Raw genomic sequence first — 115343 nt, 5'->3', positions numbered from 1 at the left:
TCTCCCAGTTTGGGTATAGGTATAGGTTTGGGCTATGTAGACATCGCCTACGCGAAAGCGGGAACTGAAATTAAAATCCAGATCAGAAAAAAAGTGTTGCGGCCAAAGTAGAAAAACTACCCCTTCTTAAAAAATGAAAACCATAGAAACCTGTGTAAGTCCTGATTTGTTGGAATTACATGAATTGACCAATAAAACTGTAATTGTTGTTGATATTTTCAGGGCAAGCTCCACCATGGTGACTGCACTCTCCAATGGAGTAAATACCATCCTTCCTGTCAAAGATTTAGACCAATGTAAAGCATATAAAGAAAAAGGCTGGCTGATCGCAGGTGAACGCAATGGGAAACAAGCAGAAGGTTTTGATTTGGGAAATAGCCCATTGGCTTATTTGAATTTACAATTTGCAGAGGAAAATGTAGCCATGACCACCACCAATGGTACAAGGGCCATTTCATTAGCAAGGAAACAGGCTGCAGAAGTACTGATAGGTTCATTTTTAAACTTGCATGCAACTGCAAATTATTTACAAAACTCGACCAATGATGTATTGGTGCTCTGTGCCGGATGGAAAGGGAAATTTAATATAGAAGATTCTCTTTATGCAGGTGCCTTATCTCTAGCTTTGAATTGGAAACACGATTGTGATGCCACCTTGGCTATGGAATCTCTTTACAGGCAAGTTGGCACAAACCTAAGTGATTTTCTCCAAAAAGCTTCACACGCCAAACGGCTTCAAAACCATGATTTAGAAAAAGACATTAACTTTTGCTTAGGCATCGACCAATACAATTCTGTGGTGTATCTTTCTGATGAAGGTTTAAAGTTAAAGCATTAATCCCCCTTTAAAATCGGTCAAGCTCATCCTAATTGAGTAGCTTAGTTATTTTCCAAAATGGATTTAAGTTTATGGAGCCCATCAGAAAAATCTTCCCCAACCATTTCCTCCATATTCATCATTAAAAGCATTGAGTTCATAGGGTAATCCATTCTTCCTTCAAAGCCCCAGATGACCTTGGTATGGTTATCATCAATTTCTTCGAATGCCATATAAGCTTTGTCTTCAGCCTCAAAAGGTTCTTTGAACCGAAGAGCATAATCTATTCTCTCTCCTTTTTTTATGGAGGTAATCTCTTGTTCCCCTACCCCAACATTTGGATCATTGCTATCCCAAGCAGACACAAAGCCTACTTCTCCATCTACTCCAATAAAACTCTTTTTCATTGTGGGATCCTTGGAAGCCCAGCTTGAAAAATTCTCTTGGTTTTTTAGTAACCTGACATATTCATAAACTTCATCCTTCGGCCGGTCTATGGTAACCTCCCTGACTACCGAATATTCTTGGTCTACAAATACCCCAACAATCAATGGGATGGACACCAAAATTAACACTATGACTAGAACAATTTTAACGATCTTCATAATTGGGGTTATTTGTTAGGTGACAGAATAAACAGCTGATATTTTACAATTACTGACTTAATTTAACAATTATCAGATAATTACCAAAACAAATCACCAACAAGAATGTTTTCCACTCCAAATAATCACCTTATCGTTTTTAAGACTTCTCCACAAGTCAACATGGATTCTCCAAAATAGGGGTTTATCACCTCTTTATTTCTACTCAACCAGATTGCTCCTTTATTAGCATCTGCCATGGGGCAGTATTGCACGTAAAGGGGATGAGTTAGGGCTTGAAAATTTTCTACTAACTTTATCATTCTATCCGAAATTGAAAGAAAGGTTTCACGAACAGTCACCAATGAATTTTGTGCTTCTATTTTTTCAAGCAGTCCCAATAAAGCCATATGGTATTTCATCCATTCTATAGGAGCACTCTCTTCCAAGGATGTCATTTCCACATTTGACAAGCTTTTAAGCATTTCCTCTGCAGTTGCCTTGGCTTTTGTTAGATCATCAGTAGCCAATGCATTTTTCAGATGGAAATAATGGTCCAAGACCGAAGACAAATCAGTAGGGGAAGACTGATTATATATCGATAATTTCGAACTTTCTTGTTGCTTAACCTTGCTCATATCTTCGTGATTATGACCAGACATATTGACGCCACCTTCGGGACTCATCATGCTTGGCTTACCTGCTAATTGTGCAGCAGCATCGATACTAAATGCACCATTGACTACAATTTCTTCACCCGGATGAAGACCGGAAGTAATTAGGTATTGAGTTCCTAATGCTGTACCAAGGGAAACTTCACGTAGTTGAAAAGACACCCCTTGAGCAATGGATTTTTTAACATAAACAATAGATCTTGTTCCTGTCCACATTATCGCTGTCTTCGGAATTACTATAGCTTCTTTACCTTCTAAAATGGTACTATTGACAACTCCAGTAACAAACATTTCCGGTTTAAATTTCAAATCAGGGTTGTCCACACTTATACGGGCATGTGCAACTCTGGTGACAGGGTCTATAATTGGGTCTAAATAATCAATTATCCCTGAAAAAGTTTTTCCTGGTATAGATTGTAGCGAATAACTTACTTCATCTCCAATTTTCACCCAAGGAATATCAGCTTCATAAACATCCAACAACACCCATACTCTTGACAAATTGGACACCTCATAAATGGCTTGCCCCATTTCTAAATGATCTCCCAGATTAGCAAATTTCTGTGAGACATAACCTGACACATTGGCTTTGATCGGGAAATTTTTTATTACCTTTTCAGTTGCCAAAATCTGTTTGATTTGTTCATCAGTCACCTTCCAATTTTTAAGTTTCGCTATGGCAGCATTTAAAAGAGACGGCTGTTCATCTTTTATTTTATAGGCCTGAAGAAGCTCCTCTTGGCTGGTTACCAACTCCGGAGAATATACTAAAGCAATGGGCTGTCCTTTGGCTATATATTCTCCGGTGAAATTCACCATCAATTGCTCTATTCTACCCGGAATATGACTTGCTTGAGTAAATAATAAGCGCTCGTCCACTTGAATTTTACCAGAAAGCCTGAGTCTTTTAATCGCTTTTTCTTTCCCTACGATCACAGTTTGCACATCTGCAAGCTGAATTGCTGTTGCTGTCATTCTAATTGACATTGGATCAACCTCTTCTGTATCACTTTCCAAAGGAATTAAGTCCATTCCACATATAGGGCAGTCACCAGGTTCTTTTTGTCGAATCTGGGGATGCATAGAACAAGTGTAAATGGAAGAAATCCCGGATTCGAATATTTCATGCTCATGGGTTGCTGATTCCTCAACAGAATTTCCCGATGGCTTAATCAGCCAGCCTAGCAATACACCCGCCATAAGTGTAACACCAATAAGAGTGTATTTATTTTTTATTAACTGATTCATCATTTGTCGGTTATGTTTTGTTCTCAAAATAAATTTTACTCTTCTTTTTCAAGTCGCTGGATCATTGCCTTCATCTGAGCAATTTCTTTCTTTTGTGCTTCAATGATATCTTTTGCCAATTGCTGTGCCTCCGGATCTTTCAGGTGCGCTTTTTGGCTTACCATGATGGCCGATGAGTGATGAGGAATCATCGCTTTCATCCACTGTACATCAGCAATCAAAGTTTGGTTTCTGAGCATGGTAAGGGTAGCTATAAATAAAATGACAGCAGTACCGAGAATCATAAAATTGACTTTCTTATTTTCATACATTCCCCACATAAAGAGCAACATGGACACGGCCATAGGCGCTATCATCAATATTGTCATGTATGTCCTAGTAGTACTGAGCATGACATGATCAAAAACATCTGCGTTTAAAAACATTACGGCATACATGATCACAAATGAAACAGCCATCATTGCGGTAAACTTTAGATAATTATTGCTTTTCATATCAGTAAGATTTTGCGGTTAAATAATTTATTTGAGCCTCAGCTACATAGTATGCGACTGAAGCTTTGACTTTCATTTTTTGGTATTCCAGCAATTGTTGCTGCAGGCGTAAAACCTCTTCAAAATTATCTCCCGAATTTGCATACGCACTGTACAGCAAATCAAGGGTTTGTTTGCTCGTTTTGATTTGCCTGTCATAAGAATCAATGAGATCAAGCTGAATTTCCATTTCTGCTTTAAACCTATGAAAAGACCCCTGAAGAATGTTAGAGACATTCTCCTTTTCTGCTTGATAGGATTCACTAAGCAATAAGGCTTCTCTTTCGGCTGCTTTGTATTTTTTCCTAAAGAGGGGAAGACTCATGGTCATGGTAGGCATTATAACATTTCTTCCATTTTCTTCAATTATGACATCATTCCTGTCCCCAACGGCAACGTAATCAATCCCAATTCCTAATTGAGGTAAACCTTTTTCAATGCCAATCTTTGATTAAGCTCAGCAGCTTGAACTTTCAAATCCATACTTTCTATCAATGGATTGTTTCGGATAGCATCAAAGTAAAACTGATGAAGTCCCGTCGGTGGTTTTAATTTTTCGCCAATATCTATTGGGGAATCAGGGGTCCTTCCTAACAATGCATTGAGTCTGGCATTTGCTGCATGTACTTTTTTATACAATACATCCAAATTGGTTTGGGCATTGGTATTGATGATATCAACCCTTAGCAAATCAGTCATGGAGCCTTTTCCATTTTCATAGGTTGAAGTGGCTATGGATTTATAGGTTTCTAGGATTTGAAGATTTTCTTTTTCGATTTCGATCAACTCCAGTACTTCTAATAATGGAAAATAAATAGCAGAAACCTCATTATATAGGCTATTTCTGGCATCCAGAAACTCTTGGTGTTTTACCTCTGCCAGGACTGTTGCCACATCCCCCTGCATTTTTAAAGTACCAAACCATGGAAACATTTGGGTCAATGAAAATCGCATTCTTTGAGGGCCAAGTCTGGTTTCTACAGGAGAAATAAAATAGCCAAAAGACAAATTGGGGTCATTCAATGATTGGGCTTGAGGAATTTTTTCCAATGCGGCTTCAAACGCCTTGTATTTCCCTTTTAGTCCGGGGTTATTTTCTGCAGCTATCACAAAATAATCCTCCAGTGTCTGAGAAAATCCGGTAACATGAAATATCAACCAAATGAAAATAGAAAGGACTGTAAATTTCATAATGAGTTGTTTTTAAATCTTCTTTCTTCCCTAATCGAATACAAAACGGGTACTATAAAATAAGTAATCACAGCTACAAGCATCCCTCCAAAAGCAGGAATTGCCATAGGGATCATGATGTCTGATCCTCTACCTGAGGAAGTCAAAATCGGCAACAAAGCGATAATGGTGGTTGCCGATGTCATGATAGCAGGTTTAATTCTCCGCTGCCCTGCTTCTAGAACAGCACTCCTAATTCCTCGAAGATTATCTGTTTTGTTCTTGGCAAAACTTTGATCTAAATAGGTTGCCATCAATACCCCATCATCTGTGGCAATACCAAACAAAGCGATAAAACCTACCCACACTGCCACACTTAGGTTAATTGTCTGAATTTGAAAAAGGTCTTTGAAATTCGTTCCGAAAAAGGCAAAATCCATGAACCAGCCTTGCCCATACAACCATAGAATGATAAAGCCACCACTGAAAGCCATGGCAATTCCGGTAAACACCATCATTGCAGTGCTGACAGAACGAAATTGAAAGTAGAGAATTAGAAAAATGATCAAAAAGACCAATGGAACAATCACAGAAAGCCGCTGTTCCGCACGAACTTGATTTTCGTAATTTCCTGAAAATTTAAAGCTAACTCCGGATGGAACTTCTAAATCACCGGATGCAATTTTATTTTCAATTAAACCCCTTACGTCTTCTACTACGGTCACTTCTGAGAAGCCTTCCCGTTTGTCAAAAAGCACGTAGCCAACCAGAAATGTTTCTTCACTTTTTATCGCTTGAGGACCACGGAGGTATTCAAAGTCTACAATGTGACTCATAGGAATTTGAGAACCTGTAGGAGTAGGAACCAATATTTTTGCCAAGGATTGAGGATCATCTCGAAGTTCCCGAGGATAACGAACCCGTACGGGATACCGCTCGCGTCCTTCCACAGTTGTGGTCACTTTCATGCCTCCAATAGCCGTTTCTATAATGCTTTGAACCTCTTCAATACTCAAACCGTACCGAGCAATTTGCTCACGATTTATATTGAGGTGCAAGTAAGGTTTGCCTACTATCCTATCTGCAAATACAGCCTCCGTTTTAACTGAGGGCACTTGTTTCAAAAGGGTTTCTACTTTTATTCCAAACGATTCAATTGTTTGTAAATCAGGTCCATAAATTTTCATCCCCATGGGAGCCCGCATTCCTGTCTGCAACATTACCAATCGGGTCTCTATAGGTTGCAATTTTGGAGCAGAAGTAAGTCCGGGTATTTTGGTGACCTTTACTATTTCATCCCATATATCTTCCGGAGAATTAATATGTGACCGCCAATTCCTAAAGTACCCTCCAAATTCATCAGGAATGAGCAAAGAAGGATTAATATTTTTAATTATTATTTCATCATTGGATAAAGTATCACCTGAACTTAGAATAAAACGATTGTCTTCATCCACCTTAAACCTTTGCTTCTGCCCTTTATCATTAATGAGGTATTCCGGTTTGTAATTAACTACATTCTCAAACATTGAGATTGGCGCGGGATCTAAGGCGGACTCAACTCGGCCAAGCTTCCCCACACTAAGATCAACTTCAGGAATATTAGCAATTCGCTTATCCAATTGTCCAAGTACTTTACGGTTAAAGGCAATTCCTGAATGTGGCATTGAGGTAGGCATTAACAAAAAGCTCCCCTCGTCCAGCGAAGGCATAAACTCCTTTTGCATGCCGGGAAAGGTATGTACCAAACCGGACCACACCTTCGTTTTTTCAAGCTCCCATCCTATTTTTTTTGTCAGTCTGGGAAGTAGTCCAAAAGTGGTAGCGAAGCCTATCCATACCATTAATCCAAACATCATGACACCAAATGGAATGGATAAAAATGCCACCTTATGATCGAGACACCAATTCAATACCCTCTTGTAATTGTACTCCAAAAGAGTAAATGCTCCCAAAATCAAACTGACTAAGATTGCAACAAAAACAAAGTTTAAAAAAGTTGAATTTGAAGCTCCTAATGGTAGCCAGTAGCCCGCAAGCAGCCACACCACCCCTGCAATTACAATGATGATTTCCAAATGGTTGTAAAGAGGCCTGATGCTTCCTGGTATAATAAAATCCTTTGCTTCCAAATAATCCCTTAATAGGGCTACACCTGCCAATAAAATAAGAAGGGTTCCCCCCAAATATATCCTAGATACAATAGAACCATACCTATCAGGATAAGCAGGATATTCCCCAATTTTTTAAACTTGGAATTGCTCAACTTGAACCCAAAAAACGCGTGAGCAATACTGGGTAAGATCAGTAGAGAAACGATCAAGGCAGCGAATAGGGCAAAGGTTTTGGTATAAGCAAGGGGGCCAAACAATTTCCCCTCAGCTGCCTGCATGGTAAATACTGGGACAAAACTTACTATCGTCGTAGACACAGCTGTAAGAATAGCGCCGCCAACCTCCGAAGCGCCATTGTAAATGGTGGTAATTAGTTTTTGTTCCGGTGGAGCATCATCCATATGCTTGAGAATGTTTTCGGAAAGAATAATCCCCAGATCCACCATTGTGCCAATGGCGATGGCAATACCTGATAGGGCGACGATATTGGCATCTACACCAAAATATCTCATGCCTATAAAAACCATCAAAATGGCCAAGGGCAATAAACTTGAAATAAGGATGGACGCCCTAAGATTGTAAACCATCACTATGACTACAAGGATAGTAATAAGAATCTCAAGGGACAATGCTTCTTCTAAAGTTCCTAGGGTCTCTTGAATTAAGGTGGATCTGTCATAAAATGGAACCACCGTCAATTGACTCAAGGTACCGTCAGCCAAGGTTTTCTTGGGCAAGCCCGGTGCTATTTCTTCTATTTTTTCTTTTACCTGTTTGATCACCTGAAGCGGATTGGCACCGTACCTAGCCACCACTACTCCACCTACTACCTCAGCCCCCCTTTGTCCAAAAGTCCTCTTCTACTTGCCGGGCCTAACTGAACCACCGCAATATCTTTGATCCTGATGGGAATATTATCTTGCACTGCTACGACAGCAAGTTCAATGTCTTCCAAAGACTTGATATAACCCAACCCACGAACCAGGTATTCCGCTTGGTTTATCTCAATGGTTTTTGCTCCAACATCTCTATTGGATTGTTTTACGGCCTGCATCACCTTTGTTAAGGGAATATTATAAGCTTTTAAGGCGTCTGGGTTTACATCCACTTGATACTCCCGGACAAACCCCCCAATGGAAGCAACTTCAGAAACACCTTCCACTGCGTTTAACCCATATTTTACATAGAAATCCTGAATGGTTCTGATCTCATGCAGGTCCCATCCACCCGTAGGATTCCCTTCTTTATCTCTCCCTTCGAGGGTATACCAATAAACCTGGCCAAGGGCTGTAGCATCGGGTCCTAATGCCGGCTGAACCTCATCCGGAAGCAAATCAGCAGGTAAGGAATTGAGCTTTTCCAAAATTCTTGAACGGGACCAATAGAATTCAATCTCTTCATCGAAAATGATGTAAATACTGGAGAAGCCAAAAATAGAACTGCTTCTTATAGATTTAACTCCCGGAATACCCAATAGGTAACTCGTCAAGGGGTAGGAAATTTGATCTTCAATGTCTTGCGGAGACCTCCCCGGCCATTCAGTAAAAACGATTTGTTGGTTTTCACCGATGTCAGGGATGGCATCCACCGGAACAGGGTCGGTGGGCAAATTTCCTATTTCCCATCCAAAAGGTGAAGTAACAATCCCCCATATTACTATTACCACAATAAGGATAAGTGTAACAAGTTTGTTGTCAAGAAAAAACTTGATAATTGAATTAAGCATGATTTAATCCTAAAATATTGTATACCAGATAATAAGCCACTGACTTTGAAAAGCAGCAGAAAATGGGTCAGTAAAGCTGACCAAAATTATCTGATTGGATTAAATCAAAAAGTTTGATATAGAACAGTATAATCCTCCGATGGAATGGGAGGAGGATCAAAAGAATTGGTTGAAACAGCTATAAAAACTAATTCTTCTGCAAGCAAGAAAACCTGTGTGAATGCCGCTACAAACACGATTTGTGGGGCACTTAATTCACTAACTTTAAGGGTTTGATCAGTTTCAAGCTGAATCAATTCAAACTGATTTTGACAGCATTGATCTTTGCTTTCCTCTTGCTGATTTTGCGAACTGGGAAGATGCTCTTGGCTATCCATATCGCATTCCAAATGCTTGGCAGATAAACCAAAATTATTTAACATTTCAGATCCCATACAGATATGACTGCTCTTTGCCAAGCCAATGTTGGCAAAAAGAAAAAAGGAAGCGATCAATATGGAAAATGTTTTCTTCAACCCTTCAAAGGTAGGTAATTATTAACCACTTGTCAAAAAAATTTAATCTCCATAAAATCAGTTATTTAAGGAGTTGAAATATTTTAAATAATCACCTCCAACAATAGGTTTTAAATGGTCCAAGGTGCCTAAATACAAATAGACCCAAGCGGAAATCTTTATCCCTTCTTCAGAAAAAACTTCCAATTTAAGCCGTTCATAATTTATCCCGGTCTCCAGATCTTCTCCTATACCTTCGTATTCATCTAGCACTTTCAATACTTCATGTTCATTGTGAAGCAGATAGACATCTCCAATAACAGAAACTTCAGGAAGATTACTGTAAGTAAAAACGGGATAAGGACCTAGGTCATACAAAAGACCTTGGCAATAAGCACTTGTGAAAAACTCAGCTGAGCGCGCTAGCAAATCTGCCATGGGATGATCAAATCCTCTCCTTAATGTACCATAGACAAACAAATAGGACAAAGGCTGTTAAATTTTATTTTTTATGGCGTTTGATTAGAACCTCCATAACCTCATCTAATTCATATTCTTTTGCTTCAAGCAATACCAAATAGTGGTACAATAGATCTGCTGCTTCCCCCATAAACAATTCTTTGTTGTCATCCTTGGCTTCAATCACAATTTCCACAGCTTCCTCTCCTACTTTTTGTGCCACCTTGTTGATGCCTGCATTAAAGAGGGAAGTAGTGTATGACTTATCAGATGGGTTTTCCTTTCTTTCTTTGATTACCTTTCTTAATTGATCAATAAAATAAGTTTTGCCTTTATTGCTGTGGGCAAAGCAGGTATCATTTCCAGTATGACACACCGGACCTATAGGATTAACAGTAATTAGCAATGTGTCCTGATCACAGTCCACTTCAATATTTTTAATCATTAAAAAATTTCCGGAAGTCTCACCTTTGGTCCATAAACGCCCCTTGGTCCTACTAAAGAAAGTGACCTTACCACTTTTTATCGATTCATCGATGGCCTCTTGATTCATGTACCCCATCATTAATACCTCTTTCGAAAATTCATCCTGAATGATGGCAGGTACTAAACCATTTACCTTTTCAAAATCAATGTTTATATTTTCCATGCTAATGTATTGCTCAAGTAATTATTGTAAGATCCAAATTGATGAAGATTTATAACATCTTCCTTATATTAACCCCTTTCTCGTTGAGAAAACTCTTAAGTTTGGGAATAGGTATTTCTTTGAAATGGAATATACTGGCTGCTAATGCAGCATCTGCTTTTCCTGCTGTAAAAACATCATGAAAATGTTGCATATTACCTGCTCCACCGGAAGCAATTACAGGAATAGAAAGCATGGATGACAATTCGGAAGTAATGTCATTGGCGAATCCGTTTTTAACCCCGTCATGATCCATGGATGTTAGCAAAATTTCTCCGGCACCTCGTTCGGTAATCTCTTTCGCCCATTCTTGGGTTTTTAGCAAGGTAGGCCTTCTTCCTCCATGTGTATGAACAAAATCAATCCCGTCAATCCGTTTTGTATCAATCGCTACCACAATGCACTGGCTTCCAAATTCTCTTGCCAAAGCATTCACTGCATCAGGGTTTTTAACTGCTGCAGAATTAATACTAATTTTGTCGGCACCGGCATTCAATAACGCTTTCACATCGTCAATGGTAGAAATACCTCCCCCAACAGTAAATGGTATGTTTACCGTTTTTGCTACTTTCGTAACAAGCTCTACCAATGTTTTTCGTTTTTCTACAGTAGCTGTAATGTCAAGGAATACCAATTCATCTGCTCCTTCGTCTGCATAAATTTTGCCCAATTCTACCGGATCTCCCGCATCCCTTAGCTCAACAAAATTAACGCCCTTTACAGTTCGTCCATCTTTAATATCCAGACAAGGTATTATTCTTTTGGTCAACATGTTATTTCTGTGTAAAGCTGCTCAACTCCTCTAAACTGATTTTTCCTTCATAAAAGGCTTTCCCTACAATGGTTCCGTATACCCCTGCTTCATTAAGTTCATCCAGATCACTCACCGAAGCTACCCCCCACTAGCGATTAATTTAATCTCAGGAATTTCTTGCATGATCTCTTTGTAAAGTTCCAAGGAAGGCCCTTGTAGCAAACCGTCTTTGGCCACATCTGTACAAATTACGTATTGAACACCTTTGGAATGGTAATCCTTAATAAAATCTATAAGGTCCATTTCAGTAGTTTCTTCCCATCCTGAAATAGCTATTTTCTTATCTTTAGCATCTGCACCTAAAATCAATTTTTCCCCACCATAGGAAGTGAGCCATCCACTAAACAAAGCAGGATTTTTAACTGCTATGCTTCCTCCGGTCACTTGTTTTGCCCCAAGGTTAAAAGCCAAGGCTATGTCTTCATCGGACTGTACTCCTCCCCCAAAATCTACATGCAAATTTGTTGCCTTACAAATCCCCTCTAACACTTCGGTATTTATGATTCTTTTTGCTTTGGCCCCATCTAAATCTACCAGATGTAGCCTCTTGATTCCTGCATCTTCAAATCGCTTGGCTACTTCGGTTGGGTCAGATGAATACTCCTTTTTTGGTTATAATCTCCTTGTGTGAGCCGAACACACTTCCCATCTATGATATCAATTGCCGGAATAATCTCCATTATAATTTTAGAAAATTGTTAAGAATTTTTTCACCTACAACACTGCTTTTTTCAGGATGACCTTGCATTGCATAATAGTTGTCTTTATGCAACATGGCCGAGAAATCATTGATATAATGCGTAGTAGCTATTGTATATTTTGGGTTGAGTTCTGCATAATAACTATGCACATAATAAACATAGGCCGATTCATCCAAACCCTCTAAAAGTGGGGTTTTTAAGTTCTCAAGATTGTTCCAGCCAATATGAGGCACCTTATTTAAAGGGGAAATTTCTTTACCTTAATGGGGAAAATTCCCAAACATTGGGTATCATATTCTTCAGAATAATCACACAACAATTGTAAGCCTAGACAAATTCCAAAAAAGGTTGTTTAAGTTCCTTAATCAATTTGTCAATCTTTCTTTCCTTCAAGTATTTCATTGCAGTACTGGCCTCTCCTTGTCCAGGAAAAATAACCTTATCCGCTTTCTTTATGGTCTCCCAGTCATCCGTAAGTGTTGCATTCACCCCTAAACGTTCCATGGCATACAATACAGACTTTACATTCCCTGCATTGTACTTAATTACTGCTACTTCCATTGATATCGGCCTTGGCCGCGTTAGTCTATTTATTTTAAGCAAGCGCTAATTTAAAGCTTTTCATGGTAGGGTGGAAGGTTTCACCCCGAAATATCCCTTGGAGGTGGGGTTTGTTAAGTAAACATTCCCCAAATCAGCCCACTAATTTTCATTCTTGAACTTGGAAAAAACAGAGAAATCAATCTGTATGTCTAAAATATCAATTAAATTGCATGAAACATTTAGAATAAAGTTTTGTTTTGAAAAATAAAATTGCGCGGATAATTTCTCAGGTTGGACACCCTTTACTATTGATTCTTGCCTTTTTAATTTATTTTTTATTCTCCATCCACAACCCTGAGAAAGCCATTCTAACCTTTCTTATTATTTTATTTCTAGGCATTTTACCATTGGTTTTCTGGAATTTGATTCGAACAAAAAAAGGATTGTATTCAAATTTCGATGTTTCTATCAGGAGTCAAAGGAACTCGATGTACTTATTTGTTTTGACATCTGCTTTCTTTGTACTTTTAGCATTATGGGCAAATGGGCAACCGGATGCTATTCTTATTGGTAGCGCTATATTGATTCAATTGTTATGCTTGGCCTTTGTCATTAATTTTAAAAGCAAAGTTTCATTACATGTAGCCATCACAATTTTTACGGCCTTTGGTTTTTGGGAAATTAACCCTTGGATAGCCATTGGTTTATGGATTAGCAGCCCACTTATTGCTTGGTCCAGATGGCAACTTAGGCGACATGAACCGATGGAGCTTATCTGGGGGTTATTATTAGGTCTGATTTGTGGAATAGAAATATTAACATTCATTTGACTAAATACCAATCCACCCAGTAATACAAATTAGTGTTCTGATTCCTATTTGTTTTTACTGTATGCATCAAATTTCCCTGCAATATCAGCTTCTAGGTGATCACCTTGATGGACGATTACCCTATACTTTAGGTGGATAGCATCACCTTTTTTCAATTGCGTTCCTTTTTCATCTTCCGGCCAATACATTGGGGTTGGGGAAATAAATCCATAATCCCTAGTAAACCACGGGGAAGGATACCAGTCGTTTGATGGATGTTGCATTAGGGCTAATCCTTCCACTACTTCACCTCTATTTCCATAAAAATCAATCCATGATGAGGGCTTTCCAAAGGTTTCTTTTTCTCCCTTATCCCCTTCTGCATTGATCATAGTCCCCCCATTGACCACATTAAGATCTTGATCCATTCTTGCACTAAATAATGAGTGATTTGTTTTTTCTATGATTACATCCTCCAACATTTCCATCGTAATATCAAAATCAATTTGATAGGCACCATCAGCTGTGGAACTGATCCTAATGGTACGGAAATCTTTGATAGGCGCACTGGCCCCCGGTCTGGTCCAAATACATTCATTAAATATGGTTAGTTCATTTTCCTTCTCTTGTTCAATTTCAGCTCTAAGGGAAACTATTTGCCCTCTATCTAATCCTTCTTGCCAGTAGTTTCCACCATTGACTCGATCACAACCAAAGAATAAAGAGCTATGATGGGGATAAATCCCATTTCGCATACTAGTCACCAATGCACCTGAAGGCCCATTCACAGGGAAAAAGAAGGGGTATTTTTCGTTTTCTGCGAAATGATAACTTGTGAAAAATTGACCGTCAATTACAACATCGATACGGTCACCTATTTTATTGGCTTCAATTTTCTGAGCCAATGAAGACAATTGCACAAATAATGTCAAGCACACTATTAGGAAAGCTATATTTTTCATGTTTTCTTAAATTAGTAAAATACTAAAGTAAGAATTATCATGGATTCAAAAAATCAAGAGTAAGGCATATAATGAATAACAAAAATACCTGCTAATTGAAAAGAAGGCAGAAGGTATTAAGACTTGATGGATTGATCAAGCTGAATGTTATCTATGTATTTGGGAAGTAAAGATTTATGGAATATAAATTTAAACTTATACTCCATAAATCAATAATAAAGCTCTTAGGCCATTCTATCAGGTTTATATAAGAATTATACAAAAACTTACAAAAAAAACATTGGAGAAGTTATAAGCATTACTTCCGGTAGTTCAAGAAGCTTAAAACATTCAGGAAAATTATTCCATCGTTTCCTTTCCTATTTTAGGACTCAGGTAATAGGTAGATCCCAAGGTGTATTCATCTGGATTATCAACTCTAAACCATTGATAGCCGGCACCTTTACCTTGATGTTCATTAAAAATAAACATCACTTCATTACCCATTTTCTTTATGACTTTTGCTTCCGGCTCAAGTACAGGGTAATTGGTAGAACAAGCGGCACATAGAAATAATAATAAAACAAAGGTTGGTACACGATTCATAATAGGGTTATTGAAATAGTTAAAAAGGAATAATTTCAGTAACAAAATCCCAAGAATTACCAGTCAGCAATCATTATTACTGAGCTAGTTAAGGGAATATGTTAGTAAATTTAAATTGGTAGTAATTCAACCGGATAAAGAAACATCATATAATTAATGGATCCTGATGATTCTCCTTGGTTCCAAAGAAATCCGATTGAGGTAGATGTATTTCGTTTTTTATGGTTCAAAATACAGTTTCAAATATATATAAAATATTTTATTAATATAATATTTACACAAATAATTAATTGAAAAAAATCTTCAATATTATTATGTAGTAATTATATTATTTTATCAAGAAAAATAGCATTAAAATTAGTTATGTTCTGTAAATAACTATTTCTACATGATTTAAAGTGTAAAGTATAGAAAGAACTATATGAACCTTAAATCATCGGATCCACGTTTTAGACCACATCTAATTGAATTCAGGCCTTGGAAACAAGCGGGATTTTCCTGCATCCTCTCGTTAATAATAGACTATTTCATCCAAAACAATTTTAATTGGAGATAAAAATCCAGTAATTTTAAGGGGAATAAACATCAAATTAGATATCATGATAAAATCGAAATTATTTTTATTAACCCTCTTACTTACCAGTCTATTTAGTACAGGGAATATGGCTTGCGCTCAAGATGTGAATGAACTGACCGGCCGTTGGGACCTTACAGTAGACATGGATGGTAAAAAAGCACCATCTTGGCTAGAAGTTAAGCTTTCGGGCATAAAGACCTTAGTAGGATACTATGTCGCACACAATGGTAGTGCAAGGCCTATTTCAAAGGTTGATTACAAAAATGGGGAAATAATTTTTTCAATCCCTCCTCAATGGGACAATGCAGATCAAGACATGGAATTTAGTGGCGAATTAAAAAACGGCAAGCTTTCAGGAACCATTACCCAAAGTACTGGTGAAAAGCATTCCTTTACTGGGGTAAGGGCACCATCTTTGGTAAGAGAAAAAGCACCAAAATGGGGTAAAACCATCGAATTATTTAATGGTAAAAACCTAGAAGGTTGGCATGTTGATGGAGATAAAAATCAGTGGCAAGTGATCAATGGTATACTGACTTCTAATTCAGCCGGTTCAAATCTAATTTCAGACAAAAAGTTTGATGATTTTAAACTCACTGCAGAATTCCGCTATCCAAAAGGAAGTAATAGTGGTATCTATCTTCGTGGAAGATACGAGGTTCAAATTGAAGACAACCCAGGCACACCTCCTTCCTCTATTTACTTTGGAGGAATATATGGGTTTTTAACTCCAAATGAGATGGTTGCGAAAGGCCCCGGAGAGTGGCAAACTTATGAAATCACCTTAATTGGAAGAAGAGTAACGATCGTTGCCAATGGTAAAGCCATCATAACGGACCAAATCATACCGGGTATCACAGGGGGAGCCATCGATAGCAATGAAGGTGAAGCCGGCCCAATTATGATTCAGGGAGATCATGGCCCTGTTGAGTTTAGAAAATTTGAAATTACACCTGCGAAATAAGTAGATGAATCAAACCAAAAGATAGGTTAATTTTAGTATTCCCTATCTTTTGGTTAAATTTTATAGCTAAAGTTTTACTTCTCCTAGGGTATAAAAACCCAACCTATTATACCAAAGTTTGGTGATTGTATCTCCTTCCATTAACAAATTACTAAAAAATGAAACGTAGACAATTTATAAGTCTAAGCGCTTTAACCGGCATTGTAGCAGGAACAACATCATCATTGGCAGCCAATTCACCTGTGGAAAACATTAAACCTGAAAAAAGGTACCAACAAGGAGAAAGCCCTTGGCCCATATGCCTTGATACAGCTACAATTAGACCAGCCTCTTTAAGGGAAAAGGTCCAAATTGCAGCCAAGGCAGGATATGATGCCATAGAACCTTGGGATAGAGAATTGGCTGAATACGAAAATGAGGGCGGTAACCTAAAGGATTTAGGCAAAGAAATTAAAGAATTAGGGATGTTTGTACCCAGTGTTATTGGTTTATGGAATGCGCTGCCACCTACAGAAAAAGACTTCAATGCATCACTTAAAGATACCCGTAACAGGATGCGAATGGCTGCAGACATTCAATCTCAGCACATTCAAACCATACCCAATACAGTAGGAGAAAATTACGATCAAAAATATGTTTCCAAAAGGTACCGTGAATTAATAGAAATAGGAATCAATGAATATGGAATAAACCCGGCTTTGGTTTTCGTTAAGTTCTTCCCTTTAAAAACTTTGGGACAAGCAACAGCAGTGGCCATTGATGCCAATCATCCAAAGGCAATGGTTATACCCGACACTTATCACATGCATATCAGTGAAGGGGGATTTGAAGGGCTAAAATTTATTAATGGAGACCTCATTGCCATATTCCAATTTGCTGATGCGCCGGCAAGCCCTGATATAGCTTCATTGGGAGACAAACATAGGGTATACCCAGGAGACGGGATTTTACCTTTACCGGAAATACTAAAAACTTTAAAGGGAACAGGTTATAAAGGCTGTATTTCACTGGAGCTATACAATCCGGAATATTGGAAACAAAACCTGCAAGAAGTAGCTAATACAGGCCTAAGGAAAACCATAGAAGTCATAAAAAAAGCTGGGGTGTAAGCTCTCTTTTTATAAGAAAGAAGCAAATAATCGGTCGGTAGCAATCTTTAAAATTGAATCCTTGAAACTATCTAATAGCCCATTATGCCATCTAGATTAAAAGGATTCCCAGAACAAGGTGTAGTTAACAGTTCCACCTTTTTCATTTTAATGAATGTAAACTAAAAATAAATTAGAACCATTTAATTCTTAAACAAAATAAGCACTAGGTGTAGATTGTATCTACACCTTTTTATTTAATAGGAGTATTTTTTATGGAATTCGAATAAGGATGAATGTTGCCTATATAGAGGGGCCTATAGGGATAAATAGTTTGGCTAAGTGATCGCATAAAGTTTATTTCAAAAGCTTGAACCTTACGTTAGCGTAGCGTTCTTAAAAAAGTTAGGGGACATTAAGCAGGTATATTTAAAAAAGAAAGACCTTGAGAATGTCATAGTCTAAAAGAAGGGTATGATCCCGATGAAATAATAGCACTTCTCCCAGGTGTAACCCCAGTACCATCGGCGCTGTAGGGCTGACCGCCGCGGCGGATCGGGATGGAAGAGGCTAATTGAATAATGATTTATTTTAACGGAAAGGATCAAAACCAATCTCATTCCATGAATGCTATCTAGGCGAATCTGAGTAATCTGTAGAAATATTTCATCTTTACGGTGTAATTGGGCATAAAAAAAGACCCTTTAGATTGCTCTAAGGGTCTAAAAGAAGGCGGCGACCTACTCTCCCAGGTGTAACCCCAGTACCATCGGCGCTGCAGGGCTTAACTTCTCTGTTCGGGATGGGAAGAGGGGTCCCTCTTGCGCCGGGCCGCTTCAAATCTTGTGTTCGCTTTTAACTGCTTGTTCCTTAATTTCTTTACTTTTTATAAATGTTGTTAAGTTATTTTGACATTGTCTTGTGGAAAATGCAACGTAGCAAAGACGTTCAAGTTGGGCGATTAGTACTGTCATTATGTCATTTCTGACTTTACACCTACAGCCTATCAAACGTCATCGTCTCTGACGGCCCTGTTTAGAAGTCTCATCTTGGGGCGAGTTTCGCACTTAGATGCTTTCAGCGCTTATCTCTTCCCGACTTAGCTACCTCGGCGGTGCAGTTGGCACTACAACCGGTACACCAGTTATTCATCCATCCCGGTCCTCTCGTACTAAGGACAGCCCCCCGCAGACTTCTCACGCCCGCAACAGATAGGGACCGAACTGTCTCACGACGTTCTGAACCCAGCTCGCGTGCCACTTTAATGGGCGAACAGCCCAACCCTTGGGACCTTCTCCAGCCCCAGGATGTGACGAGCCGACATCGAGGTGCCAAACCTCCCCGTCGATATGAGCTCTTGGGGGAGATCAGCCTGTTATCCCCAGAGTACCTTTTATCCTTTGAGCGACGGCCCTTCCATTCGGTACTCGGATCACTTATACCCGTGTTTCCACCCTGCTCGGCATGTACGCCTTGCAGTCAAGCTCCCCTTATGCTATTGCACTCCACGCACGGTTACCAAGCGTGCTGGAGGGAACCTTTGGAAGCCTCCGTTACTCTTTTGGAGGCGACCACCCCAGTCAAACTACCCACCAAACAATGTCTCCTACTTGAGGGGATTAGACACCAGGCACACAGAGGGCCATTTCCAACGGTGGCTCCTCAAACGCCTAGCGACGCCAATTCACAGCCTCCGGCCTATCCTACACACCGTGTACCTGATGCCAATGTTAAGTTGCAGTAAAGGTTCATGGGGTCTTTCCGTCCTGTTGTGTACGCGGCATCTTCACCGCGACTACAATTTCACCGAGCTCATGGCTGAGACAGTGCCCAGATCGTTACACCATTCGTGCAGGTCGGAACTTACCCGACAAGGAATTTCGCTACCTTAGGACCGTTAGTAGTTACGGCCGCCGTTTACCGGGGCTTCAGTTCAACGCTTCTCTTTACGATAACGTCCCCCTTTAACCTTCCGGCACCGGGCAGGCGTCAGGGCCTCCCGGCACGATCTTACGATTTCGCAGCCATGTGTTTTTGATAAACAGTCGCCTGGGCCTTTTCATCGCGGCCTGCCTAACCGAAGTCAGGCGAGGCGCCCTTCTCCCGGGAAGTTACAGGGCCATTTTGCCGAGTTCCTTTAGCCATGATTCACTCGAGCACCTTGGGATACTCTCCCCAACCACCCGTGTCGGTTTGCGGTGCCGGGCGAACATACGGGCTAGCGCTAGAGGTTTTCCTCTTGCAAGCTCTTAGGACTACTATCCAATTGAACCGAAGACGCTTGGTACCTACCAGGTCTTGGCCAAGACTGTTAATTTCGACATGGCAGTCCAAATACCTACACCCTTTAACCCGGTATTCCGTCACTTCCGGCGGGTCTTTCAACACTCCGTCACCCCGTCACCTGTATGTTCGGTATGGGAATATTAACCCATTTGCCATCGGAATCCCCCTTCGGGTTATCCTTAGGTCCCGACTGACCCTGATCCGATTAGCGTTGATCAGGAATCCTTGGTCTTTCGGTGTGGATGTTGTTCCCATCCATTATCGTTACTTATGCCTACATTTGCTTTTCCAGAAACTCCACCGGACATTACCATCCGATTCACTTGTCGTTGGAATGTTCCCCTACCATCCCGATAAATCGTGATCCTTCGCTTCGGTACCGCACTTGATGCCCGATTATTATCGACGTCTGGCTGCTCGACCAGTGAGCTGTTACGACTTAGCGGAACACGGTTTTCCAAGCTAACCTCCTGGCTGTCTCTGCAGCTGGACCGCCTTTGTTCAACTTAGCGCGGATTTTGGACCTTAGCGGTAGGTCTGGGTTCTTCCCCGGACTTGGACCTTAGCACCTAAGCCCTCACTGCCGGTTCTATATGATGGCATTCGAGTTCGTCAGGATTTGGTAGGATGTGACTCCCTAGTCCTATCGGTAGCTCTACCTCCATCATACAATTCCCGACGCTGTCTCTTAAAAAATATCGGGGAGTACGAGTCATTTCTCAGTTTGATTGGCCTTTCACCCCTACCCACAGCTCATCCGGAAGCTTTTTCAACGCTTATCGGTTCGGTCTCCACTCTGCTCTTACCAGAGCTCTCCAACCTGGCCATGGGTAGATCACCGTTTGCTATGCGTCTACCCCCACTGACTATAACGCCCTGTTCGACCTCGCTTTCGCTGCGGCTCCTCCTGTTTACAGGATTAACCTTGCCGGTGAGGAGTAACTCGTAGGCTCATTATGCAAAAGGCACGCCGTCATCCTGACAAAGTCAGACCTGACCGCTTGTAGGCGCACGGTTTCAGGTTTCTGCCACCCCGTTATTCACGGTACTTTTCACCTTTCCCCTCACGGTACTCGTTCACTATCGGTCTCTAGGAGTATTTAGCCTTACCGGATGGTGCCGGCAGATTCAACTGGATTTCTCCTGTCCCGGCTCTACTCAGGATACCCGCCTTCTAAATTAAAATTCCTCTACAGGACTCACCCTCTGCGGTTTGACTTCCCCAGCCAATTCGAGTCTCCTAATTTAAAATTATGCAGGTCCTTACAACCCCATATATGCTGTAACATAAATGGTTTGGGCTATTCTGGGCGTCCGCTCGCCGCTACCGGACGGAATCACTATTGTTTTTCTCTTCCTGCGGGTACTTAGATGTTTCAGTTCCCCGCGTTTGCCTTCCTTTCGGAATATCCCGATAAATCGGGATGGGTTGCCCATTCCGACATCTGTGGATCAATTGACTAGCCGATCCCCCACAGCTTTTCGCAGCTTGGCACGTCCTTCTTCGCCTCCTAGAGCCTAGGCAGCTTCGTACGCCCTTGTTCACTGAACTCATCTGATGCTCCTTTGCTAGCATCAAATGTTCTTTATTCTAAATATATCAATCACTCTCGCAATCAATACACTTTACATTGCATTTTCCACTCAACATGTCAGTGAACTTTTCGTCAACATTTACCAATGACAAGTGTGAAGGTGTTAGACTTAAAAAACAGTAATTCTATAGTGTCTTTCCAGAAAGGAGGTGTTCCAGCCGCACCTTCCGGTACGGCTACCTTGTTGGCGATTCTAGCCCCAGTTACCGGTTCTACCCTAAACTATTCCTTGCGGTTACCGTCTTCAGGCGGTCTACCCGACTTCCATGGCTTGACGGGCAGGGGTACAAGGTCCGGGAACGGTCTACCGCGCCATGGCTGATGCGCGATTATTGGGGCGATTCCAGCTTCACGGGGGTCGGGTTGCGCGGACCCCGATCCGAACTGAGACGCACTTTTAGAGGTTGGCTTCACGTTGCCGTGTCGCTACCCAGCTTTCGTATGCGCCATTGTAGCACGTGTCGCCCCGGGCGTAAGGGCCATGATGACTTGACGTCGTCCCCTCCTTCCCTCCGCTTGCGCGGCAGTCTTGTCAGAGTCCCCAACATTACTTGATGGCAACTGACAATAGGGGCTTGCGCTCGTTGCGGGACTTAACCCAACACCTCACGGCACGAGAGCTGACGACAGCCATGCAGTACCTTGTTTCAGGTCATTGCTGACTGACACATCTCTGTATCATTCCTTCACATTCTAGCCCGGGTAAGGTTCCTCGCGTATCATCGAATTAAACCACATGCTCCACCGCTTGTGCGGACCCCCGTCAATTCCTTTGAGTTTCACCGTTGCCGGCGACTTGCATCACTTAACGCTTTCTGCTTGGCCTCGCTACGTAATGTAAAGCGAGTGATCATCGTTTACGGCGTGGACTACCAGGGTATCTAATCCTGTTCGCTACCCACGCTTTCGTGCCTCAGCGTCAGTTTATGGCCAGTACAATGCTTTCGCTATCGGTGTTCCTTATGGTATCTATGCATTTCACCGCTACACCATAAATTCCATGTACCCCTCCATAACTCAAGCTAACCAGTATCAACGGCAGTCTCTCGGTTGAGCCGAGAACTTTCACCGCTGACTTAATCAGCCGCCTACGCACCCTTTAAACCCAATAAATCCGACAACGCTTTCTGCACCCTCCGTATTACCGCGGTTGCTGCACGGAGTTAGCCGGTGCTTATTCTTCTGGTACCGGCAATTTCCTCGCAAGGCTTTTTCTTCCCAGATAAAAGCAGTTTACAACGCAGAACGTCTTCCTGCACGCGGCATGGCTGGTTCAGGCTCTCGCCCATTGACCAATATTCTACTGTTCCCGTAGGAGTCTGGCCCGTAATTCAGTGCCAGTGTGGGGGACCTTCCTCTCAGAACCCCTAAGGATCGTCGCCTTGGTGAGCCGTTACCTCGCCAACTAGCTAATCCTACGCATGCCCATCTGTTACCACCCGAAGGTTTTAATATAATCACCATGCAACGATTATATACTATGGAATATTAATCCGAGTTTCGGGCTATCTCCCCTGTAACAGGTAGGTTGCATACGCGTTACGCACCTGTGCGCCACTCTCATTCATCCCGAAAGATGAAATCCCGTACGACTTGCATGTATTAGGCCTGCCGCTAGCGTTCATCCTGAGCCAGGATCAAACTCTCCATTGTAAAGTTTGTTGTGACTATCTAATCCCGAAAGATTGATATGTCTATTATTCCGTGACTCTATGAATTATTTAGTCTGTTTCTTTTATTATGTCTAACATCACTTCAAAGAACTTTTATTTCAAGCGAAATCTCTCTTATGATTCCGTTTTGATTCCCGTTTTTGTCAGATCGTTTTCTGACTGTTTCGTTATGTATGCAAAGATAAATAAAATTTTGGGAAACTTGCAAAATGTTTTTGAAAATAATTTTTGAGAACCTTTATTCTCGCTTTTTCTTACTTTCGTTCCCCGCTTTGGGATGACAAAGGTGCACTTTCTTTTTTTAATTTACAATAGAAAAGTGTCTTTTTTTTAAAAACTTTTTTCACCATATATAAAGGTAAAAATCAATGCTACTATTTCAATTTGTGACCTCGCCAGGATTCAAACCTGGAACCTCTTGAGCCGTAATCAAGTACTCTATTCAGTTGAGCTACGAGGCCATTTCTTTTAAATGGAATGCAAAGGTAAAGAATAAAATGAATAATACAAAGCATGAATTGAGAGAAAAATGAAATGATTTATATCTACTTATTAATTATATTTTAAGAATAATTAAGATCAACAGGCAATCAAATCAAGCATTATTTCCTAATTTAGCCGTTCGATAGGTTAAAAAATATTTGTTTTCATGAAAAGACTTTCCATTATATCCTTTATTTTATTGATCACTTTTCAGCTTCAAGCCCAAGAAAAGGAACGTTCACCTATAAGTGGCAGACCAAACATTACCGGGGACTTGTTTCTGGATTTTGGATTCAATATGCTAAATAATAGACCTGAGGATCTAAATACGCGTTTTATCGCATCAAGAGTATTTAATGTATACTACCAGACACAAATCCCTTTAGGTGAGAATACAGGTTTTACTTTCAACCCCGGCATAGGCCTCGGCCTTGAAAAACTCGCCTTTAAAGATGGGATGACTTTGGTCTCCGACCCAGACAAATCTGTTAACTCAAGTATGCTCACATCCATTACTAATGTATATGGTCAAGATGCTAGTGTATCTACCAATACAATGGCTTTAAATTATTTTGACATTCCGCTAGAGTTTAGGTACCATGTAAATCATGATGACTATGACAATGGAATCCGTGTAGCTGTAGGTGGTAAAATAGGTTTGTTATACAATGCGCATACTAAAATTGCCTATACCAATGGGGATGGCTTAGAACAAAAAATTAAAAACTCGCAGAATTACGGCCTAAATCCTATCCGTTATGGCGTTTATACCAGATTAGGGTTTCCCGGTTTTAATGTTTGGGGATATTATGGTCTCAATGGAGTCTTCGAAAGCAACCAAGGCCCATACGGAACAGAATCTACTCAATTCAATTTTGGTGTTTCAGTAGCCTTGTTTTAGAAGGGATAAATTCTTAACATATATATAAGGAGTGGATATTCAAATCCACTCCTTTTTTTATGTCATTTGACGAGTAAGTGATAATAAACCGGAAAACAAATCCCAAAACCTAAAATAAAGCCGGCGTAAACTTCCGAAGGACGGTGGGCATTTAAATACAATCTAGCAGTTCCAATCAAACCACTTAATACGATTATCAATAAGAAATAATAAAACAGAGGCTCTGAATTGAATCTTATTGACAAAACCGAAACGATGGCAAGCCATCCTCCCATGGCAGTCTGATGAGCACTAATTTTCCAAAAAATGGTTATCAAGGTTAACAGGATTAAAGAAATTGTCACCAAACCAAGGGTTACGATTAGCAACTGGTCAATATTAAGCTTCCAGTAAAAAAGGCCAAGGTCATACTGTAAAAAACAGAAACCAATGCAAAAGGATAAATACGTTCCTTTCTTTCAGGCAACTGTAAACTATTGATTACTTCTGAAAACCTCAAGCCCACCAATCCAAGTAGTGGTACCATAAATGTAGAGAAACTGATCAATAGTAATACTGCCCACTTGGCTCCATTGGGTACAACGGTTGCTTCCGGTACCATATAGAATAAGGTGACCACCATTAAGGTGGGAATTACCAAAGGCTGAAAAATTACCGATATACCTAAAGCTAATTTTCTGTACACTATAACTCTTTTCTAAGCCTTGCTACCGGTATTTGTAACTGTTCCCTATATTTTGCCACTGTTCTTCTAGCGATATTGTACCCCTTTTGGTTCAATAATTTAACCAATTTATCATCCGAAAGTGGCTTTTTCTTATCCTCTTCATCAACCAGCTTATTCAACACACTTTTCACCTCTCGGTTACTTACATCTTCTCCCCCATCTGTGGCGATACCTTCAGAGAAAAAATACTTTAAAGGAAACACACCAAACTCAGTTTGAATGGCCTTGCTATTGGCTACCCTGGAAACAGTAGAAATGTCCATGTCTATTTTTTCAGCAATGTCTTTCAGAATCATTGGACGCAATTTGGTTTCGTCACCATCAAGGAAAAAATCATGTTGGTAATCCAAAATCGATTGCATGGTGCGCATCAAAGTCTGCTGTCTCTGCTTAATGGCATCTATAAACCATTTAGCGGAGTCTAGTTTTTGCTTTACAAACGAAACTGTTTCCTTGAGCTTTTTGTCTTTTTTATCACTCTTATCATAGGCATTGAACATCTCAGAATATGACCTGCTTACCTTAAGCTCGGGCGCATTCTTTGAATTCAAGACAATTTCAAATTTTCCATTGACATTATTAAGAATAAAATCCGGAATGACATAATGGTTTCTTACCATACCATCAGATACTCCACCGGGCTTTGGATTGAGCCTGGTAATGAGCTGAATCACTTCCTTCAATTCCGCCTCTTCTATTCCTGCTTTTTTAAGTATCTTGTCATAATGCTTTTTTGTAAATTCCTCAAAACATTCTTGAACCACAAAAATAGCTTTTTTTAGCAGGGGATCTTCCTCTGTATTTCTTCGCTCCAATTGAATAATCAAACATTCCTGCAAATTTCTTGCAGCAATACCGGGAGGGTCAAAGGTTTGAATTTTGATAAGTATTTCTTCTACCTCATCAAGATCTGTTTCAACGTTTTGACTAAATGCTAAATCATTGATAATGGCCTCTAAGTCTCTCCTTATATAACCATCATTCTCTATACTCCCTATTAACTGCTTACCAATTAATTTTTGGGTATCGTTTAATTTCAAAAAATTCAATTGAGAAAGTAATTGCTCATGAAGCGATGTATAACTGGAAAGAGGCATGTCCCTCTCCTCATCATCCGGGGAATAATTTCCATCCCCTTGCATCTTGTACCCTCCATACTCTTCATTCAGGTAATCCTCTATATTAATATCCTTGTCATCTTTGGTTTCAGAAACATCCGAACTGTCTGCAAACTCCTCGGTCGGATTTTCAGCTTCCACGTCCTTCCCCTCCTCTAAGGCGGGATTAATTTCTAACTCTTCTTCTATCCTGGATTCAAGTTCAGCTGTAGGGACCTGCAACAATTTAATGAATTGTATCTGCTGAGGGGATAATTTCTGAGATAATATCTGGTTTAAATTCAGTTTCTGCATATATTAAAACCTATTACGGTATTAAGTTATTTCCATCTTGTGTTCAAATAAACTCAATTGGAATTCAAATTTAGGAAATAAGATCAAAATTTTGATAAAAAGCTTATTATATCGTTTTTTTGCATTCAAATTAAATGTGCCCCCTTTTGGGTTTTTTCTTTATAACAAGGTATCGTCATGTCATTTAACAAAAGAATTAAAATAAAAGATTTACTGGAGAACCCTACTCCGGATGAAAAAGCAACCCTAATGGGTTGGGTTAGAACCAAAAGGAGCAACAAGCATGTAACTTTCATAGCGATTAATGACGGGTCTTGCATCCAGAATTACCAATGTGTAGCCGATCCACAATTAATTTCTGAAGATATTCTTAAGAAAGCAAATACCGGAGCCTGTTTAAAAATCACAGGTACAATTGTTCATTCTCAAGGGTCAGGACAATCGACAGAAATTCAAGCTAGCGCTATAGAAGTATTGGGAGAAGCTGACCCGGAAAAATTCCCCATCCAACCTAAAAAACACTCCCTTGAGTTTTTACGGGAAAATGCACACTTAAGAGTAAGGACCAATACCTTTGGTGCCATCTTCCGCATCCGTCACCAGCTTTCTTTTGCCATACACCAATACTTTCACAACAAAGGCTTTGTCTATATACACTCTCCTATTATCACTGCTTCTGATGCAGAGGGTGCAGGTGAAACCTTTCAAGTAACTACATTGGACCTAAAGAACCCTGCAATTGACGAAGCCGGACAAATCGATTTTCAAGAAGATTTTTTCGGAAGAGCCACCAACCTAACTGTTTCCGGACAATTGGAAGGAGAACTTGCAGCTATGGCCCTGTCCGAAATTTACACCTTTGGCCCCACTTTTAGGGCTGAAAACTCCAATACCACCCGCCATTTGGCAGAATTTTGGATGATTGAACCTGAAATGGCATTTTATGATGCTGAAGACAACCAAAATCTAGCAGAAGATTTTCTTCAATTTGTCATAGGCTATGCTTTGGAGCATTGTAAAGAAGATCTTGCTTTCTTGGACAAACGTGCTGCAGATGAAGACAAGGTGAAAAAGCAGACCAACGTAGTGAACTGGGCTTATTGGAAAGGCTTTCCTTTGTTACCCAAAATGAATTTGTGAGAATTACATATACAGAAGCCATTGATATATTAAAGGCCTCAAAGCCCAATAAAAAGAAAAAATTTGCCTACCCTATAGAAGACTGGGGAACAGATTTGCAATCTGAACATGAAAGATTCTTGGTGGAAAAGCATTTCAAAAAACCTGTCATCATCACTGACTATCCGAAAGAAATCAAATCATTTTACATGAAATTAAATCCGGATAACAAGACTGTAGCAGCCATGGATATATTATTTCCGGGAATCGGTGAAATTGTAGGAGGGTCTCAAAGAGAAGAAAACCTCGACAAACTAACCCAACGCATGGATGAATTGGAAATTAGCAAAGAGGAAATGTGGTGGTACCTCGATACCAGAAAATTTGGCACAGCTCCCCACGCAGGATTTGGCTTAGGATTTGAAAGACTGGTGCAGTTTGTCACAGGAATGGGAAATATCAGAGATGTAATTCCTTTTCCTAGAACTCCCGGAAATGCAGAGTTTTAATAGGATAAAAATATAGAATTAAAGTTTAAGAGGCTCAGAAATCAATTTTTGAGCCTCTTTTGTGTATTAAATATCTTAATCATTAGGAGCATAATTTATTCCAATACAATTAAAACATTAATGAACAGCTATTTGATGCGGTAGAATCAAAAGCTTCTTCGTTACCTTTCAATTCTACATCTATTTAAATTTTCGACAGGATAATTCTTCTTGTGGAATAAATAACTGATATTAGAAAGGTATTGCCTTGTCTCAGAATATTTTTAAGCATAAGGTTTGCACAAATACCGCTTGAAGATGAAATTTACTTCTAATCATTACTCTCCCTTGAAACAATATACCCATGAACCCATTTACAAATTCCATTTATAGTCGTTTATTCTGGAGAAAAGCAAATAACCTTTTGACTACTATTATTTCAGCCAACAGTTTAACTGGTAACATAATTAACAAAAACTCAAGGGTTGGCTACATTTACTCCCTTTCAATTATCCTTTTATTCGCTGCTTGTAATGGTAAAATTGAAAACACAGAAGAAAAATCAGCCACAGGCATCCGGCCTTGGTCAGAAAATCCCGGCTATTGGGAATACAAAGGAAAACCGTTACTCTTGCTAGGTGCCTCAAACAATGACAATTTATTTCAACTTCCAAATTTGAAGTCTCACCTAGACAGCATCGCTATGATTGGTGGAAATTATGTCAGAAATACCATGAGCGATAGGGATGAAACTGATGAAAAGGCCTTTCTTAAAAATGAGGATGGAAAGTATAATCTTGAACAATGGAATCCCATTTACTGGCAAAAATTTGAAGACCTATTAAAACTGGCCCAAGAAAGGGGCATCATTGTTCAAATAGAGATCTGGGATCGTTTTGACCATGCCAGGGAACAATGGCAAACTGATCCATTCAATCCCAAAAACAATATAAATTATACTTATATAGAAGCTAAGTTGGATAGCCTCTATCCTGATCATCCGGGTCAAAACAAACAACCCTTCTTCTTCACTCCCCCAGCCTTGAAGACAATCAGTTGCTTTTAAAATACCAGCAGGCATTCGTTGAAAAACTGCTTTCCATTTCTTTAGATTTCAACAATGTCCTTTACTGTTTGGACAATGAAACAAGTGGAAAGGAAGAATGGGCCACCTATTGGGCAGCATTCCTGAGGGAGAAATCAGGTGAAAAAACTATTGTCCTAACAGAAATGTGGGACCATTGGGACCTGAAATCAGCAGAACATAAAAGGACATTAGACCATCCGGAGCGGTATGATTTCATAGACATCTCCCAAAACAGTCATCAAACCGGAGAAATAAATTGGCACAATGCACAATATGTCTTCAATTACATCAAGAGCAATCCCAGACCGGTAAATTCGGTTAAAATTTATGGTAGTGATGCACATGGAGCATGGCTTTCAAGAGGTATTACTACCCAACATGCTGTGGAAACATTCTTTAGAAATATTTTAGGTGGCTTTGCTTCCAGTAGATTTCATAGGCCTCCACATGGATTAGGATTAAGTAATCCGTCCATACAAAGCATTCGAACCATAAGAAAGATAGAAGAAAAGGTGAAATTTTGGGACTTAAAACCCATGATGGATCGTTTGTCAGACAGAGTGGAAAATGAGGCTTTCCTAATAGGTAAGATCGATGAAACTTACCTGCTTTATTTCCCTTCAGAAGGAGAGGTGAAATTAGACTTGAACGCACACAACAAGGAGTTTAAAATGTCTTGGATAAACTTAAAGAATTCAGAATGGGAAGAGCCCATATTGCTAAAAGGTGGGAATAAACTTTCAATCAAAACACTGACAAACGCAGGAAGCCTGGCATTGATACAAGCAAAATGATCCTATACAGCTCTTAAGAGGAGGAAAAATGGCATTTCCCTTTGTGATAAAATCAATTAATCGGAAAAGAGAATAAAATTGGCATCCTTTATGCAATATTTCGCTATAATTCTTATATTGATTACTTGGAAACATTCTTAAAATACCTGAAAGTTGAGGCCATAGGAGGTCATATTATTAGAATATCTCTGGCCTGTCTGCTATTATTTGGAGGCTTCACAAAGCTAAAATTAATAGGAGCATTGGAGTACAACCTATTTTGGTCAATAATTTTGGCAGCAATCGAAACCTTTGCTGCATTTGGACTGATTATTCATTACAAAAAACCTGTGATTGGTATAGCTGCCGGAGTATTGGCTATATTGTCAATCTTTTTACGGGTTGTTTTTTCTATAGGCTGGGTAAGAGATCATATTTTACATTCTCAATCTTTTTTAGATGCGTTTGGCGCCATTCTAGGTGTTTATAACAACGGTCTTTTTCATATAGCCCTTTTATTCGGAGCAGGTATTTATTGTTTGGGCAATTCCTATAAGGCCTATATCAAAGAAAGAATTACCAAACCCTGGCCACATTAAGGTTAAATTATTAAAACAAGGATTTTATTCAATAATTGATTCTTGTTTCCGGATTAGCCGGCTATCAATATAAAAGCATCCTTAATTCGGATGCTTTATTTATTTCCAATATTGAAACTTACAGTCATTCTCAGGGAAACTGCACAAAATAGCAAACTGCCAATGGTAGCTATTTCATGAAATTGGCTAATGCTAAACCCAAGCTTTTACTAGCTCAAAAACAGACTAAATTATCAATCTTCTAAAAAGCCCATGTCAGGTGTATATAAAAGATTATCTGCTTCAAAATCGTATAAAGTAAGTTCACGAAGCTCATAATAAGCCATCCAATACTCCCTCAAGGATTCCACATAACTTCTTCTATTTTGATCTTTTTCTTGCTGTGCTATGCCTAAATCTGTTATTGTTACATTGCCACTTTGGTACCTTCTGAATGAAATCTCATAACGTTTATCTGCCACTAAATCAGAGGTTTTTGTGATTTCTACTCGGTGTTTAAGCATAATAAAGTTCCTCACCTTAGTAAAAATTTCTTGTTCAAAATTGATGATTTCCTGCTCAATTTCAAATTCAGTCAGTTTTTGATTGGCTTTGGCCATACTCATCCTGGCCTTATTCCTGCCCCAGTCTAGAATTGGAACATTAATACCCAAACTTACCAAGGCTTGGGTATTTGGATTAGTGTATATGCCTGACCACATAAGGTCTGCTTTATTGTAACCATAGCTAGCATTCAAATTCATTTGAAATCTTTCTCCTTTTGCTCGAGCGATATTAGCTTCAGCTTCTGTTCTTTGCCTCTCAAACCTGATCGCATCCGACCTGTTTTGGAAAGCATATTCTATGGCCTTTTGAACGTCGACATCAAAATCAGGAATTTCACTTGGCAATACTAAATTTAGTGTAGTGTTTTCATTCAAACCAATATAAGATTTTAGAGATAAGGAGGATGATTCCATATCCAATTTTGCCTGGGCAACTCCTTGTCTGGCTTCAAGTACCTGCAATTCTACCTGAAGTAATTTATCTTCATAAGTAGTCCCTATATTGTACCTGCCTTGCTCAATTTTTAGTATGGCCTCTGAGTTTTGTAAATTTTTAGTTTGGATGTCCAAATTCACCTGGGCTACGAGAAAGTTGAAAAACATTTGGGTTACGTTCCTGCTAATCTGCTCCATTTCTTCAACATATTCCCGCTTACTTTCCTCATATATGATGGGTTCAATTTTTTTATCCCACTTATAGGGGTTGTAGGCAAATATTGGTTGGTCCAAACGAATGTTTACAGGCACACCATTCCATCGCGTTTGGTTTTCATTGTCCGAAGCAAGAAAATTATCAAATCTACTTGTTGAACTATTTACAGATAATCTACCTCCTGTAGGGGCTATTACCTGCCTCAAGCCCAATTCAAGATCAACTAAATTTTGCCTTACTTCCCTAAACTCAATGGTTCCATCAGGTTGGGTTACGTTAGTAAATGATTGAGAGTAACTTGGGAGTGTGCCTTCTAAATTCAATTGTGGGTTATAAGCAGCTTGAAAGAATCTATAAGACCAATAGCTGTTTTCCCTTCTGGTATCAGCGTTTAGGGCAGCTGGGGATTGGTTTTTTGCCCTTTCAATAATTTCTTCAAGTGTATAACTTACCACTTCTTGGGCAGAGGCAGAAAAAATAACCTGAAAAAGAAGGGCAATTGTAATTGATAAATATTTTTTATTCATAACGCAAAGAAGTTATAGGGTCTTGACTTGCAGCACGCTTTGCCGGGGTGATCCCAAACACCAATCCAACAGTGGCCGCTACACCAAAAGACAAAACGATGGAACTTAAAGTAATCACAGTAGGGAAATCAGCGAAGGTCGATACCAAATGTGCCAAAACCACACCTAATATAACACCTAACACCCCTCCAGTTACACTGATCATAATTGACTCGAACAGAAACTGATTTACAATATCGTTCTTTTTTGCTCCCAACGAAAGTCTTAGGCCAATTTCTTTTATTCTTTCCATCACAGAAGCCAACATGATGTTCATTATCCCTATTCCTCCCACTAATAGAGAAATACCGGCGATTGCTCCCAGGACTATATTAAAAATATTCTGAGTTCTTTGTTGCTGTTTGAGTAAAAGTTCAGGGATGGTGATCTCAAAATCTACCACATTAAAATGTCTCCTCTCAAGCATTTTTGCTAAAACCTCTGCCGTTGGATTTAAGAGTTCACTTTCTGAAACTTGAATTACCAATTTATCAATTTGGTGATAATTACCGGAGCTATTACTATTAGAATCATTTAACCTTGATTCTGTGACCAGATCTCTGTTCCGATAACGGATCAACATGGTTTGAATAGGAATATAAACATCCATATTAAAATCCCTTATCCCTAATTTAGAGATACTGGATTCAGAAACAAGCCGCTCTTCAAGGATTCCGATGACCTCCAACCATTGGCTCCCGCTCTTTATTCGTTTGCCAATGGGGTTTTCATTGGGGAAAAATCTGGCTGCCACATTTCTGCCAATGATACAAACAGGGTTTCCTTCCACAAGATTCTTCTTACTGAACATTCGCCCCTCTTTCAATTGAAAATCCAACACATCAAAATAAGCTACATCCACTCCTACTAGTTTGGCAGAACGGCGAATACCACTTTTGACAATATAAGTGTCCATGACAATTTCAGGACTAATGCGATTGATTCCGGGAATTACATTTTGAATGGCTTGGACATCTTCCAGCTTTAAGCCCGGAGAGAATTTACTTTTCTCCCGTTCCATTCCATTGTCTTGGTCTACCTGCTCTTCAATCTGCTCAACAATAGGTTCTATGACAATATTATTTACCCCTACCAGCTTGATTTGCTCCATAATTTCCTGCTGTGCTCCAGTGCCGATCGCCAACATGGCTATTACCGCTGCTACACCGAAAATAATTCCTAAAGCAGTCAATAATGATCGAACCTTATTGGCCAATACAGCCTCGAAAGCAATGTAGAAATTTGCTAATAACCTTTCATTGAACATAAATCTTGGTTGGTTTTTTTAAGGAGATTGATATAAATTAAAAAATCCAGTTATCTAATAAGTATCTGTCACTGTAGCCAATGGCTCTTCCTCCTCCTCTTTTTTATCAAGATTTCTTTTACCATTCAACTCCTCAAGTAAATTTATGGCAATATTTTCTCCCCAGTCAGGGGTATTTAGGTAAACATATTGACCTTGACTCAAACCTTTTTCAATGACTACATCATTGGCATTGGTCATCCCTAACAATACTTCTTGCTTTACTCCATTTCTTAGATAAACATAATTGATGCTATCATTGGCCACATTTACAGCTTCCAATGGTACATATAGCACATCGTCTAATTTATCAGCAATAATGGTGTTGCTAGAGGTCATCGAAGGACGCAATAGTGGGTCGCTTTCGTTAATTTCTATAATTACTTCAAAAACTTTGGCATCAGAGTTTGGTCTTTGCTGTCCTACATTGGCCACTTTTTTCACCTCACCTGTGTATTTTTTATCCGGAAATGCATCCATTCCCACTTCAACTTGTTGGTTTACCTTAACTCTTCTGATGTCCACTTCATTGATATAGGTGATACTTTGCATGGTGGTTAAGTCAGGCAAAGTAGCTACAACGGGATTCCAAGAGTTGATTTGTGAGCCTTCTTTCACCTTTGAGCCCCTATAATCCACATAAATCACCATGCCATCCTGAGGAGCTGTTACTACAAATTTATCCAAAACTTCCACCATTTGCTTCACCTCCAATTCATCTTCCCTAAGTTTGGCAGCAATTTCCATCATGCGGGCTTTTTCTTGAAGGGTTTTAATCCTATACCTTTCTTTGGCTTGATCCAGTTCTCTTTTGGCTTTTTCTACATTGTACTCATTCTGTTTGATAATAGCAGGTGGCTCAAATTGTGATTGTTCTAAAATCAATTCTTGTTCCTGAACAATGTATTGCTGATTTAGAATATTGTCTCTCTCTACGCGCAAATTCAAAGAGGTATCCAACTGAATTTGCTCATATTGGGCTTTGGTCTGTTCCAAGTCCAACCTTCTATCTTCTAAGCGACCGAACAATTCCGTTTTATCTATTGAACAAATGAAATCTCCTTTTTGTACTACCGTTCCTTCGTCCACCATTTTGTCGATGGTAAAGCTTCCAATTCGAAATCTCCTAGCTTCAGCCGGACCAAATACCTGAACAGAACGTAGGGCTTCTAATTCTCCGGATGTAGTGATCTCTACACGAAATTCTCCCTTCTCCACAGTTGCCAAAATATTATTTTCTACTCCGGTACTTCCTGAAGCAAAGAAAAATACAAGGCTCCGATAACCAATAGGCTTCCAAGAGCAACGTATATTAGATTCCTTTTCATATTGATTGTGTTAAATACATTCAAACTTAACCATTTTGAGACCTAAAACATCTCCACATAGCATTTTATATAGCCATTAGAATAATAATTAAAGTGTTCAATTGACATTTAAATTTAAGTGATAAGCTTCCAATTGGCGCAACAATGAATTTCCACAAACGAAGTGCCATTTCAACACTACCTTCTATATTTGCAATATGAAATCGATGATTAGTTGGACAATTCGCCATATCCCTAGAAAATATTTACAGCTCTTTAGCCATTTTTTCCTAAAAATCGCTGCAGTAATTTATACAGGATCAAATGTAACCTGCAATATCTGTCAAAGAGGATTTCGTAAATTTTTACCCTACGGAAGAATTGCAAGGGAAAACGCGCTGTGTCCCAATTGTTTGGGTTTGGAAAGACATCGGCTGATGTGGCTTTTTTACAGAAAGAAACCGACTTTTTCACAGCCCCACAAAGAGTCTTGCATGTAGCTCCGGAATTGTGTTTTCTAGGTCGCTTTAAAAAATTAAAAAACCTGGAATACATCACCGGCGACATAGAATCACCGCTAGCAGATGTAAAAATGGATATCCACCAGATCCCTTTTGAAGACAATTCATTTGATGTAGTTTTTTGCAACCATGTTATGGAACATGTGGAAGATGACATAAAAGCTTGCGCGGAAATCAATCGGGTCTTGAAACCAAATGGTTGGGGAATTATTCAATCTCCTGTATACGAACAAGAGGTGACGCTTGAAGACAAAAGCATAACGGACCCCAAAGAAAGAGAACGGGTGTTTGGTCAAAGCGATCATGTCCGAAAATATGGTAAAGACTATGCCAAAAGGCTGAGCAAGTCCGGTTTGATGGTATCGGAAAACAACTTTGTCAAGCAATTACCGGAAGAAATGGCGAAAAAATTTGCCCTTCCTGAAAAAGAAATCATCTTTTATTGTCAGAAAGGGCAGTAAATAGCTTACAGTCTATATATAAAGTAATTAACCTAATTTTTGAAGCAATACCTCAACTATCCTTTTTGCGGTTTTACCATCCCATAAATAAGGCACTTTTCCTGTTTTCCAGTTGTCTGAAAACAATTTTTCCATGGCCGGTTTAATGGCTTGTGGATCTGTACCAAGCAATTCATTGGTACCTTCAGTAATGGTTTCAGGACGCTCGGTATTGTCCCTTAAAGTCATGCAAGGGATTCCCATAACTGTGGTTTCTTCCGTGATCCCTCCTGAATCGGTAACCACGGCCTTGGCACTTTCTACAAGGTAATTAAACTCTAAGTAGCCCAGAGGATCAATCATATGCAGCCTTTCATGGGATATCCCTAAATTTTGAAGCATTTTCTTGGTTCTGGGATGAACTGGAAAAACTAATGGTAAGCCTCCTGAATGGTCAATGATTTCTTGAATCAATTCTTTAAGTTTTTCTTCTTGGTCTACATTTGCAGGTCTATGTAAAGTCATCACAATGTATTTCCCTTTTTCCAAGCCAATTTTACCCCAAACTTCCGGTTTTTGAAACCTAGGTCTATGCTTAAGTAAAGTATCGATCATGGTATTACCCACATAAAAAATGCGCTCATCCTCAACTCCGGATTTCCTTAGGCTTTCATTCGCTACTTCAGAGGTAGTGAAAAAGAAATTTGTGATACTATCTGTAACCATACGGTTAATCTCTTCGGGCATGGACCAATCTCCAGACCTTATTCCTGCCTCCACATGCGCTACTTTTACATGAAGTTTTTGAGCTGTAATCGTGCAGGCCATTGTAGAGGTAACATCTCCTACCACTAGGCAAAGATCCGGTTTTTCACCTTCCATCAGCAATTTTTCATAACCAATCATAATGGCTGCAGTTTGCTCAGCTTGAGTACCACCACCTGCACCAAGATTTACATCCGGTTCAGGAATCCCCAACTGTTCAAAAAAGCTTCCGGACATGTTTTTGTCGTAATGTTGGCCTGTGTGAATCAGTCTAAAAGTAATTGCCTTCCCTTCTCCTGCAGCTGCAGTAATCGCATCTATTATTGGAGAAATTTTCATAAAATTAGGGCGTGCCCCTGCAATCAAGTCTATGCTTATCATATTTCAAAAATTAAATTTATCAAGATTACCAAATAAATATGAAAAAAAGAGGATTTCACCCCTTAAATATTTCGAATAATATAACCAAAACAATTTAAAAAAGTAAAACTTTTAATTAAATATCCCGTCTTTTCAATTGGATTAAATTCTATTTTCCCTGCAAAGGACGTCAATAGTAAAACTTTCTCCTAAAAGTAGCTGTTAAATTATTACCTAATAAATACCCATTCATCGAAACTACTTTTGCTTTCTGAATACTCATATTTCCCTTCATTAAAGGTTTTTAGCATTTCAGGGTCTTCTATTTTATTTTTAATGATAAAATCTGTCATTAGGCCTCTCGCTTGTTTGGAAAAAATACCAATATTTTTGTAAGAACCGTTTTTATATTCCTTAAATATGGGACTTACAAGCTGAGATTTTAAGGATTTCTTTTTCACTGCTTTAAAGTATTCCTTGGAGGCCAGGTTAATGACAGGTTGCTCACCGGCAAGTTCATTAAGTTCTTTGGTAATTTTATCCCCCCAAAATTCATAGAGGTTCTTACCTCGTTTATTCTTTAATTTTATCCCCATTTCTAACCTATAAGGCTGAATCATGTCCATGGGCCTCAAAAGCCCGTATAGCCCTGATAAAATTCTTAAATGTTCCTGTGCAAAGGAAAAATCTTCGGTAGAAAAAGAATCTACATCGATATGGGTATACACATCTCCTTTGAAAGCTAAAAGAGCCTGCTTAGAATTTTCTTCATTGAAAACATCTGAAAACTGCCGATAACGGTCTACATTTAATTCAGCCAAATTTTCACTTACCCCCATCAAATCCTGAATCGATTTACCTGACTTTTTTTCATGATAGAAACCAGTTCCCCAATTTCTTTTTTAAACTCAGGTTGGCTTTTAATAGAAATATTTGTGGAACTGTAGTCAAGGGTTTTGGCTGGGGAAATCAATACTATCATATACTATTCAATTACGACAATTGCGTCTCTTTTTACTTTGTTTATATTTTGTTGTTCATTGGTAAACTTCACAATTACCGGATATGTTCCCGAAGGCACCTTTCTACCATCCACCATGCCATCCCAAGCACAAATAGAAAGGTTTTCTGAAATATTTTCTTGTTCGCAGAAATAAATCAATTCACCCCACCGATTGTAAATCAAAACAGAAAGCATGTCAATGTCCCCGGTCGTATAAATCAAGAAATTCCTGTCCGGATCACCTGGCCTTATGGCATTAGGATAGGTCACATTCACTTCGCAAACTTCTGTAATCCTAAATTCAATCGTATAATCACACCCTTCCGCATCAACTACAAACAATGTATAGTCTCCCTCTACTGTAGGTGTAAAAGTTGGTGTGATACTTACCACAGCACCATCCTTGCTCCATTCGTAAGTGTCCCACGACCCGACATCGAGAGTAACCAAATCATTTGATGCAGCGCAAATAATATAATTTGGAGACAATACCGGAGGAAGAGCATCCGATTGATTGAGGGTAATTTGCTCAATTCCTAATAGACAACCTGCCTCATTCAACAGCCGAACCTCATAAGTTCCAGGGTCTCGTACTATTAATACAGGGTTTTCTTCACCTGCAATCAAATTCTTGGTAGCACCTACCACCCTGTACCACTCAATTCTATCTGTAGCAGAAATTTCATTGTCCAAGGAAATTTCCGAGGTAAGGACACCTCCACAGAATCCGGGGCTACTCAGCGAAATCTCTTCTTCACCTGAATCTATTTCATAAGTACCCGGAGCAGGAACCACACAACCCAATTCATTGGATACTTCCACAACGTAGGTCCCGGCCGGAAGCACTATATTCATACTAGTCTGATCTGAAAAAGTAGCCTTGGCTTCTTCTCCAGTGGCCACATTGGTTATGGTGTATTCCCCGGAAACAGGGTCTCCATCAAAAACTATAACAATGGCACCATCCTGAGGCCCGGTATCACTACATGATTCGGGCAAGGTTGAAACAGTGAAAGTCACATCCTCCGGCGGGGTATTGTTTTCCACAACGGCAGTAAGTGTATTTTCACAGGACCCAATAAAGCCTGTAAAGGTGTAAGTTCCGGGTGCCAAGCCATCAAAAGTTATTTGGGCATTTTCTTGAACTGTTGTGAAAATTTGATTTGTTTCTTCCAAAACCAAACTATCCAATGGAGCATTCGCCTCCACTATTATGCTTCCGCTGGTCACCGTACAGCTTTCTGAAGGTTCTATTTCTGTCACCGAAAATTCTGGTAACCCGCTTACATCTAAAGTGGCTGTTCTCTCAACTATGCAATTGCTATTTAGCGGATCAGCTGCTTGGAATAATAACTCATAAGTTCCCGGCCCGGCAAGGTCAGTGGTATTCAAACTTAATTCCTGAGTTTCTCCAATTTCAGAATATTCACCACTGGTTCCCAAACGAATTGACCAAAGCCCGGATACCGGTGTGTCGGGAGAAAAACGGACAGAATCTCCATAACAAACTGTTGCTGAAGATTGCTCAATTGTAAAATCAAAGGGTGGACCAACAAAAACAGACTGACTAGCAGGACAAGTTTGGTACTCCTCATCCTCATCATAGTCTTCTGGTATGGCATAAGATACAAAAACAGTGTAAATGCTCTCTTCAGTTACAAGTAACTCATTGCTATTGCCAACCACTACTCCTGCTGCATTTACCCATCTAAACAAATATTCATCCATTCTAGGATCATCGGGGTCTACAGCCACCAATGATATCTCCTCTCCACAAAGTGATATCTCATCAGGTAAGGTAATTACCGGAGAAGGAACCACCTCAACCTCATGTCTGAACACTTCTTCCCAAGGGCTACCACACCTGTCTACCTGTAACTGAACGGTGTAAATACCCACTTCCTGAAAGAAATACTCTAATTCTTGTAGGTCCTCTCCGCCATTTAAAAATTCATCCACAACCTCTCCTTCCTCATTGAATATGGTCCAATTGTAGGTATCAATATCGGGTTCTCCTCCTGCTTCAAATTCTCCTAAGGCACCAATATCATTGCTCAAACATAGCCTATCCGGACCATCAAGTGCAGGGTCAGGAATTGAACTGCCAGAATTTTGCACAAATGAAGGCAAACCTAAATTGCTGGTACCGGGCATGGCCTCTACTCCCGATTGTGTAAAAGTGGATGGATTACAACTACTCCCTACTTGCACTTGGCCGATCTGATTTGACCCCACAACCGCGGTATAGATTTGCCCATCAGGTCCCATTTGAAGGGCACCCAAAGCAAGACTTTGGGTATCAGGAATTACTTCTTTACTTGACAGTATGCAGCTTTGAATCGCTTCTTGACTTCTAGCGTCTTCAAAGCATTCAGGACACACCGTTGTCACCGGGTTTTCCGGATCACTATTATCGGTTTCCTCAAGTCCCTGTATAAAATACTCTTCAATTCCGGGCCCGCCATCGGTATAAGACACAAAAATTCTATTTGAATCATCCGAAAACTCTAACCCATATATATTCCCTTCGGCGCCCATATCCAACTGAGCATAGGTGGTCATTTCTCCGGTTTCCTGATCAAAATCAAAGATTTCAACTTTATTCTCCCTCCGACTTGAAAAGTAATGGCCACTTTGCTGCCATCATTTGAAAATTTCATGGTTCCCACTCCATCTCCAAAATCAAAATTACTCCCTACCGAGTTCAACACGGGCTGACCTATCCCTTCATCGCTGATAGGGTACAACCTGAAGGTGTTGTTTCCTTGTTCATGGAAAGCCACCCAAATGGTATCTCCTGAATTAAACGCCGCTGAATGTTGGGTACTGGGGCTAAACAATAGATTGTCTTTTGTAACTACATTCCCTATCCCATCGGGGTTATCCCCTTTTATATCTACGAGTGAGTACTTCACCTCATTCTCTCCTCCTGCCCCTAATTGGGTAGTAAATAAGTAATACATGGTCTCATCTGTTGCGATTGGCACGGCCAAGACACTGCTACTCGACAGGTTATCACCTCCTATGTCTTCCCCATTTTGCATTGCATCACCATTTAAGTCCCAAACAGTCTGTCCATCTGTGTAAAACAAAACCTGCCCAGTTTGGTCTGATACCGTGGTAACTCCTGCAGGGATATCTTGTGGGTGTGGAGTTTCTATAGGACGAGGTGTAGGGGCATCCGGGTCATCAGGGTCTCTATTAAAATCCAAACCTGCACCATCACCAAAGTACCAAATATTATTGCTCTGATCTTCTACATCCCATATTTTGATCCTAATCCCTGCATAAGCATAACAATTGGATCCTTGCTCTCTAACCAATACCCAATAATATCCCGGTTCACAAACTTCATTCGGCGCTTCCGGCCCCCAGCCTTCATCTCTCTTATTGGACCAAAAATATTCGTAATTCTGCCCACTTTGCCCTTGGCCTCCTGTTCCTCCACCTAATCCTCCTCCTTGCTGCCCTCCTTGTCCACCATCCTCACTTTCACTCTGCGCTTCAATGAGTGGCATTAAATCAATACAAGCCGGCTCACATAAGGTAGTGTCAGAAGGGCTAAATTGAGCTGTTAAATTGTTTTCTGTCAATGGAATACTCTTGGTGACATTCCCTGTTTCACCATTGGCATAGGTAACAGTTAAACTTACAGTCACTTGCTCTTCAGCTGTTGCCTCTTGGGGCAATAACAAATGTTCAACAGTCAGGTCCATCTCAATCTCTTCACCATTCTCATCAGTAAGTGGGGGTAAAATCTCCCACTCAAAACTTACAGGACGGTAATTCAAAGGTGTCACCTCACTCGTCAATTGAATGGAAGTATTCATACAAGGCATTTCCGGTTGCCAGGTAAAATCAACCGTCGGCCCCAAATCAATATTGGGTGAGAATTGAGGAAATACTGTTCCACAAAAATCACTTCCATTAAATGGAAGCTCTTCTATTTCCAATCCTATTAAAGTCCATTCATCCGGATTGGTAACCCTGCCAACATATTGAGGACCTCCTTCAACTTCTTCATATATATAATAAAGTTGCCCGTCAGGCCCTACCTTAACATCATAGATTTTGAATATTTCAGCTTCAAGAGGCATTGAGGCGGCGGTAGCGGAAGGGATCTGACTTTCGGGAATCTCCGGGTCTATTGCTTCATCACTGATAAAAACCTCATCAGGTCATCACCTTGCGCATAATAGAGGAAATCTCCATCCGGAGACACTTCCAGCCCTGTAATTATTTCAGTTCCTCCTGTTCCAGGCAAAGTTTCAGGTGTTCCAAAGGCCCCTGTATCAGGATCGAAAGGAATGGATAAAATATCTTCTCCGGCAATGCCTGAAACGATGTACAATATGCCCCTCTCTTCATCAAACATCATGGTTTGAGGTGCTGAGGTCAATGACAACGTATCCGTATCTGTAAACTGGCCCTCTTGGTCTTCAAGTCGTTTTGCTGTTAAATTCCCATCATCAAAACTGATGATATAATCCGGTGAACTACCTGATTTAACAGTTAAAATAGCACCTTGAGCATCTCCTATGATCCCCCTTGGCTTACTGCCCCTGCCGGAGGTTGGTTGGCCGGTGCCCCACCCTGATCATTCATATCTACTAAACTGTACTGCAGCAGGCCATCTGAACTGATATAAAAAATATAAAAATCTTTGGCTCCATTGGGGTCAAGTTCATAATCCAATGCGGATATGGCAACGGATTGTTTGGATGTTTCTACACCACCCAATTCCCCTACTACCCCTTGCATGGCATCGTTTAAATAATTGTAAACCAAAGCTCCATCCGTATAGAATAGTATTTCCCCGGAAATCGGATCTATTGCCATGGCCGAATTGGCCTTACCAAAGGTAATGCTTTCCGAAAGGCTTTCAACATTGGCCTTTCCATCCTTACCAAAAGAGATGTAATTATTGTCTCCTCCTTCACAATATCCAAAAATCCATTCATTGTTGTTATAGCTTTGTGCATCCGAGCCCATGGGAAAACTCAAACACCCTATCAAAGGTATTACTTTAATAAATAAGTTAAATATGCATTTATAATGATTAGATTTCATAAATTAGGCACAACTTTGCATACAGTTTGTAATAGCTATACGTTTATAAACTGTTTGGTATTCAATAAACGAATAAATCTTTGTTTCAGGCACAAATAAATACAGTTTTTTAACTCTTGTCCTAATGGCCTTTGGATTTAACGCCTATAGCCAAGACCCGCAATACAGCCAGTACTATGCTGCTCCGCTTTATTTAAACCCTGCCTTTGCAGGAGCTGAGTTAGCCACGCGAGTAGGGGTAAATTACCGTAACCAATGGCCGGGAATGGATGCTAACTTTTCTACTTTTTCCGCCTATGGAGATGCTTTTCTGGAAGAGTACAATGTAGGCGTAGGATTTTTGGTTACCAATGATACCGAAGGCGTTTCCGGCTTGCAATCCACAACTATTTCCGGGATTTTATCCTATGAACTCAAACTAGGAGATAACCTATACTTTAAACCGGGATTTCAGGCAAGTTATATCCGCAGGGACATTGGTTTTTATGAAAACTTGGTCTTTGCCAATCAAATAAATCCTTCGGACCCTTTTGGGCCAATTTTACCAGGAAATGACATTATTGGTTTGGGAGACCCTGTTGGTTTATTTTCCGCATCCTTTGGTGGCTTGCTCTTTACTGACAATTTTTGGTTTGGACTTTCCACCCATCATGTCAATCGCCCCAATCAAAGTTTTTTGGACGAAAACATTAGCCGTCTTCCTATCAAGTATTCCATCCATACCGGGTACAGGATATCTTTGGGCAGAGGGGCACCACGCAACGATTTTACCCATACTTATAGGGAAAGGTATTTTACTCCCACCATTAATTACAAGCGCCAAGGTCCTTTTGAGCAATTAGACCTAGGTGGTTATCTTTATTTAGAACCGGTTGTGCTAGGATTATGGTACAGAGGACTTCCTTACAAGCCTGTAGAAAAGCAGAGCAATAGAGATGCGATCGTCTTGATGCTTGGTTTTAATTTGCCCTCAGGGCTAAACATGGGATACAGTTTTGATTACACAGTTTCCAAATTAGGTATTCAATCCGGTGGAGCACATGAAGTGAGCCTTTCTTATATCTTTCCACCAAAAAACCCCGGTGCTCCCAGAAAAAGGGATACGATACTGCCATGTCCGAAATTTTAATAATTTTACGTCATGGATCAAGAGACAATCAAATACCTTATACTTCTCATAGTAAGCTTTAATTTTATCTTTGAAAAATTAATTGATTACCTCAATGTAAATAGAAAGACTACTGAGATTCCGGCAAACCTAATTGGTTACTTGGATGGAGCAAAACTAAAAGAAAGCAAAGTTTACCAACGTACTAAGTATAATTTCAGCTTGGTTTCCGACACTTTTTCTTTTGTTATAACTTTTCTTTTGATTGTTTTCGGTTTATTTGGTTGGTTTGATGAATGGTTAAGGCAATACCTTCAATCACCAATATTGCTTACTTTGACCTATTTTGCCATAATCTTTATCGGGTCAGACCTTCTATCTTTACCTTTCGATTACTACCAAACTTTCAAAATAGAAAATGACTTTGGCTTCAATAAAAGCACAGTAAAAACGTTTTTCATAGACAAGGTAAAGGGATACCTCCTTTCCATCATTATTGGTGGGGCCTTGCTCTCACTTTTATTGTGGTTAATCTTGGAACTGGGACAGGATTTTTGGTGGATTTTCTGGATTGTAGCTGCTCTATTTATGCTATTGGCCAATTTATTTTATACCGGACTCATCTTGCCTTTATTTAATAAATTGACTCCTTTGAAGGAAGGTGAATTGAAAGAAACGATTACCAGTTACGCCCAATCTGTTGATTTCTCTTTAAAGAATGTGTTTGTGATGGATGGGAGTAAGCGCTCCTCAAAAGCCAATGCTTTTTTCTCAGGCTTTGGCAAAAGAAAAAAGGTTGTACTTTATGACACCCTAATCGATCAACATTCGCAGGAAGAACTGGTCGCTGTTTTGGCTCACGAAATTGGCCACTACAAAAAAGGGCATATAAAATCCGGAATGGCGGCAGGAGTCCTTCAGACTGGGTTATTGCTTTACATACTCTCTCTTTTTATTTTCAGTGAACCATTGAGCATGGCCCTCGGAGCCAACCAAATGGCCATCCACTTAAATATCATAGGTTTTACCATGTTATTTTCACCCATTTCCATGATAATTGGAATAGGTATGAATTATTTGAGTAGAAAAAGAATGAATTTGAAGCTGATCATTTTGCGAAAACCACTTTCAGTGGTCTACCATTGGCTGCATTAAAAACCCTTTCTGTCAAAACTCTTTCTGATATTGACCCTCACCCTGCCTATGTGTTTATCCACTATTCCCACCCCCACTTTTTAAAGCGATTGAACGGCTTGAGTAGGGCAAATTTTACTTGTAGCAACCATAAAAAAAACAAACCCAAAACACCATGAAAAAATATCCTCTAAAAAATGGGCGTTCTTCTACTTTGCTAAGCCAAGAAGAACAAGACTTCTTAAGGAAAACGGCCACCTCAACCTAGGTAAACTATTGGACGATAACAGCCTACGAGCCATAAGAAATCGTATCAATGAAATTCTGGAAGAAGAGGGTGAAGATGCAGGCGCTGAATTGATGGAATCTCCAAGCATAAGGCATCCTAAAGAGGCAGGAGCATGCAGACCTCGGGAACCCAGTCAATAAAGGAGTCGCTTTTGATATCTTTTATACTCATCCCAAAGTTTTGGCGGCAATTAGCCTAGTTCTTGGAGAGCAATTTAAACTTTCTCCCTCAACTACAGGGCTGCACTTCCTGGCGCAGGCTTACAAAAACTTCATGGGACTGGCCTGAGCTCAATTCAAAATCAGAATTTATGGTTTGTAATTTATCTGCCATTAGATGATTTTCATGTAGAAAATGGTGCGACGAGGGTAGTTCCCGCACCCATCTGAACCCCACTTTGCCTGCAGAAGTAATGAATGACCCGCTGGATTCACATCCCGATGAAAATCATTGTAGCGGAGGCGGGATCTGTTGTTATCTTTAATTCTCATACTTGGCATGGAGGCACAACTAACCACAGCACCCAGCCCAGGAGGGCCATTCATAGCTATTTTTGTAAAAGAGACCAAGTTCAACAAACCGACCAAAGTAAATATATCAAGGAAAGTACACTGGATAGAATAACAAAAGAAGCCGCTTTCATTCTCGGCTTAGAAAAAAATGAAAAATAGATTTCTCCAACCATTGGAAGATGAAAAAATTAACTGTAAACGAATAAAAAATATTTCGGCTACCTACAAATAAACAAAAACCGAAGAATAAGCAACGGTACCGCATCAATTAAGCTGATTTCCATAGTCTCCACGGATGGAATAGGCAACTTTTCTCATTATCAGACCCCATTTCCCACTAAATCCCGAATGAATTGCTATAAAATTCTCTACAAGGAATCAACTCCATACTAGCAAATTGCAGGCCTCTCCATCCATTTGAAAATAAAACCTCAGTTGGTCCGAAAAACCTGATCCTCGAATCGCTTACAATGGCCAATCCATTTAAAGTGTTCAGGTTGAAAACATTATATTGCCAAAAAGTAGAACGCGCTTCCATTTTGGAAATAAACTTTGCAATCTTTTTAGTTTCCAATATCTTAATCAGGTCTTTTACCTCGATTTGAATTATGCCTATAACGTCAAAATTCTGAGCACCTTCAAACTCAGGCAAAAGCTCAATGGACTCTTGTCTAATTTGATCCAAAGTTCCCGCACTTGAATAAATTGAAAACACATTTGAATCTACCGGTAGATCTGTATAATTCCTATAAAAAACATCTTCCGTTCTCCTGACTTCGACAATGGTCAGTCCCATTAGAATGTAAACAACTGTATAATAGTGATTTATATTTTTTATGGTTTTAATTTAGGTGTCCCAGGAGGGGATTTTTAGTACTTTTAGGCATGTTCGTTCTATGAGAAAGCCAAATAAAAGTGGTAAGATAAGTGTTCAGGTAATCGAGAAAGTTAGAGGGAAATACAAAAGTTGCCAAAACGATTGGAAGTAGTTCCATCGAGTCCGAAGTTGAAAAAGCTTGTAATTTGAGAGCAATGGATTAAAGAGTATAAAGGTAATCTTGAGATACCGTTTAATAATGAAGAACAGATTGCCGATTCTGTCCTTGATCGGGTAGAAAATTACTGTTTCTGGAACAGAGTTACTTCGATAAGATATTCAACGATATCGGGTTCAATGTTATCAATGATGATATTTTTAGATGGTTGGTCTATTCACGAATCTGTTTTCCAGCCAGCAAACTGAAACTTGTGATTATTTATCCACTTATCATGGTCTTGAATTCCAAGTTCAGGATCTATATAGGTATATGGATAAGCTTTTTACAATAACTACAAGGAAACAGTTCAGTTGATCAGTTTTGAACACACAAAGAAGGTATTAGGAGGTAGCATTAATATCGTTTTTTATGATGTGACAACTCTCTATTTTGAAGTGGATCAGGAAGATGATTTGAGAAAAACAGGTTTTTCCAAGGAAGGCAAGCATCAAAACCTCAGATTGTCTTGGGCTCTTGCTGGTCTGGAAGGCTATCCTCTATTTATGAGATCTTTGAGGGTAATAAGTTTGAAGGACATGTCAATATTCCAGTCATAGAAACTTTCAGAAGAAAGTACAGTCTACCCGCTCCAATTGTTGTTGCAGACTCAGGGTTATTATCAAAAAGAAATGTTCAAGAATTACGTAAAAATGGATATGAGTTTTATTTTTAGAGCAAGACTGAAAGCATCATCAGATAAAGCAAAGAGAAGGTATTGGCCTAGAACTTGAAAACGGAGAGAGTAGATTACTAGATTGGGAAGAGGAACTTAGGATGGTTGTCAGTTATTCAGATAAAAGAGCAAAAAAAGATAAGGTAAACAGGGAGAAAGGTTTTAAAAAGCTAGAAAAACAGATAAAAACTGGGAAGCTCAACAAAACCCACATCAACAATAGAGGCTATACCAAATACCTCAAAATGGATGGAGAGGTAAAGATTGCCCTAGACATGGAAAAATTTGAAAAGGATGGGAAATGGGATGGTCTCAAAGGATATATCACAAATACTGACTTGGATAAAGACAAAGTAATTGAGAATTATAATAATCTATGGAAAATAGAAAAGGCATTTAGGATAACCAAAAACGAAATAAAGTGAGGCCAGTTTTTCATTATAAACAACGTAGAATTGAGGCACATATAAGTATAGCATTCGTTGCTTACAAAGTATACAAAGAGCTGGAAAGGCAATTATTGGAAAAAGGATCAAAACTCTCATCCCAAAAAGCCATAGAAATAAAGCAAAAAAAGGAATTTATACTGTAGAAGTACAACTCAAATCTTCAGGGAAAAAGCTAAGAAAGACCCTATTTTTGACTGAAAGTCAACAAAATCTAGCGAAAATGTTCGTTTTTGATTTTGGGTGTCCCAGTGTCGAAGCCAGGAGAATGAATTTGAAGCTGATCATTTTGCGAAACCACTTTCAGTGGTCTACCATTAGCCAGCGCATTAAAAAACCCTTTCTGTCAAAACTTCTTCTGATATTGACCCTCACCCTGCCTATGTGTTTATCCACTATTCCCACCCCCACTTTTAAAGCGATTGGAACGGCTTGAGTAGGGCAAATTTTACTGTAGCAACCATAAAACAAACCCAAAACACCATGAAAAATATCCTCCATAAAATGGGCGTCTCTTCTACTTTGCTAAGCCAAGAAGAACAAGACTTCTTAAGGAAAAACGGTTACCTCAACCTAGGTAAACTATTGGACGATAACAGCCTACGAGCCATAAGAAATCGTATCAATGAAATTCTGAAGAAGAGGTGAAGATGCAGGCGTTGAATTGATGAATTCCAAGCATAAGGCATCCTAAAGAGGCAGGAGCATGCAGACTCGGGAACCTAGTCAATAAAGGAAAGTTCGCTTTTGATATCTTTTATACTCATCCCAAAGTTTTGGCGGCAATTAGCCTAGTTCTTGGAGAGCAATTTAAACTTTCCTCCCTCAACTACAGGGCTGCACTTCCTGGCGCAGGCTTACAGAAACTTCATGTGGACTGGCCTGAGTCAATACAAAACCAGGAATTTATGGTTTGTAATTCTATCTGGCTATTAGATGATTTTCATGTAGAAAATGGTGCGACGAGGGTAGTTCCCGGCACCCATCTGAACCCCACTTTGCCTGCAGAAGTAATGAATGACCCGCTGGATTCACATCCCGATGAAAAAATCATTGTAAGGGAGGCGGGATCTGTTGTTATCTTAATTCCCATACTTGGCATGGAGGCACAACTAACCACAGCACCCGCCCAGGAGGGCCATTCATAGCTATTTTTGTAAAAGAGACCAAGTTCAACAGACCGACCAAAGTAAATATATCAAGGAAAGTACACTGGATAGAATATCAAAAGAAGCCGCTTTCATTCTCGGCTTAGAAAAAAATGAAAAATAGATTTCTCCAAACCATTGGAAGATGAAAAAATTAACTGTAAACGAATAAAAATATTTCGGCTACCTACAAATAAACAAAAACCGAAGAATAAGCAATCGGTACTGCATCAATTAAGCTGATTTCCATAGTCTCCACGATGGAATAGGCAATCCTTTCATTATCAGACTCCCATTTCCCACTAACCCGAATGAATTGCTATAAAATTCTCTACAAGGAATCAACTCCATACTAGCAAATTGCAGGCCTCTCCATCCATTTGAAAATAAAACCCTCAGTTGGTCCGAAAAACTCCGATCCCCGAATCGCTTACAATGGCCAATCCATTTAAAGTATTCAGGTTGAAAACATTATATTGCCAAAAAGTAGAACGTGCTTCCATTTTGGAAATAAACTTTGCAATCTTTTAGTTTCAATATCTTAATCAGGTCTTTTACCTCGATTTGAAATAATGCCTATAACGTCAAAATTCTGAACACCTTCAAACTCAGGCAAAAGCTCAATGGACTCTTGTTCAATTTGATCCAAAGTTCCTGCACTTGAATAAATTGCAGACACATTTGAACCTACCGGTAGATCTGTATAATTCCTATAAAAAACATCTTCCGTTCTCATTTCAAAATCCAAGGAATTAATCTCCGCATCTTGGACAACCTTTTCAAATAACCCTACCAAAGGGACGGTAGATGACGCAAACAGTACAATAGTTCCTTGCTCTTGTTTCATCACCAATCCATACCGAGAAAAAAATGAGTTGTATTTTTAGTGGGTAAAATTGAAATCGGTGCTTGATTCTCCCCATTAAAATAGGAATGGTCGATTTCAATAGTTAAAAATGGTTCATATTTAGTTTGGCTCATGAGCTTATGTTTTAAAACTTTTAGTGGCAATTATTTGGTCTTACTATATTTGCACCCCAACCAATCCCATTCCGAAAAACTATTCTTATTCATCGGCATCAGTTAATGGGACAAAATGATGTTGGATGGTATCTGTGGACACCTCCCAAACTCGAAATCCGAAAGGCCGCTTGTCAAAATTTTTGCTAGTTGTTTCACCACTGACAAATTGAATCCCCTCAAAATCATTAATTACCAATTCATGGGTATGCCCGGATAAATAAGCCACTACTCCATTCTCTTTGAATAAACCCAATAACTCAGCACGTTTTGCAGGAGGCAAATTGAAGTATTTTTCTTCTTCATCCGGCCCTTCCAAAAATAAGGGGTAATGACCAATCACGAAAATCGGAGCATTTTTAGCCTTTTGGGCACCTAATGTTTCCCCAAACCAATGATCATGTTTTTTTGATTCATCGGCGACATCTTCCTTCCACAATTGCGTATTGGTCACAACAAAAGAATACCCTTTGTTATCAAAATTAAAATAATCCGGTCCAATGGTTTTTCGGTAATAACTTAAGGAAGAATCATTAGGCACATTTCCTACATCATGATTTCCGGGAGCCACATGACACGGCACATCAAAGCTTTCCATGATTTCTAGAAAATCAGCATAAGAACTGTCGCTTGCATTGTGCACCAGATCCCCGCATATTACAGCAAAGTCAGGATTCATCTCATTGATTTGTACAACTGCCTGTTTAAAAGTTTTTAGATCATGTGCATAGCCCCCATGCCTAACTGAGTATCACACAACTGCACAAAATTGAATGCCTCTTGCTTTTTTTCCGAACATGAGATCCCAAAAACAAATACGGCCAAAAATAAGTAAACATTAAAACGAAGATTCATCCACTAGTAGGTTTGATGGGAGAATAAATAAGAAGTGAAAACCCTATTGACAATAAACAAATATAGTTAAAAGAATTTAGCAATTCTCTTCAATACCATTAAGTTGAGAACCTTTAATAGGCACAATATGCCACCGGCTTTCAAGCAAGCCATAGGAATTCATTAGAGCAAAACACCTTAATCAAAAAAGTCTATATCCGTATAGATCGGGATCTTCATAAGGTTTTGTAGCGCGTCTTCTACCTTCAAATCCTCAAATAAAACCTTGTGAAGATTTTCAGTAATTGGTGCTCTCAGATCGGTGGATTCCAAGAATAAATTTATCAACTTCACTGTATTTACACCTTCCGCAACCTCCTCCATATCTGCCACAATATCTGTAAGTCTTTCTCCTTTGGCCAACCTATAACCCAAAGTAAAGTTTCTCGAAAGTGTGGAATTACAAGTAGTAACTAAATCACCAACACCTGCAAGACCTAAAAATGACTGAGTACTTCCTCCCATCGCCTTACCTAGGTAAACCAATTCTACCATTCCTCTAGAGATCAAAAGTCCTTTGGCATTATCTCCTAGGCCCAAACCGGACAAAGCTCCTGAAGCAATCGCAATGATGTTTTTTAAAACCCCTGACAGCTCTACCCCCACAATGTCTGAGTTTCCATAAACTTGAAAATTATCGGAACGCAATAGGCGCTGTCCTTCTCTAATCACTTCATTATACCTGCTCGCAATCACAGTGGCTCCCGGCTGGTTTTCCAAGAGTTCTTTAGCCAAATTGGGTCCTGCCAAACACCCTATTCTCTCCACAACTGTCTCTTCCAGAATCACCTCACTCATGGTCGAAATATTCTTTCGCCTGATTTTTTTGATATTTCCCAAATCTTTACCTTCAGGAAGACTAAGTGAAAGTCCTTTGGTGCCATGTATTAAAAAATGATAAGGGTGAAGAAAAGGGGCAAACCTTACCATCACTTCTCGGAAAGCAGCTGAAGGAATCATTGGAAACATAACATCACATGAATCACAGATCATCTCAGGATCTGTTGTCGCACGAATACTTTCAGCTAATTTCCTGTTTTTTACCATATGTGTCTCATTGATGGCTTTCACTACTGCCTCATCTCTGGCGTAAACCAACACATTATTTTTTTCAGCCAACAAATTAGAAATTGCCGTTCCGAAACTACCGATTCCAATAACCCCTACCGGTTTATTTTCAGATGATTTTTTCCAATTCATATCCATCAAGTCTGTTATGGTAATAATACAATAAACTTATATCTTCAGTTACTATATTCCCTTCCTCATTCTTCCTTAAGGGTCGCTTTGCATGGTACATTCCTACATTCTGTAACCCGTGCTGAATGATTTCCTCCAAGCTTCTATTTAAGTGTGGTGCCATATGCACTGCTCCCTCTTCTCTTAGTTGCATGATTCTCTCTAGAACACGAGAACAAGCTTCTTTGAAGGTATCATAAGGTAAATAAAGGTCCTCTTCCGGAAGTCTAAGCAAGCTAAAAAGGTCCAATTTATTGTTTTCTTTTTCAGCAATTGGAATGCGGTAAAAGCCACGATATGACTGCTAAAGACCCTGTTTATTTTGTGAAATTCTTCAACAATTCGTGTACCCAATTTTTTGCTATACTCCTCCTCTCGCTGTAAATCCACATTTACTTTCCCGTCTAGCATAAAATAATCTTTACAATCGATACTTCTACCGTGTGCATCCCTACTGTTTCCCTCAGAATCTACATAATTGCCTAATATATCCATGGCTTTGCCTATAGAAACAGAAATATCTGACCCTTTGGTAAAAAACTTCACCAAAAATTTAGAGATTTTGTAGGAGGTAGAAAATTCATCCGATTCACTATAATACCTTTCTTGGCCGGTATAGTCCAAATGCTCCTTGATTAAACTTGGGGCTTCTAAGACAAAATGGTAATTGATGGTGACAGGTACAATAAAAACTTTCCCGTTTTCATCATTCCCTTTCTGATAGTTGGACCGTTGCGCTTCTATGGCAGTACTAAGCAATCCAAGTTTAACTTTGGATTCAATATTACCACTTCGTGAACGTGTTCCACCAGGGAAAAAGAGACTGTGACAACCAAATTGAATGGCTTCTCTGGAGTAAGTTTTTAGTGTTTCAAGGTAGATTTGGTTCTTTTTTCTCCTGTCCACTTTATAGGCTCCCAAGGCATTCATAAAGTAAGCGAATATCCCTATATTAAAGAGGTTCAGTCCTGCGCCATAGATAAATGGGGGCAATCCCAAGGTACTGATGGTCCACCCAATCAAAATACTATCTAAATTGCTAAAGTGGGTAGGTACCATTACGATCGTTCCCTTTGAGGCCAAATCTCTGATTTGATCAGTCTCCCCTATAATTTGTATTTTATCCTGAAGTCTGTATTGGTTACTAAATATTGATTTGAAACCTTTAACTCTCGAAGTATTCAATAATCGGGAGAAACCAAAGGACACCAGCCTTCTCGTCATTTTATAATGGCTGTGTTTAAAATTACTCGCTATTTCTTCAGCATACCTGCTTGTAATTCGCGTAAGCACTTCATAATACCTCGCTTTCTTTTTTTGATCATCTAGTTGTTGTTCGGCATCCATGGCCAAGAGAGAAGCCTTTACTTCTGCCCAAAACTCCTCTTCGTCTTCCGGATCTACAGCCCAAGAATTTTGTTTGATCCTCATCCTTTCTCTAAAAAGAGTGACTTCAAGTCCTTCTTTTATTGCCTGTAACTGATTCCCAGTAAGCCCCTTAATATTCTTAACACTAGACGTCACCACCTGGTGAATAAATGCTTTGCGGCTTTTACTTAATTTCACCACAGGCCATTCATCCTTCTTCGGAAGTATAGGTTCATACTTGTGTTTGATATAGTCGTCGGTCAAGTTTATGCAGTTTAGTTGATCAAAGATAACCAAAAATAAAATTCATTTGCAGAATTATCATTTGACCGGCTTTGTCAATGGTGGAATAGATTGTATTATTGCAACATCTAAAGCTCAAATGAATCAAGATTTAAAGCAGATACAAGCCCCGATAGCCACCGAGATGGCCGATTTTGAAAAGAAATTTCGCACTTTCATGCAAAGTAAGGTGAAATTATTGGATCATATTACTCAGTATATCGTCCGGAGAAAGGGAAAACAGATGCGGCCGATGTTTGTTTTCCTGACCGCGGGAGTGAGTGGTTCGATTTCAGAATCTACCTACCGAGGTGCCGCTTTGATTGAGTTATTGCATACAGCCACTCTGGTACATGATGATGTGGTGGACGATGCAAATTATAGACGAGGATTTTTTCTATCAATGCCCTGTGGAAAAACAAAATTGCTGTCTTGGTAGGAGATTACCTCTTATCAAGAGGCCTACTTTTGAGTGTTGATAATGGTGATTTTGATCTACTTAAGATTGTCTCCAACGCTGTAAAAGAAATGAGCGAAGGCGAACTTTTGCAAATATCAAAAGCAAGAAAACTTGACATTACAGAAGATGTCTACTATACCATTATCCGTCAAAAAACAGCCAGCCTTATTGCTTCATGCTGTGCTGTGGGTGCTGCCACCACAGGTTCCTCTGAGGAAACCATCGAAAAAATGCGGCTTTTCGGAGAAAAAGTAGGCATGGCTTTTCAAATCAAAGATGATCTTTTTGACTATGGGGAAGATGTGGTTGGAAAACCTGTTGGCATAGACATTAAGGAGAAAAAAATGACTCTACCCCTTATCTATGCCCTCCAAAATGCTTCTTGGGTAGACAGAAAAAAATAATTTATAAGATCAGGAATAAAAGTGAGAACAAAGGAACGATCAACGAAATTATAGATTTTGTCAAGAAATCCGGTGGGCTTGAATACGCGCAGAAAATAATGAACAATTACTACCAAGAAGCATTGGCCCTCTTGGAAAACTTTCCCGAGTCTCCCTTCAAAAATTCTTTGGCTACACTGGTAACTTATACCATTGAAAGGAAAAAATAAGGCTTAAAGCCTCTTTATCCTAAATAATCGAAAATCTTACGGGAATTCCTCCCACTTTGACTCCATGTAAAATTCCTATCGATTTATAAGGTCGAAACTCCCTCAAAATCTGGCCTACATTGCATAAAACCTATGATTAACCCCCTATTAACAGCTGATTTATAGCCAATTGCAAGCCCCTTCTCATGCTATTATTTTTTTATAAAATAATTGTGTTTCTAGTTAGTTTTGGATACTTTTATAGCAATGTGGTAAAAAGTGGGGCAAAGTGGTAAAAAGTGTTTAGCTATTTACTACTTTTGTAATCAATTAGCAGGAAGATCAGATATGGCATCATTCACCGGTGAGTTTGAGTGTAAACTGGATGCCAAGGGCAGGTTGGTTTTGCCTTCAAAAATGAAGTTTACCCCTGAATCCTTGGGTCAGGAAATGATGCTACGCAAAGGTTTGGAGCCATGTCTTGAATTGATACCTATGGTCGAAGTAAAAAAAGACCATAGCAAACTTGCTAGTCTTGATGATACAGATGATGAAGTAAGGTTTTTCAAGAGATCTTTTTTTAGAAGGGAATCTCCTGTTGAATTAGATGCCACAGGAAGATTTGTTATCAGCAAAACCATGTTACGTCATGCTAAATTGGAAAAGGAAGCTATAGTGATTGGCATAGGTACAAAGATTGAAATATGGAACCCGGAATGTTATGATGAGTTCATGGGTAAAGAGGAAGAAAAATTCAGTGATTTAAACAAAAAATTCTTAGGTAGAAGTGCATAATACAGCTTACCATATTCCCGTAATGCTTGAGGAATGCCTTTCAGGGTTAAACATTAACCCCAATGGCATCTACATAGACCTGACCTTTGGTGGAGGAGGGCATTCTCGTGGAATTTTAGAAAAGCTGGACAAGGGGCACTTGTATGGTTTTGATCAGGATCCTGATGCAGAAAAAAATGCTCCGAATGATGAAAACTTTACTTTTGTCATGGCAAACTTTCGTGACTTACGTCGGTACTTAAAAATATACGGGGTAGATAAAGTCGATGGAATTTTGGCAGATTTAGGCGTTTCTTCTCACCAAATAGACGAACCTTCTAGGGGTTTTTCCACAAGATTTGAGGGTAAATTAGACATGCGTATGAGTCAGTCCGGTGATTTGTCGGCTGCAAGTATATTGAATACGTATGATGAGCAATCTCTTCATAAGATTTTTGGCATTTATGGGGAAATTAAAAACGCAAAAACCCTTGCCAGAGCCATTGTGTCGGCCAGGGCAAATACCCCTTTTGATTCCATTCCGGAGTTTAAAGATCTTCTTGACAAGTATGCTCCGAGAGGAAAATATGCCAAATATTCAGCACAAGTATTCCAGGCATTGCGGATAGAGGTTAATCAGGAAATGATTGCGTTGGAAGAGATGTTGGAACAAAGTACCAAGTTGTTAAAAAAAGATGGGAGATTGGTAATAATGAGTTATCATTCCTTGGAAGACCGTCTGGTTAAAAACATCATCACCAAAGGAAAACTTCATGGTGAACTTGAGAAAGACTTTTATGGTAATCCTGTCCGACCCCTTGAACCGGTCAGCAGAAAGCCAATCATCGCAACACAAGAAGAGATTGACACCAATAAAAGAGCTAGAAGTGCCAAGTTGAGAATCGCTAAAAAACTTTGATCATGGGAAGAAATACTTTTAAAAAACCGATTAAGTCCTCCCGGGAGCAAAAAAATCGAAATTCAACCCTTTTGCCTTTATTGAGCAAAAGCTTGACATGAGTGCAATTGTGGGGGAAAACGTTCCAATTAAATTGGTACTCCCACTGCTATATGCCTCTTTTCTGGCAATGGCTTATATATGGAGTAATTATAAAGCTGAAAATACCATCCGGAAAATAGATCGGCTTCAACAAGAAGTAGAAGACCTTCGGGCTGATGTTACTACTTTGGAAGCGGAATACATGTTTGCAAGTAAACAATCTGAAGTAGCAAAAAAAATACAGCCATTAGGCATTATTGAAATTGAAGAACCGCCACAGAAATTAATATTGGAAAAGTGAATATAAAAAAATCCATATTGCTCCGTGTAAGGCTTTCCTTTTTGGCAGTAACACTTATTGCCATTTCTATTTTTTATAGAATTGGTGTAATTCAGGTTGTTGAAGGTGACAAGTGGGCTCAGTTGTCTGAGGAGATCAACTTGCAATACCGGCCTGTAAAAGCCACAAGGGGGAATATCTATGGTGCAGATGGTAGTCTTTTGGCTACGAGCCTTCCATTTTACAGGGTGGCCCTAGATCCTTCCATTGACAAAAGCCCGGACTGGAAATCAAGTGTAGACTCACTTTCCAGAAACTTGGCTGCATTTTACAAGGACAGGTCAGCGAATGCTTATAAAAGAATGATTCTCGACGCCCGGAATGATGGTAAGAAATATTTGATTCTAAATAGAAGACAAATAAACTACCAAGAAAAATTGACCATGTCCAAGTGGCCTATCTTCAAAAAAGGAAGAATGGGAGGTGGAGTTATATTCGAAAAAATTGACAAACGATATCGCCCATTTAAAAATTTAGCCGGAAGAACAGTCGGCTTTTTGAATGAAGATCAATATGGAGCAGGTTTGGAATACAGCTTTAACGAATACTTACAAGGAAGAAATGGGGAAGCTTTGTTTCAAAAAATCGTCGGTGGAAGTTGGAAGCCTCTGCATGATGCAGATGACATCAAACCTACAGATGGTTTTGATATTGTCACCACCCTTGATGTCAATATCCAAGATGTAGCGGAATCTGTGCTCTTAAAACAGCTTATCAACAAGGATGCTGCCTTTGGTTCGGTGATTGTAATGGAAGTAGCCACAGGTCATATTAAGGCCATTGCCAATTTGGAAAAAAACAAGCAGTCTCACGGCTATGGAGAATATTACAATTATGCTGTAGGAGAGCAAGGATTGACAGAACCGGGATCCACTTTTAAGTTGCTATCAATGATGGCATTATTGGAAGAAGGCAAGATCAATTTAAACGATAGTGTAGACACCGGAAATGGAAGTTATAAATTTTATGACCGATACATGAGGGATGCCAAGCGCGGTGGCTATGGCATGCTGAGTATTAGGGAAGTATTTGAAAAGTCTTCAAATGTTGGCATTTCAAAGTTGGTAGATGAACATTTTGGTCATCAGCCCCAAAGGTTTATCGATTATATTGAGAAAGCAAAACTTGACAAACCTCTTGGTTTTCAACTTAAAGGTGAGGGTATCCCCTATTTCAAGCACCCTGATGATAAAAATTGGTACGGAACTACCTTGCCATGGATGTCTATCGGTTATGAAATAAAAATAACACCGCTGCAAACACTTACTTTATACAATGCCGTTGCCAATGGAGGAAGAATGGTAAAGCCAATGATTGTGCAACAAATCTCTAGAGGCAATAGCATTGAAGAAGAATTTGAAACAGAAACACTGACAAGAAGTATCGCCTCCAATAAAACAATAAACACTCTACAGGACCTTCTTAAAGGAGTGGTTGAAAAAGGAACTGCAAGCAATATTTCTACGGACACATATTCCATTGCAGGAAAAACGGGAACTGCACAGAAATTAATCAATGGCCGGTATACCCAAAAATATTATACGTCTTTTGTGGGTTATTTTCCTGCAGAAAAACCTAAATACAGTGCCATTGTGGTTATTGACAGTCCCAAAGGTTTCAATGCCTATGGAGGGGATATTTCAGCGCCGGTATTTAAGGAAATTGCAGATAAAATTTATGCCCAAGACATGAACATCCAACAAATTGAAACCAAGGATGAAAACATTGTCCGGGCAAACAATGAGGAATTCCCTTATATCAAAGCCGGGAAAGCTGCTGAGTTGCAAATGATTTGCAACAGCATGGGTATATCTAACCACTATGCAGGATCTGAAACTTGGGTGAAATCGAGTATTTCCAACAAGTCCATTCAATGGGTCGGGAATACTGTCGAAAAACCTTTGGTACCTGATGTAACCGGCATGACATTAAGAGATGCCTTGTATATTTTAGAAAACAAAGGGTTGAGAGTGGAATTTTCAGGTTCAGGAAGAGTTAGCACTCAATCCTTATCCAAAGGCACTCCCTTCAAAATTGACCAAATCATAAAATTATCATTGAGTTGAGCCAACAGTTAAAGGACATATTGTACAAAGTTTCCCTAGTCTCCACCAAAGGAAATATGGAGGTAATGGTATCCCAATTGACATTTGACAGTAGGAACGTGAGTCCGGCTGCTGTTTTTATTGCCATTCCGGGAACACAGGTAGATGGTCATACTTTTATAGAAAAGGCAATAGAAAAAGGTGCCAAGGCGATAGTATGTGAGCAACTACCGGAAAGACTGGTAGATGACATCACCTATGTACAGGTGCTTGATGCTGCCAAATCCTTGGGCTTAATGGCTGCCAACTTTTATGATCACCCTTCTGAAAAATTAAAAGTTGTTGCCGTCACAGGCACCAACGGAAAAACAACCACAGTTACTTTATTGCATCAATTGTATACAGAAATGGGCTATTCTGCGGGTTTAATTTCTACAGTTGAGAATAAAATCAAGGAAAAAATTATTCCTGCGAGCCATACCACTCCTGATGTTATAGCTATTAATGAACTGCTAGTGGAGATGATTAATGAAGGCTGTTCTCATTGCTTTATGGAAGCTAGTTCACATGCCATCGTGCAAGAAAGAACTGCCGGTTTGAAATTTGCCGGTGCTTTATTTACCAACCTCTCCCATGATCATCTAGATTATCACGGTGACTTTAATCATTATATCTCAGCAAAGAAAAAATTATTTGACGAGTTACCGAAGGAAGCTTTTGCCCTTGTCAATGCAGATGACAAAAGAGGCTTGGTGATGGTGCAAAACACCAAAGCAAATAAATACACATTTGCATTGAAATATCCAGCGGATTTTAAAGCCCGGATCATTGACAATTCCATTCAAGGATTGGAGATGGATCTGGGAGGAAAACCAGTATGGTTTAGGCTAACAGGAGAATTCAATGCTTATAATCTTTTAGGTGTTTTGGGGGTAGCCCAACTATTAGGAGAAAATGAAGAAGAAGTATTGCGGCAGCTATCTATGCTAAAAGGAGCTGTAGGTAGATTTGACCTTTTTGTCCAAGGAGGAATCACCGCCATAGTAGATTATGCACATACACCCGATGCCTTGGAAAATGTTTTGAAAACAATTCAAAAATTGAGAACCGGAACTGAGACCCTAATTACAGTAGTAGGCTGTGGAGGCAATCGAGACAAGAGTAAAAGACCCATCATGGCTAAAATTGCATGCAAATTTAGTGAGAAGGTGATCCTTACTTCTGACAATCCTCGAGATGAAGAACCAATGGTGATCATCAATGAAATGGAAAAAGGGTTAAGTCCCATAGATCAAAGAAAAATATTGTCCATGGAAGACAGAAAATCGGCTATAAAAACCGCTTGCCACCTCTCAAAACCGGGAGACATAGTACTGATTGCCGGAAAAGGTCATGAAACCTACCAAGAAATAAAAGGAGTGAAACATCCCTTTGACGACAAAAAAATAGTAAGTGAATTTTTAAAGCTTTTATTCAAGGATTAAGATGCTGTACCACCTTTTTGACTATATCGACCAAACTTTTGATTTGCCCGGAGCAGGCGTATTCAAATACATCTCCTTCAGGGCGGGCATGGCTGCATTGGTTTCCTTGCTAATCACCATTACCCTCGGAAAAACCATTATCGACTGGATAGGAAAAAATCTATTGGAGAAACAGTTAGAGAACTTGGGCTTCAGGGCCAACTGGAAAAAAAGGGCACTCCAACCATGGGAGGAATCATGATCATGGCGGCCATTGTGATTCCTACTCTCTTGTTTGCTGATATCTACAACGTATACATTATCCTTTTGCTGGTCACCACACTTTGGTTGGGAGGAATTGGATTTTTGGATGATTATATCAAAGTCTTTAGAAAAAACAAAGAAGGTTTAGCCGGTAAATTTAAGATTGTAGGTCAGGTCAGTATAGGGATCATCGTTGGCATCACCTTGTACTTCCATGAAGATGTGGTGATAAGGGAATTTCAGGAAAGTGTATCTATTGAAGAAGGAGTTGTTGCTACCCCTTCTTTTGAAGATGTAAAATCCATGAAAACGACCATTCCATTTCTAAAAAACAATGAGCTCAATTATGATGTAGTTTTCGGGTTCTTGGGAGACAATTTTACCCCAATATTGTACATCATTCTTGTGATTTTTGTGGTAACTGCCGTTTCTAATGGAGCCAATATCACTGACGGTATTGACGGCTTGGCAGCCGGTACTTCTGCTATAATAGGGCTTACCATCGCCATATATGCATATATCAGTGGAAATGTCACTTTTTCTCAATACTTAAATGTGATGTTTATCCCCTACTCAGGAGAATTGGTAATTTTCTGCTCTGCCTTTGTAGGAGCATGTGTGGGCTTTTTATGGTACAACTCATATCCTGCACAAGTTTTTATGGGAGACACCGGAAGCCTTATGATTGGTGGGGTAATTGCCGTGCTATCTCTCACTTTAAGAAAAGAATTACTACTACCTGTATTGTGTGGAATTTTTCTTATCGAATTACTTTCAGTCATAATTCAGGTCGGTTACTTTAAATATACAAGAAAAAATTTGGTGAAGGCAGAAGGGTCTTTTTGATGTCCCCATTGCATCACCACTATCAAAAAATGAATATCCCTGAAGCAAAGATTACCGTTAGGTTTTGGATTTTGGGAATCTTGTTTGCAATCATGGCATTGGCAACATTAAAGTTAAGGTAAATGCAGAAGACAGTTATTTTAGGATCCGGTGAAAGTGGCTTTGGGGCTGCTTTGTTGGCCCATAAGCATGGGCACAGGGTTTTTGTGTCTGATGCAGGTAAGATTGCCGCTAATAAAAAAGAGGCTTTTAAAGAAAAAACATCGCCTTTGAAGAAGGCCAGCATAGCATAAACCTTCTATTGGATGCGCAAACGGTCATCAAATCTCCAGGTATTCCATATAGTGCCCCCTTGGTGGTAAGGTTAGTAGAAGCCGGCATCCCTGTGATAGATGAATTGGAGTTTGCTTATCGCTTTTCAAAAGGAAAAGTCATTGCCATTACAGGAACCAATGGAAAAACTACCACATCCTTACTCATCTATCACTTGATGAAAAGGGCAGGAATGGATGTAGGCTTGGGAGGAAATGTAGGGCAAAGCTGGGCCTTGCAATTGGTGGAGAAAGATCACAGCTGGTGGGTACTAGAAGTAAGCAGTTTTCAAATTGAAGGTTTTATCGACTTAAAACCATCCATTGCGGTGCTATTGAATATTAGCCCGGACCACTTGGACAGGTACCATTATTCTTTAGAAGAATATGCAGCTGCGAAAATAAAGCTTACCGAAAGGATGAATGCTCAAGATCATTTTGTGTTTTTTGAGCCGGACAGCAATATTTCGGAAGCCATGAAAAGCCAAAAAGGCAATCCTACGCTTGTCCCAATAGGGCTTGAAAACCTTAATGGAACTAAGGGATATATTGAAGATAATAAATTGAATCTGGCGATTAATGGACTTAATTGGTCTTGGCCGACGAATGAAATGGTGCTTAAAGGGGAACATAATTTTATCAATTCTCTTGCAGCCACAATGACTGTAGTATTGGCTGGAGCTGACATGTCAAAAATCGGTCCGGCCCTCAAGGACTTCGTCAATGCAGCCCATAGAATGGAACAGGTTGCCACCATAAATGGAGTAAAGTTTATCAATGACAGTAAAGGCACCAATGTTGATGCTACGGCATTTGCTCTTGGAGCTTTTCAGGAACCACTCATCTGGATTGCCGGTGGTGTGGATAAAGGAAATGATTATAAGCTTCTGGATGATAAAGTAATCGATCATGTCAAGCTACTGATATGTTTAGGCAAAGATAACGAAAAGCTAAAAATTGCTTTTTCCGGAAAAATACCCTGCATATTAACCACAGAAGACATCAGAGAGGCGGTGCAGTGGTCATTAGAAAATGGTAGTGAGGGAGATGTTGCCCTTTTATCTCCGGCATGTGCAAGTTTTGACTTGTTTAAGAATTATGAGGACAGAGGGGATCAGTTCAAGGAGGCTGTAATTACATTAAAGAATAAATAGCAATGACTAAAGTAAAAATCTGGCTAGAAGACAATTTAAAAGGCGACCCGGTAATCTGGGGAATCGTCCTGCTATTGTCTTTGATCAGCATCTTGGCTGTTTATTCAGCTACAGGTTCACTTGCTTACAGAAAAATGGGGGGCAATACAGAAGTCTACCTTTTCAAGCACAGTGCTTTGATTTTCGCCAGTATTGTGGTCATGTGGGCAGTACATAACATTCCCTATAAATATTTCTCAAAGCTGAGTCTTTTTGCGCTTTGGGTAAGTGTTCCATTACTTATGATCACTTACCTCTTTGGGTCAACTATTAACGAGGCGAACAGGTGGCTTACTGTCCCAATTATTAATCAAGCTTTTCAGCCTTCTGACTTGGCGAAACTTGCATTAATATCTGCGGTAGCAGGCATGCTGGCCAAGAGGCAACGAAAAATAACAGATATTAAAGGAACATTTATTCCAATTATCATTTGGATAGGCATCATTTGTTTGCTTATCGCTATTGCCAATATGTCTACGGCAGTCATGTTACTTTCCACATGTCTGTTGCTAATGTTTATTGGCCGTGTTCCCTTAAAATACCTATTGGTGGTATGCATGGTGGGTGCTTTGGTACTAACTACCGCCATTTTAATGGGGCAAAGAGGAGGAGTTTTCTTTTCAAGGATTGAAAGATTTATGAATGACGATCCGGCCGAGATCCCTTTCCAAGCAAAACATTCTTATATCGCCATTGCCACTGGAGGCATTTCGGGAAAAGGTCCGGGAAATAGTGAGCAAAGGAACATTCTTCCACACCCCTATTCTGATTTTATATATGCCATTATTGTGGAAGAATACGGGATGATTGGAGGTGGTTTTGTGCTTTTCCTTTACCTGGCTTTGCTTTATCGCGGCATGCGTGTAGTTGCCATTTCCACCAGACCTTTTGGTGGCTTGTTATCAGCAGGCTTAAGTTTCTCATTGGTTATTCAGGCCATGATTAATATGGGGGTAGCAGTGGGGTTGGTACCTATCACAGGTTTACCATTGCCAATGGTGAGTATGGGGGAACCTCATTAATATTCACAGGTATTTCTCTTGGTATTATCTTGAGTATAAGCAGGGGCGATCATGAAGATGCCTTTTTAAATGAACAAAAATCGGTTCCAAGAAAAGTTAAAGTAGCTTGAAATATTGAAAAAAGCTGAAGAAACATATCGAATCATTATAAGCGGAGGAGGGACCGGGGGGCATATCTATCCTGCCATTGCTATAGCCAAGGCATGGAATGAAAAATATCCTGAAAGTGAGGTCTTATTTGTAGGTGCTGAAGGCAGAATGGAAATGCAAAAAGTTCCTGAGGCAGGCTACAGAATAGAAGGCTTAAAAATAGCCGGTATCCAGCGAAGACTCACTTTAGAGAACTTAAACTTTCCTTTTAAATTATTAGGCAGTTTACAAAAAGCTAAAAAACTGATAAAAAACTTTAAACCGCATCTGGTAGTAGGTGTTGGAGGGTATGCTAGTGGTCCTGTACTATTTATGGCCCAACGAAAAGGACTCCCCACCTTAATCCAGGAGCAAAATAGTTATGCAGGATTAACCAATAAATTATTGGCCAAGAATGCCAATGCCATCTGTGTAGCTTATCCTGAAATGGGGCGTTACTTCCCTGCTTCAAAAATAAAGTACACTGGAAATCCGGTAAGAAAGGACATCTTGGACATAGCAGATAAAAGGACTAAAGCTTTAGCTCATTTTGGCCTAAACCCGGACCAACCGGTAATCCTTTCTATTGGAGGCAGTTTGGGTGCCAAAACACTCAATCAAGCTTTGCTACATTCAATGGAAGATTTTGAAACCAAAGGCTACCAAGTACTTTGGCAAACAGGGAAATATTATTTTGAAAAAGTAAAAGGGCAAGTAAAGGATTCCGGCGTTAAAGGAATCTATCCTTTGGAATTTATCAAGCACATGGATTTGGCATATGCCGCAGCTGATTTGGTGATTTCGCGATCCGGTGCTTTATCTGTATCGGAACTCAGTTTGGTAGGAAAACCAGTGATATTTATCCCATCTCCGAATGTGGCAGAAGACCATCAAACTAAAAATGCCATGGCCTATGTTTCTCAAAATGCTGCCTTGCTTTTAAAGGATGATAAAGCAATCGACCAATTGGGATCCATGGTACATTCATTGCTAGGAAACCAAGAAAAACGAGACCATTTATCTCAAGCCATAAAAACCTTGGCAAAACCCGAGGCAGCCAAGGATATTGTAAAAGTAATGGAAGAATTGATCCAATGAATTTAAAAAACTTACATAGCGTCTTTTTTCTAGGTATAGGAGGAATAGGTATGAGTGCCATTGCCAGGTGGTTCAATCATATTGGAGTTCCTGTGTATGGCTATGACAAAACTCCTTCACCCCTTACTGAAACACTATCCGAGGAAGGGATGGAAATTGTATATACAGATGAGGTTGAAAGCCTACCAGAAGCATTTAAGGCTTCAGGAGAAGACAAATTAATTGTATGGACTCCGGCGGTGCCTCAAAGCAGTAACTTGTACAAATTCTTTGGTAACAATGGATTTGTAATTAAAAAACGTGCAGCAGTGCTGGGATTGATTACCAGGAACATGGAATCGGTGGCCATAGCAGGTACCCATGGTAAAACCACGACTTCTTCCATGGTGGCCCATTTGCTTAAGCATTCAGGGCACAATACTGCTGCTTTTTGGGAGGGCTTACGCAAAACTATAAAAACAACCTAATCCTTCATGATGAGGGAAGTGCCGAATCTCCGGTAGTTGTGGTGGAAGCTGATGAATTTGACCGATCTTTTCTCCACCTCCACCCCGACTTGAGTATTGTCACCAGTATTGACCCTGACCATTTAGATATTTATGGTGATGCAGAACAATTGAAAGAAGGCTTTGCATCTTTTATCAGGCTTACACATCCTGATGGCAAATTAATCATTCACCAAAATGCTTATCAAAAAATTAGTCACGGAGATTTAGGTGCTGCGAAAGTCTACCAATACAGCTTAAACTCAGGAAATATTCATGCAGACAATATCAAGGTTGGCACCGGAACTTTTTCTTTTGACTATGTGGCCGAAGATATTAGAATTGACGGCCTCGAATTAAGTGTTCCGGGCTTCCATAATATTGAAAATGCTTTGGCTGCCATAGCTGTAGCCGTTAATTATGGACTTTCAAAAGAAGCAATTATTGAGGGCATTGCCACCTATAAAGGTGTGAAACGTAGATTTGAAAAAATTTGCACGAATGAACGCATAATCTATATTGACGATTATGCACATCATCCGGAAGAGATTAAAGCCTTTTTACTGTCTATCAAGGCCATGTATCCGGATAAAAAAGTGACGGCGGTATTTCAGCCCCATTTATTTACCAGAACAAGAGATTTTGCCGAAGGATTTTCCGAAAGCCTATCCATAGCAGACACTGTGGTCTTATTGGATATTTATCCTGCAAGAGAACTGCCTATTGAAGGCATAACTTCAGAAATGTTACTTCCTAGGATAACAAGTCCTAACAAATCTGTGGTGGATAAGGAAAAATTATTAAGTCATTTGGAACAGCTCAAGCCTGAAGTTTTAGTAACGATCGGTGCGGGTGATATAGATCGTTTGGTAAAACCAATTGAAAAATGGATAAAAAATGATAAAGCATAAGGGATGGAAATTTAAAAAGTCCTTCCTAATGATATTGTTAGGGATGACATTACTAGGGTTTATCGCTTTTACAGAGCATAAAACAGAAAATCGTGCGCTTACCAATCTGGATGTGTATGTAGAGGCTGTAAGTGATGTCTATTTTGTTGATGAAAAAGAGGTAGCAGAATTATTGACCAATGCATTTCCCGGGTTACTTGGCCATGCCTCAAAAACGAAGGTCTCTATTCATGAGGTAGAAAAAAGGTAGAAGCCCATCCCTTTGTGAAAAAGGCGGAAGTATATGAAGATTTGAAGGGAACTTTAATGGTAAAAGTAAGTCAGCATGTACCTATGGCTAGAATTGTTCGACCCATGGCAGCAGATGGTTACATCAGTTCCTCAGGAAAAATACTTCCCACCTCATCTAATTACACGACTAGGGTTTTGATCCTTACCGGTAAAAAAGCTGAGACATTACTAAAAGAAGGTGACCTTTCAGTTCAACATACACCGTTGTTGGAATTGATAAGGTATATAAGTTCAGACCCATTTTGGTCAGCCCAAATCAGTGCATTGGATTTACTTGCCAATGGTGATATTAATATGCACCAGCAAGTAGGGAAACAGGTAATTGAATTTGGCAAGCCGGAAGACATTGAATTAAAATTTAGAAAAATCAAAACCTATTATAAGAAAATTCTTCCTGAAAAAGGTTGGAATACTTATTCAAGGGTAAATGTAAAATATAAGGATCAAATTATTTGTGAATAATTGTTAGCGCTATGGAAAACGAAAAACTCATTGTAGGACTGGATATCGGCACCACAAAAATATGTGCCATTATAGGTCGAAAGAACGAATATGGTAAGCTAGAGGTGTTGGGTATGGGTAAAGCAGTTTCTGATGGCGTAATCAGGGGCATCGTTACCAACATAGACAAAACTGTCAATGCCATTACCAAAGCAGTAAATGAAGCTTCTGAAATGTCTAATGTAGACATAGGAGAAGTAATCGTGGGAATTGCAGGCCAACACATTCGCAGCTCAATTCACCATGGTGTAATCATCAGAAGTCCTAATGATGAAGAAATAACAGTTGAGGATGTACGAAGGTTGTCCAATGACATGGAAAACATTGTGGTACCTCCGGGAAATAAAATTATTCATGTAATGCCTCAAGATTACACCATAGATTATGAGGAAGGCATCAGGGATCCTGTGGGTATGTCCGGGGCACGCATGGAAGCTCATTTCCATATTATTACTGCTCAATCTGCTGCAATTAACAATATTGACAGGTGTGTAAAACGCGCCAGCCTACAATCCAAAGCTTTGATCCTTGAACCTTTGGCTAGTTCCTTATCTGTGCTTAGCGACATGGATAAAGAAGCTGGAGTTTGCCTGGTAGACATTGGAGGTGGCACCACTGACGTAGCCATATTTTATGACAATATTATTCGACATACCGCAGTAATACCATTTGGAGGAAATATTATTACCGCAGATATCAAAGAAGGTTGCATGGTAATGCAACATCAGGCAGAATTGCTTAAAACAAAATTTGGCAAAGCCATTGCGGAAGAAGCCAATCCGAATGAAATAGTATCTATTCCGGGTTTGCGCAACAGGCCACCAAAAGAAATCTCGGTCAAAAACCTTGCTTCAATAATCCAAGCAAGAATGGAAGAGATTGTTGAAATGGTTCAATCTGAGATTGCAACGAGCGGAGTATACAAGAAACTAGCCGGCGGAATTGTATTGACCGGAGGAGGCTCTTTATTACATGGTGTAGGTCCACTTTTCGAATACATTACAGGTCTAGACACCAGAATTGGCTATCCAAATGAACACCTAGGTAAATCTAAGGTAGAGGATGTGAAAAGCCCGATGTATGCCACCACGGTTGGCTTGGTATTGGCAGGCTTTAGAGGACTAGATGATCGAGAAGACACCTACCGACAAAAAGAGAGCTTAAAAACTACTACAGAAAAGAAAAGTTTCCGTGTAGACCAAAGTGGTAGTGATATTTTTGGTTCAATAACCAAAAAGTTAAAGAGATTCATTACAGATGATATCGGAGACGACTCCGAAAATTATTAATATCAGAAGTAAAAAACACAGTATTCAAAAGAGGAAAAATGTCAAGCATCATGAAAGATTATAAATTTGATATTCAGAAAAACCATCGATCGATCATTAAGGTCATCGGTGTAGGAGGAGGTGGTTCCAACGCAGTGAATCACATGTTTAATCAGGGGATAAAGGATGTGGAATTTGTGGTAGTCAACACGGATTCCCAAGCACTTAAAAGCAGTCCGGTTCCCTTAAAATTGCAGATAGGGGCTCACCTGACCGAAGGATTAGGTGCAGGAGCCAACCCTGAAAGAGGGAAAAATGCTGCTTTGGAAAGCAAGGATGATATCAGAAAACTACTTGAAGACAATACCAAGATGGTATTTATCACCGCTGGTATGGGTGGAGGTACCGGAACAGGAGCGGCTCCGGTAATTGCAAAAATTGCAAAGGACATGGACATCCTCACAGTAGGTATTGTCACTGCACCTTTTATCTTCGAAGGAAGGAAAAAACATTTTCGGCTCAAGCAGGAATTGAAGCTCTTAAAGAAAGTTGTGATACTGTCTTGGTAATTCTGAATGACAAACTACGAGACATTTATGGGAATCTACCTATTCGTCAAGCATTTGGAAAGGCAGACAATATATTGAGTACTGCCGCAAAATCAATTGCTGAAATCATTACAGAAACACAAGATGTTAACGTGGATTTCGAAGATGTGAAAACGGTGATGAAAGATGCCGGAGCTGCAGTAATGGGCTCAGCCATGGAAGAAGGAGAAGGCAGAGCTATCAAAGCTGCTGAAAAAGCAATTTCTTCTCCATTACTCAACAATGTGGACATCAAAGGAGCAGAAAAAATTCTACTTTCCATCATGTCAGGAGAAGAAGAAGAATTGTCTATGGACGAGCTTGTGGAAATCACTGAGTACATCCAAGAACGTGCTGGAGATATGGCAGATGTGATATTTGGTCAAGGCATTGACCAAGACCTTAAGAAAGGAATTAGGGTTACAGTCATTGCTACGGGTTTCGAAACCAATTCACTAGCCGATAAAGTCAATAGCAATAAAAAAGATGACAGCGAGACCAAAAAGGTAATCGATTTGGAATCCGGTAAAACTTCAAAAGAAGAAGAAAGCACAACACCAGGACAATCCGTAACCTTTACTGTTCAGCAATCTACTGTATCGGCACAGGAGCCACCACAAATAAAAGAACCTGTGGTCAATCAGGTAACAGAAAATCCTGCCAATGAAAAACCAAGAATGGATACCGCAGAAACTGAAGATTCTGAGGAATTTGAATACATAAGTCCTCAGCCAAAAGCTGAGCCAAAGAAAGTATTGTCTTTATTTGACAAGCCCGAACCCAAACAAGAAGAAGCCAAACAACCGGATACACAAACGATTAATCAATCTGACTATTTTGAGCAAATTAAGGCAAAAGCCCTTAAACGAGCGCACGATAGATTTGAAAAATTAAGGCATATGCGGTCTGTAAACCAAACTCCGGAAGAATTTAAGGAAAAAATAGAGGTGCCAGCCTACCTTAGGAAAAAGGTGAAGCTTCAGGAGGTGCAGCACAGTTCTGAAAGAAGTATTTCAAAATTTAACTTGAATGATGACAATGAAATCATCAGCAATAACAGGTTTTTGCATGACAATGTTGATTGACTTTTAAAAGTCAATCAACATTTTTGCTTGCTCATTTAATAAAGTCATATATAACCTGTTGGTTACATGTTCGTTTGACATATTTTCCTCTATCTTGGCCAATTTTATTTTATTGGCCAGTACATGCATACCCAGGTAATTGAAGATATCGGTAAGGTGGCTGAGTGCAATGCCACCCCCTCCGATACCTGAAGAAATACCAACCAAGGCACATTTTTTGAACTAAAGCTATTTGGATAGGTCATTCCATCAATAAATGACTTTAGAATGCCGGGAAATGAACCATTGTATTCCGGCACAATAAAAACAAACTTATCACCACTTTTAATTTGATTGTGGATGTTATTGAAGCCTTTATTTTTACCATTGTGTTCATACAAAGCTGTGAAAACAAAGTCTTCAGGTAGGTCTGCGAGGCTGACAATCTCTCCTTTGGCACCATGCTGATCCAAAAGTTGCTGATAAATTTTGGCAATGATACCGGAAATCGCATTCTTACGATTGGTTCCGACAATAATTTTAATCATACAAGCTAATTTAATACAATACTACAATTGAGTCCCTCATAAAGTTTCTGATTCCCCTGTTTTATTTTGGATGCAAAATCAAGATAAAGCATAGGTTTTGCCTATCCCTTGGAGGCAAAATAAATATAGCAGCCAAAAATCTTTTCTTTTTCTTAATTGGGCTTTAAATCCTAAATATTTCATAGACAATCTACAAAGTGCTAAAACCCTTTTAAAATCAACTACTTCCATAACGCTGCTGTGTTGAAATCTTCAAACAGGCTTAATTTCTCAGAAACTCAAAACTCCTCGAAAAAACTCAGGAAATCCATCTATATAAGTGGGATAAAAGGAACACTATTATTTAAATTTCAATTTTTCAAAATGAAACATTGAAAGCATATGACTATATTTACCTTCGTAGTTTTTCAACTTCACCTCCTCATCATTTACAAATTATGCAGAACAAAGGTATTGAAACCAATTATTCAGACAAAATCAGAGAGTCAGCAACTTTCTTAGAAGGATTTTTAGGTAACAAACCGGATATAGGCATCATATTAGGAACTGGTTTGGGTGGATTACTCAATGACATAGAGATACTCAAAGAAATCCCCTATGTAGAAATCCCGAATTTCCCAACCTCCACTGTAACTTCTCATAAAGGAAAGTTAATTCTTGGTAGATTTGGAGGAAAGCTTGTGCTGGCTATGGAAGGTAGGTTTCATTACTATGAAGGTTATACAATGAAAGAAGTAACCTTTCCAATTAGAGTAATGAAAAGAATAGGTGTCCGGTATTTGTTTGTATCCAATGCTTCAGGTGGATTGAATCCCGAATTTAATATTGGGGATGTGATGGTTTTAGAAGACCACATTGATCTCTTTCCGGAAAACCCACTGAGAGGAAAGCATGAACAAGCGTTTGGAGACCGTTTTCCAGATATGAGCGAGGCCTACAGTAAAGAAATGATTTCACGGGCCTTACAAGTAGATCACAAGACCCATTCAACACTGCGAAGAGGGGTTTATGCAGGAGTACAAGGTCCTAATTTAGAAACTCCCGCTGAATACAGATACCTCAGAACAATCGGTGCTGATGCAGTGGGAATGAGCACTATTCCCGAAGTAATCGTTGCTGTTCAATCAGGCATGAAAATCTTTGCCCTTTCGGCAATTACGGACCTATGCACACCTGGGAACATTAAAAAAATTACCCTTTCGGATATTCTTCAGGCAGCAGCAAAAGCAGAACCTTTAATGCGGAAAATCATTCTGGAATTAGTAAAAAAAATCTAACCGACTTATTATAACCTTTGTAATAATTAACGATTATTTTTGATTCATACCATACCTTATATACAGGAGCTAATTTTTTTAGGGCCCTTTTCGAAGAAATAAATAATAGTTTTTTTTGCATGTCTTGCCCCACTTCCTAAATATTTGGTAGGATTGGAACAGTTATTGGACGGTCTCCAAATAAACTATAAATAACTATGGAAAAAGTATTGATTATTGGAGCAAATGGCAACATTGGCAGGATATTATCCGAAAATCTTGCAAATCATTCAGATTATTCCCCTGTAGCCATGATTCGTGAAAAATCACAAGAGAATTATTTTGAAAGCAAAGGCATATCTACTGTCATTGCTGATCTTGAAGAGAACTTTGAACACGCCCTCCAAAATATTGACAAGGTGATTTTTGCAGCCGGGTCCGGTTCAAAAACAGGAAAAGATAAGACGGATTTAGTAGACAAGCAGGGAGCCATTAAAAGTGTGGATTATTCCATCAAACACGGTATAAGAAAGTTTGTCATGTTAAGTTCAAGAGGAGCAGAAAATGCCGAAAAGGCTGATGAGACCATGCAACATTATCTATTGGCAAAAAAGCAGCGGATGAATACCTTAAAGCCACCAACCTTCCTTATGCCATTGTTAGACCAGGAAGTTTAACCGACGGCCCCTACACTGGCAAAATAAAAGTAGCAGATATTTTCAATGAAAAAGGAAGCATTTCAAGGGCAGATGTTGCAGCGGTCTTGATTCACATGTTGGATCATGGAATTGATGGAAAACAGGTTTTCGAAATCTTGGAAGGAAAAGTAGAAATCGCCGACGCCATCCGTTTATTTCTTAAAACCGGTCAATCAGTGACCTAATATTCTTATTTAATAGATTTTAGCCATTTATCATTTTTTTAATTAAATTTATTGAAACAGTAACCCAAAAAAGATAACTATGATACATTGGCTCACCTATTTGTTTTCAACTGTTTTAATAAACAATTCTCCGGAACCACAATTTGAGTCCCAAACACTGGACAGCAATATAGAGATAGGCTATGGTCTCGCAATAGGTGATGTAGATGGTGATGGAAAACCTGATATTTTACTGGCTGATAAAAAAGAATTTGTTTGGTACAGAAATGGCGATTGGAAAAGGTTTGTCATGGTGGAAAACCTTACTGAATCTGACAATGTTTGCATAGCTGCAAGAGATATAAATGGGGACGGAAAGGTGGAAGTAGCAGTTGGCGCACAATGGAATCCCGGAGAAACAGTGGACAAACAAAAGTCAGGTTCAGTGCATTATCTAATCAGACCAGATGACCCGACTCAGGGGTGGGAACCGGTTAAACTGCACCATGAACCTACCGTTCACCGCATGCGATGGGTAAAGGCTACCGATGATTTATTTCATCTTATAGTTTTACCATTGCATGGTCAAGGAAACAAAGGTGGTGCCGGCAAAGGAGTTAAGGTCATTGCTTATGAACAGGCAGACCAAAAAGGAAGGCAATGGAAAAACTGGGTAATTGACCAAAGCATGCATGTAACACATAATATGGATCCTGTATCCGGAGAGAATGGAGAGACATTGCAAATCGGAGGAAAAGAAGGGGTCAAAACCTTAACCTTTGAAGATGGTAAATGGGTACCTGGTAGCAATAATGGCTGGTTAATTAATGAGTATGGTTTTGGTGAAATACGCATTGGCCATGATACCAAAGGCAAACCATTTCTTGCCGGAATAGAACCTTTTCACGGCTCAACTCTCTCTATTTATACACTCGGAGAGGATAAAGCATTTGCTTTAGGGAATTTAAATCGAACTGTTCTTACGGCAGCCATGAAACAAGGTCATGGTTTAGCCACCGGAGACCTATTGAATATGGGCATGGACCAAATTGTTGTAGGATGGAGAGAACCCAATGACGATGGAGATTTGGGCATAAAAATATTGGTCCCTCAGGAGGATGGATCCTGGAAAAAACATTGGCTGGACAAAAATGGAATGGCTTGTGAAGATTTAAAAATCGCAGATTTAGATGGAGACGGAAAACCTGAAATAATAGCCTCAGGAAGAGCCAGTAAAAATTTAAAAATCTACTGGAATAAAAGTTATTAAAAACGAAATGATAAGTTTCCATTTAGTTTGATCCAAACACTTTAAAATATGAAATCCATCTATTACACCCTTTTAATATTGTTGTCCTTTACGCTCAATAGTCAAGCCCAAGACCTGTCTTCGGTAGCCAATCGGTTTATTGAAAGCCTTGATCCCGAATTAAAAAGCAAGCCTGTTTTCCTTTTGATCACACCGAACGCTTCAATTGGCACTTTGTTCCCAGAGAAAGAAAGGGGCCAACTTTTCATGACTTCAATACCACGCAAACCAAGCATGCACTAGATTTGATGCGCACCTCCTTGGGTTCCGTTGGACAAGAAAAAGCTGAATCCATCATCGAACTTGAAAATGTATTGCGAGAAGTAGAAAACAGACCTGAAAATGATACCTATAGAGATCCTTTGAACTATCATTTCAGCATTTTCGGTAAGCCTTCTTCAGATAAGCCTTGGGGCTGGAGGTTAGAGGGACATCATTTGTCTCTGAATTTCTCCTCTGCCGAAGGAACGATTACCTCTGCCACACCTTCCTTTATGGGATCAAATCCGGGCATCGTTTTGGCCGGACCACAAATGAACAGACAAGTATTGGCAGATGAAACCAATATAGGTTTTGAATTATTGCATTCTTTAAACGACTTGCAAAAGAAACAAGTCATCTTTTCAGACAAAGCGCCTGCTGATATAATCACCTCAAATGCTCGAAAAGCAAAGATTTTAGATCAGCCCGGGATCAAAGGGGATCAATTGCAGCCCAATCAATTGGCCTTACTCAAGAAACTGGTGGCTGTATACCTTTCTCGATACACAGCAGCATATCAATCAAAATTACTTAATAGAATTGAAAAATCAGGTTGGGGAAACATGTCTTTTGCTTGGGCAGGATCTCAAACAAATGAAATTGGAAACCCCCATTATTATAGTGTGCAAGGGGCAGGATTATTGATTGAATACGACAATGTTCAAAACAATGCAAACCATGTACATGCGGTTGTCCGAGATCTTGAAAATGACTTCGGTGGAGACCTACTTTTAAGTCATTATCTTCAAGACCATCTTGACAATAATATGGGCCAGGTTACTGAGTAAAGAATAAACCAACCATAACCATTCGAAAGACCAAAAAACAGGAAAGGTTTTTATAATTTATTCAATAGTCTATACCCATAATTTCAAACACCCTTTCTGTTTTAGGCAATTTTAAAATTGCTTTATCTCCAATTTTTTTATCCATTAATATTTTTGCTATTGGGGAAATAAAGGAGATTTTCCCTTTTGAAACATCAGCTTCATCTACACCTACAATTTGGTATTTATTGGTTGTAATAGCTTGGTCAATTTTAAGCGTCACTATTGCTCCAAACCGCACAACATGAGGTGGCTGCTTTGTTAAATTTACCGTTATGGCATTATTTATTCTCGTATTTAACAATTTCAATTTCGCATTAATATGATTAAATGCAATTCTCCGCTCTTTATCATCATTGACATCCAATTGCTCTCTTTCGATTATTAGCCTATCCTTCTCCGCCAAGAGTTCTTCCATACCCACATGCGTTACATAATTTGTAACTCCTGCAGGTAAGTCAGCTCTAGGGGGAACCAGTGGAATTTCTTCTTGATCATCTTCTTTAACAAATCCTCTACTCATAATTTTTTAAGTTTATTGCATACATTTTACTTCTCTATGGTCTCAATGCTCCATACCCATAAAGACTTTATCCCTACGAAAATTCCTATGGAGGTTTCTGCCACAAGCCCACTTCCTTTCCTGTTCAGAATTATTATTTATTAAGTGTCCATTTTTTACTTGAGTTCAGGTTTTCTCCGTGCATGACAGCCAAACCTGCCAATCTAAGTGATAACAAACAAAAAGAAAGCCTAACCTATTGTCTTAAGAAAAAATATCTGCTTGTTATCCAAAAATCAGGAATGCTTACTATCAATAGACAAAAATCTTATGGATCAAATAAACAGCAGCTGTTTTGAGGGGTTAAATATTAAATTTCCTAATCTATTCCAATTGCAGGTATTCAACCTTATAGATGTTTAAAAGACATTGGGGATTTTTACATTGGAAGTGCTTCCATTTTGAAATAAACCTACTAAATCGTCCAAAAACCCCTTCAAGATCAGCCACTACGATTCTTTTTCCTACTCTAGCTATCGGAAGATTGGTTCACTAAAGCGCCCTTGGGCTAAAACCCTCAAACACCTTAATTTCTATCAAACACAACCCATCCTGAAAAGCAAAAAAACACTATTGCAGAATCGGGTTTTAAGGATTACCCTTCCAATTTATTTTTCTTAAAAGGATAGCTTACTTGTTGCCAAAAAGTTTTTGGAAATTTCTCTACACCATCAAATCCCAGGGGAATATCTCTTCCTTCGTGAGGGATGTAGGCGGTACCAAATAAATAATCCCAAACACTTAATGTAAGCCCATAGTTAACACCATGGCTACCTTTCGGAAGTTCCTTGGCATGGTGCCAAATATGCATGATTGGATTGTTTAGCAAATACTTAAATGGCCCATAAGTTATTCTTAAATTGGCATGATTTAGGTGACCAATTGCAGTAGCAAATATATGAACTATAAAAAAATCCGTCAGCCCGAAACCTATCATGGCAAGAGGAATGTATTGCGCTGTTTTGTATAGGATTGTTTCCATCCAATGAAATCTCAAGTGAGCAGCAAAGCCCATTTGCTCCACCGAGTGGTGAACCTTATGAAACTCCCAAAAGGCTGGCACTCGATGTAAAAGCCTGTGCACATTCCATTGTATAAAATCAGCTACGATGAAGAGGGTTAGAAATTGGGTCCAAGCAGGCCAGGAGCTAATTTCTATGGCCACAACATTTTTACACCAAAAAGACCTAAGAAATCATTGAATGCCTCCACTGCCACATTAGAGATAGCGTTGAAAGCAATCAATGAGAATAAGAAAAAATTAAAAAACATATAAAATCCATCTAGCCAAAAATCCTTCCTGAGGGCAGGCTGACCTTTTCTCCAAGGAAAAATCAACTCCAATAACCAAACGAATAAAGAAAGTCCCACCAACCACCAGAAATAATTTCCCCAAGACGGGTACATGATTTCATTCACTAAGTAATTGAAGTACCCATAATAGGCATCTCCTATAATTTTTAAATATCTATCCATGATTCCACTTCCAATACTCCCCAAATTTTGCTTAACATTGAATAAGCAGCACTTGGGCAATTAAATTGCTCTATGCTAACAACCCATTTGTTTTTATTTTGGTTTACACTGGGATTGAATATTTACAACCCCAATAATTCCTTAAAATTAAGCTATTCAACAGTAAGATTTAGTGACTTTGGTTACAGTTTGAACTTATCTTCTAGATTAAAGCAGAGATTATATTAAAACGACATATAAATTTGTTATTATTAGGTATTAGAAAACAGTAAAATAATTACTCAGGCATGTATTTTAGTACTGACGAAAAGCAAATACCTAAAACAAAAGTTCCACCAGGTGAACTAAAAGACAAATGGTCAAATTTCAAAAACCAGGCAAAGCTCATCAGTCCTAATAACCGAAAGAACTACAATGTGATCATTGTCGGTACCGGTCTTTCAGGAGCCTCTGCTGCGGCCTCTTTAGCGGAGCTAGGTTACAATGTTTCTGTATTTTGTTTTCAGGACTCTCCCCGAAGAGCTCATTCAGTAGCTGCTCAAGGAGGTGTAAATGCCATGAAAAATTACAAAAATGATGGGGACAGCATTTACAGGATGTTTTATGACACCTTGAAAGGTGGTGATTTTAGGGCTCGTGAAGCCAATGTTTACAGGCTCGCAGAATGTTCAGCCAATCTCATTGACCAAGCTGTTGCTCAAGGTGTACCTTTTGCCCGTGAATACAGTGGTTATTTGAGCAACCGCTCCTTTGGTGGGGTTCAGGTGAGCCGGACTTTTTATGCCAGAGGACAAACAGGTCAACAATTACTTTTGGGGGCTTATCAGGCTTTGATGCGTCAAGTAAAAGCTAAGAAAATAACAAGTTATACCAGACATGAGATGCTTGATCTCGTATTGATTAATGGTGTGGCCAAAGGCATTATTGCAAGGAATCTCGATACCGGTGAAATCACTAGACATACAGCCAATGCTGTAGTGTTGGCTACCGGTGGTTTTGGAAAGATCTATTATTTATCAACCTTGGCGATGGGTTGCAATGGATCAGCCATTTGGCGTGCCCTATAAAAAGGAGCTTGGGTCGCCAGTCCAAGCTGGACTCAAATTCACCCTACTTGCTTGCCCCAGTCAGGCGCCTACCAATCCAAACTCACCCTAATGTCAGAATCTTTACGAAATGACGGTAGAATTTGGGTTCCATTGAGCAAAAATGAAAACAGAAAAGCCGGAGACATTCCTGAGGAAGACCGGGATTATTACCTTGAGCGACGGTATCCTTCTTTTGGTAATTTAGCACCTAGGGACATTGCTTCCAGGGCTGCCAAAGAAAGGGTGGATGCCGGCCATGGCGTGGGCACTTTAAAAAATGCGGTATACCTTGATTTTAAAGATGCCATCGCAAAGCAAGGAAAAGAAACCATTGCAAAAAAATACGGGAATTTATTTGACATGTACCAAAAAATTACCGGTATCAATGCCTACAATGAACCGATGAAAATTTCCCCTGCTGCACATTTCTCCATGGGTGGCCTTTGGGTAGATTATGAGCTAAGCACCAATATACCGGGACTATTTGCAATTGGTGAAGCTAATTTTGCTGACCACGGAGCCAATAGACTTGGTGCCAACTCTCTTTTGCAGGCATGTGTAGATGGTTATTATATTTTACCTCAAACCCTACCCCATTATCTTGCCCAATCAGGAAAACCTGACCACATCAATAGTGAAGACCCGGCTTTTGTTGAAAGTGAGCTTGCGGTTAAAAAGCAACTAGAGGAATTTGGCAAAATAAATGGGCACAAAACAGTGGACTTTTATCACAGAGAACTAGGGAAAATTCTCTATGACAAATGTGGACTTAGTCGGTCAGAAAAAGGGTTGACCACAGCTATAGAAGCCATTAAGAATTTAAGAAATTCTTTTTATTCAGAGCTGAAAATACCAAAAATTACTGATGGAATTAACGAAGAGCTAGAGAAGGCAGGACGGGTTGCAGATTACCTTGAAATAGCTGAATTGATGTGTATTGACGCTTTAAGTAGAGAAGAATCATGCGGAGCCCATTTTAGAACAGAACATCAGACCAGTGATGGTGAAGCCATTCGGGATGATAAGGCTTTCAATTTTATTTCTTGTTGGCAACAATCAGACCATGGCCCTGTATTGATCAAAGAAACCCTTGATTTTGAATTTACCAAACCTACAGAAAGGAGTTATAAATAATGGATTTCAAACTTAAAATTTGGAGACAAGAGCAAACATCAGACAAAGGAAAAATGGTAAGCTATGCGGTAAAAGATATTTCACCGGACATGTCATTCTTGGAAATGCTTGATCAGCTCAACGAAAATTTGACCCTTAGTGGGCAAAGTCCTGTTTCATTTGATTCGGATTGCAGGGAAGGTATCTGCGGGCAATGCGGCCTGTTTATTAACGGAAGAGCACATGGGCCCAATGCACACACTAGCACATGTCAACTCCATATGAGGTCGTTTCAAGATGGGGAAACCATCTATATTGAGCCATTTAGAGCTGGAGCATTTCCTATAAAAAAGATTTGAAAATAGACCGAAGTGCCTTAGACCAAATCATTCTATCGGGTGGGTTTATTAGCGTCAACACAGGACAAGCTCCAGAGGCAAACCAAACGCTAATCAGTAGCGACACTGTGGAGGCTGCTTTTGATGCTGCTGCTTGTATCGGCTGCGGGGCATGTGTTGCCTCATGCAAAAACAGCAGCGCATCTCTATTTACCGCGGCAAAAATTAGCCATTTGGCTCAATTACCTCAAGGTAAAATTGAACATAAGAGCAGAACCAATCAAATGGTGCAAAAAATGGATGAATTAGGTTTTGGATCTTGTTCCAATACCGGTGCATGCGAGGTAGAGTGTCCACAAGGAATTTCCATCAGTCACATTGCTTTTATGAACAAATCCTACTTAAAATGAACATAGCTGCGATAGACATCGGTACGAATAGCATCCATATGGTTATTGTTAAGGTGCAAACCAAAACAAGCTTTGACATTCTTATCCAAGAGAAAAGTATGGTAAAACTTGGTGTGGGCGTTTTTGCCAATAAAGAACTCAGTCAGGAAGCCATGGACTTGGGTGTTGCAACCGTACAAAGATACGTACAACTTGCCGATCAATATGGAGTGGACGATATCATCGTCTCCGCAACAAGTGCTACAAGAGAGGCGAAAAATGGCAGAGAATTTTTAGATAGGTTGATCCACGAAGCCGGTGTTTCGCCCCAATTGATTTCAGGGAAGGAGGAGGCCAAATTAATCTTTTTAGCGGTTAAAGAGGCCATCGCAATGAAAAACGAAAACATTCTCGTATTGGATATTGGAGGTGGTAGTACAGAAGCAATTGTTGGGGATCAAAAACAAATACATTACGGCAACTCAATGAAACTTGGAGTCTTACGACTACTCGATTATACAGAAGGGCAAGCCAAAATTGATGCTAAATCTCAAAAAGAATTGAAATCCCACATCAGGCAAGTATCTGATATGGTATTGGAGAAAATTAAAAAAATCGGGTTTGATCGGATAATTGGAACATCAGGAACAATTCGGGCCTTGGCTGAAGCCTGCCTGATAAAGACAGATAACCCTGCACCGGAAATAGTAAATGCTGAAACCATTCCCCTTAAAGAACTTATTAAACTACGTGATCGCTTACTCGAGACAAGTCCAAAAGAAAGGGGAGAAATTCCCGGAATTAGTGAAAATAGAGCTGACGCGATCCATTTGGGAGCGCTTTTGTTGGTGGAAATATTGCAAAAACTTGAGGCTACTTCCATCACAGTATCTGACGCATCCCTAAGGGATGGAATGATTATCAATCATATAGAAAAACATGGTTTAAAAATAGAAGAAGTAAGTCTAGGAAAAAACCTGAAAGAGAAAAGTTGCATCAGGTTGGCAATGAAATATGACACTGACCTTTCAGAAAAACGGCATGTCATGGGAATTGCTTTGCAATTATTTGACCAACTTAAAGACCTTCATAGGGCAGATAATTATGAGAGGGACCTAATTTGCTATTCCTCTATTATATATGATATAGGCTCTTTTGTAGCATTTCAAGATTTTCATAAACATGGAAGATACCTAATCAAAAATAGTCAACTTCGTGGTTTTACCAATGAAGAGGTCTTTTTACTAGGAGATATGGCAAGGTACCATAGAAAAAAAGGGCCTACCAAAAGACATAAAAAATTTAGAAAATTAGAATCTCAACAAAAAAAACGCTTGCGACTTTTAGCAGGTATTTTAAGAATTGCTGTAGGTCTGGATAAAACGAAAAACCAATGGGTTCAAAACGTCTATTGTATTGACCAAAAAGATCAATTAAAAATTAAAGTATTTGGTGTAGAAAATCTGGATCTTGAGATCTGGGAAGCACAACGCTATTCAGATACCTTGGCAAAACATTTGAAAAAAGAAATTTTGATCATTCCCGGCTAAACATTCTTATGGCTAAACCAATTTTGGTAATCTTCAACTAAACCTAAGAGTTTAATTTTTACTTATCAAATCACCAAAAAACATAGGCTTCAAACAAAGTTAGAAGCCTATGCATTTGCGATTATAATTAATCTTAAACCCTACAAAAATTTTTAATTTCTGAAAATATCAAGTATACTTTCTTTGACAGAAAGCTTTGGAAGAAATTTCTTTACCATCCTATTATTACTAGCCTTTTCAACGTCTGATATATCAAGAGATCCACTCAAAATATACACTTCAGATGTGAGCCCAGCTTCTTTTATCTCTTCTAAAAAATCCCAACCTGTCATTTGCGGCATCATTAAATCCAGAAACAAATAGTTTGGATTTAGGTTAGCAATTTGCTGAGAAGCCCCAACTGCTGAGGAGAATTTATGAATTTTGAAAGGAACAGATAAACACCTTCTAATATATTGCTCCGTAACAAAAGTGCTCACCTCATCATCATCTATAATTACAATATTTAGCATCGAAATACAATAACTTTATATTAAAAAACATTTAACTTGATGTAAAAGTAGAAAAAAATAAATCACTCCCAAACTCAGAAGTGATTTATTACTAATTTTTATGCAATTCAAATAATGTTTTTTGCATTTAAATACAAAAACCAGCATTTAAAGCAGAAAACTACCGAAAATTCGCATCGTTTCAATTTTTAATTAATGCTCTCAAATAGGAGCCATATCCACTTTTGCCCAATTTTTCTGAAGCTTTCAATAGTTCATCGGCATTGATAAAACCATTTCGATAAGCAATTTCTTCTATACAGCCTATTTTTAGCCCTTGTCGCTCTTCGATTACTTCCACGAACTGTCCGGCCTGAAGCAATGATTGGTGTGTGCCGGTATCCAGCCATGCCGTACCTCTATTAAGAATACCAACTTTCAACTTTTCTTTATTCAAGTAAGCCACATTGATATCGGTAATTTCAAGTTCACCTCTACTGCTTGGTTTAATATTTTTAGCTATTTCTACCACCTCATTGTCGTAAAAATACAATCCAGGCACCGCATAATTTGATTTTGGGGAGTTTGGCTTCTCTTCGATGCTCAGAACATTATTGTCGTCATCAAATTGAACAACTCCATACCGTTGGGGGTCATTTACATGGTAAGCAAAAACCACTCCACCTTCCGGATCGGTATGTTCTTTTAATGTTTTATGCAGACCTGTTCCATAAAAAATATTATCTCCCAAAATTAGGGCCACTTTATCCTCGCCAATAAACTCCTCTCCAATAATAAATGCCTGAGCCAAACCTTCGGGTTTGGGTTGAATGGCAAAAGTAAATTTACACCCTACTTGGCTACCATCACCTAGCAATTTTTTAAAAGCATCATTGTCCTCTGGTGTTGTAATAATTAAAATTTCATTGATTCCCGCCATCATCAAAACGGACAAAGGATAATAGATCATTGGCTTATCATAAACAGGCATCAATTGCTTACTTACAGCGATAGTCAATGGATACAAACGTGTGCCAGATCCTCCGGCTAAAATTATTCCTTTCATAAAAACTGTTATTTACTGCTATTGTTAGCAAAATTTGACAAGAATATAAAAAAGATTTTTTACTCCTAAACTTCAAAAAACAAATAAAAAAACTAGTTTCAAACTAATAAATTTCTCTTTAAAACAAATATTAAACTTTCTAAGTTAACCAATATTTCGCAAACCATTTGCGAATATTTCAATTTAATCACATCAAAATAATTAGTTATATGTAAGAATTGGTACTTTTGTTCGTTTAATGGTTTACTTGATTATACATTTCTTTGATCAATTCTTAAATAAAAATATGAAAAAGCACCTGATTTCCACTTTAACCATCGTTTTTATTGCAATGGTTATAAATAATAACGTGGCTTATGGGCAGAACTTTTATAAAGAGAAAATTTCGAGAGATAATTTTTTGCAAGCAGGATTAGGACTAGGAACCCTCTATGCTGATAATTTAGGAAGTATTCGAATGCTTGATATTTTATTAAGACCCGGCCTTTCTGCTTCTTATGGTAGAAAAATCCATAAACATTTTGACATCAGGGCAAATATAGGTTACCAAAGGTACCGCAGTCAAGACATCGACTACTATCCTGCCACAGTAACCCAGTCTTGGCTCATCAACAACCAAGCATTTGCAAGCAAAAACGATCTTCTTTTCTTTGATGTAGCACCAAATTTTTACCTATTTGGATCTGATAACCACGCCTTTAGATCAAGAATTAATGCTTATGGAGGCACAGGTCTAGGAATGCTTATTAACTTTAAGAAAACAACAAATGTCACTTTTAATGGCGTTGTCAATAGTAAAGACATACAGGCCGTTGCTTATATCCCTTTTAGAGCAGGTTTAAGTTATAGCTATGATTTGTATACAGATATTGCTTTGGAAGGAACTTTGATGATGACTTTTTCTGACACCTTGGATGGCAATGAAGGATTCAATAGACTAAACGATATCCCAATATTCGGCCAAATAATAATCAAAAGGTATTTACACCCTTTCAAACCATTTAAACGACCTTGACATGACTCCTAAATTCCTCGCTTTACAATAAGCTTTATTTGGCACTAAAAACCACATTTTTTTGAGAGTCGCTGCTAGTGATTTAACCTTTAGCCCCCTTAGACAAATGGCTAGGCCATTATAAAAAAATAATTTTTTTAAGCCATACACCCTTCAAAAACTTTACAAGTCGTATAATTTTTAAAGTTTCCCCAATTGAATATTTATTTTCTATGCCATTTATAAGTTCATGAGACCTCATTAAAAACCTTGTTCTCCTAGCTTGACTTTTGCATTTATTGACAAAAATCCAGACTAAGCCTTTGCTGAAACAATTACCTTAGCTTACTTTTTGCGAAGGAATTAGAATTCCATATATTTTTAGCTAACTTTAATTATTAAAATAAGAAGAATCATATTACAATTAGTTTAAAATTTGACTTAATGGAAATATTAGGATTGGATATTGGTGGCTCTGGGATCAAAGGGGCACCTGTCAACATAGAAACTGGACAACTTACAGCCGAGAGATTCAGAGTCCCAACACCAATACCTAGCAAACCAGAAAGCATCGCAATTGCCGTAAAAGAAATAGTTGATCATTTCAATTGGACAGGACCTATTGGCTGTGGTTTTCCTACAGTGGTAAACAACGGAAAGTGCATGACAAAAAGTAACCTACATAAAAGCTGGGTAGGTGTTCAAATAGATCAATTGTTTTCAGAAAAAGTAAACCTTCCCGTAACAGTGATAAACGATGCAGATGCAGCTGGTTTAGCTGAAATGACTTTTGGTGCAGGGCAAGGAAAAAAGGTTTAGTCGTTACAGTAACCATCGGAACAGGCTTGGGCACAGGGGTATTTCACAATGGTGTATTAATCCCAAACTTTGAATTGGGAAGAATTTATTATAAAACCGGCGAAATAATTGAGTATTTCGCCGCAGATTCGGCCAGAAAAAGGAAAATCTTAGTTACAGTGAGTGGGGCAAACGCTTTAATAAGTTCCTCAAGCATACGGTAAGAATTATATCTCCTGATTTATTTATTTTGGGAGGTGGGGCAAGTAAAAAAATGGAACGTTTTGAAGATGAAATTACAATAGATGTACCGGTCATTGTGGCGGAGAATAAAAATGAAGCCGGAATCATTGGCGCAGCAGTTGCTGCTCAGCTCAAAGGGAAAGAGTAAGATATAATTGATAAATTCTTTTCCTTTCACTATGGTGTTTTGATAGAAGTCAAAGGACTACTTGAGAAAGTTAAGCATTGATCTTCAATTTATTTTAGTCCAATAGCCAATGGTTAACACAAATAACAACTAGCAATGGCCATTATTCAAATCAACACCAATAGGACATATGTTATAATAAAAAGTAATTTTCATTATTAAAGGAAACGATAATAATAGAAAATCATCCATATCTTCCTATACTTAGGGAAGGAAGAACAGAGAATGTCAAAATAAACCATAACCAAACCAAAAAGAAAATGAAAAAATTACTCCCTTTCCTATTTTTAATTTGCCTGATTTCCACCCAAGGAATTGCCCAAGAGGTAAAAATGAAATCCATATTTAATGGAAAAAACCTAAAAGGTTGGGAAGTGACCCCTGAAGAAAATATTTGGTGGGAAGTTAAAGATGGGAAAATCCACACTGAAAACGACCCTACCAATACCGGCTCCACTTTATGGACAAAGAAAGAATATGGAGACTTTATTTTAGAGTTGGATTTTTTAATGGGTAAAGGAACAGTTGATTCAGGCGTATTCTTAAGATCTGATAAAGATCAAATACAAATAGGAATCTCCGGATCATTAAAAAGAGACATGACCGGGTCTCCTTACATTCCGGGAAAATCTTATCCCAAAGAAGCCAGTGGTGTTCAAGATCTTTTAAAGAAAAACGACTGGAATAGCATGAAGATAAAGGCGGTTGGCCAAAGCTACACAGTTTGGCTAAATGGCAAAGAGGTGGTGACTTACCAGTCAGAAAACATGCCGGAAAAGGGCCCCATAGGACTTCAATTGCACCCGGGAAATGATATGAGTATAGATTTCAGAGATATAAAAATTGGAAAGCTATAATTTCATTATATGGCATGAAGTAGATAAACTTCAAGTATTGAGGTGATATTTATCATGTTTTGTCTTAAAATAATTCATTTACTTTGGGTAATAGTTAAGTCTGCAATATTAACAGTAGGATTTAACGACAGCCACAAATTATCTAGGATTTAGAACAAAATAACCATGAAACGTATCATTGTACCCATCGACTTTTCACGCTATTCTGAAAACGCTTTTTATAGTGCTGCCAAAATCGCAAGTAAAGGTGATGCCACTATTACTTGCTTGAATGTAATTCAATCTGATCTTGACTGGGCAAATCTTTCTACTTCTGAGAAGATTAAAAATCAAGAAATTTTAGATTTAGAAGCTGAGGCCAAGGATAAATTAAAAAAATTTGTTGCTACACATAAAATCAAGAATACGCCTATAGAAGCTGTAGTGGAGATAGGTGTCCCCTACCAAGTGCTTACGGATTTAGCTCATAAGCAAAATGCAGATTTAATCGTTATCGGTGCTTATGGTAAAAACAGGGAGCCGGGAAAATTTGTAGGATCTACCACCCAAAAGGTTTTCAGGAATGCCCATTGCCCTGTATTGGCAGTGAAAAATATAGTGGATGGTAGAGCCATGAAAAAACTGGTCTTTGCCTCCCTTTTTAATGAAATCAGTAAACCGGCATTTGTTAGGTTAAAGCCATTTATTAAAAGCATTCGAACAGTTGTTTATTTCCTTTATGTCAATACCCCGGAAAACTTTATAGATACAGGGAAGGCAGAAGAGCGAATGAGTGAGTACGCTTACGGTCAAGAAGAATTATTGATCCATCGACATATCTATAATCATGAGGAGGTGGAAAAAGGCATTATTGCATTTGCCGAAAAAGAAAAGGCCGGAATCATAGCTATCGCTTCCAACCTTCGGAAATCAAATTCTGCTTACCAAATTGGAGTTACAGATACAGTCTTATATAAGTCTGAAATCCCAGTTTTGAGCGTGAAGTTTGAATAATAAAAGCTTTTTTAGAAGAATGTTCAATAGAGATAGTTTATCATTTAGAAAGGCCAACAAAGTAGAACATTTGTCTTCTTTGTTGGCCTTTTTTACAATGTTAGTTAAAACCGAAATCATTATAGGTATTCAATTGCAGGCTTGAATCCCCAAACAGCTTGCTTACTTTCGGTTATAAACTGGCCTTTGATTCATATTTTATCATTCGGGTAATACCAAATCCTTCTCCCCTTCTGTCCATTCTTTTATCTCCTATCAAGATTTTGTTAAATCTATTTTTACCTTTAATATTTATGCCTGCAATCGATTGCCTATAAATTATATTTTTATAAGATATTGTTTATCTTTACATCCCTCAATACTGTCAATAGATTGAGGTAAAATTGAATTTACAATAAAAATAACCTATATCATGAACAAACAAATTTTAAGTTTCTTTGTCTTGTCTATTTTCTTTTTGGTCTCTTGTGGGCAAAAGACGGCAGAAACGGAAGACGGATGGACAAATTTATTTGACGGAGAAACCTTAAATGGCTGGCATCAGCTGGATGGGGTTGCCGAATTTGAAGTAGTAGACGGAGTCATTGTCGGCACTTCTGTCCCAAATACCCCAAATTCCTTCTTAGTTACTGACAAGACTTACGGGGATTTTATTTTAGAATTAGACATCCGAGTGGATGACGAGTCAAGCAATTCAGGAGTGATGGCCAGAGGCCAATACAACCCTGATGCTAATGATGGCGCCGGTAGAGTTTTTGGCTACCAAGTTGAATGCGATCCAAAAGAAAGAGCTTGGTCCGGTGGAGTATATGATGAAGCCAGAAGAGGATGGTTATACCCATTGACCTACAACCCTGAAGCAAGAAGTGCTTTCAAACTAGGTGAGTTCAATACTTATAGAATTGAATTTATCGGAAATACGCTTAAAACTTGGGTAAATGGACAAGAAGTTGCCTACCTCGTAGACGATATGGATGCAACTGGTTTCATTGCTTTACAAGTTCATGGAATAGGTAAAAACCCTGAAAATGCTGGCAAAAAGACCTATTTCAGAAATATCCGAATTCAAACTGAAAACCTAACACCAACGCCTTTCAAAAATGAAGTTTTTGTGGTCAGTACTATTGACAACACTTTGACTTCATATGAAGAGGACAATGGATGGAAATTACTTTTTGACGGTAAAACAAGCAATGGATGGAAAAGTGCCAAAGCTGAAACTTTCCCTGAAAAAGGCTGGACCATCAATGATGGCGTGCTTACAATAGAGTCTTCTGATGGCAGAGAATCTGCAAATGCCGGCGACATTGTTACCGAAAATCAATACAGTGCATTTGACTTGGCTTTTGACTTTAAGATTACAGAAGGTGCAAATAGTGGTGTCAAATATTTTGTTACTTTAAATGAAAACAACACGGGATCTGCAATTGGATTAGAATACCAAATTCTTGACGATGAAAGACATCCAGATGCAAAAAAAGGCAAGGATGGTAACCGGACATTAGCTTCATTGTATGATTTAATCAAAGCAGATAAACAATCTCGATTCGTACGTCCAATAGGTGAATGGAACAAAGGGCGTTTGATCGTATATCCTGACAACAAAGTTGAGCATTACATCAATGGCCTTAAAGTGGTGGAATACACTAGAGGGTCTGATGAGTTCAGAGCTTTGGTTGCTGAAAGTAAATATGCGAAATGGGATAATTTTGGAGAAGCAGAACAAGGTCATATCCTACTTCAAGATCATGGTGATGAAGTTCACTACAAAAACATTAAACTTAAGGAATTGAAATAAGGTAATTCCTAATAAAAAAAGGTAGGCCATTCAGCTTACCTTTTTTATTGCTTCTTTTCATCCTGTTTAAGACCGGATTAGTCGACTCTTTATTTGGGCATTGCTATATTTCTCATAATGGCACTTCAGCCCATCGCTTTCTTTACTGCTTTGAGAAATTTTTTTACTTTTTCAAAAGGATCTCCCGGCCCCAATGTTTCAATGGGCAGATAACCATTGTAATCACTCCTATTGATAATTTTTATCAATCGTTTTAAATCTACAGGTTTTTGCTCACCAAAATGGTTAATGTTTTCCTTGATCTGCCAATTGACAGCATGATGAATATTTTCACTTATTTCTTCATAAGGGTCTTTTAATGAATAACTCCCCACATCTAATACCAAGCCAAACCATTCTTCACCCACATTCTCCATGATATAATTCACTTGATCAGCAGATTTAATAAAATCATTGTGATTTTGCATGGCAACTATCACCCCATGCTGAGCCCCAAAGGAAGCACATTCCTGCATAGCTTCAATCACTCCATCAGCAAGCTCCTTCCATTTGACCCCTTGAGCTTCTGTCTTTCCGGCAAAAACACGAAGTACCGGAGCACCCATTTTCGAGGCTGCAATTATCCAATCTTTCACATGCTTAATTTCCTTATTCCTCTGGGCTGCATTTTCCAAAGTAAAATCATTCCTAACCCCGGTACCACTAATGTCTAATCCGCTATAATGGGCCATTTTTTTGATGTCATAAAGCAACCTATCGTTAGGTACCTCAGGGTAAGTCTCGATATAATAAGCTGTTAAATCAATGGCAGGTATAGCGTTTTCTGCACAAAAATTAAACAAACCATCAAGCGAAAGTGACTTGTCTTTTAAGGGTGAATTGAAAGAATAGGCATTCAAACTAAGCTTAAGGTTTTTATCTTGTCCCTTGGGTAGTTCAGACATGGGTGCAAAACCCATTAACGGTAAAGCTGTCATCCCTAGTCCTTTTTTCAAAAAACTTCTTCTTGGTTTTTGGCTCATATTATTAAATGAATAAATTATAAAATACTGAAATAATCATTTTTAACATTATTTTTTATTGAAAGTAAGTATAAATATAGACTATAGACGCGTTTCCTTACCAAGATAACCAACAAAAAAGGAACCTCATGAATATTCATCCAATTTTTATTTATGCAATCGATTGGCTAAATCCCTCAAAAGGCTGGAATAAGCAAAAATAAATTTTTAATATTACTATTAGATTAAAAGAACAGATAATGCAAGACACAGTAAAACCTTCTAATAACACTTTCCTAACTGAAGATTTTCTTCTAAAAACTGATTTTTCCAAAAGGTTATATCATGATTATGCGAAGAAAATGCCAATCATTGATTACCATTGTCACCTTTCTCCAAAAGACATTGCTTTGGACAGACAGTTCAATAACATGTCTACGATTTGGCTAGAAGGTGACCACTATAAATGGCGTGCCATGAGGACGCTGGGTGTCGATGAAAAACACATTACCGGTGACTCCAGTGATCAGGAGAAATTTGAAAATTGGGCGAAAATTGTTCCGCAAACCATGCGAAACCCATTGTACCACTGGACCCATCTCGAATTAAAAGGCTATTTTGGCATAGACAAATTGTTGAATGAAAGTTCAGCCTCAGAAATCTATAACACCACTACCAACTTACTCCAGCAAAAAGAATACAGCACCAGAGGCTTATTGTCAAAAATGAACGTTGAGGTAGTATGCACAACGGACGATCCCATTGACAGCCTGGAATATCATCAAAAGGCTAAAGCTGATAATATCGCCATAAAATTACTTCCCACATTCAGGCCTGATAAGGCCTATGCGGTAGAAAATCCGAGTGCATACATTTCTTATTTAGAAAAGTTAGCAAATGCAAGCGGACTGACCATTAACACTTTTGATGACCTGTTGGCTGCTTTAGAAAATCGAGTAGCCTACTTCCATGAAAATGGAGGCAGACTTTCAGACCATGGACTTGAGCAATTGTACTTTTATGAAAATGAAAAATACGCTATTGACACCTTGTTTACAAGCATCAAAAAAGGTGAAAGTCTTCAGCCGGATGAGGTGAGGTTTTTTAAATTTAAAACTCTTACCGCCCTCAGCAAAATGTACCATGCCAAAAGTTGGACACAACAATATCATCTGGGGGCCCTGAGAAACACCAATGAAAGGATGCTTAGAATACTGGGACCTGACACCGGATTTGATTCCATTGGAGATTTTTCACAAAGTGTAGCTTTGGCCAAATTCCTTAACAACCTGGACAGCACAGATCAATTGTCTAAAACCATTTTATACAACCTTAATCCTTCAGACAATGAAGTAATGGCCACAATGGTTGGGAATTTCAATGATGGTTCTATTAAAGGTAAAGTTCAGTTTGGCTCCGGATGGTGGTACCTTGACCAAAAAGATGGCATGGAAAAACAAATCAACACCCTTTCTAACATGGGGATTCTAAGTTGCTTTGTAGGTATGCTTACAGACAGCAGAAGCTTCTTATCTTTCCCAAGACATGAATACTTTAGAAGGATCCTTTGTAACCTAATCGGGCAAGATGTCAGCAATGGAGAACTACCTGCCGATGAAAAGTGGTTGGGACAAATGGTGGAAGATATTTGCTACCGAAATGCCAGAAACTATTTTGGCTTCTACTAAACCTCATCACGAGAATTATTCAGCCAGCATTGAGGTGAATATATTCAATAGGTCTTCAATTCCTAAGTCTATTGATTGAATAATTCTTCCAGTACAGAGATTACCGACCCCATAAAAAAGCTCCATGCTAAGTAATTAGTATGGAGCTTTTTTATACTTTTTGTATCTTTTTAAAACACTATCAAAAAGGTCTGGAGTGATACGATATGACCTTACCCATAAGAATTAAGCTGCTGTAGTCTTTTTTCCGGAGTCTTGGAAATAATGGGAAAGTCCAAAATACATTACTACCCCAAAACAAACCATGGGCACATAATAAGAAAGTCCAATACTACCACTGATGTCAGATACCTGACCTTGAACAGCCGTGATTAACGCCCCTCCCAAAATCGCCATGATCAAGCCTGAGCCACCAAGTTTGGTATCATTACCTAATCCTTCAGCGGCCAAACCATATATCGTTGGAAACATGAGTGACATGCAGACAGATATCATAACCAATGCAATCACAGCCATCATTCCACTTCCGTAAATCACCACAAAACTTAATAGTATAGCTAGAAGTGAGGAAAGTGCCAATAATATTGAAGGCTTAAAAAACCTCATTAAAAAGGTGAATAGAAAACGACTAGCGGCAAAAAGCACCAAAGAAATTAAATAATAATCTGAGGCTCCGCTTTCCATAACATTCAGTTCCGCCATAACATACCTGATGGTAAAAGACCAAACGCCAATCTGAGCTCCTACATAAAAAAATTGCGCCATTACCCCTCTCACATAGTTCTTGTTTTTTAGTAATCTTTTAAAGCCACCAATTATCCCATCTTTTTCTGTTTCTTCAGAAGCAGCCGGCATCTTAACAGCCCTAATAATAAACCATACCACTATAAGAAATAAGGCCACACCAACATAAGTACTAACAACCCCTGCCAGTTCGTCAGCCTGAATGGCTTCCAATTCTTCAGGTGCCATATTGGTTCGGTCTGTAGCTTCTGCTGTATTGAGTTTGGAAAGGATAAATACCTTACTTAAAAAAACCCCAATTACGGAACCAATAGGATTAAAGGACTGGGCTAAATTAAGTCTTTGAGTGGCTGTTTCAGGAGGTCCAATCACCAAAATATAAGGATTGGCAGCTGTTTCCAATATAGAAAGTCCGCCGGCAAGTACATATAAAGCAAGCAGGAAAAACCCGTAAGACATCATCATTCCCGCAGGATAAAACAAAAGGGATCCTAAGGCAAAAAGCCCTAAACCTAAAAGAATACCTGATTTATAGGTGTACTTTCTAATAAATATAGCTGCCGGCAATGCCAAGCAAAAATAGGACCCATAGAATGCCAACTGAATCCAAGAGGTTTGAAAATCAGTCATGCTCATGATTCTCTTAAAGGCCGCCAATAGGGTGTCTGTCATATTATGGGCAACTCCCCACAACATAAACAATCCTGTAAGCAAAAGGAAGGGCCAAAAATTCTTCTTGGAGATTAATTCTGCCTTCGCTGGGTTTATAGTTTGACTCATTGGTGATTTAGATTATTTTGTTTCTTAAACATTAGGAAAACCCGAAATTAAGGATTTATCTTTTAATTCCTGCCAAAACCCTTCAGGCAATGAAGATTCTGAGGCAATCAAATTTTTCTTTACCAATGCTGGTTGATTTACACTAAGGGCTATGCTTGTTACACCGGGGATCATTAAAGAGAATTGAATGCAAGCATGAAAGGGATCTACACCATAAGCTTTGCAGACCTCAAAAAACTTTTTTCTCCATTGAATCTTTTTTTGATCTTCAGCATCATCAGGATCTAACCTTTTGTAATCAAAAAAATCTTCCCCTGTTAAAAAGCCGGACTGAAAAATGGCTGCTAGGATTATTCCTACTTCATCTTTTCTTAACAAGTCAACAAATTTCATTAATTCAGGTGGATGGTTTATCAGGGAAAGACTATTGGCAATCATTACATAGTCTAAAGGAACACGCTGATAAATTGCTTTGATAATTTTCCAATCCTTTGCTCCTACTCCAACACCCTTCACTTTGCCTTGATCTTTTAACTCCTTCATTGCGGTGAACGCTCCCAAGACATCTTTCCATAAGGCCTCCCGCTCTTCCTCAGAATTGGCTTTATCTAAATACTCATCCGGATCATGAAGGGATATGAGTTGTGGCACATGCCCTTGCAAAAGGGCATTGTCTTTCTCGAAACATTCAAGAATTCCTTCATAACTAATCTTTTGAACAGCGTCATTTTCTATCCCTTTCCAAATATTAGGCTCAAAGAGGGGCTCCGGTGTGGTAAGGGGTATTCTGGTCCAGCCAAGTTTATTGGTGATTATGACATTCTCCTTAGGTATACCTTCTTCTATCAAAAATTCACCCAACACTTCTAAAGCCAACCCGGCTCCATATTTACCGGCAGTATCAAATACCGTAAATGGGTGGGTTTGTTTAAAAGCTTCTTTTAAAATTTGCTTCTTTTCTGCTTTAGTATAGGATTTAAAGAGGTTCCCTAGAGCACTACTCCCAAAAATGATTGATGGAAACTCTAAGCCTGTTTTACCAAATGGCCTTGTATTCATTTCAAACGAAGATCTAGGAAAAGCATTCTTTTATTTATTTTTCATTGCATAATGCCTGTCTCTGGCAAAAGTTTCTAGGTGTCTGTGTTTTTTGACTCGTATATATCGGATATAGTAATGAGTATTCCTGTTTCTTCCACAGCACCAAACTCATAATTCATGGCAGTTCCAAAGGTTTTCATGGTGGAAGAAAGGTTCATGTACGTATTGATCAACGGAGGGATATTTTCTCCTAAATTTCGCACCTTGGAATTAAGCACTTTATACCCCTCTTTATAAGACAAACCATCAAAGGTACCCTTAAAATTGCTTTCGTCAGTTTTATAATCCAATGAAGTTATTGGCACAATTAATTTATCATTGTCAGGGAAATAATGATTCATAAAGTAAATCAATAAATCTCTGGCCTCAGCGTTGTAATGGGGATACATGGTTACTTTTCCGAATAAGTATTTGACATCCGGGTTAATCATTACAACCGCTCCCAAACCATCCCATAAATTATCCAAAGAAAAATCCCTCTCCTATTGTCCACACTTGGTTGGTATTTAGGCTGAACAAAAGACCTTCCCAGTTCAATGGTAAAAGGAAGGTAATCCTTGATAAATGAATCTGAAAAATTAAAAAGATGGGCTGTAGAAAGATTTACTGAACCTTCTTTGGTATAGCCTGCATCCGAACATTTTATCAACCTATAACCTGCGATGATCTCTTCATCTAAGGGATTCCAAGCGATCAATTGATCATAGCATTTTTCGCAAGTATCATTTTCATCTATATCCAAGGGCAATCCTGTACCACCTCCGGCAGCTCGAAAAGATATCTCACGCAATCGCCCAATTTCTTTCAATACATTTGGCGCATTATGTTGATTAACCAAATATATTTCATTTTCCCCATTATTTACATATCTTAAAAATCGATCGGGTGTCAATTCATTTTTTATGGCATCCCTTTCAATCGGGTTGATAATGTCTTGCATAAATCCTACTTGTTCTGGACAATATTGTATACTATTTTTTTAACCTCCTCTGCCCAATATCTATCCGTTTTAGAAGCATCAAAATACTTGTAAGAAATCGGTTTTCCTATATGGACAACAATTTTTTTGTTTTTTGACCAAACATTTCGTCTGCCAAATAAAACATTTCAACATTGGCCTTAACTCCCAACTTTTTTCTAAGATTGGCCAAATTATAAAAAAAGATGAATTTCTACCTTCTATATAGATTGGAACAACATCTTTTTTATACTTCTTTGCTTTGTTGATGAAGCTTTTTTCCATTCCAAATCTTTGATGCTATCCTCTTGTTTTCTGGAAACCAACCCTGCCGGAAAGATAATGACTCCATTTTCTGCTGCATAAGTAGCTTCTATCTTCTCTACGCCTCTCTTGCCATGACCTCCATGTTTATTTACGGGAACAAACAACTTTCCGAAATTAGGAATGTTCATCAAAACATCATTAACTAAAAACCTCAGATCCTTTCTGAATTTGCCAAGAACATGCATCAGAACAATACCGTCCAAGCCACCTAATGGATGGTTAGAAGCAAAGATAACATTTCCGGTTATGGGAATATTGGATTCATTCTTAACTTCTATTTCCATTCCGAATTCCTCAATCAAGGCATTTACAAAAGCCAATTCCTTCAATTCGGCATGTTTTTCCATTATCTCATTGACTTCTGTCTCATGAGCAATTCTTTTGATATAGGAGAGCAAAAATCCGGGAATCCACTTCAATAAACTTGGATTTTTATTCCCTATTACTTTCTCTATCTCAACGAATTTTTTCTTTGTCACTTCAAATAATTTTAATGAATGGATGCCCCATGCCCTTCTAGGCTGATATTCAACTGATGTACAGACCAGTAAACTTTAAATTTGGTGTAAGCTTTTTGAATCGGTGCTTTTTTGAATATAAGGTACAACAAAAATACAGAAATTAATTTATCAGTTTCAATTGATTCACCATTCTAACCCTTGAATTTTCTATCCCGCACTTTTAATTACCATTAAATTGTCCTTAATTAAACCTTGAACTTTTCAACACTACCAACTTCCCAAATTAGCTAAAAGCATGTCTATGAAAATCGCAATCACAGGAGCCACCTCAGGAATAGGGACAGAAAAAGTGAAAGCCCTAGCACCATTGTGTGAACAAATGTTTCTTTTGGTAAGAGACGAAAAAAAGCAAGAGACCTTATTCAATCACTACCCTCGCATCAAGAAAAATCAGTGTGATTTATTGTGATCTTTCTGACCTTAGCTCCGTGGCAAAAACAGCGACAACTTTATCTCAAAAAACCACTCATTTGGATGTCCTCATCAACAATGCCGGAGGGATTTTTCCTGATAAAACCATTACTACAGAAGGGCACGAGCTTACTTTTTTGTCAACCATCTGGGCCACTTTCTACTAACTTACCTTACCATGCCTCTTCTAACTTCCGACAAGGGTGGGAAGATTATTAGTGTCAGCTCAGAAGCACATAGAGCGGCTAAGGTAAATGAGGAAGACCTAGAACTAAAAAATGATTTTTCTTCCTTTAAGGCTTATGCAAATGTGAAACTATACAATTTGCTCTTTACAAAGTCTCTGGCAGAAAAATTCAATGCTAAAAAAATTGAGGCCTATGCTTTACACCCCGGGGTGGTCAACACCAATTTTGGCACACAAAGCAAGGGGATTTTTAAGTTTTTGCTTTATCTGGCAAAACCTTTTATGATTAGCCCCAAGGAAGGAGCGCAAACCGGAATACACCTAGCTACACACCAATTGGACCCCAAAAGCAATGGAGGGTATTTCAAAAAAAGGAAATTGGCTAAAGCCTCAAAGGATGCTTCTTCAAAAAGCTAAGGGATCTACTTTGGGCGTACAGTTTAAAACAAATAGAACCATATTTGAGTGAAAAGTAAGCTAATAAAGGTCTACTCAGATTTAGAAAAACCAATAAGCACACCTTTAATAAACTACATTAGCCAAGCCTTACTCGGATTCGAGCGCCTCTATCTTTATTGTTTTTGAGATAATTGACCCTGTCATAAAGTATCCCAAAACCTGATCTTCTCCGTTAATTGCTTGAATATTCGATTCAGGATTTTCCGGAGGAGGGCTAAAAAGTCCCCCATCATTAAAGAGTAATGAAACGAATTGATTTAAATAATCATATGCATTTTCATTCAACCGTATCAATTGTAGTTTTACTTTATCGTTTTCCTCAAACGCAAATCCATTGAGCTTAAACCCGTTGTCCAACACATTGGTCCCAAAGGTATCATCAAAAAGAAAATAATCATCTCTACCGTTCAATAGTGTGTCATTTTTAGTAAGTAATAAACGGTAAAAATTACCTTCTTCAAAGGGAATCTTGCCATAAACTGTCAAGTAATATCCTTCATCTGAGAAAAAGCTTTCCTCCTCAAAAACATATGTAATGCTGTCTAAAATGGGAGGCTCTTGGGTAAGGCCTTCACTAGTATATTCATTTTCATCCAAAATTACTTTTAGTGTATAACTGTGTCCTGGAATTGCTGTTTGCCCGTGTAAAGGAGTATAGTATCCCAGTTCATCTTCAAACATGAAATCCACCAAGGTTCCGGAAGCATTGTCTATGATACTTACGGAAGCATTTTCAACCAATTCATTGGCCAAGGTATCGAAATAGTCTCTTGTATAAGAAATTTTCACATAGTTCTCCGTAACTTCATTAGTCCAGACAGCCTCAATTACCGGCTTTTTTGAAACATTCCCTAAATCTAGTTGCACTTCCTCCTGACAGGACAGAAGAGAAATTAGGCCAATTATGATTCCAATTTTTTCATTTCCTAAAAGTTAAAATTGTATGTTACTGAAGGCAATATTCCAAACAAATAAGTCATTACCACACCGGGTCTTTGAGAGGTGACAGCTATTCCCTCACCGGAATCAAAATTAATATCGTTGTTTTCTATATCCCTAAACTCGTAAGAAAATGGATTTTTCCGTCCATAAAGGTTATATATACTGAAATTCCAACTTCCTTTCCACCATCGACCTTTATCCTTATTCTTGAGCGTCAATGATAAGTCCATTCTATGGTAATCCGGGAAACGGCTATTGTTCCTATAAGCATCATACAATGGTATTCTTTGGTTATCAACAACATAAGACCCCACAGGAAAGGTAACTGCAACTCCTGTGGTGTACAGAAAAGTACCGGATAAGGAAAGACGATCTGAAAGCTCATGCGTAAGAACCAAGCTCAAATCGTGAGGTCTATCAAAACGAGGATTATAGGGAAGGCCTTGATTGATTCCTTCAATTTGTCTGTAAACCCTTGACCAAGTATAACTCAGCCAACCTGTCGTTTTTCCAATATTTTTCCTTAACAAAAATTCCAGTCCATATGCCCAACCATCACCAGCCAATATCTCTGTCTCCACATTGTCTTTAAACAGCACATTGGCATCTTGCTTGAGGTCTATGATATTTCTAAAATCCCGGTAATAACCTTCCAAAGAAAGCTCCCACTTATTGTCATATAGGTTTTTAAAAACTCCTACTGAAACTTGATCGCTACGTATAGGATCAATGTATTTGCCAGCAGGAATCCATCGGTCTATGGGCAGGCCGGCAGAAGAATTGGAGGCCACCTGAATGTATTGGAAATTACGGTTAAAACTTCCTTTTAAGGCCAAATCATCAGAAATAAGATACCTAAGGGCAAGTCTTGGCTCAAGGCCCTCATAAAATTTCATCCTTTCTCCAAAACTGTAATTCAAGGTATCGGACACCACTCCGTCTATTGTTGGATCATCATTTTCATAAAGGTAATTTACCCCATCCCCAATTTGCTGATAAGCAGACCACCTAAGGCCTGCCTCTACACTCAGATTATTTGTTAATTCAGCATTTCCGGCAATAAAAAAACTATTTTGAAACCCAACCCTTGTGCTTGATTCAAAAGGCTCTAAGTTTTCTGAATCGGCAAATTCCAGGTCTACACGAGCAAAATAATAAAGCTGACTGTGGAGTCCGAACTTAAGATCAATATTTTCATTGGGAACATAGTTAAAAGTAGCTTTGCCTCCACTTTCTGAAAAATAATTCGACCAATCAAACCCATTGTCTTCATCAGTAACGGTAATTTTATATTTATAAAAACTATAATATGCCGTTACATCCAAAAACATTCGTTCATTAATTTGTCTATCCCAATTGAATGAATTAATCCAATTGTTCCATCCCAAACCAAACTGCTCTGATAATCCTAGGAAATCACTGCCGTAGTAAGTTGAGAAAGTAAATTTATCCTTCTCACCATTGCGCCACATTAATTTGCCGCTTAGGTCATAAAAGTACAATTGATTTTCCCTTATAGATTCGTTAGAGGAAAAACCCAAAAAAACGTCAGCATAGGTTCTTCTGGCTGATACCAGAAATGAGGCATCTTCCGAAAATAAAGGTCCGTCCAAGGTGATCCTAGAACTGATACTCCCTATTCCTCCTTCTCCCTTTAATTTTTGGGTGTTCCCTTCTCTCAAAGAAATATCGACTAGAGAAGATGCTCTTCCACCAAAATTGGCAGGAATATTTCCTTTATACAATGCCACGTCGCTGATAGCATCCGGATTAAAAACAGAGAAGAAACCAAAGAAATGAGAAGGATTGTAAATTGGCGCACCATCTATTTGTATCAAATTTTGATCGGAAGAACCTCCCCTGACAAATAAACCGGTAGTTCCTTCTCCTGCAGTATTAACGCCCGGCAGAAGCTGAATACTTCTTAATAAATCCACCTCTCCAAAAAGCGCGGGAATTCTTTTTAACTCGGCTCCTGAAATTTCGTTTTTCCCAATGGCAGTGCTTTTCACATTATAGTCTTGCTTACGCTCAGAAACTACTACTTCAGACAAATTCATCTCTTCAGGACTGAGGAAAAATTTATTGGACTTGAACTCAGCCTTCTCATTGACTGGCCTGCTAATTGGTTCATAACCTAAAAATCGTATGTTTAGCACATTAGGAAGTGAGTCAATCTCAAGAGAGAAAAAACCATTTTCATCAGTTATCGTACCTCTTGTAGGCTGGCTTGTCCAGAACACAGTGGCACCTAATAATGGCTCTCCTGACCCACTGTCAAATACCTGCCCTTCCACGTTGGCAGGGCCTTGAGCCATTGATTCATAGGCGCTGAATAAATTTACAGTAAAAAAATAACGAATAATTGGCTTAAAGATAGCGTGGAGAAAAGGTTCATTATATACTGGGAGATTAATAAGAGGATAGTCGAGAAATTGAACACTTTATGGATTTGAAAAACTGAAATTTAACAAAATATCAGAAAAGATTAAACGCTAATGTTACTACTGTTTAGGCAGAAAAGATTAGCATTCAAACAACCTGATTTTGCAGGATTATTACCCCAAGCCCAAATTTACCGGGAATTCTATTGCAATAAACATAGGTATAAGAACCATTGAATTAACGGTATCTCCACAAAATTGTTAAGTTTGTGATCGATTAATTAATGTATTACATGAAATTTTAATTGTTTAATAACATTTCAACCTCAAAATCAGCAAGTGAGACCTGATGTTTCTACCCTAGTAAAAAGCCAATGGCACGAAAATTTTGCCAAAAATCAATAATTCATCTTCATTCATTCCGTTTTAAGTTATTATGATTAATTTCAACTTATGATTTGGGCATATCCTGACAATAGTTTAATGATAACTCTGATAGCAATATTCATTTTGCTATATGGGTTATACCTATACCGATTTTGGAAAATCAATCAAAAAATCACTGTTAAAAAGCGGCGATTGGTATGGAAAATGATTTTACGGAGTTTGTATTTTTCCTTATTTCTAATCGCTTTGGCAGGACCTTCCATTGGTAGTGCAATGAAGGAGATTAAACAAGAAGGAAAAGATATATTTCTTGCCATAGACCTTTCCAGATCTATGAATGCGGAGGATATTAACCCCAGCAGACTACAACGGGTAAAATTTGAATTAAAAAATTTGGTGAAAAACTTCAGTTCAGACAGATTGGGAATCATCATATTTTCCTCGGAGGCTTTTATCCAATGCCCCTTAACTTTCGATCAAAATGTGATACAATTGCACCTAGATGGTTTAAACAGCGGGTTGGTTCCAAATTCCGGGACTGATATAGCTGCTCCGCTAAAACTCGCTTTCAGCAAGTTTCAATCAGATGAAAGTCAAGAGCCCAAATCGAAAGCCATAATTTTAATAAGTGATGGTGAAGATTTTGGAGAAGGTCTGGAAGAAACCCTAAACGATTTAAATTCAGACGGAATTAAAGTTTTCAGCATGGGAATAGGAACGGCTAATGGAAGTACGATTCCGCGTGGTAGTGGTGTGGTAATAGACCAATCAACCAATAGACCTGCTATTTCCAAACTAACTTCAGACAATTTAAAAAAAATCGCCAATGATACCGGAGGGGGTATTTTGAATTGAGCAGTGATCAAAATGATATTCCTCAATTGATCGATGCCATCTTAAAATTAGAAGGCACCGTTATGGCAAGTAGAACTGTTGAGGCTTCCTCAAACAAATATTTCTACTTCCTTTTGGCAGCATTATTTCTAGCCATTGTAGATGCCATACTCCCTGTCAGAACATTATCCTTTTAATTTAACAGAAAACAATTAAAACAATGGTTTCCAGATACATACTATGGATTTTACTATTATTGCCGAGTGACTGGAAAAACATAGCGATTACAAATGAGGCAATCACTAGGGCAGCAAATGCTTTTAAAGAGGCAGACTTTGAGAATTCAGTGAGAGAGCACCTTGCATTAATTGATGAGCATGGAATGAACCAACCGGAAATTAAATTCAATCTGGCTTTAAGTTATCAAAGCAATGGGCAGGAAGAAGATGCAAAGAAAACGTATGAGGAGCTATCCAATAATACAATTGGTACAATCTCATCTTTTGCATCCAACCAACAAGGGGTAATGCTAGGAAATGAAAAAATACAAAGAGGCCTTGGCCTTATTCAAAAAAGCTTTATTAAATGATCCCGGAAATGAAAAAGCCCGTTATAATTACGAGTTATTAAGTAGGTGGCTGGAAGGGAATGAAGAAAACCAGGAAAACGAAGAAAATCAAGAGCAGGAAGACAAACCCGAACCATCCAATTATGCGAAAAGGATGAAGGCACAAGCTGATGAGTTGGTAGATAGATTTGAGTTTGAAGAGGCAATGAAAACGATGGAAAGTGCCTTGGAAATCGACGAAACAGTAGCTTCCTACCAAAAGTTTATGGATCACTTAAAGGATATCAATGAAATCAATCAATAAATATCAACTGATCGCCCTTTTTGTAATCGCAATGATCCCTTTCCTCGGAAAGGCCCAGTCTCAAGCCGATTACTTCAATAAAGCTGCGAAACAATATGTCAATGATGACATCCAGGGAACCAGCCAATTACTGGCTGAAGGCCTTGAAAAATACCCTAATGATGCCAAGTTAAATGCGCTGTGGGAAAAACTCAAGAATGACCAAGAAGATCAGGAGAAACAAGATCAAGAAAATCAAGACGAGCAAAACCAAGAGCAGCAGGAACAAGAGCAAGATCAGCAAGAACAACAGGATCAAGAAAGTCAAGACCAAGAAAGTGGAGAAGGTGAAGAACAAACTGAAGAAGATGGTGCTGATGAGTCGGATGAAATGGATGAAAAGCGTGGTGAACAATCGGAAGAGAATGAAAATTCTGACGAGCAAAGCGACATGGAAAGCGACCTAAGTGAGCGAGAAAAAGCCATGGAAGAACTGAAGCAAAGACTAGAACAAATGAATATTACACCGGAACAGGCAGCTCAGATTCTTGACGCCATGAACAGCAATGAACTCCGGTATATTCAGCAAAACAAAAAGAAACCTACTCAACAACCAAAAAGAGGTCTTCCGGATTATTAAACTACTTCAGACAAATGAAAGAGGTATATATCGTAGCAGCTGCAAGAACTCCCATCGGTGGATTTGGGGGAAAGCTATCTTCACTTTCAGCTAGTGAGTTGGGCTGTATTGCGATCAAATCTGTATTGGAGAAGAGTGGATTACAAAATTTCGAAGTGATAGATGAGGTATTGATGGGAAATGTGCTTTCTGCTAACCTAGGTCAAGCCCCGGCAAGGCAAGCTGCAATAAAAGCAGGGCTCCCCTCTTCAATCCCTTGTACCACAATTAACAAAGTATGTGCTTCTGGTATGAAGGCGGTCATGCTAGGTGCCCAAGCAATTATGTGCGGGCAAGCCAATTTGGTGATCGCCGGTGGAATGGAAAGCATGAGCAATGTCCCCTATTACCTACCTAAAGCCCGCTTTGGGTATAAATACGGAGATGCAACCTTGGTGGACGGGCTGCAGAAAGATGGCTTACAGGAAGTTTATCATGACTTCCCTATGGGGAATTGTGCTGAAAACACTGCCAACAAAATGAAATTAAGCCGTGAAGCGCAGGATGAATATGCTATTAGAAGTTATCAATTGGCAGCTCGAGCGTGGGAAAAAGGCTTGTTTAAAAACGAGGTAATCCCCATAACATTACCAAGTAAGGGAAATAGCACATATACTGTATCTGAAGACGAAGATTTAAGCAAGGTGAATTATGAAAAAATCCCTCAATTAAGACCGGTTTTTTGCCTGAAGGAACTGTTACCGCTGCCAATGCATCAAATATAAGTGATGGTGCTTCCGCTTTATTACTTGTTGAGAAGAAAACTGCTTTATCTCTAAACCTTCCTGTTGTTGGAAAAATTACAGCTTTTGCAGATGCTGCAAGGGAGCCTTTGTGGTTTACCACAGCTCCATCACTGGCCATTCCTAAAGCTTTGAAAATTGCGGGTCTCAAATTTAAACGACATTGATTTTTTTGAAATTAATGAAGCTTTTTCAGCGGTTGCATTGGCAAATCAGCAATTGCTACAAATCCCTGAAAATAAATTGAATGTTTACGGAGGAGCCGTGGCATTGGGACACCCTTTGGGCTGCTCAGGAAGTAGAATCATCACTACTCTTTTATCTATTTTGCATCAAGAGGATGGTAATTTAGGTGTTGCAGGGATATGCAACGGTGGTGGTGGAGCTTCAGCTATCGTGATAGAAAAAACACAGGCAATAAATATTTTATAGAGCACAATAAAATTGGAGATAAATGAGACTGCTTATTTTTTACATCCTGCTCCTAATTACTTTTATCTCCGGTAAATCGTACGCTCAAGTTCACACAACCTATTACGATGCAGGAGAAACCATCATTAAGGAAAAGTTTGAAACCACTGAAGGAGTGCCTAATGGCTCTTATATGTTGTATGATCCACAAGGCCATCTAATTCAAGTAGGACAGTATGAAAATGGCAATCTTTCAGGGATATTTTATGATTTGCATCCTATTAGTCAAGATACGCTAAAAACCACCCCCTATAAGAACAACCAACCACACGGCAATGCTAAATCTTACTATCCCAATGGAATGGTATCTCAAATGGCTTCCTACCAAGAGGGTCGAATTGAAGGGGAAATAATAAGTTATTTTCCATCCGGCAAATTAAAGAGCAAGACTTTTTTGAAAAAGGAAAGCCTCATGGACCTAATATTGTTTATTTTGAAAATGGATCCATTCATGAGCACCAAAGATTTAAAAATGGTGTTTTAGATGGAATTCAATCCGAATTCGATTCCACAGGTCAATTGATCCATGAAAAAAATTACCGAAATGGAAGTTTACAAGGACTTTCGATCACCTATTTACCAGAGGGTGTCAAAGAAACGGAAATAAATTATCAAAATGGGATCAAACACGGGCAGTTTGTTAACTACCATCCCAATGGAAAAATTGCTATCGAAGGCAATTATAAGCGTGGTTTAAAGCATGGTAAATTTATTTGGATGGACGAATCCGGAAACATTACCAAAGAAAAAACATATAAGGAGGGTAAGGAGGAAAGTAGATAAGGCTTTTTCATTTAAATTACTATGTTAAGGAAGCCTGTCGTTTACAAATTATTACAGAGATTTTCAGGAACATTGAAAATTTAGAACAAGCATCAGATAATTTTCTATTTTTGTGTTTAAAATCAAAGGCACAATGAACCAAGGAATAAAAAATACACAATTCGAGTTTCCGGGACAGCTAGACTTTTATAAAGGAAAAGTAAGAGATGTCTATATATTTGATCAAGTAATTGCAGTAGTTGCTACTGACAGGATATCAGCCTTTGATGTGGTATTACCAAAACCTATACCCTATAAAGGGCAAGTCCTTAACCAAATTGCCTCATATTTTCTAGCATCTACGGCAGAGATTGTTCCCAACTGGGTCACCTCTACACCTGATCCCAATGTCACCATTGGAAAAAAATGTATTCCGTTTAAAGTTGAAATGGTAATTCGGGGTTACCTGGCAGGTCATGCATGGAGAGAGTATAAAGCCGGAAAAAGAAGTATTTGTGGGGTAGCTCTTCCTGATGGATTAAAGGAAAATGATCAACTACCAACACCGATCATTACCCCAACCACCAAAGCTGATCAAGGCCATGACGAGGATATTTCTAGAGAAAACATTTTAAGTCAAGGAATTGTCAGCGAAAAAGATTACTTGCAACTGGAACAATATACCCGAGAATTGTACCAGTCGGGGAGTGAAATGGCCAGAAGCAAAGGTTTGATACTGGTGGACACAAAATATGAGTTTGGGAAATTTGAAGACAAAATCCTTCTTATCGATGAGATTCACACCCCTGACTCTTCAAGGTATTTTTATCTGGATGGCTATGAAAAACGTCAACAAGAAGGTCTTGAACAGAAGCAATTGTCAAAAGAGTTTGTAAGGCAATGGCTGATCGAAAATGGCTTTCAGGGCAAGGAGGGGCAAACGATCCCTGAAATGACTCCTGAAATCATTGAATCCATTTCCAATAGGTACATTGAATTATATGAGCATATAACAGGCAAAACCTTCCAGGCGGCAAATAGTAAAGACGCCTCAAAAAGAATAAAAGAAGCTATATTAGCAAATATTTAATTGTTTGGATCACTTTGGCTCCATCAGTTTTTGAACTAATTTTAAATCTGTATCTAAAAAATCACATGAGTGGAACATTTTTCTTTCACTTATGTTCAAAATAGGTAAACACATAAAGAATAATGAAATACGCTGTAGATAAAAAAGAACAATTTGTTGTTTTCACCTTATTGGAAGAAAAGCTTGACAGTACACTTTCTCCTCAATTAAAATCTGAATTGCTTACCGTTCATGCTGAAGGGTACAAAAACTTAATTCTGGATATGGAAAGTGTAAAATATGCTGACTCTAGTGGCTTAAGTGCACTTCTGGTTGGGAATAGGGCTTTTAACGAAGTAGGTGGCATTTTTGTATTGTCCTCCCTCCAAGAACATGTCATTAAATTATTGAAAATTTCTATGCTGGATAAAGTTTTTAAAGTAGTGGATGATAATGAGGCAGCTGCAGAAGCTATATTCATTCATGAAATAGAAAGTGGAAGCGAGAAAGACGAGGAAGAAGAATAACCCCTACAAGCCTTTGGATTTTAATATCACCATTCTAGGTTCCAATTCAGCCATTCCAGCACACGGAAGAAACCAAACATCTCAATTGATTTCCTGGGATGGTGAATCTTTTTTGATTGATTGTGGAGAATCAACACAACTTCAACTTCGAAGATTTAAAATAAAATACTCAAAAATCAATCATATTTTCATTTCCCATCTGCATGGTGACCATTATTTGGGATTGATGGGATTGATCAATACTTATAGTCTCAACAACAGAAAGCTGCCCTTGCACCTATATGGACCTAAGGGACTTGATGAAATTATCACAATTCAGCTAAAGTACTCTGCCAGCACGCTGAACTTTCCTTTAATTTTTCATCCAACTGTTCCGCAGGGAAAGAATAAATTAGTGGAAATCCGAGACCTGACCATTTACTCTTTTCCTCTGGAGCACAGAATACCTTGCACAGGATTTAGTTTTGAAGAAAAGAAACAAAGGGTACACCTCAATAAAGAGATGATGGCAAAATTTCGGCCTGAGGTAGAGGAGATCCACACCCTGCAAGCCGGAAAAGATGTTATGGACAAAACAGGCAATGTGCTGTATAAAGCAGATGATTTCTGTGAAGTATCTTCTCCAAGAAAGTACAGTTACTGTTCCGATACCGTATTTAATTTAGACTTGATTCCTCACATCAAAGGATCAGATTTTCTCTACCATGAGTCTACCTCACCTTTATGGAGGATGAAAAAAAACGGGCAAAAGTCACCAAACATAGTACCGCCAAAGAAGCCGCAATTATTGCCAAGGAGGCAGAGGTGAAGCAATTGCTATTGGGGCATTATTCAAGTAGGTATTCCAAATTAGACTTACTGCTGAAAGAAGCCAAAGAAATATTTGATGAAAGCACATTGAGTGTCGAAGGCTGTACTTATTCTATCAAATAAATATGAACATCAACGAGAAAGTTTATCAATCCAAAAAGACGAATTTATTTATAATTCTAGGAGGTGTCTTTCTCACCAATGCAATTTTAGCAGAAATTATAGGGGTTAAAATTTTTTCCGGAGAGCAAACCATAGGTTTAACTCCTGCAAATTGGACCTTCTTTAATGAGTACATATTGGATTTCAACCTCACTGCCGGGGCAGTAATCTGGCCGGTGGTTTTTATTACCACTGACATTATCAATGAATATTTCGGTAAAAAAGGGGTGCGGAAAATCAGTTTTATTACAGCAGGACTTATTGCCTATGTTTTTATAGTCATTTCCCTTGTCACCAAACTTCCACCGGCTAATTTCTGGCTCGAGGTAAATCAAGTGGACAATCAGGGAAATCCTTTTAATATTGATTACGCCTTTAACACTATTTTCAGACAAGGATTAGGGATTATTATTGGTTCCCTTGTAGCCTTTTTAATAGGCCAGTTACTTGATGTCTATATTTTTCAGAAATTAAGACGCATTACAGGTGCAAAAATGATTTGGCTAAGGGCTACAGGTTCTACCTTAGTTTCTCAATTTATCGACTCTTTTGTTGTGCTTGGTATCGCATTTTATGTGTTTGGGAATTGGTCTTTACAGCAAATAATAGCGGTAGGAATAATCAATTACGTTTATAAATTTTCTGTAGCCGTGGTGTTAACACCTGTGCTGTATGCCGGGCATGGATTAATTGATCGATACCTGGGTAAAGAAATTGCTGAAAGATTAACCGCTGAAGCTTCAGGTGATCAATCTTTTACTTAAGGGAAAAAAATTTCATTTCGCTTGTCCTTAACCCTCATCGAACCCTTGAGAATGATTATTCAATAAATAGACTAGCAAATGGGTTTAACAATTCTCAGCATAAATAGCAAACAGATAGCTCTTTTGGATTAATCCTGATCTTTAGGAGGTAGAATCGCCAGCTTCTCTGCCAAAGCGCTGCCTAGAATAAGTTGTAGGGTATGGTACAACATCAACGGCAACAATACTACCCCAAAAATAGTAGGGTCAGGAAATAAAATCTTACCCATGACCGCTCCTTGTACCAATGATTTTTTAGATCCACAAAATAAGACAGTAATCTTGTCAGCCCTATTGAATGAAAGCAACCTCCCCAATAGATACATTCCTAGAGCCATAAAAACAAACAAGAGCAACATCCATAAGCCTAAGCCTAAAATATTTTGTCCTTCAAACATGTTGTTGCCAAATGAATGAGAAAATGCTGAGAACACGATCAATAGGATCACAAATTGATCAAAGTTTTTAAGTAGTTTCCCGTACTTCTGCACTAAAATAAAAAGCCACCCGTGAAACAAAAACCCCAATACCACAGGAATAAAAATTTGTTGCACCAATGTCCAAATGGTATTCATAACTTCAAAATCGGCATTCTCGGCACTAGAAAAAACCCCATCCATAAGGGAGTAATCAATATACCTACAATACTGGATATACTGGCATTAAATATTGCTGCAGGAAGATTCCCTCCTGCAATCGAGACCATTACGACGGATGAAGAGACAGTGGAAGGTAAGGCAGCCAAATAAAAGGTGCCTAGCCAAAACAAATTTTCCTCCATACCGAAAAGCCCATAAAGTATTAATATCAGCAAAGGAAAAATTATAAAAGTTGTGCCTTGAATAAGCAGATGTAACCGCCAATTGGACAAACCCAACTTTAAAGTGGCAGGACTAATCTTCACGCCATAAAAGAAAAAGATCAGAGACACCCCGTAATAGGTCAACTTATCTATACTTAAGGCACCCCTAGCTTCTCCCCAGTCAGGAAATAGGTAAGCCAATAAAATGGTACCTAGCAATAAAAAAGAAAAATTATTAATCCCGGCTTTAGCCAGCTGGGTTTTAAATGAAGTCATGCCTATACAATATTGCAAATTTAAGTCTCCGCAAATTAAGCAAAATGTACCAAGTTTAAATGTACCTGTTCCAAAAGTAAAAATTTAGTAAGGATAATTGTAGATCAAATTCCATTCCTATACTGTTTCTTAAATCCGAAACATCCAATAGACAATTACTTACTGGAATCGCTTCAAAATAAAACAATTCGTTACTGCTTTCGATTTCACCATAATCTCTAAACGACCTGATTTTCTTGCAATTGCAACACTTCCCGTAAGTACAGAATTGGCTTCACCCTTGACTATTGTCAAGGCGGAGAAATCCTATTGTCCAATCCGGATTAAACAATAGAAAATTTAGTAGTAGTAATAGTACATCTCCTACCTACTTGGCGTTTTCCCCATAAATTCTAAATTCAGAAATTAAATAGAAAAGCTTGATGACAAACAGATAGTAAAGAATCCAACAAAATAACCTTATTTGAATACCACAACTGTCTTACCTATAGATTTCCCTGACTCTTGGAGCTGGTGTGCCTTTTTAAAATTATCTACAGTAAACCCATTAAAAATAGTATTCAATGTAGTTTTTATTATCCCCCGATCAATTAACTCAGCCAACTTATTAAGAATTTGCTGTTGTTTTAAAATATCTGAGGTCGTATATAGGGAACGCGTAAACATATATTCCCAAGAGAAGCTTACACTTTTATTTTTAAGCAACATCAGGTTTAGTGGTTTATCACTGCCTGTAATGGTAACAATGTGCCCTTGAGGCTTGACGATATCTACTAGCGTTTCCCAATATCCGTTGATGTCCACACAATCGAGTACATAATCAACTTCCTTGTAACCGGCCTGCAATAAACTTGCTTTTAAGTCATGGTGATTTACCACATGGTCAGCTCCCATAGATTTGCACCAGCGTCCAGTCTCCTCACGCGAAGCAGTAGCAATGACGGTAAGCCCCGCAACCTGTTTTGCAATTTGAATGGCAATTGAGCCTACACCTCCGGCACCTGCAAGTATAAGTATAGACTTCCCTTTATCTGTATTCGGGTCCACTTTCATTCTGTCAAATATGAACTCCCAGGCAGTCAATCCGGTCAATGGTAGTGCCACTGCTTCAGCTGCTGACAAGGTTTTGGGCTTTGTGCCTACAATTCGCTCATCAATCAACTGATACATTGCATTGCTTCCACTCCTACTGATATCTCCTGCGTAAAACACTTCATCTCCAACCTCAAAATGACTTACCTTTTCCCCTACCTCCACCACGGTTCCTACGCCATCATAACCTATGATCTTTGGGCTGTCTAGAATACGGTCTTTTGCGGTATTCTGTCTGACCTTAAAATCAACCGGATTCACAGATACTGCCGCAAGCTCTACCAATATATCAAAACCCGATGGGCTGGGTTTGGTAGCGTCAAATGCAATAAAACTTTCTTCTTCAGTAATGGGGAGAGATCTTCTAAATCCTATGGCCTTCATCTTCTTTCCTCTTTATATTATTAACAGTTCACTTATAATGGAATCAGCTATTAAAAAGCCTAATCATTCCAATGCGCGTCAATTACCTTTTGGATATGAGGGTAATCTTTATCAGTTTCATTTAGATCCTCCCTCAATTTTTTCAACTCTTTTTTCAATTCAGCAATGGTATCGGAATATGCTGGATCGCCGTAAAGATTATTCATTTCACGAGGGTCTTTTTCTAAATCATAAAACTCCCAGGCTACAGGGGTATGGGTGGTAAAATCATTCCCCCAGCTGGCATTATTCCATTCCGCCTTCGGGTCATCAGTATCTACCCAGTATTTACCATAATAAAAAATCAATTTATAACGCTTAGTCCTCACACCAAAATGTGCCGGGTTTCCGTGCCGATGAGCCAAATGCATCCAATACCGGTAATAAGTTGATTTTTGCCAATCTTCAGGTTCTTCATTTGTTTCTAGTATTACCTTGAAACTTTTGCCTTGCATATATTCAGGCTTTTCACCACCTGCCATTTCTATTAGCGTTGGAGCAAAATCTGTATTATTTATTATCGCATTTGTTCTGGTATTTGCTCGAATTTTTTCAGGATAACTAATAAAAAATGGCATCCTTAGGGATTCTTCATACATCCAACGTTTGTCTATATAATCGTGTTCCCCAAGCATAAAACCTTGATCACTGGTATAAACAATAATTGTGTTTTCTAACAAGCCATTTTCTTTTAAATAAGCCATAAAGCGTTTCATATTGTCATCTATTCCCTTGACACAGCGAAGGTATTTTTTCAAATAGCTCTGGTAGACCTTTGAAGTATAATCCTTTTCTTCCTCATCCATTTCCCATTTCACCAATTCACTGGGTAAAATATCCTCTGCATTTCTATAGTTTTTATAATTGGGCCCCGGCCAAATATTCATGGCCTGATTTCTTATCAAATTCCTATGTGAAACCGAAGAGCCTATGTATCTGGTCAAACTATCCCCTTCACCCCTTGTCGCCACCGAACCATGGTTGGCCATGTCATATAAACTTTCCGGTTCAGGAATAAAAATCTCTTCCAAATAATCCTCATACCTAGGGGCATTTTCAAAGTCATCATGAGGTGCTTTGAAATGATACATGAGGAAGAATGGCTTATCCGCTTCTTTTCCTTTTTCTAACCAATCAATTACTTGGTCTGTGATAACGTCGGAAGAATGGCCTTCATATTGAACTTCATTGGAAGGCCATGGTTCCTCTCCTTGTACCCGAAAAGTCGGATCAAAATAAGTCCCTTGCTGATCGAGAACTTTATAATAGTCAAATGATGCAGGCTCTTCCTTCAGGTGCCATTTCCCTATAATGGCTGTTTGGTAGCCAAGTTTTTTTAATTCCATAGGCAAGTATTGTTTTTCAGGGGCAAGACTGCCCTCCAGATCAATCACACCATTAGTTTGGGCCCGTTGACCTGTTAAGACTGCAGCCCTACTAGGTACACAAATGGAATTATTAACGAAACAATTGTCAAATATCATACCCGATTTGGCAAGGCTATCCAAGGTAGGTGTAGGGTTTAAGCTTGCCAATCGACTACCATACACACCAAATGCCTGACTTGTGTGATCATCAGCCATGATGTAAATTATATTCGGCTTGGCACTCTCTTGGGGCAGGCTATTGTTCTTGTTTTCTTTTGCGCAGGATAACAAAAGCAGCATTAGCCATAATGAATTAAGAAAGTAGATAGGCTTGAAAATAGAAAAAGACGACCAATTACATATCATAATCCTCTGCCTTTAAAACCAAAGCATCATTTAATTGTGCTTGTTTTTGCTGAAGTTTAGCAAATAACGTTTTAATTAAATCTTGATGTTCAGGTTGATCTGCCAAATCATTCATTTCTAAAGGATCGTTTTCCATATCAAACAAAAGTATCTTTTTTGCCTTTGGATAAACAGTGAGCTTAAAACCATCTTTTTTTATCATCCTTTGATTGTTCAAATAAGCCCCGTAAACATCTTGATAAATTTGCTCTTCAGTCCCTTGAATTAGTGTTAAAAGACTATTAAACTCTACATAATCCGGTTTTTCTACCCCTGCAATATCTAATATTGTGGCCATGGCATCTTGTATGTAAATGTCTTGGTCTAACCTTTGTCCTTTTGGAATGTTTGGCCCTGAGATGATAAAAGGTGCAGCCATACTATGGTCAAACATGGTCTGTTTCCCCATTAAGCCATGACGCCCCATGGCCAGACCATGATCAGCAGTGAAAATAATATAAGTATTTTCCCTAAGGCCTTTCCTTTCCAGTTCGTTAAATATTTCTCCAATTTGATGGTCCATATGAGAAATAATTGCATAATATTCTTGCAGGTGTTTTTTAATGGAATAGGGTGTCCGAGGATAAGGGGCCAATGCTTCATCCCTTAACGCAGGTCCATTGCCTATCTCATCTTTATAGGGATAAACTGGTAAAAAGTTTTTAGGGATTTTTATATCTTCCACAGCATACAGGTCTAAAAAACTCCCCGGCGATTGTCTGGGATCATGAACAGCATTAAAAGCCAAATACATAAAAAATGGATTATTCGATTTAGAGGCACTGTCTAAAAAGCATGGGCATCATTTCTCAACACCTCGCTCCAGTGAGTTCCTCCTTCCCAGAACCCCCAAAAGCCGGATCGGAAGGAGACCAATTGTCCTCATTTTCACTGAGAGGCCTATTATAACCTATCGGCATGATGGTATGTGGTTCAGCACCAATTTTGCTAATGGAATCAAACTTCGCTCCCATATTATTTCCAGACCAGCCATCCTTAGGCATGCCCGGTCGAATGTTTACAGCATGATTAAATATTTCTGAAGCAGGAACATCCACATGCCATTTACCTGTCATATAAGTTTCATAGCCGGAGGTTTCAAGCAACTTGGGCAAGGTCAAATCTTTTTTATCTCCTTTCTTCCATTCCTCTTTAATCTTAAATGCATTCCATACACTTCTTCCGGAAATCATCATGCTCCTTGATGCTGTACATACTGCACCAGACCAACTTCCCATATTATAGGCTTTTCTAAATGATGTACCCTCCGACATTAACTTATCGAGGTTTGGTGTATATATTTTATTTTGTTCCAACTGATCTAAAACCTCAAAAGTCATATCATCTGC

Annotated in this window: 89 protein-coding genes, 1 tRNA gene, 3 rRNA genes and 23 pseudogenes (2 of these 116 cut by a window edge); 62 read left to right on the top strand and 54 right to left on the bottom strand. The window is 38.8% G+C overall.

The window, feature by feature from the left end:
* Both gcvT and WG932_RS26990 read left to right on the top strand, forming a co-directional pair.
* Positions 1-137: pseudogene (gene gcvT / locus WG932_RS26995) on the top strand (glycine cleavage system aminomethyltransferase GcvT) (it extends 953 nt beyond the left edge of the window).
* The gene (locus tag WG932_RS26990; RefSeq protein WP_149394506.1) at positions 134-838 is read left to right on the top strand and encodes a 2-phosphosulfolactate phosphatase; all 705 of its coding nucleotides are present in this window, start codon (positions 134-136) and stop codon (positions 836-838) included. The pseudogene gcvT and the gene WG932_RS26990 overlap by 4 nt, the downstream one beginning before the upstream one ends.
* Positions 839-879: 41 nt before the next feature.
* Here the strand turns inward: WG932_RS26990 and WG932_RS26985 are convergent, their stop codons facing one another.
* From WG932_RS26985 to hisH, 12 genes and pseudogenes are all read right to left on the bottom strand, one after another.
* Positions 880-1422, bottom strand: coding sequence for an SRPBCC family protein (locus WG932_RS26985; protein WP_149394507.1), 543 nt, complete (start codon positions 1420-1422; stop codon positions 880-882).
* 125 nt (positions 1423-1547) lie between these two features.
* Positions 1548-3326, bottom strand: a complete 1779-nt coding sequence (locus tag WG932_RS26980; protein WP_483085975.1) for an efflux RND transporter periplasmic adaptor subunit — start codon at positions 3324-3326, stop codon at positions 1548-1550.
* A gap of 32 nt (positions 3327-3358) precedes the next feature.
* Positions 3359-3817 (bottom strand): DUF305 domain-containing protein, encoded by a 459-nt coding sequence (locus tag WG932_RS26975; protein WP_014020804.1) that lies wholly within the window; start codon positions 3815-3817, stop codon positions 3359-3361.
* 1 nt (position 3818) lies between these two features.
* Positions 3819-4196: a hypothetical protein gene (locus WG932_RS26970; RefSeq protein WP_483085974.1), complete on the bottom strand. Its 378-nt coding sequence runs from the start codon at positions 4194-4196 to the stop codon at positions 3819-3821.
* A 74-nt stretch (positions 4197-4270) separates the two neighbouring features.
* Entirely contained in the window at positions 4271-5047 is a 777-nt protein-coding gene (locus tag WG932_RS26965) for a TolC family protein (protein ID WP_483085973.1), read from the bottom strand.
* Positions 5044-8866 (bottom strand): annotated as a pseudogene (locus WG932_RS26960) (efflux RND transporter permease subunit). The gene WG932_RS26965 and the pseudogene WG932_RS26960 overlap by 4 nt, the downstream one beginning before the upstream one ends.
* Before the next feature lie 104 nt (positions 8867-8970).
* Complete coding sequence (locus tag WG932_RS26955; protein ID WP_483085972.1) at positions 8971-9381, bottom strand: HYC_CC_PP family protein; 411 nt, start codon at positions 9379-9381, stop codon at positions 8971-8973.
* Between the two features lie 57 nt (positions 9382-9438).
* On the bottom strand, positions 9439-9849 hold the full coding sequence (locus WG932_RS26950; RefSeq protein ID WP_483085971.1) for a gamma-glutamylcyclotransferase family protein: 411 nt from the start codon (positions 9847-9849) through the stop codon (positions 9439-9441).
* 13 nt (positions 9850-9862) lie between these two features.
* Positions 9863-10468 (bottom strand): bifunctional phosphoribosyl-AMP cyclohydrolase/phosphoribosyl-ATP diphosphatase HisIE, encoded by a 606-nt coding sequence (gene hisIE / locus WG932_RS26945; protein WP_014020799.1) that lies wholly within the window; start codon positions 10466-10468, stop codon positions 9863-9865.
* Positions 10469-10517: 49 nt separating this feature from the next.
* A complete protein-coding gene (gene hisF / locus WG932_RS26940) occupies positions 10518-11279 on the bottom strand; it encodes an imidazole glycerol phosphate synthase subunit HisF (RefSeq protein ID WP_483085970.1) in 762 nt (253 codons plus the stop codon).
* A 1-nt stretch (position 11280) separates the two neighbouring features.
* A pseudogene (gene hisA / locus WG932_RS26935) lies at positions 11281-12001 on the bottom strand (1-(5-phosphoribosyl)-5-[(5-phosphoribosylamino)methylideneamino]imidazole-4-carboxamide isomerase).
* Positions 12001-12583: pseudogene (gene hisH, locus WG932_RS26930) on the bottom strand (imidazole glycerol phosphate synthase subunit HisH). The pseudogenes hisA and hisH overlap by 1 nt, the downstream one beginning before the upstream one ends.
* Before the next feature lie 239 nt (positions 12584-12822).
* On the opposite strand from hisH, the gene WG932_RS26925 reads away from it, so the two are divergent.
* A complete protein-coding gene (locus WG932_RS26925) occupies positions 12823-13395 on the top strand; it encodes a hypothetical protein (RefSeq protein WP_483085969.1) in 573 nt (190 codons plus the stop codon).
* A 44-nt stretch (positions 13396-13439) separates the two neighbouring features.
* On the opposite strand, the gene WG932_RS26920 is transcribed toward WG932_RS26925, so the two are convergent.
* Together WG932_RS26920 and WG932_RS26915 are read right to left on the bottom strand one after the other, a co-directional pair.
* Complete coding sequence (locus WG932_RS26920) at positions 13440-14336, bottom strand: DUF6807 domain-containing protein (RefSeq protein WP_483085968.1); 897 nt, start codon at positions 14334-14336, stop codon at positions 13440-13442.
* 339 nt (positions 14337-14675) lie between these two features.
* Positions 14676-14921: a hypothetical protein gene (locus WG932_RS26915; protein ID WP_014020793.1), complete on the bottom strand. Its 246-nt coding sequence runs from the start codon at positions 14919-14921 to the stop codon at positions 14676-14678.
* A 599-nt stretch (positions 14922-15520) separates the two neighbouring features.
* On the opposite strand from WG932_RS26915, the gene WG932_RS26910 reads away from it, so the two are divergent.
* Both WG932_RS26910 and WG932_RS26905 read left to right on the top strand, forming a co-directional pair.
* Positions 15521-16462 (top strand): 3-keto-disaccharide hydrolase, encoded by a 942-nt coding sequence (locus WG932_RS26910; protein ID WP_483085967.1) that lies wholly within the window; start codon positions 15521-15523, stop codon positions 16460-16462.
* A 158-nt stretch (positions 16463-16620) separates the two neighbouring features.
* On the top strand, positions 16621-17571 hold the full coding sequence (locus tag WG932_RS26905; RefSeq protein WP_014020791.1) for a sugar phosphate isomerase/epimerase family protein: 951 nt from the start codon (positions 16621-16623) through the stop codon (positions 17569-17571).
* 706 nt (positions 17572-18277) lie between these two features.
* Here the strand turns inward: WG932_RS26905 and rrf are convergent.
* The 4 genes from rrf to WG932_RS26885 all read right to left on the bottom strand — a co-directional run bounded on the left by rrf (position 18278) and on the right by WG932_RS26885 (position 23565).
* Positions 18278-18389: ribosomal RNA gene (gene rrf, locus WG932_RS26900) — 5S ribosomal RNA — on the bottom strand.
* Positions 18390-18493: 104 nt separating this feature from the next.
* Positions 18494-21388: ribosomal RNA gene (locus WG932_RS26895) — 23S ribosomal RNA — on the bottom strand.
* Positions 21389-21573: 185 nt separating this feature from the next.
* Positions 21574-23084, bottom strand: a 16S ribosomal RNA gene (locus WG932_RS26890).
* Together the 16S, 23S and 5S rRNA genes with 1 tRNA gene alongside form the textbook arrangement of a ribosomal RNA operon.
* Before the next feature lie 407 nt (positions 23085-23491).
* Positions 23492-23565, bottom strand: a tRNA-Arg gene (locus tag WG932_RS26885).
* Between the two features lie 188 nt (positions 23566-23753).
* Between WG932_RS26885 and WG932_RS26880 the strand changes: the two genes are divergently transcribed.
* Positions 23754-24488 carry a porin family protein gene (locus tag WG932_RS26880; protein WP_014020790.1) on the top strand — a complete coding sequence of 245 codons (735 nt, stop codon included), beginning with the start codon at positions 23754-23756 and terminating at the stop codon, positions 24486-24488.
* Positions 24489-24550: 62 nt separating this feature from the next.
* Here the strand turns inward: WG932_RS26880 and WG932_RS26875 are convergent, their stop codons facing one another.
* Genes WG932_RS26875 through rpoN form a run of 3 tightly spaced genes read right to left on the bottom strand, consistent with a single transcriptional unit; the run spans position 24551 to position 26627 of the window.
* Positions 24551-24805, bottom strand: a complete 255-nt coding sequence (locus WG932_RS26875; RefSeq protein ID WP_483085966.1) for a phosphatase PAP2 family protein — start codon at positions 24803-24805, stop codon at positions 24551-24553.
* Between the two features lie 44 nt (positions 24806-24849).
* Positions 24850-25173 carry a hypothetical protein gene (locus tag WG932_RS26870; RefSeq protein WP_483085965.1) on the bottom strand — a complete coding sequence of 108 codons (324 nt, stop codon included), beginning with the start codon at positions 25171-25173 and terminating at the stop codon, positions 24850-24852.
* Positions 25173-26627, bottom strand: a complete 1455-nt coding sequence (gene rpoN / locus WG932_RS26865; RefSeq protein WP_014020788.1) for an RNA polymerase factor sigma-54 — start codon at positions 26625-26627, stop codon at positions 25173-25175. The genes WG932_RS26870 and rpoN overlap by 1 nt, the downstream gene beginning before the upstream one ends.
* A 177-nt stretch (positions 26628-26804) precedes the next feature.
* On the opposite strand from rpoN, the pseudogene asnS reads away from it, so the two are divergent.
* The 4 genes and pseudogenes from asnS to WG932_RS26845 all read left to right on the top strand — a co-directional run bounded on the left by asnS (position 26805) and on the right by WG932_RS26845 (position 30693).
* Positions 26805-28255 (top strand): annotated as a pseudogene (gene asnS / locus WG932_RS26860) (asparagine--tRNA ligase).
* Positions 28256-28598: 343 nt separating this feature from the next.
* Positions 28599-29300 carry a hypothetical protein gene (locus tag WG932_RS26855; protein WP_483085964.1) on the top strand — a complete coding sequence of 234 codons (702 nt, stop codon included), beginning with the start codon at positions 28599-28601 and terminating at the stop codon, positions 29298-29300.
* A complete protein-coding gene (locus WG932_RS26850; protein WP_483085963.1) occupies positions 29291-30115 on the top strand; it encodes a hypothetical protein in 825 nt (274 codons plus the stop codon). The genes WG932_RS26855 and WG932_RS26850 overlap by 10 nt, the downstream gene beginning before the upstream one ends.
* A gap of 125 nt (positions 30116-30240) precedes the next feature.
* Positions 30241-30693: a hypothetical protein gene (locus WG932_RS26845; RefSeq protein ID WP_014020785.1), complete on the top strand. Its 453-nt coding sequence runs from the start codon at positions 30241-30243 to the stop codon at positions 30691-30693.
* 233 nt (positions 30694-30926) lie between these two features.
* On the opposite strand, the gene WG932_RS26840 is transcribed toward WG932_RS26845, so the two are convergent.
* Genes WG932_RS26840 through WG932_RS26830 form a run of 3 tightly spaced genes read right to left on the bottom strand, consistent with a single transcriptional unit; the run spans position 30927 to position 34980 of the window.
* Positions 30927-32417 carry a TolC family protein gene (locus WG932_RS26840; RefSeq protein WP_149393481.1) on the bottom strand — a complete coding sequence of 497 codons (1491 nt, stop codon included), beginning with the start codon at positions 32415-32417 and terminating at the stop codon, positions 30927-30929.
* On the bottom strand, positions 32410-33723 hold the full coding sequence (locus tag WG932_RS26835) for an ABC transporter permease (protein WP_149393480.1): 1314 nt from the start codon (positions 33721-33723) through the stop codon (positions 32410-32412). The genes WG932_RS26840 and WG932_RS26835 overlap by 8 nt, the downstream gene beginning before the upstream one ends.
* A 54-nt stretch (positions 33724-33777) precedes the next feature.
* Entirely contained in the window at positions 33778-34980 is a 1203-nt protein-coding gene (locus tag WG932_RS26830; RefSeq protein ID WP_483088727.1) for an efflux RND transporter periplasmic adaptor subunit, read from the bottom strand.
* Positions 34981-35287: 307 nt separating this feature from the next.
* On the opposite strand from WG932_RS26830, the pseudogene WG932_RS26825 reads away from it, so the two are divergent.
* Positions 35288-36051: pseudogene (locus WG932_RS26825) on the top strand (class I SAM-dependent methyltransferase).
* A gap of 27 nt (positions 36052-36078) precedes the next feature.
* On the opposite strand, the gene wecB reads toward WG932_RS26825, so the two are convergent.
* The 6 genes and pseudogenes from wecB to WG932_RS26795 form a co-directional block, all read right to left on the bottom strand.
* Positions 36079-37176, bottom strand: coding sequence for a non-hydrolyzing UDP-N-acetylglucosamine 2-epimerase (gene wecB / locus WG932_RS26820; RefSeq protein ID WP_483085962.1), 1098 nt, complete (start codon positions 37174-37176; stop codon positions 36079-36081).
* Between the two features lie 209 nt (positions 37177-37385).
* Positions 37386-38137 (bottom strand): annotated as a pseudogene (gene yaaA, locus WG932_RS26815) (peroxide stress protein YaaA).
* A 3-nt stretch (positions 38138-38140) separates the two neighbouring features.
* Positions 38141-40720: a T9SS type B sorting domain-containing protein gene (locus tag WG932_RS26810; RefSeq protein ID WP_483085961.1), complete on the bottom strand. Its 2580-nt coding sequence runs from the start codon at positions 40718-40720 to the stop codon at positions 38141-38143.
* Positions 40717-42255 (bottom strand): hypothetical protein, encoded by a 1539-nt coding sequence (locus WG932_RS26805; RefSeq protein WP_483085960.1) that lies wholly within the window; start codon positions 42253-42255, stop codon positions 40717-40719. Before WG932_RS26805 ends, WG932_RS26810 begins: the two co-directional genes overlap by 4 nt.
* A 47-nt stretch (positions 42256-42302) precedes the next feature.
* The gene (locus WG932_RS26800) at positions 42303-42563 is read right to left on the bottom strand and encodes a hypothetical protein (RefSeq protein ID WP_483085959.1); all 261 of its coding nucleotides are present in this window, start codon (positions 42561-42563) and stop codon (positions 42303-42305) included.
* A 131-nt stretch (positions 42564-42694) separates the two neighbouring features.
* A complete protein-coding gene (locus tag WG932_RS26795; protein ID WP_483085958.1) occupies positions 42695-43174 on the bottom strand; it encodes a hypothetical protein in 480 nt (159 codons plus the stop codon).
* 178 nt (positions 43175-43352) lie between these two features.
* Between WG932_RS26795 and WG932_RS26790 the strand changes: the two genes are divergently transcribed.
* The 4 genes from WG932_RS26790 to WG932_RS26775 all read left to right on the top strand — a co-directional run bounded on the left by WG932_RS26790 (position 43353) and on the right by WG932_RS26775 (position 46430).
* Complete coding sequence (locus WG932_RS26790; protein WP_052316229.1) at positions 43353-44357, top strand: PorP/SprF family type IX secretion system membrane protein; 1005 nt, start codon at positions 43353-43355, stop codon at positions 44355-44357.
* A gap of 12 nt (positions 44358-44369) precedes the next feature.
* Positions 44370-45491, top strand: a complete 1122-nt coding sequence (locus tag WG932_RS26785) for a M48 family metallopeptidase (protein WP_483085957.1) — start codon at positions 44370-44372, stop codon at positions 45489-45491.
* A gap of 255 nt (positions 45492-45746) precedes the next feature.
* Positions 45747-45899, top strand: coding sequence for a hypothetical protein (locus WG932_RS26780; RefSeq protein WP_483085956.1), 153 nt, complete (start codon positions 45747-45749; stop codon positions 45897-45899).
* 300 nt (positions 45900-46199) lie between these two features.
* Entirely contained in the window at positions 46200-46430 is a 231-nt protein-coding gene (locus WG932_RS26775; RefSeq protein ID WP_483085955.1) for a phytanoyl-CoA dioxygenase family protein, read from the top strand.
* Positions 46431-46608: 178 nt separating this feature from the next.
* Here the strand turns inward: WG932_RS26775 and WG932_RS26770 are convergent, their stop codons facing one another.
* Entirely contained in the window at positions 46609-47067 is a 459-nt protein-coding gene (locus tag WG932_RS26770) for a hypothetical protein (RefSeq protein ID WP_483085954.1), read from the bottom strand.
* Between the two features lie 100 nt (positions 47068-47167).
* Here WG932_RS26770 and WG932_RS26765 point away from each other — a divergent pair.
* Positions 47168-48662, top strand: a pseudogene (locus WG932_RS26765) (IS1634 family transposase); the annotation flags it as partial.
* A gap of 68 nt (positions 48663-48730) precedes the next feature.
* On the opposite strand, the gene WG932_RS26760 reads toward WG932_RS26765, so the two are convergent.
* Positions 48731-48928, bottom strand: coding sequence for a hypothetical protein (locus WG932_RS26760; RefSeq protein WP_483088768.1), 198 nt, complete (start codon positions 48926-48928; stop codon positions 48731-48733).
* Here WG932_RS26760 and WG932_RS26755 point away from each other — a divergent pair.
* Positions 48860-49075: a hypothetical protein gene (locus tag WG932_RS26755; protein WP_483085953.1), complete on the top strand. Its 216-nt coding sequence runs from the start codon at positions 48860-48862 to the stop codon at positions 49073-49075. The two genes, WG932_RS26760 and WG932_RS26755, sit on opposite strands and share 69 nt — an antisense overlap.
* 128 nt (positions 49076-49203) lie before the next feature.
* A complete protein-coding gene (locus tag WG932_RS26750) occupies positions 49204-49575 on the top strand; it encodes a phytanoyl-CoA dioxygenase family protein (protein WP_483085952.1) in 372 nt (123 codons plus the stop codon).
* Positions 49576-50116: 541 nt separating this feature from the next.
* Here WG932_RS26750 and WG932_RS26745 read toward each other — a convergent pair.
* The 4 genes and pseudogenes from WG932_RS26745 to WG932_RS26730 form a co-directional block, all read right to left on the bottom strand.
* A complete protein-coding gene (locus WG932_RS26745; protein WP_483085951.1) occupies positions 50117-50422 on the bottom strand; it encodes a hypothetical protein in 306 nt (101 codons plus the stop codon).
* A 219-nt stretch (positions 50423-50641) separates the two neighbouring features.
* A pseudogene (locus tag WG932_RS26740) lies at positions 50642-51322 on the bottom strand (metallophosphoesterase); the annotation flags it as partial.
* Between the two features lie 305 nt (positions 51323-51627).
* Positions 51628-52689 (bottom strand): NAD(P)H-dependent glycerol-3-phosphate dehydrogenase, encoded by a 1062-nt coding sequence (locus WG932_RS26735; RefSeq protein ID WP_041935142.1) that lies wholly within the window; start codon positions 52687-52689, stop codon positions 51628-51630.
* Positions 52667-54360: pseudogene (locus WG932_RS26730) on the bottom strand (1-acyl-sn-glycerol-3-phosphate acyltransferase). Before WG932_RS26730 ends, WG932_RS26735 begins: the two are co-directional and overlap by 23 nt.
* A 118-nt stretch (positions 54361-54478) precedes the next feature.
* Between WG932_RS26730 and WG932_RS26725 the strand changes: the two are divergent.
* The 16 genes and pseudogenes from WG932_RS26725 to ftsZ all read left to right on the top strand — a co-directional run bounded on the left by WG932_RS26725 (position 54479) and on the right by ftsZ (position 71043).
* A pseudogene (locus WG932_RS26725) lies at positions 54479-55451 on the top strand (polyprenyl synthetase family protein).
* Between the two features lie 327 nt (positions 55452-55778).
* Positions 55779-56225 carry a division/cell wall cluster transcriptional repressor MraZ gene (mraZ, locus tag WG932_RS26720; protein ID WP_483085950.1) on the top strand — a complete coding sequence of 149 codons (447 nt, stop codon included), beginning with the start codon at positions 55779-55781 and terminating at the stop codon, positions 56223-56225.
* Positions 56218-57123, top strand: a complete 906-nt coding sequence (rsmH, locus tag WG932_RS26715) for a 16S rRNA (cytosine(1402)-N(4))-methyltransferase RsmH (RefSeq protein WP_014020768.1) — start codon at positions 56218-56220, stop codon at positions 57121-57123. The genes mraZ and rsmH overlap by 8 nt, the downstream gene beginning before the upstream one ends.
* A gap of 97 nt (positions 57124-57220) precedes the next feature.
* Positions 57221-57505 carry an FtsL-like putative cell division protein gene (locus tag WG932_RS26710; protein ID WP_483085949.1) on the top strand — a complete coding sequence of 95 codons (285 nt, stop codon included), beginning with the start codon at positions 57221-57223 and terminating at the stop codon, positions 57503-57505.
* Complete coding sequence (locus tag WG932_RS26705) at positions 57502-59610, top strand: penicillin-binding protein (RefSeq protein WP_483085948.1); 2109 nt, start codon at positions 57502-57504, stop codon at positions 59608-59610. Before WG932_RS26710 ends, WG932_RS26705 begins: the two co-directional genes overlap by 4 nt.
* A complete protein-coding gene (locus tag WG932_RS26700) occupies positions 59607-61073 on the top strand; it encodes a UDP-N-acetylmuramoyl-L-alanyl-D-glutamate--2,6-diaminopimelate ligase (RefSeq protein WP_483085947.1) in 1467 nt (488 codons plus the stop codon). The genes WG932_RS26705 and WG932_RS26700 overlap by 4 nt, the downstream gene beginning before the upstream one ends.
* A 1-nt stretch (position 61074) precedes the next feature.
* Positions 61075-62284: pseudogene (gene mraY, locus WG932_RS26695) on the top strand (phospho-N-acetylmuramoyl-pentapeptide-transferase).
* Positions 62285-62455, top strand: a complete 171-nt coding sequence (locus tag WG932_RS26690; RefSeq protein ID WP_483085946.1) for a hypothetical protein — start codon at positions 62285-62287, stop codon at positions 62453-62455. It begins immediately after the preceding pseudogene.
* An 8-nt stretch (positions 62456-62463) separates the two neighbouring features.
* Positions 62464-63627 (top strand): UDP-N-acetylmuramoyl-L-alanine--D-glutamate ligase, encoded by a 1164-nt coding sequence (gene murD, locus WG932_RS26685; RefSeq protein ID WP_483085945.1) that lies wholly within the window; start codon positions 62464-62466, stop codon positions 63625-63627.
* Between the two features lie 2 nt (positions 63628-63629).
* Positions 63630-64798 (top strand): annotated as a pseudogene (locus WG932_RS26680) (FtsW/RodA/SpoVE family cell cycle protein).
* Between the two features lie 4 nt (positions 64799-64802).
* Positions 64803-65915, top strand: coding sequence for an undecaprenyldiphospho-muramoylpentapeptide beta-N-acetylglucosaminyltransferase (murG, locus tag WG932_RS26675; RefSeq protein ID WP_014020761.1), 1113 nt, complete (start codon positions 64803-64805; stop codon positions 65913-65915).
* Positions 65912-67311, top strand: a pseudogene (murC, locus tag WG932_RS26670) (UDP-N-acetylmuramate--L-alanine ligase). Before murG ends, murC begins: the two are co-directional and overlap by 4 nt.
* Positions 67298-67561, top strand: coding sequence for a hypothetical protein (locus WG932_RS26665; RefSeq protein ID WP_483085944.1), 264 nt, complete (start codon positions 67298-67300; stop codon positions 67559-67561). The pseudogene murC and the gene WG932_RS26665 overlap by 14 nt, the downstream one beginning before the upstream one ends.
* 14 nt (positions 67562-67575) lie before the next feature.
* The gene (locus WG932_RS26660) at positions 67576-68064 is read left to right on the top strand and encodes a cell division protein FtsQ/DivIB (RefSeq protein ID WP_483085943.1); all 489 of its coding nucleotides are present in this window, start codon (positions 67576-67578) and stop codon (positions 68062-68064) included.
* An 11-nt stretch (positions 68065-68075) separates the two neighbouring features.
* The gene (ftsA, locus tag WG932_RS26655) at positions 68076-69392 is read left to right on the top strand and encodes a cell division protein FtsA (RefSeq protein ID WP_483085942.1); all 1317 of its coding nucleotides are present in this window, start codon (positions 68076-68078) and stop codon (positions 69390-69392) included.
* Between the two features lie 50 nt (positions 69393-69442).
* Positions 69443-71043, top strand: a pseudogene (gene ftsZ / locus WG932_RS26650) (cell division protein FtsZ).
* Positions 71044-71046: 3 nt separating this feature from the next.
* Here ftsZ and WG932_RS26645 read toward each other — a convergent pair.
* Positions 71047-71570: pseudogene (locus tag WG932_RS26645) on the bottom strand (NADPH-dependent FMN reductase).
* A 437-nt stretch (positions 71571-72007) separates the two neighbouring features.
* On the opposite strand from WG932_RS26645, the gene WG932_RS26640 reads away from it, so the two are divergent.
* From WG932_RS26640 to WG932_RS26625, 4 genes and pseudogenes are all read left to right on the top strand, one after another.
* Positions 72008-72847, top strand: a complete 840-nt coding sequence (locus WG932_RS26640) for a purine-nucleoside phosphorylase (RefSeq protein WP_483085941.1) — start codon at positions 72008-72010, stop codon at positions 72845-72847.
* 197 nt (positions 72848-73044) lie between these two features.
* A pseudogene (locus WG932_RS26635) lies at positions 73045-73709 on the top strand (SDR family oxidoreductase).
* 79 nt (positions 73710-73788) lie between these two features.
* A complete protein-coding gene (locus WG932_RS26630; protein ID WP_483085940.1) occupies positions 73789-74958 on the top strand; it encodes an FG-GAP and VCBS repeat-containing protein in 1170 nt (389 codons plus the stop codon).
* A gap of 158 nt (positions 74959-75116) precedes the next feature.
* On the top strand, positions 75117-76046 hold the full coding sequence (locus WG932_RS26625; protein WP_483088726.1) for a DUF3500 domain-containing protein: 930 nt from the start codon (positions 75117-75119) through the stop codon (positions 76044-76046).
* A 61-nt stretch (positions 76047-76107) separates the two neighbouring features.
* Here the strand turns inward: WG932_RS26625 and WG932_RS26620 are convergent, their stop codons facing one another.
* Positions 76108-76608, bottom strand: a complete 501-nt coding sequence (locus WG932_RS26620; protein ID WP_483085939.1) for a GreA/GreB family elongation factor — start codon at positions 76606-76608, stop codon at positions 76108-76110.
* A 634-nt stretch (positions 76609-77242) separates the two neighbouring features.
* A pseudogene (locus tag WG932_RS26615) lies at positions 77243-78123 on the bottom strand (sterol desaturase family protein).
* 287 nt (positions 78124-78410) lie between these two features.
* On the opposite strand from WG932_RS26615, the pseudogene WG932_RS26610 reads away from it, so the two are divergent.
* The 3 genes and pseudogenes from WG932_RS26610 to WG932_RS26600 all read left to right on the top strand — a co-directional run bounded on the left by WG932_RS26610 (position 78411) and on the right by WG932_RS26600 (position 82601).
* Positions 78411-80345 (top strand): annotated as a pseudogene (locus tag WG932_RS26610) (fumarate reductase/succinate dehydrogenase flavoprotein subunit).
* Positions 80345-81072 (top strand): annotated as a pseudogene (locus WG932_RS26605) (succinate dehydrogenase/fumarate reductase iron-sulfur subunit). Before WG932_RS26610 ends, WG932_RS26605 begins: the two co-directional pseudogenes overlap by 1 nt.
* Positions 81069-82601, top strand: a complete 1533-nt coding sequence (locus tag WG932_RS26600; protein ID WP_483085938.1) for a Ppx/GppA phosphatase family protein — start codon at positions 81069-81071, stop codon at positions 82599-82601. Before WG932_RS26605 ends, WG932_RS26600 begins: the two are co-directional and overlap by 4 nt.
* Before the next feature lie 152 nt (positions 82602-82753).
* Here WG932_RS26600 and WG932_RS26595 read toward each other — a convergent pair whose 3' ends face one another.
* Positions 82754-83113 (bottom strand): response regulator, encoded by a 360-nt coding sequence (locus WG932_RS26595; protein ID WP_014020746.1) that lies wholly within the window; start codon positions 83111-83113, stop codon positions 82754-82756.
* A 181-nt stretch (positions 83114-83294) separates the two neighbouring features.
* Positions 83295-84158: a glucose-1-phosphate thymidylyltransferase RfbA gene (gene rfbA / locus WG932_RS26590; protein WP_149393461.1), complete on the bottom strand. Its 864-nt coding sequence runs from the start codon at positions 84156-84158 to the stop codon at positions 83295-83297.
* A 286-nt stretch (positions 84159-84444) separates the two neighbouring features.
* Between rfbA and WG932_RS26585 the strand changes: the two genes are divergently transcribed.
* The 5 genes from WG932_RS26585 to WG932_RS26565 all read left to right on the top strand — a co-directional run bounded on the left by WG932_RS26585 (position 84445) and on the right by WG932_RS26565 (position 90028).
* Entirely contained in the window at positions 84445-85173 is a 729-nt protein-coding gene (locus WG932_RS26585; RefSeq protein WP_149393460.1) for a hypothetical protein, read from the top strand.
* Between the two features lie 423 nt (positions 85174-85596).
* Positions 85597-85971, top strand: coding sequence for an ROK family protein (locus WG932_RS26580; protein WP_483085937.1), 375 nt, complete (start codon positions 85597-85599; stop codon positions 85969-85971).
* A 669-nt stretch (positions 85972-86640) separates the two neighbouring features.
* Entirely contained in the window at positions 86641-87237 is a 597-nt protein-coding gene (locus WG932_RS26575; RefSeq protein ID WP_014020742.1) for a 3-keto-disaccharide hydrolase, read from the top strand.
* A gap of 165 nt (positions 87238-87402) precedes the next feature.
* Positions 87403-88230 carry a universal stress protein gene (locus WG932_RS26570; protein WP_339676012.1) on the top strand — a complete coding sequence of 276 codons (828 nt, stop codon included), beginning with the start codon at positions 87403-87405 and terminating at the stop codon, positions 88228-88230.
* Positions 88231-88642: 412 nt separating this feature from the next.
* Positions 88643-90028 (top strand): 3-keto-disaccharide hydrolase, encoded by a 1386-nt coding sequence (locus tag WG932_RS26565; RefSeq protein WP_483085936.1) that lies wholly within the window; start codon positions 88643-88645, stop codon positions 90026-90028.
* A 125-nt stretch (positions 90029-90153) separates the two neighbouring features.
* Here WG932_RS26565 and WG932_RS26560 read toward each other — a convergent pair whose 3' ends face one another.
* The gene (locus WG932_RS26560) at positions 90154-91023 is read right to left on the bottom strand and encodes a sugar phosphate isomerase/epimerase family protein (RefSeq protein WP_483085935.1); all 870 of its coding nucleotides are present in this window, start codon (positions 91021-91023) and stop codon (positions 90154-90156) included.
* Between the two features lie 266 nt (positions 91024-91289).
* On the opposite strand from WG932_RS26560, the gene uxaC reads away from it, so the two are divergent.
* Entirely contained in the window at positions 91290-92717 is a 1428-nt protein-coding gene (gene uxaC / locus WG932_RS26555; protein WP_483085934.1) for a glucuronate isomerase, read from the top strand.
* A gap of 225 nt (positions 92718-92942) precedes the next feature.
* Here uxaC and fucP read toward each other — a convergent pair whose 3' ends face one another.
* From fucP to WG932_RS26530, 5 genes and pseudogenes are all read right to left on the bottom strand, one after another.
* A complete protein-coding gene (fucP, locus tag WG932_RS26550) occupies positions 92943-94241 on the bottom strand; it encodes an L-fucose:H+ symporter permease (RefSeq protein ID WP_014020734.1) in 1299 nt (432 codons plus the stop codon).
* A 24-nt stretch (positions 94242-94265) separates the two neighbouring features.
* Entirely contained in the window at positions 94266-95300 is a 1035-nt protein-coding gene (locus WG932_RS26545) for an aldo/keto reductase (protein WP_483085933.1), read from the bottom strand.
* Between the two features lie 30 nt (positions 95301-95330).
* Positions 95331-96282 (bottom strand): annotated as a pseudogene (glsB, locus tag WG932_RS26540) (glycine N(alpha)-acyltransferase GlsB).
* Positions 96283-96388: 106 nt separating this feature from the next.
* Positions 96389-96472 carry a hypothetical protein gene (locus WG932_RS26535; protein ID WP_483088725.1) on the bottom strand — a complete coding sequence of 28 codons (84 nt, stop codon included), beginning with the start codon at positions 96470-96472 and terminating at the stop codon, positions 96389-96391.
* A 49-nt stretch (positions 96473-96521) separates the two neighbouring features.
* The gene (locus WG932_RS26530) at positions 96522-97106 is read right to left on the bottom strand and encodes a 1-acyl-sn-glycerol-3-phosphate acyltransferase (protein ID WP_483085932.1); all 585 of its coding nucleotides are present in this window, start codon (positions 97104-97106) and stop codon (positions 96522-96524) included.
* A gap of 283 nt (positions 97107-97389) precedes the next feature.
* Here WG932_RS26530 and WG932_RS26525 point away from each other — a divergent pair, with 283 nt between their 5' ends.
* Genes WG932_RS26525 through WG932_RS26515 form a run of 3 tightly spaced genes read left to right on the top strand, consistent with a single transcriptional unit; the run spans position 97390 to position 98163 of the window.
* Positions 97390-97557: a hypothetical protein gene (locus tag WG932_RS26525; RefSeq protein WP_483085931.1), complete on the top strand. Its 168-nt coding sequence runs from the start codon at positions 97390-97392 to the stop codon at positions 97555-97557.
* A complete protein-coding gene (locus tag WG932_RS26520; protein ID WP_483085930.1) occupies positions 97544-97726 on the top strand; it encodes a hypothetical protein in 183 nt (60 codons plus the stop codon). Before WG932_RS26525 ends, WG932_RS26520 begins: the two co-directional genes overlap by 14 nt.
* Positions 97727-97737: 11 nt before the next feature.
* Positions 97738-98163 carry a Rossmann-fold NAD(P)-binding domain-containing protein gene (locus WG932_RS26515; RefSeq protein WP_483085929.1) on the top strand — a complete coding sequence of 142 codons (426 nt, stop codon included), beginning with the start codon at positions 97738-97740 and terminating at the stop codon, positions 98161-98163.
* 129 nt (positions 98164-98292) lie between these two features.
* Here the strand turns inward: WG932_RS26515 and WG932_RS26510 are convergent, their stop codons facing one another.
* Positions 98293-99072 (bottom strand): DUF4249 family protein, encoded by a 780-nt coding sequence (locus WG932_RS26510; protein ID WP_483085928.1) that lies wholly within the window; start codon positions 99070-99072, stop codon positions 98293-98295.
* A 59-nt stretch (positions 99073-99131) separates the two neighbouring features.
* Positions 99132-101465: a TonB-dependent receptor gene (locus WG932_RS26505; protein ID WP_483085927.1), complete on the bottom strand. Its 2334-nt coding sequence runs from the start codon at positions 101463-101465 to the stop codon at positions 99132-99134.
* A gap of 657 nt (positions 101466-102122) precedes the next feature.
* Between WG932_RS26505 and WG932_RS26500 the strand changes: the two genes are divergently transcribed.
* From WG932_RS26500 to WG932_RS26445, 12 genes and pseudogenes are all read left to right on the top strand, one after another.
* Positions 102123-102773, top strand: coding sequence for a vWA domain-containing protein (locus WG932_RS26500; RefSeq protein ID WP_483085926.1), 651 nt, complete (start codon positions 102123-102125; stop codon positions 102771-102773).
* The gene (locus WG932_RS26495; protein WP_483085925.1) at positions 102770-102949 is read left to right on the top strand and encodes a hypothetical protein; all 180 of its coding nucleotides are present in this window, start codon (positions 102770-102772) and stop codon (positions 102947-102949) included. Before WG932_RS26500 ends, WG932_RS26495 begins: the two co-directional genes overlap by 4 nt.
* A 23-nt stretch (positions 102950-102972) precedes the next feature.
* Positions 102973-103341, top strand: a complete 369-nt coding sequence (locus tag WG932_RS26490; RefSeq protein ID WP_483085924.1) for a tetratricopeptide repeat protein — start codon at positions 102973-102975, stop codon at positions 103339-103341.
* On the top strand, positions 103310-103624 hold the full coding sequence (locus WG932_RS26485; RefSeq protein WP_483085923.1) for a hypothetical protein: 315 nt from the start codon (positions 103310-103312) through the stop codon (positions 103622-103624). The genes WG932_RS26490 and WG932_RS26485 overlap by 32 nt, the downstream gene beginning before the upstream one ends.
* On the top strand, positions 103608-104243 hold the full coding sequence (locus tag WG932_RS26480; RefSeq protein ID WP_014020725.1) for a hypothetical protein: 636 nt from the start codon (positions 103608-103610) through the stop codon (positions 104241-104243). Before WG932_RS26485 ends, WG932_RS26480 begins: the two co-directional genes overlap by 17 nt.
* Positions 104244-104257: 14 nt before the next feature.
* A pseudogene (locus WG932_RS26475) lies at positions 104258-105457 on the top strand (acetyl-CoA C-acyltransferase).
* A gap of 22 nt (positions 105458-105479) precedes the next feature.
* Complete coding sequence (locus tag WG932_RS26470) at positions 105480-105980, top strand: toxin-antitoxin system YwqK family antitoxin (RefSeq protein ID WP_483085922.1); 501 nt, start codon at positions 105480-105482, stop codon at positions 105978-105980.
* A gap of 35 nt (positions 105981-106015) precedes the next feature.
* A complete protein-coding gene (locus WG932_RS26465) occupies positions 106016-106279 on the top strand; it encodes a toxin-antitoxin system YwqK family antitoxin (RefSeq protein WP_483085921.1) in 264 nt (87 codons plus the stop codon).
* Between the two features lie 133 nt (positions 106280-106412).
* Positions 106413-107348, top strand: coding sequence for a phosphoribosylaminoimidazolesuccinocarboxamide synthase (locus tag WG932_RS26460; protein WP_339676037.1), 936 nt, complete (start codon positions 106413-106415; stop codon positions 107346-107348).
* Positions 107349-107470: 122 nt separating this feature from the next.
* On the top strand, positions 107471-107854 hold the full coding sequence (locus WG932_RS26455; RefSeq protein ID WP_014020721.1) for an STAS domain-containing protein: 384 nt from the start codon (positions 107471-107473) through the stop codon (positions 107852-107854).
* The gene (locus WG932_RS26450; protein WP_483085920.1) at positions 107823-108662 is read left to right on the top strand and encodes a ribonuclease Z; all 840 of its coding nucleotides are present in this window, start codon (positions 107823-107825) and stop codon (positions 108660-108662) included. The genes WG932_RS26455 and WG932_RS26450 overlap by 32 nt, the downstream gene beginning before the upstream one ends.
* Before the next feature lie 127 nt (positions 108663-108789).
* Positions 108790-109590, top strand: coding sequence for a queuosine precursor transporter (locus WG932_RS26445; RefSeq protein WP_014020719.1), 801 nt, complete (start codon positions 108790-108792; stop codon positions 109588-109590).
* 128 nt (positions 109591-109718) lie between these two features.
* On the opposite strand, the pseudogene WG932_RS26440 reads toward WG932_RS26445, so the two are convergent.
* The 5 genes and pseudogenes from WG932_RS26440 to WG932_RS26420 all read right to left on the bottom strand — a co-directional run.
* Positions 109719-110707 (bottom strand): annotated as a pseudogene (locus tag WG932_RS26440) (bile acid:sodium symporter family protein).
* A 459-nt stretch (positions 110708-111166) separates the two neighbouring features.
* Positions 111167-112183, bottom strand: a complete 1017-nt coding sequence (locus WG932_RS26435; protein ID WP_483085919.1) for a zinc-binding alcohol dehydrogenase family protein — start codon at positions 112181-112183, stop codon at positions 111167-111169.
* Between the two features lie 59 nt (positions 112184-112242).
* Positions 112243-113889 (bottom strand): sulfatase family protein, encoded by a 1647-nt coding sequence (locus WG932_RS26430; RefSeq protein WP_483085918.1) that lies wholly within the window; start codon positions 113887-113889, stop codon positions 112243-112245.
* 55 nt (positions 113890-113944) lie between these two features.
* Positions 113945-114748, bottom strand: a complete 804-nt coding sequence (locus WG932_RS26425) for a sulfatase-like hydrolase/transferase (RefSeq protein WP_483085917.1) — start codon at positions 114746-114748, stop codon at positions 113945-113947.
* A gap of 55 nt (positions 114749-114803) precedes the next feature.
* Positions 114804-115343, bottom strand: the 3' portion of a protein-coding gene (locus WG932_RS26420) for a sulfatase-like hydrolase/transferase (RefSeq protein ID WP_483085916.1). 114 nt of this gene lie beyond the right edge of the window; only the last 540 of its 654 coding nucleotides appear in the window; its start codon lies off the right edge, out of view; the stop codon is at positions 114804-114806.

The organism is Cyclobacterium sp. SOCE241, from assembly GCF_056867545.1.
This window is presented reverse-complemented; position numbering and strand designations above follow the sequence as displayed.

Coding starts and splice junctions, on each gene's coding strand:
- WG932_RS26990 (WP_149394506.1), top strand. CDS start 134: ATGAAAACCATAGAAACCTGTGTAAGTCCTGATTTGTTGGAATTACAT.
- WG932_RS26985 (WP_149394507.1), bottom strand. CDS start 1,422: ATGAAGATCGTTAAAATTGTTCTAGTCATAGTGTTAATTTTGGTGTCC.
- WG932_RS26980 (WP_483085975.1), bottom strand. CDS start 3,326: ATGATGAATCAGTTAATAAAAAATAAATACACTCTTATTGGTGTTACA.
- WG932_RS26975 (WP_014020804.1), bottom strand. CDS start 3,817: ATGAAAAGCAATAATTATCTAAAGTTTACCGCAATGATGGCTGTTTCA.
- WG932_RS26970 (WP_483085974.1), bottom strand. CDS start 4,196: ATGCCTACCATGACCATGAGTCTTCCCCTCTTTAGGAAAAAATACAAA.
- WG932_RS26965 (WP_483085973.1), bottom strand. CDS start 5,047: ATGAAATTTACAGTCCTTTCTATTTTCATTTGGTTGATATTTCATGTT.
- hisIE (WP_014020799.1), bottom strand. CDS start 10,468: ATGGAAAATATAAACATTGATTTTGAAAAGGTAAATGGTTTAGTACCT.
- hisF (WP_483085970.1), bottom strand. CDS start 11,279: ATGTTGACCAAAAGAATAATACCTTGTCTGGATATTAAAGATGGACGA.
- WG932_RS26920 (WP_483085968.1), bottom strand. CDS start 14,336: ATGAAAAATATAGCTTTCCTAATAGTGTGCTTGACATTATTTGTGCAA.
- WG932_RS26915 (WP_014020793.1), bottom strand. CDS start 14,921: ATGAATCGTGTACCAACCTTTGTTTTATTATTATTTCTATGTGCCGCT.
- WG932_RS26910 (WP_483085967.1), top strand. CDS start 15,521: ATGATAAAATCGAAATTATTTTTATTAACCCTCTTACTTACCAGTCTA.
- WG932_RS26905 (WP_014020791.1), top strand. CDS start 16,621: ATGAAACGTAGACAATTTATAAGTCTAAGCGCTTTAACCGGCATTGTA.
- WG932_RS26880 (WP_014020790.1), top strand. CDS start 23,754: ATGAAAAGACTTTCCATTATATCCTTTATTTTATTGATCACTTTTCAG.
- rpoN (WP_014020788.1), bottom strand. CDS start 26,627: ATGCAGAAACTGAATTTAAACCAGATATTATCTCAGAAATTATCCCCT.
- WG932_RS26855 (WP_483085964.1), top strand. CDS start 28,599: ATGAACCCATTTACAAATTCCATTTATAGTCGTTTATTCTGGAGAAAA.
- WG932_RS26840 (WP_149393481.1), bottom strand. CDS start 32,417: ATGAATAAAAAATATTTATCAATTACAATTGCCCTTCTTTTTCAGGTT.
- WG932_RS26835 (WP_149393480.1), bottom strand. CDS start 33,723: ATGTTCAATGAAAGGTTATTAGCAAATTTCTACATTGCTTTCGAGGCT.
- wecB (WP_483085962.1), bottom strand. CDS start 37,176: ATGATAAGCATAGACTTGATTGCAGGGGCACGCCCTAATTTTATGAAA.
- WG932_RS26810 (WP_483085961.1), bottom strand. CDS start 40,720: ATGACCACCTATGCTCAGTTGGATATGGGCGCCGAAGGGAATATATAT.
- WG932_RS26805 (WP_483085960.1), bottom strand. CDS start 42,255: ATGCCTCTTGAAGCTGAAATATTCAAAATCTATGATGTTAAGGTAGGG.
- WG932_RS26790 (WP_052316229.1), top strand. CDS start 43,353: ATGGCCTTTGGATTTAACGCCTATAGCCAAGACCCGCAATACAGCCAG.
- WG932_RS26785 (WP_483085957.1), top strand. CDS start 44,370: ATGGATCAAGAGACAATCAAATACCTTATACTTCTCATAGTAAGCTTT.
- WG932_RS26775 (WP_483085955.1), top strand. CDS start 46,200: ATGAAAATCATTGTAGCGGAGGCGGGATCTGTTGTTATCTTTAATTCT.
- WG932_RS26770 (WP_483085954.1), bottom strand. CDS start 47,067: ATGGGACTGACCATTGTCGAAGTCAGGAGAACGGAAGATGTTTTTTAT.
- WG932_RS26760 (WP_483088768.1), bottom strand. CDS start 48,928: ATGGAGGATATTTTTCATGGTGTTTTGGGTTTGTTTTATGGTTGCTAC.
- WG932_RS26745 (WP_483085951.1), bottom strand. CDS start 50,422: ATGAAACAAGAGCAAGGAACTATTGTACTGTTTGCGTCATCTACCGTC.
- WG932_RS26735 (WP_041935142.1), bottom strand. CDS start 52,689: ATGAATTGGAAAAAATCATCTGAAAATAAACCGGTAGGGGTTATTGGA.
- mraZ (WP_483085950.1), top strand. CDS start 55,779: ATGGCATCATTCACCGGTGAGTTTGAGTGTAAACTGGATGCCAAGGGC.
- WG932_RS26710 (WP_483085949.1), top strand. CDS start 57,221: ATGAGTGCAATTGTGGGGGAAAACGTTCCAATTAAATTGGTACTCCCA.
- WG932_RS26690 (WP_483085946.1), top strand. CDS start 62,285: ATGCAGAAGACAGTTATTTTAGGATCCGGTGAAAGTGGCTTTGGGGCT.
- WG932_RS26665 (WP_483085944.1), top strand. CDS start 67,298: ATGATAAAGCATAAGGGATGGAAATTTAAAAAGTCCTTCCTAATGATA.
- ftsA (WP_483085942.1), top strand. CDS start 68,076: ATGGAAAACGAAAAACTCATTGTAGGACTGGATATCGGCACCACAAAA.
- WG932_RS26640 (WP_483085941.1), top strand. CDS start 72,008: ATGCAGAACAAAGGTATTGAAACCAATTATTCAGACAAAATCAGAGAG.
- WG932_RS26630 (WP_483085940.1), top strand. CDS start 73,789: ATGATACATTGGCTCACCTATTTGTTTTCAACTGTTTTAATAAACAAT.
- WG932_RS26620 (WP_483085939.1), bottom strand. CDS start 76,608: ATGAGTAGAGGATTTGTTAAAGAAGATGATCAAGAAGAAATTCCACTG.
- WG932_RS26600 (WP_483085938.1), top strand. CDS start 81,069: ATGAACATAGCTGCGATAGACATCGGTACGAATAGCATCCATATGGTT.
- WG932_RS26595 (WP_014020746.1), bottom strand. CDS start 83,113: ATGCTAAATATTGTAATTATAGATGATGATGAGGTGAGCACTTTTGTT.
- rfbA (WP_149393461.1), bottom strand. CDS start 84,158: ATGAAAGGAATAATTTTAGCCGGAGGATCTGGCACACGTTTGTATCCA.
- WG932_RS26585 (WP_149393460.1), top strand. CDS start 84,445: ATGAAAAAGCACCTGATTTCCACTTTAACCATCGTTTTTATTGCAATG.
- WG932_RS26580 (WP_483085937.1), top strand. CDS start 85,597: ATGGAAATATTAGGATTGGATATTGGTGGCTCTGGGATCAAAGGGGCA.
- WG932_RS26575 (WP_014020742.1), top strand. CDS start 86,641: ATGAAAAAATTACTCCCTTTCCTATTTTTAATTTGCCTGATTTCCACC.
- WG932_RS26570 (WP_339676012.1), top strand. CDS start 87,403: ATGAAACGTATCATTGTACCCATCGACTTTTCACGCTATTCTGAAAAC.
- WG932_RS26565 (WP_483085936.1), top strand. CDS start 88,643: ATGAACAAACAAATTTTAAGTTTCTTTGTCTTGTCTATTTTCTTTTTG.
- uxaC (WP_483085934.1), top strand. CDS start 91,290: ATGCAAGACACAGTAAAACCTTCTAATAACACTTTCCTAACTGAAGAT.
- fucP (WP_014020734.1), bottom strand. CDS start 94,241: ATGAGTCAAACTATAAACCCAGCGAAGGCAGAATTAATCTCCAAGAAG.
- WG932_RS26545 (WP_483085933.1), bottom strand. CDS start 95,300: ATGAATACAAGGCCATTTGGTAAAACAGGCTTAGAGTTTCCATCAATC.
- WG932_RS26525 (WP_483085931.1), top strand. CDS start 97,390: ATGAAAATCGCAATCACAGGAGCCACCTCAGGAATAGGGACAGAAAAA.
- WG932_RS26515 (WP_483085929.1), top strand. CDS start 97,738: ATGCCTCTTCTAACTTCCGACAAGGGTGGGAAGATTATTAGTGTCAGC.
- WG932_RS26505 (WP_483085927.1), bottom strand. CDS start 101,465: ATGGCTCAAGGCCCTGCCAACGTGGAAGGGCAGGTATTTGACAGTGGG.
- WG932_RS26500 (WP_483085926.1), top strand. CDS start 102,123: ATGATTTTACGGAGTTTGTATTTTTCCTTATTTCTAATCGCTTTGGCA.
- WG932_RS26490 (WP_483085924.1), top strand. CDS start 102,973: ATGGTTTCCAGATACATACTATGGATTTTACTATTATTGCCGAGTGAC.
- WG932_RS26480 (WP_014020725.1), top strand. CDS start 103,608: ATGAAATCAATCAATAAATATCAACTGATCGCCCTTTTTGTAATCGCA.
- WG932_RS26470 (WP_483085922.1), top strand. CDS start 105,480: ATGAGACTGCTTATTTTTTACATCCTGCTCCTAATTACTTTTATCTCC.
- WG932_RS26460 (WP_339676037.1), top strand. CDS start 106,413: ATGAACCAAGGAATAAAAAATACACAATTCGAGTTTCCGGGACAGCTA.
- WG932_RS26455 (WP_014020721.1), top strand. CDS start 107,471: ATGAAATACGCTGTAGATAAAAAAGAACAATTTGTTGTTTTCACCTTA.
- WG932_RS26445 (WP_014020719.1), top strand. CDS start 108,790: ATGAACATCAACGAGAAAGTTTATCAATCCAAAAAGACGAATTTATTT.
- WG932_RS26435 (WP_483085919.1), bottom strand. CDS start 112,183: ATGAAGGCCATAGGATTTAGAAGATCTCTCCCCATTACTGAAGAAGAA.
- WG932_RS26430 (WP_483085918.1), bottom strand. CDS start 113,889: ATGCTGCTTTTGTTATCCTGCGCAAAAGAAAACAAGAACAATAGCCTG.
- WG932_RS26425 (WP_483085917.1), bottom strand. CDS start 114,748: ATGTATTTGGCTTTTAATGCTGTTCATGATCCCAGACAATCGCCGGGG.